Source organism: Acidobacteriota bacterium (genome assembly GCA_016716905.1).
In the GTDB taxonomy this organism is placed as follows: domain Bacteria; phylum Acidobacteriota; class Vicinamibacteria; order Vicinamibacterales; family SCN-69-37; genus SYFT01.
Map to the genome: position 1 here is coordinate 1,843,296 of JADJUS010000004.1, position 91,703 is coordinate 1,934,998.

The window sequence follows — 91,703 nt, forward strand, 5'->3', positions numbered from 1 at the left end:
ACCGAGTACCGCGGTCGACATACGCTCTTAATTGTAGTCGGCGTCGGTCAGGACGCGTCGAATCAGGTCCAATGCGGCCTGAACCGCCATCCGCCGAACGGTCGTACGGTCACCCGGCAAACGAACCATTCGCACAACGCTCCGGTCTCCGGGGCCCGACACGGCCAGGGCCACCGTGCCGACGGGCTTGGCCTCGGTGCCCCCGGTGGGCCCGGCAATTCCCGTGATACCAACGCCCAGGTCGGTCTTGAGGCGACGACGCACACCGTCGGCCATGGCTTGCGCGACCGGCTCGCTGACCGCGCCGTGGGTATCGATCAGTGCGGCCGGCACATCAAGCGCCTGCACTTTCACTTCATTCGCGTATGCCACGACCCCGCCCTCGATCCAGGCGGAACTGCCGGACACATCGGTCAACGCACCCAGGAGAAGTCCCGCAGTGCAGGACTCCGCCGCAGACAATTTGAACCCGCGCTCCAGGAGCAGAGCGCCCACCACTTCTTCCAGGGTGCGACCATCGATGCTGAACACGGCCGGGGCCAGTGCCGCTTCCAGTTTGTGCACCGCGTCATCAAGTGCGCGGTCGAGTACCGAAGCGTCTTCACCCTGCGCCGCCAGATGCAATTCCACCTGGCCAGGCGCCGCCAGGATCGTGGTGCTGATCACAGGGTCTGACTGCAGCCACGTCGTATAGATCGGCTGTGCGATTTCCTCTACATGCGATTCACTGCGGCCCGTGGTCTTCAGCGTGCGGCGCCGAAGCACTGCGCTTGCGCACAGGTCGCGAAGCCGCGGCAGCACACTGACCTCAAACATCGGCTTGAGTTCACGCGGCGGGCCCGGCAGAGCGACAAGAACCTGCTCGCCGATCTTGAACCACAGCCCCGGGGCGGTGCCGTTCGGATTCTCGAGAGCGGCCGCGCCTTTCGGCACCTGGGCCTGACGGGCGTTGATCGACGGCATCCGGATTCCACGACGGGCAAATCGCGCTTCAATCGCCGCCAGCAGCGCTGGGTCTTCTTCAAACGTCACGCCGGCCACGTCTGCCACCGCTTCCCGCGTCACATCGTCATCTGTGGGGCCCAGGCCTCCAGTGGTGACCACCACGTCGGCGCGCGTGAGTGCCGCTCGCAGAGCCGCAGCAAGGGTCGCGCGGTCGTCGAGGACCACGGACTTGCCGCGCACGTCGAGGCCCAGTTCGTTGAGGCGCGCGGTGAGGTAGAGGGAATTTGTATCGGAGCGGAACGGCGTGAGGAGTTCGGAGCCGACTGCCAGAATTTCGGCGAACCGCAGCGGCTTTGTTACCACGCGCCCGGCCAGTAGCGCACCAACAGCATCATCAGGCCCAGGCCGTACAGGCCGGCCATCAGGTCATCGGCCATGATGCCCAGTCCACCATGCAGACGTTCGAACTGGCGAGCCGGGGGCGGCTTGATGATGTCGAGCACGCGGAAGATCAGGAAGCCGACGATGGCGCCTTTCCAGGCGACGCCGGTCAGAAACAGAGTCAGAAGCTGGCCGGCGACTTCGTCGATCACGACAGGGCCTGGGTCTTCGCGCTTGAGCGCCACCTCGGCGACGCTGGCCGCCCAGATTCCCACGATCGTGATTCCCGCAAGCACCGCGAACTGCGCCATCGGCGTCCAGCCGCGGGTCAACATGTAGATAACGACACCCACAGCCGACCCGACAGTTCCGGGGGCCACGGGAAAAAACCCGACACCGCCGACTGTGGCGATGCCCATGCCGAGCTGTTTCACAAATGCACCACCCGGGTGTGGGCCAGGCGATCGTGAACGGACGCACCGGAACCAAACAGCGCAGGGACAAGACCGGCGCCCAGGGCCATCACCGAAGGCAGGGCCACGAGCGACCGAATTGCCGCCTGCGACATCGTGAGACTCTCGCCCATGGACGACTCCTCAGGAGTTGAGACGACCCGGATGTGCATCGCCATTTTGCCCAGCGTCTGTCCGCCGGCCACCGTGAAGAGCACGAGATATCCGACAGCCAGCAGCCCGAACATCGCAGCCATCGGCGCCACGGGCAGCAGCCGGAAGTCGGCAAGCGTCAAGCCCGTGAGTTGCAGGGTGAGATACAGCACGGCGCCGGCGATGCCAAGAAGCAACGTCGCGTCGATGGCCACTGCGGCCAACCGCGTCATGGCACCCACGGACTGCTGGACTTCGGTCGCGTCAGGCGATGGCGCATGATCGGGCGCGGGTTCACGCGTCCACTGCATCGGCGAAGGCATGGGCAACGGCAGTGGAACCTCCTCACGGAGTTCCACCTGGTCCAGGAGATCGGGTTCGGGAAGCGGGGGCATGCCGTATTTCGCGCGGAGCCGGGCCGAATCGGGCGTGGCACGCCGCACGGCCACGGGCACCCGCGGACGCGCCGGCACCTTCACCATCGGCGCGGGCTCGTCGTCTTCGGCAAGATCGGCACTGGCTGGTTCAGCCATGCTCCTCATGAACAACGGAAGTTCGGCGGTGGCGATGGCGACTGTGGACGGCGCCGGTGCGGCCATCACTGCGGTTGCCGTCGTTGATCTGGACGGGGCACGCAATGCCGCGCTGGACGTGGCGGGGCCGCGGCCCCGCAAGGTGGTCTCGGCCCAGCTGAGCTGCTCGTTTTCGTCCATCGAGAGGTCGTGCCCGCAGTTGCGGCACCGGGGTTCGGGGTCAAAGCTCAGATAGTGGCACTTGGTGCATCTCATCGCGGTCCTTCTAGAGGCCCACGCCTCTCGCCCGCTGCGGCCAGCAGCAGGCGCTGAATGTCGATACGCAACCTATCGGTCTCATCCCGGAAGATCTGTTCAGGCTCGATGCGATCCAGCACCTGCAGGGCCTCGGCCAGGCGGCCCCTCGCATACAGGGTGCGCGCCCGGACCAGCGCCACTTCGGCGTGGCTGGGCACCGTCACGGGCGCGGCAGACAGCGTGGGCGACGGAATGACGGCCGCCGGCCCCACACCCAGGCCCGGCACATTGAGACTGACCAGGACCACCGTGACCACCACCACCGCGGCGGCGGCGAGCCAGGCCCTGACGGTCACTCGCGTGGAAAGCCAGGTGTCCCAACTGACTTTGACCGGGTCGGCGGCGGCGCGAATGCGTGGGGGGCCGCCAAATGCGCGCTCAAGGCGTTCGAGGCCAAGCCGCAAGGCTGCGGTCCGCTCATCTTCGCCAAGGACACTGGTCGCCTGCTGCAACTGCAGCCGGGCTTCATGGGTCCGCCCCTGTTCGAGCAATGCGGCGACGTGCTGCAGCGATTCTTCCGCGCGCCGCTGCCGCTCCACAATCGCGCTGCGGGCCCGGTCGATGTAGCCGCGCGCGCTCGCGTGACTGCGATCGAGGAACAACACCCGGGTCCAGAGGTGAATGGCGTCTTCGTACTGGCCCTGGAAGTACTTGTCCAGGCCCTCAACCAACAGGTCATCCACGCGGCTATCCGGCCCTGCGCCAGGCGCATCACCGGAGTGGGCGAGACGATTCTGTTCGGTCATTTCAGTACCGAGCCGGATTATAGCGAGGCGCGATCAGAAGTACAAGCCCCCCGGATGGGAATGGGCCAATTGGGCTTTGAGCCCGTGATAGAAATGAAGCGAAATGTCCTTAATCGAATGCATCCCCAATATCAGTGAAGGTCGCCGCCAGGACGTGCTCGATGCGTGTGGCAGGGCGATTACTGCCACCGGCGCGCGCTTGCTCGACGTCAAGCCCGACGCGGTACACCACCGGACCGTCTTTTCGTTTGCCGGCACACCGGCGCAGGTGCGTGACGGAGCTCTGGCCCTGTTCGACACCGCCTTGGCCGCCATCGATTTGCGCAATCACAAAGGCGAACATCCCCGGATGGGCGCGGTGGACGTGGTGCCGTTTGTCCCGATCAAGGACGCTACGATGGCCGATTGCGTGGCGCTGGCGCGTGAAGTGGCCGCAGCCGTGGCCGCACGCCACCAGTTGCCGATCTATCTCTACGAGGAGGCCGCCACCACCCCGGCGCGCCGGAATCTTGAAGACGTGCGCCGTGGCGAGTTCGAGGGGCTGGCCGACAAGATCGCCAAACCCGAGTGGGCGCCCGATTTTGGTCCGGCCACCGCACACCCTTCGGCCGGGGCGTCGATCGTGGGCGCGCGGATGCCCCTGATCGCCTACAACATCAATCTCGCCACCGACCGGCTCGACGTGGCCAAAAAGATCGCCGCAGCCGTCAGGCACAGCACCGGCGGCTTCCGCTACGTGAAGGCGATGGGCCTGGCGCTTGAAGACCGCGGCATCGTGCAGGTCTCGATGAACCTGACCAACTTCGAAAAGACACCGATCTACCGGGTGTTCGAGTGCGTGAAGCGGGAGGCCGAACGTTACGGCGTCTCGGTGCTCGAGAGCGAAATCATCGGCCTCATCCCCGCCGCCGCCCTCACCCAGTCAGCCGCCTGGTTCCTGCAAGTCAGCGACTTCTCGGACAAACAAGTGCTGGAGAACGCTTTAGCGGACGACTGAGGAACTGGGGAACTGGGGAACTGGTATTCGTAGCGCGGCCTGGGCCTCAAGGCCGCGGACCTCGGCGCGCTTGAGGTTCAGCGCGCCCTACGAAGACAAAGAGCCCATTGCCGCATTGGCCAATTAGCTCATTGGCTCATTCTCGCGCGGGCCCTATTCCAAGCGACCGCATCTTCTTGTAGAGATTGGACCGTTCCACGTCGAGGACCTCGGCGGTCTTTGAGATGTTGCCCTCGCAGGCCTCGAGCGTGGCGAGGATGTAGTCGCGCTCCCAGGCGTCGCGGGCGTCGTGCAAGGGTCGCACGATGGACGCGCCCGAGGCGTCGCGCAGAATGGTCGGCGCCACCACGTCCAGGAACCCGAGGTCAGTTTCCGTAATGGTGTCGCCGGGCGCCATGATCAGCACACGCTCCACCACGTTCCTGAGTTCGCGCACATTGCCCGGCCAGCGGAAAGCACGCAACATCGCCGCGGCTTCGGGCGAAAACTGTTTCTCGCGCCGCCCGTATTCCTGCGCCAGCTCCGACACAAAATGCCGCGCCAGCCGCACCACGTCGTCGCCCCTTTCGCGAAGCGGCGGCACCGAGATCGGGATGACGTTGAGGCGGAAGAACAGGTCCTCGCGGAACCGGCCCTCGCGAATCTCCTCGGCCAGGTGTTTGTTCGTGGCGGCAATCACGCGCACGTCCACGCGCACACTGCTCTGCCCGCCCACAGGTTCGATGACCTGTTCCTGCAACGCGCGCAGCACCTTGGCCTGTGTCTTCAGGCTCATGTCGGCGATTTCATCCAGGAACAATGTGCCGCCGTGAGCCAGTTCGAACTTGCCGCGCCTGTCGGCTACCGCACCGGTGAACGCGCCCTTCATGTGCCCGAACAACTCCGACTCAATGAGCTCCTCGGGAATGGCGGCGCAGTTCACTTCGACAAACGCTCCTGCCCGCCGGTTGCTCAACGCGTGAATCTGCCGAGCCACCAACTCCTTCCCCGTGCCGTTTTCACCCGAGATCAACACGCGGCTGTTGGTAGGCGCTGCCATCGCGATCTGGGCTCGCAACTGCTGGATGAGCGCGCTCTCACCCACCATGACAAACCGGCGGTCCACGCGCGCGCGCAGCGCGCGATTCTCTTCTTCAAGGCGATGCTGGCGCAGGGCGTTGCGCACCACGAGCATGGTCTTTTCAAGCGAGAGCGGCTTTTCGATGAAATCAAACGCTCCGAGTTTGGTGGCTCGCACCGCGTTTTCAATGCTGCCGTGCCCCGAGATCATGATGACCTGCGCCTCGAGGTGGCGCTCCCGGAGTCTCGCCAGCGTATCGAGTCCATCAAGCCCCGGCAGCCAGATATCGAGCAGCAGCAGATCGTAGGACCGGCGCGTGACCTGCTCCAGGCAGGCCTCGCCGCTGTCCACGGCATCCACCATGTAGCCCTCGTCGCGCAGCACCCCGCCCAGCGACGCGCGCACGCCGGCTTCGTCGTCAACAATCAGGATGGCGGCCATGAAGGCGACTCCACCGGTAGCTCAATCGTAAACACTGTTCCCGTTGGCGTCGCGTCGCCCACTTCAATTCGCCCGCCGTGCTCGCTGATGATGCGCTGCACGATGGCCAATCCAAGGCCGCTCCCCCGCCCCTTGGTTGAATAGTACGGCATGAACAACTTGTCGCGGTCTGCCGCAGGCACGCCCGGGCCGTTATCCACCACGCGGAACCGCAGCGACTGCTGGGCTTCGTCGCGGCCCGTGGACAACGTGATCGTCGGCACCGCCCCGTCGGGACGATGGGCGGCAGCGGGGCCACCGAGCGCTTCGAGGGCGTTGTCGATCAAATTGATGATGACCTGTCGAATCTGCTCCACGTCCACACGCACCAGCGGCGGGTCTGGTGTCAGCCGTTGCTCCATCACCACGAGCGACGACTGCAGCACACCCGCATAAAGCCGAACAACGTCGGCGATGATGGCGTTCAGATCGGCGGGCGCCATCTTGGGGCCGCGCAACCGTGCAAACTGCGCGAACTCATCCACCAGGCTCTTGAGGGCATCCACTTCCGTGACGATGGCGCCCGTGCATTCGTCCACCAGAGCCTTGTCGGCGGCCGGCGCGTTGGCGAACTTCCGGCGCAACCGTTCGGCGGAAAGCTGGATGGGCGTGAGCGGGTTCTTGATTTCGTGCGCCAGCCGCCGCGCCACGTCGCGCCAGGCCGCCACACGTTGCGCCCGAATCAGCGGCGTCACATCGTCGAGCACGAGGACGGCCCCTTCCGGGTCGCCCGCAGTGCCGCTGAGCACGGTGGCCGCGGCGGCGAGGTGAATCTCGCGATCCTCGCGCGCGAGGGTTACTTCTTCGATGGCCCCGGCCAACACCCGATCGAGCCCACGGCTGGACCCACCCAGCCGATGCGCCTCGGTCGTCGCATCCACGAGCGGCAGGAGGACGCGCAGGTCTTCACGGCTGAATACGGCTGACGCCTCATGCCCGATAGCGGTGGCGTCAATGCCGAGCAGCCGCTCAGCCGCGCCATTGAGTGTCGAGATTCGTCCCCTGGCATCGAGCGAGATGACGCCGGTCGCGACGCGCTCGAGAATGGTCTCGATGTAACGCCGCCGCGCGTCCACTTCGATGTTCTTCTGCTCGAGCGCCAGACGCGACTGCTGCAGGCGATCCTGGCTCGTACCCAGCTCAGCCGCCATCGTGTTGAACGCCTCAACCAGGGAGCCGAGCTCGTCGCTGGTTTGCGGCTCGAGTCGAAGGTCGAGCTGGCCGGCGCCGATGGCGCGCGCGCCTTCCGCCAGCATCTGGATGGGCCGCGTAATTCGCTTGGCCACATACAAGCCAAGCCACGTGGCGCTGACCAGGATCAGCAAAGTGACGGTCAGGAAAACGGCGCGGTAGAGGGCGGTCATCGGCGCCCGGAGCACTTCCAACTGCTTGTATTCTTCGAACCGGGCGGCCGCCAACCGTTCCTGTGCCGCCATTTCCTCAGGCACATATAGGGAGACGACGACCACGCCCACCACAATGCCCGCCGCGTTGCGCACCGGTGCGGCGGCGCGCACCAGGACGCCGCCACTGCCGACCTTGTCTTCGGTCATGTCATCGCGCCCCGATGCGGCCACCCGTGCGGCGATGCGATCCGCCGACGCGCGCACGCTGTCGCGAGGCGGCGCTCCAGCTTCAAGCGCCAGCAGGAACACCGCGTCACGCAAACCACCGGGCGTGGACACGGTCTGATACATCTCAATCAGGCCATCACGCATGGTGGCCAGTTCGTTGTTGGCCACGGCCTGCAGCGGCGCCACGTTGCCGGCGTCCATGTCACCCGGCGGCAGGCGCGTGGCCAGCCACGACGCACGGAGGCTCGCCGACTCCTGTCGCTCGAGGTGATACTGCCTGGCAATTTTCTGCGCGGCGCTCAGGGACTCTTCAACCGGGACGCTGAAGTAGCGGTCTGCAAAACTGCGCAGGTACTCGCTGCCGATCACCAGCACCAGGGTGGCCGGCACGATAGTCATGGCCAACAATGCGGCCACCAGTTTCGCGCGGAACCGCGCGAACGGCGCCCCACGCCGGCCCTCGACCCAGAGCTTGACGATGTTGCGCCCGAGCACCGCGACCAGCACCAGCAGCAACGTGAGTGACACGGCCGCCAGCGCGTAAAACACTGCTTCGCTGCCAATCAGCGCCTGATCGAGTCCGGCCACGCTCGGCAGCCACAACGCGGCGGCCAATACGCCCAGCAGCAGCGTGACGGCAAGCGTCAGCACTCGCGGGTTGTCGAGTGCGCGGCGACGGGGCGGCGCGATCGGCGGGGGCGGAGGCGGTGGCGAATCGAGCAGCATGAGGCGGGCGTGCCCTTCCGCCAGTCTATCGGTTCACTGGAAGTTCGACGCGCCCGGACATTTCACCCCGGCCGAACGGCCAGAGCGAGAACCCACGTGGCAGGCTGTCGCGGGCCCGGACGCGCACGTAGTATTCGCCCGACGTCTTCAGGCGCGACGTGTCGCTGAGCAGGACCCGTTCAAACTCGGTGACCCACAAACGCATCTCGGCTTCATCCTGCGTCTGCTCGGCCCATTGCACCGTGGTTTCCCTCAACTTCGACACCTGGTAGGCCCCGGTCAGCGTATCGAACTTCACCGTTGAGGCCACCGTGGCGGCCGCCACGGTGTCGTCGAACCACAGCGTGGACGACCGGCGCAGTTCCGCGATGTATGTCAGCGTCACGGGAAGGCCGCTTTGCACCGCCTCGCGCACGGGCTCGGAGAATGCAGCGGACGCGGCAAAATTCGCATAGACGCGATCTTCAGCCACCACCGGCGTGATGCGCATGTCTGCGGCGGCGAGGACCGTAGCGGCACACACGGCCACCAGCCCCACCACTCCCACGAGTCCCCGCATGCCCCTTGGTGTCACAGCGCGCTCATCTTATGACTTAAAGAGGTCGTTGAGTTCGTGTTTGAACTCATCAATATCGCGAAAATTCCGGTAGACGGATGCAAATCTCACGTAGGCCACCTTGTCGAGCTGCCGCAGCGCCTCCATGACATGCGCACCGATTTCCTCCGTGGAAATCTCGCGCTCGGGCTTTTCCTGCAAGGCAGTCTCTACCTTATCGGCCACATCCTCGAGCGCCGATACGCGCACCGGGCGTTTCTCGCAGGCCTTCAGCAGCCCGGCCACCAGTTTCTGCCGCTCAAAACGTTCGCGGCGCCCGTCTTTCTTGACCACCATGTAGGGGATTTCGTCGATCCGCTCATAGCTGGTGAAGCGGCGGCCGCAATCGAGGCACTCGCGGCGGCGGCGAATGACCTCGCCCTCCTTGCTTTCGCGCGAATCCACCACTTTGTCACCGGGGTGACCGCAATACGGGCATTTCATCTGCGCGTCTCCTCCTCAGTTCCGGGCTCAGGGGCGGGCCGCATCGCTTTGAGGCCGCCCAGAGTCAGGCCATCCTGCCACATGAACGCCAGTCCCACCACCGCCACCGGGACAAATGACACAAGATGCAGCATGATGGCCGCCGCCGCGGCATCATCCACCGAGGCGCCGAAATAGGTGGTGGCGGCCATCTGGTAGGCCACGTGAAAGCCGCCTGCACCGCCTGGGGTCGGCAAGGCGACTCCCACCACCAAATACATGACGATAAGGAACGAGCCGGAGAACGGCACCGTCAAACCGAATGCGCGCGACACCAGCCAGATGCCCAGACAAATCGACGCCCAGAGCGCCAGCGACCACGCCAGGGAGACCGCCAGCGCGCGCGGCTCCCGCATCACGGCCAGCCCTTCCGCAAATTTTCGCGCAAACGACCCCACCGCCGCCGCCGCTCGCGCCGGCAGGATGCGGCTGAACCAGTCGGCCCACTGCCCCACCTTTTCAGGATGGCCGGCAAACACAAACAACGCCGCCAGCCCCACAAGCGCAGCAGCGGCCGCCAGCACCCCGGCCATGCGCGTCTGGGCGCCCACATCCACGCCCAGGAATGGCATGGCGCCGGCAAACAGCAACAGCACCGCCGTCAGGTCAAGCGCACGCTCGATGATGATGGTGGCAAACGTCGCAGAAAAATTGAGCCCGACCTGCCGCGCCAGCAAGTACGGACGCAACACCTCGCCCACCCGAGCCGGCAGCAGGAACAGCGCCGTAAACCCGATCACCGTGGTTCGGAATGCCGGGCTGAACGGAACGTCGCCCAGCGGTCTGAGCAACGCCTGCCAACGCCAGGCGCGGATGAGATATGTCTGCAACGTGGTCAACACCGCCACAGTGATGAGGCCCAGATTCGCTGTCGCAAACGCCTGCCGCACTTCCGCCCAGTGCAGATTCCGGACAAAGAACCACACCAGGAGGGCGGTCAAACCCGCGATCAGCAGGCCTGACCAGGGGATGCGGAACGTGCGTGGGGAACTGGACATGACGTGGCGGAGCGCGCGAGCCCCGCGCCGTGTGTTCATGTTTCTACTATAAGATTGGCGGCAAGTCTATGGGAAAGCGAGAGTTATTCATCATCCTGGGGTTCGTGGCGGTCGGCACACTGGCGTTTCAGTTCACCGCGCCTCCGGCCACCGGCACCAGTTCCTTCTCGCTCGGCAGCTTCTTCAACAGGGCGCGCTCCGAAATGCGCGGCAATCCCGGCAGAGCCGTCAACGTCACGAAAGACTCGATTCCCGTACCCGCCGGTCTGCGGGAAGTGCGACTGATCAACATCAACGAAGCCGTCACCGTGGTCGGCGATTCAAAAACCACCATCGACTACGAGTTCTCTGTCACCTCCAACGGCCCCGATGACGCGGGCGCCATGGCGCTGGCCAAAGAAACGGTGCTCCAGCGCGACGATGTGGCGGAGTCGCTGGTGTTGAGGGCCAAGTTTCCCGACCCCGGGTCGCAGCGAGCCACCATCACCATGCACGTGCCCCCGGGGATGACGGTGAGGCTCGAAAGCAGTTCGGGCGCCAACGTCACCGCGGTCGCCGGGGTGCATCTGGAAGCGATGCGCGGCAAAGTGACACTGACTGACATCGCTGGCGGCGTCACGGGCGCGCACCAGGACGGCGACCTGACCATCGGCGGCGCCAAGTCCATCAAGCTGCGGCTGCTCCGATCGAAGAGCCGCCTGTCGAAGATCACCGACGGCCTCACGCTTGACGCGCGCGACGGGGATACCGAAGTGACGGAATCCGCTGGCGCGATGGAAGTGGACGAAATCCGGAACGAATTGACGGTGACCGGCCACCGAGGCTCCATCGCCGTGCGCGGCAACGACGGCCGCATCACCATTCGGCAACCCCAGGCCGACACCCGGGTGGACGTCAGGCGCGCCGAGGTGGAAGTGGAAATCAATCGCGTGGTGCCGCTCACGCTCATCACGTCGGAGGAACCGCTGCGGCTCATTCTGGAAGGCGCTCCGGCGTTCACGCTGGATGCGGCGGCGTCCAACGCGGCCATTCAGGCGGTGGATTTTGATTTGAAGCCGGAAATTTCGGAATCCGATGCGCGGCTGTCGCACGTGTTCGGCGCAAAGAACGATGCCAAGATCACGGTGCGCAACACACGCGGCGACATCATTCTCAGAAAAAAATAATTCGCAAAAAAATCGCGTCCAAAACGCGCACAAAGGCTTGACGCGCGGGGGTGGAAGCTCTACGCTTCACTTTCTTCGGACGCGCATGAACACACCTGTCGTACTTGAAACACAACTTCCCGGTTTGACCCTCCAGCGTCGAGGGAAAGTGCGCGATGTCTACGACCTCGGCGACACCCTCCTCATCGTCGCCACCGATCGCATTTCGGCGTTCGACTACGTGCTGGGTTCGGGCATTCCGGATAAAGGCAAGGTGCTCACGCAGTTGTCGGCGTTCTGGTTTGAGCGCATCGCGTCGCTGACGCCGCACCACCTTTTGTCGATTGACGTCAACGACTTCCCCTCCGTGACGAAGCCCCATCACGACATCCTGCGTGGCCGCACGATGTGGGTGCGCAAGACCGACCCCCTGCCGGTGGAGTGTGTGGCGCGTGGATATTTGTCGGGGTCGGGCCTGAAGGACTACATGAAGACCGGCGCGGTGTGTGGCGTGGCCCTCCCTGCCGGCCTGCACGACTCGGACGTGTTGCCGGAACCCATTTTTACGCCGGCCACCAAAGCCGAAACCGGTCACGACGAGAACATCAGTGAGGCCGAGGCCGCCAATATCCTTGGCGCCGACCGTGTGGCGCAGCTCAAGGCGCTGACGCTGGAAATCTATCGGTTGGGCGTGGCGCATGCCGCCAAGTGCGGCATCCTCATCGCCGATACGAAGTTCGAATTTGGCATCGCGCCAGGTGGTGAGCTGGTCCTGATCGACGAGGTGCTCACGCCCGACTCGTCGCGGTTCTGGCCCAAGAACCTGTATTCCCCGGGTCGCGCCCAGCTGAGCTTCGACAAGCAATTTGTGCGCGACTACCTGGAGCGCATCGGCTGGAACAAACAGCCACCCGTGCCTTCGCTGCCTGACGATGTGGTGGCGAGGACGAGGGAAAAGTACATGGAAGCCTACCGGGTCCTGACCGGCCGGGACCTGGAGGTCTGATGATCAAGGACGACCTCGATTCGCTGGTGCAGCACATGATCGACCGCGGCATCCTGTTCGACGATGCCCAGCGGGAGTTTGAGAAGATGTTCATCGCGCGGGCGCTCGCCAAGACCAACTACAACGTCTGCAAGGCGGCCAAAATCACCGGCCTGCACCGCAATACCCTGAGCCGCAAGATGACGGCGTACCGCATCAAACGCGCGAGCTAACGTCCCTGTAAAAAAACTATCGGCCCTGGCGTATCGTCAGATACCGCATGCCCCAGACAAGTACGCTCCGGTTTGGCACCCTCTTCGTCGGCCTGATCCTGGCTTCCGCGCAGCCCGGCGCCCGGGTGAGCCAGGACCCTGCAGTGGCGGACGTCGTGCGCATGGCCGGCGAGTACCACACGGACTACGTGAACAAGGTCTCGGGCGTGACACTGGAGGAGCAGTATCAGCTCATCGATATTACGGGCGGCAAGATGTCGTCGGCCGTGCGAATCGCCTCCGACGTGGTGCTCGTCAATCTCAACGGTGGAGTGGCGGCGTTGCGCGACCCGTACGCGGTGGACACCAAGCCGCTGCGCGAGCGGACGCCGCGCATCACTACCCTGCTGGCGGCGCCCGCCACGCCGACCTTGCGCGACTGGGAAACCGCCATCAGCTACCCGCCGCAAGGCGCCATGCACTTTGTGCTGGACCTGATTCTCAAGGTCAACGAGCCGACCACGGCGCTCAAATTCATCGCTCCGGCGTTGCACGGGGGCCTCACCTACAAGCTCGACGGCAAGCGCAAGATCAACAACGTGCCGACCGTGGGCCTCGGTTTCGACGAGCCCCCGGGGCAGGAGAAGAAATACCTCCTGGGCACTCGGGGCAATGCCCGGGCCTTCGGCCGGATCTGGGTGGACCCGGCCACAGGCGCGGTGCATGAAACCGAGTTGTGGATCGAGTCCAAGACCGAGACAGCCACAATCAAGGTCAAGTACGCCCCGAACACGGCCCTGAACCTGGTGTTGCCCACCGAGATGAACGACACCTACGAGGAGCGCGAAGCCGCCACGGGCCCCAGGGACTTCAACAACCGCAGCGGCAACTCCGGCCGCTCGGGCGCCCGCATCTCCTTCCAGGCGTCCGCGAAATACAGCAAGGCCACCTACTCCGCGATCGACTTGCGCACGCTCAAGAGATAGATCCGTCCCAAGTCCAGGGTCCAGAGTCCAGGGTTCAAGGAGCGCGCCTCCCGGCGCGGTCTGTTGGCTGCGCACGCCGAACTCTGGACTCTGGACCCTGGACTCTGGACCCGGCGCGCCGCGCTTGACGAGTTGCGGCGGCCTCCCGTAGACTTAGCAGTCGGACGCAGGGAGTGCTAACACTCAGGGAAGCTGAGTGCCAGTAACGCCCCCGCATTTTTTGTCTTCGAAAGGACACCCATGAACGTTAGACCTCTACACGATCGCGTCATCCTCCAGCGACTTGAGGAAGATGAACAGCGCATCGGCGGCATCATCATCCCCGACAGCGCCAAGGAAAAGCCCCAGCACGGCAAGGTCATCGCCGTCGGCAAAGGCAAAGTGGAAAAAGACGGCAAAGTGACGCCGCTTGACGTCAAGGCGGGCGACACCGTGCTGTTCGGCAAATACGCCGGGCAGGAAATCAAGGTGGACGGCCAGGAATACCTCATCATGCGCGAGGAAGAAATCCTCGGTGTGGTCGACGGTAAGGCCGCCAAGAAGTAACGGGATCCGAGGAGAAAACATTCATCATGGCAAAACAGATTATTTACGGTGAAGACGCACGGCAGGCGATTCTGCGCGGCGTCAACGGCCTGGCCGACGCGGTCAAGGTCACTCTCGGTCCCAAGGGCCGCAACGTCGTTATCGACAAAAAGTTCGGCTCCCCCACCATCACCAAGGACGGCGTGACCGTCGCCAAGGAAATCGACCTCAAGGACCCGCTCGAGAACATGGGCGCCCAGATGGTGCGTGAAGTGGCGAGCAAGACGTCGGACACGGCCGGTGACGGCACGACGACTGCCACGGTTCTCGCACAGGCGATCTTCCGCGAGGGCATCAAGATGGTAGTGGCCGGCGCCAACCCGATGGAACTCAAGCGCGGCATCGAAAAGGCCGTCGAGGCCATCGTCGCCGAGCTCAAGAAGATGTCGAAGCCGGTCAGCGGCGAGATGATCGGCCAGGTCGGCACGATCTCCGCGAACAGCGACGACACCATCGGCACGATCATCGCGCAGGCGATGGAGAAGGTGGGCAAGGACGGCGTCATCACGGTTGAGGAAGCGCGCTCCATGGAGACGTCACTCGACGTCGTCGAGGGCATGCAGTTCGACCGCGGTTACCTGTCGCCCTACTTCGTGACCGATCCCGAGCGCATGGAAGCCGTGCTTGAGAACCCGGTCATCCTCATCCACGAAAAGAAGATCTCGTCGATGAAGGACCTCCTGCCCCTGCTCGAGCAGGTGGCGCGTGGTGGCCGTCCGCTCATCATCATCGCGGAAGACGTGGATGGCGAAGCGCTGGCGACCCTCGTGGTCAACAAGCTGCGTGGCACGCTGCAGGTCGCGGCCGTCAAGGCCCCGGGCTTCGGTGATCGCCGCAAGGCCATGCTCGAGGACATCGCGATTCTGACGGGTGGCCGCGCCATCACGGAAGATCTCGGTATCAAGCTCGAGAACATCAAGATCGAGGACCTCGGCAAGGCGAAGAAGGTCACGATCGACAAGGACAACACGACCATCGTTGAGGGCTCGGGCACGCAGGGCGCCATCGAAGGCCGCGTGAAGCAGCTCCGCACGCAGGTTGAAGAGACCACGTCGGACTACGACCGCGAGAAGCTCCAGGAGCGCCTGGCGAAGCTGGTCGGCGGCGTGGCCGTCATCAAGGTCGGTGCCGCCACCGAAACCGAGATGAAGGAAAAGAAGGCACGCGTGGAAGACGCGATGCATGCGACGAAGGCAGCCGTGGAAGAAGGCATCGTTCCCGGCGGCGGCGTTGCGCTGCTGAAGTGCGCCAAGGTGCTGGACGGTCTGAAGCTCGAGGGTGATCAGAAGGTGGGCGCGGACATCGTGCGTCGCGCCATCGAAGCCCCGATGCGCTGGATCGCGACCAACGCGGGCGTCGAAGGCTCGATCATCGTGCAGAAGGTCAAGGAAGGCAAGAGCGACAACTACGGCTACAACGCGGCGACCGACGTCTACGAAGACATGGTCAAGGCCGGCGTCATCGACCCCACGAAGGTGGTGCGCTCCGCGCTGCAGAACGCGTCCTCGATCGCTTCCCTGCTGCTCACGACCGAAGCCATGGTCTCGGAGATTCCTGAAGACAAGAAGGAAGCTCCGGCCGGCGGCGGCCCTGGCGGCGGCATGGGCGGGATGTACTAAGTCCCGCGTCCAGGGTCCTGAGTCCAGGGTCCTAAACGCAGGGCGTGACTTTAGCCGCGCCAACTGCAAGAACGTAGCTCGGCCTGTTCCTCAAGGACGAGAGACACACAACGGGCCCGGTGGCGAAAGCTGCCGGGCCTTTTTTTGTGCCCGGACGGGAAAACACTTGGCCTAGGCGTGACCAACCCTGTCAGAACAATGGACTACAATCCCCCTACGAAATCACTCATTGGCTTTGGATTGGTGACACAAACAGGCCTCACGACCGCTTCGCACTTTGCCCTCGATGGGGCCCTGCCTCTGAAATCAACCCGTGCTCGCCAGAGTGCGTTTCATTCCCGGCGACGCTTCGGAATTTCGAGGGTGGATGTCGATTTGATGAGCCACGTACCGATTGTCCGGGACAGCTTCTCGGTCTCTGTCCGCGTGATGGCACATTCCCAAACCGTTGCGACCCGCCAGCCGAGCTGTCTCAGTTTCGCTTCGTTCCGCCGGTCGCGTGCGACATTCTGCTTGAACTTCTGTTGCCAGAATCTGCGGTTGGATGAAGGCGTTGCGGCGCGAACACAGCCCAGATGCCGATGCCAGAAACAGCCCTGCACGAACACAACGGCGCGATACTTGGAAAAAGCCAAGTCAGGCTTGCCTGGCAGGCTCTTCACGTTCAATCGGTATCTGAACCCTGCTCGGTGCATTGCTGCCCTGAGAATGCGTTCCGGGAGTGTGTCGCGTCCACGAATTCCTGCCATCATCCGTGACCGAGTCACCACATCGACAATATCGGCCAATTCCTGCCCTCCGTCTTCGTGTCGCTGTGCACCAATCGAAAACTAGATGAAGAATCGTATCGCCGTTGTTGATCTTTTTGCCGGGCCCGGGGGACTTGCCGAGGGGTTCTCTGCCGTGGAAACTTCGAACGGCTTTCGCCCGTTCAGGGTGGCCTTGTCCATCGAAAAGGACTCAGCGGCACATTCGACTCTCCTCCTCAGAACATTCCTGAGACAGTTCGAGTCAGGATTCCCGAACGAGTACTATTCGGCCCTCAAGAATTGTGCTGAAGAACCCAGATGGGCTGAGCTCTATCCTGTCCAGTGGGACGCTGCTCTTCGGGAGGCCAGACAGATCGAACTTGGCTCACCTGCAGCGCGGAAAGAGATCCCCCCTCTCCTCGCTCAAATCAAGAGAACCAGTGGAGGCAACACAGTCTTGATCGGAGGCCCGCCCTGCCAAGCGTACTCCCTCGTTGGCAGGGCTCGAAACAAGGGCATCAAGGACTACATTCCCGAGGAAGATCACAGGCATTTTCTGTACAAGGAATACCTGCGCATTCTCCGCCAGCTGGAGCCACTCGCATTCGTCATGGAGAATGTCAAGGGCTTCCTGTCGGCTTCCATTGGAGGGGACAAGATATTCACGCAGGTGCTCGCGGACCTCCGATCTGTGCGCGGTCACGGTGGCTATGAACTCTTTGCCCTTTCCGCCGACGAGAAGTCAGCATTTCAGGCTCCTGCCGTGTTACAGCCGTCGGACTTCATAGTCCGCGCAGAATACTTCGGAATCCCACAGGCCCGTCATCGGGTGATTGTCGTCGGAATCCGCGGAGACATTGCGGCGGCCAGCAAATTGCAGGGTAAGCGAATCACGCTCCCGACCGGCCCACGCGCGACACTCAGTCACGTTTTGGATGGAATGCCCAAGCTTCGCAGCGCCTTGAGCAAAGACGACTCGCCTGCAGCGTGGACAAACGCCGTCAGAGAGGCTGCAGTCATGCTCAGCGGGCTCGTACCCGCCAGATTCAACACACCGCAACTCAAGGCCTACAAGACCCGCCTGCGCCAGGTGATCGCCACACTTCGAGTGAGGTCTAACCTCCCTCGCTTCGAGGGCCGGCCCGCAGGGGTCGCGACCGATTGTCCAAAGGACCTGAAAGCCTGGCTACGAGATCCTAGAGTCTCCCATCTCTCCAACCATGGAGCTCGTTCGCACATGGCTTCAGACTTGGCACGCTACCTTTTTGCTGGTGTCTATTCTGAGATTCTCGGCTCCTCGCCAAAGGCCGAAGACTTCCCGGATGCCTTGGCACCTGCCCACAAGAACTGGAAAAGTGGCAAGTTCCGTGATCGATTCACTGTGCAGACTCGTGAACATCCTTCGTCGACGATCACGAGCCATATTTCGAAGGACGGCCACTTCTTCATCCACCCCGATCCTGAGCAGTGCAGGAGCCTGACCGTTCGCGAGGCAGCGAGACTTCAGACATTTCCGGACAACTATGTCTTCAAGGGCAACCGTACCGAACAATTCGTGCAGGTCGGAAACGCGGTTCCTCCCTACCTCGCTCGTCAAATCGGCGACGTCGTCTACAGAATGATCAAGGAACACGCGACCCACGGCGGGACGCCTGACCGGCACAAGACACGGGTATCTCGATGACGACACCTCCGAGCGTGGACCAATCCTTTCGCCCAGAGCGCGTCGCTCCACACGCTTCATTTCTCATCGAAAGCATGCGGGACATTGGCTACTCGCTCGAGAGCGCGCTGGCGGATATAGTCGACAACTCGATTGCGGCGGGCGCCACCGAGATTCGATTGTTCGCCGACACAACCAGTCCCTCACCGCGGATCGCCTTTCTCGACAACGGTCACGGAATGACCCAAGACGAACTCTTGACCGCCATGCGGGCAGGTGCCAAGAACCCCCTTGATTCAAGACCTCCTGATGATTTGGGCCGTTTTGGCTTGGGCCTGAAGACGGCGTCCTTTTCTCAGTGCCGTCGCCTGACTGTGATGTCCAAACAGGATGAGCAGATCGCCGTTGCCTGCTGGGACCTCGACTACGTTGCTGCAGTCAACGACTGGATCGTCCAAGTTCCATTCGACACCGCGGATATTCCGTGGTCTGACGACATCGGCTCCACCGGGACTCTCGTCCTCTGGGAGCAGCTTGACCGCCTGATCGAGACCGAACCTACCGACGACTCGCGCAAGCACCTAACCCTTCAGCTGGATGCAGCCATTGATCATTTGGAGCTTGTCTTTCACAGGTTCCTGGCAGGCGAGCGAGGGCTTCAGAAGGTGTCCATCTCCATCAACGGACGCAGCCTGAATTCATTCGACCCTTTTCACGCATCCCATCCCGCCACCATGGCCAGCCCACTTGAGCAGATCCGCTTCAAGAACCACACGATCCAAGTCAGGGCGTTCACGCTCCCCCACCATTCGAAAGTCACCTCCAACGAATGGGAACGCCACGCAGGTCGCGCGGGGTACATCCGGAATCAAGGGTTCTACGTCTATCGGGCCAAGCGATTGATAATTCATGGGACATGGTTCGGGCTTGCCCGCCTGACGCCGATCACTCAACTGGCCCGCGTCCGGATCGATATGCCCAACCAGCTGGACAAGGAATGGCAAATCGACGTGCGCAAGTCATCCGCCCAACTTCCCCGTCACGTCCGTGACCGTCTGCGCCAGATTATCGACCATGTGTTTTCAGGCTCGAAGAACGTCTACACGAGCAAGGGGCATCGATTGGTCAGTCCCAATCCCGTTCCTGTCTGGAGGCGGGTCCAAGCCAAAGGAACGATTCGGTACGAAATTAACGCCGACCATCCACTCGTTCTGAATGCCACCAAGGGCCTTCGTCCTGAGGACACAAAGAAGATCCGGGGCCTTCTGGAGTTCGTGTCGGCGGGCCTTCCGGTCGACGCCCTCTTCGCCGATGTCGGAACTCAGCCGGATCAGGTGGCCAACTCCGTTCTGTCAGACGATGCGTTTCACCTCGCGTTCGACGCAACATACTCGCACTTGCGGAGCCACAAATTTTCGGCCGATGAGATCAGGACCGTCCTGAAAGCGTTGGAACCGTTCCGTTCACACTGGCAAGCAGTAGAACAACTGCTCCAGCCAATTGAGCCCGAGGCCAACGAGAATGAGTGAAGGACTTCAGTCAATTGAAACGATGGTGGCGGCCTTGCTCGCGAAGGAGCCACTGCCTACGCCTACTCGAATTCGCGAACTGATCGCGATGCTGCGGGCGCTGCCCATGGGAACCGCAGTGTCAGACGAGGCCGCGGAAGAGCTCGCCAAGGTCTTCGAGTCGCGGCACGGCGTAACCATGGAAATCGGGTCCGTTTTGACGGACTCCGACTACGAACCTTGGCTCGACTCCGTCAGGGCGAGCATTGAACCCTACTACTGGCAGCGGTACCGGGACCTGTTGTCGCAGAAGCACATGTCCGGCCAAGTGCTTGCAACCATGGACCAAGTTACGGACCGTGTACTGGGCCTTCTCGAGAACCCGGCACGCAAAGGGCATTGGGATCGACGCGGCATGGTGGTCGGCCACGTACAGTCCGGCAAGACCGCGAACTACTTGGGGCTTCTTTGCAAGGCCGCCGACGCAGGGTATCGCCTGATTGTAGTTATTGCAGGAGTCCACAACAATCTGCGAAACCAGACACAGGAACGAGTTGATGAGGGGTTCGTCGGACGGGACAGTGCTCGGCTGTCCGCCGCCGGACCTGAGCAGATCATTGGCGTCGGAAGGATTGACAGCACTAGGCGACCCGTAACTTTCACCACGTCCAAGCGGGACTTCAATAAGGTGGTAGCCACCGGTGTCGGAGTTCCATTGCAGAATTTGACCGAGCCCGCAGTGTTTGTCATCAAGAAACAAGCCAATACACTGAAAAACCTGATCGAGTGGTTGCGGGAACACAGCGCTCGACAAGGCGGGCGCTCAGTGAGCGCCCCCATGTTGCTGATCGATGACGAGGCCGACAACGCGTCGATCAATATCAAGCACGGAGCGGGAGAGGTCGCCAGGATTAACGGGCTTATTCGAGACCTTCTCAATACATTCGATCGTAGTTGCTACGTTGGCTACACCGCCACGCCCTTCGCCAATATCTTCATCGACCCTGACACGGACGATGAAATGCGCGGGGCCGATCTCTTCCCGAAGGACTTCATTGTCAGTTTGGATCCGCCGACCAACTATTTTGGGCCTCAGCGCGTTTTTTTGAACGAGAGCGAGACATTCGTCCGCTTCATTGAGGACAACGAGCCCTGTCTCCCGATGAAGCACTCAACTTCTTTCCAAGTCACGTGCCTTCCCGAGAGCCTCCGAACTGCCGTCAGAGCTTTCATAGTAGCGCGAGCGATTCGGCTGGCGCGAGGGCACACCACTGCTCACTGTTCCATGCTCGTCAATGCCTCTGTAAAGAACAACGTTCAGCGACAGCTGCGCAACGAACTCCACACATTCCTGGAATCCGTGAAGGCCAGCGCTCGAATGTACGCGGCCCTGCCCGCCGGCGAGGCTCTGCGGGACCCGGAACTGAGCGCGCTTCATGAGGTCTGGAGGAAGGAGTACGCGGGCATCGACGGCCTTCTCTGGCCCGACATTCAGAACCAACTCGTCTCAGTGGTGGCACCGATAAGAACGGTTTTAATCAACAGCCAGTCGACCGATGAATTGGACTACTCCCGGCACGCGCGAACCGGCTTGAACGTTATCGCAGTCGGCGGATTCTCGCTTTCGCGTGGCCTGACGTTGGAGGGCCTCGTAACGAGCTATTTCCTCCGGAACTCGATGATGTACGACACGTTGATGCAGATGGGCCGATGGTTCGGCTATCGCGCCGGGTACGACGATTTGTGCCGGATCTGGATGCCCGAGGACGCGGCCGGCTGGTACACCCACATCGCTGAGGCGGTCGAAGAACTTCGGGAGGCGCGCCGGGTCATGCAAGCGGCCAACGCGACGCCAGAACAATTCGGGCTCAAGGTGAGGAGTCACCCTGAGACACTCATCGTGACCGCTCGAAACAAGATGGGCTCCGGTGAGAAGCTCGTAGTTTCGATCGGACTCAGTGCGCGATTCGCCGAGACCGCGACTCTGCGGTCCGACGCCGACAGCTTGCGTGAAAACCGTGCCGCAGCCCAGCGCCTGGTCGCAAACCTTGCGGCGGCGGGGCCACGTCTCTCGGACGTTCCACTAGGTGACGGTGGCTACCTGATGAAGGAAGTCGATTGTGGCCCGGTCCTCGAATTCATTTCCCAGTTCAGAAACCACCCGGGGTCGATGCTAACGGAACCCGGGCCGATTCGCCGATATGTCGAGGAACGCAGGCACTCAGAACTTGCAACCTGGGATGTTCTTTTCGCCAGTCTTCAGCAGCCAGATCCCTTGGGGCGCACCGACACATCACTGGGTGTTGCGGTTCACTGCCAACGGAGGAGCGAGGGCCGGAAGGACAAGGACACGCTCCGAATTACCAAGAAGCATCGGGTGGCATCGAGGGGCGCTGAACGAGCTGGACTGACAATGAAGCTGCTTGATGAGGCGCAGACTCTCTATAAGAAGCATTCCCCGACGGGAACGAATATCCCAGACCTCTACTACAGACATGTCAGGGAACGCCCCCTTCTGATCGTGCACCTGCTAATTATTGGCGAGCGCGACGTCATCTTGCGTGATGCCGAACCGGTGGTGGCTTGGAGCATCAGCTTCCCCAAGACAACGCTGGAAGAGACGCGGGTCGAATACGTCGTCAACAACACATGGTGGCGAGAGAACTACGGTCCGGATGAGAACGATGACGAGGACATGGGAGGTGACCTTGATTGATAACCCTTGGGACGGACTTCCTCCAGCGGCCGCTGCATCCGGACTAAGCGCCAGAAGAGTAGACCTCGCCAGCCCCTACGGATTTTTTTGGGCGCGCGGTGCTGACAGACATTGTCTCCTCCTGTTGAAACATCCGGCGGATGCCTCACCGAAAGACCGCCTTCCAAAGCTGAAGGGAATCGACATCGAGGTTGCCGCCAGCGATGAACCCGGAACAGCAGTATTGGTGCTCCGACTCGTCCAAGCGGCCCATCGAGACGTGTTCTACCGGCTCTGCTTGGACATCGTTGAAACCACGAAGACGGCCTTGTCGTACGACGAGGCAGTATCTGTAGCGGTAGCGAGAACTTGGCGATGGCATCACTTGCTGAGAGGCGGCACCGATGGTCGGCTTTCACTCGAAGAGCAGAAGGGCCTGATCGGGGAACTAACCCTGCTGCGACGCCTGACGGACCAATTGTCGATATCTGATGCACTAGCCGCATGGCGAGGGCCACTCGGTGCTCCAAAGGACTTCGAGGTTGGCCGGGTCGCAGTGGAAGTTAAGGCTCGTCGAGGCGCAGCGAGGCCCTTCATCGCCATTTCTTCTGAGCATCAGTTGGACGCCTCCGGGGTCGATGCGCTTCTGTTGAACGTTCTCGAAATAGATCTGGCACCGGTCGATGGAACGAGTGGACGGAGCCTCACTGACCTTGCCGAGCGGCAACGCCGCGACATCCAGACCCAGTCTCCATCCGCCGAAGGGGTCTTTGACAGCCTGCTGACATCGGCTGGCTTTCGCTGGGCCGATGACTACTCCGATGCCCGATGGGTGATCGGGCTCAGCCACTTCTATCAGGTGTCAGAGGGATTCCCGGCGCTTGCGCCCTCCCAACTCCGCCCTGGCGTGGTGGACGTCCGATACTCTGTTGCCTTGGAGCACTGCGAACCCTTCAGGGTCCCTGAGGGATCATTTGGTGCGCTGATTGAGGGCCAGGTTCAATGAGCGACGAACTTGACGGATTCCACCGCGACTTTTTCCAGGGCGTGATGTCCTTGGCCCAAGGCAACGACAAATGGACGGAGGATGCGTTTTTCGAGACGTTCACCGAGTATTTGATTTCTGCCGGAGAGCTTGACACGGCCGACCGTACTCTCTACTCCCCTGAGCGACGCGGTATTCGCGTTGACGGTTACGGGGGCGACCCTCTCGATTCTGACGGCGTACTGAGCTTGATTGTGGCCGACTTCCGCACGGCTCCCGACCTCGAAACGCTAACTGCGACGGAAATGAATGCCCTCTTTCGACGCGTTGAGACGTTCGTCACGAAGGCACTTGACCCATCCTTCAGATCTGGGCTCGAAGAAACGGACCCTGGCTTCGGCCTCGCCGATCTCATTGCTACCCGATGGTCGACACTCTCCAAGATTCGCATCTTCCTCGTGACCAACCGGATCCTCAGTTCACGTGTGGATGGCAGACCTGCGGGTGAAATCAAGGGCGTTCCCGTTGCGTACAGTGTTTGGGACATCGGTCGCCTGTTTCGGTTCGTCGGATCCGGCGAACGAGAGGAACTCGTTGTTAACCTCGAAGAAGATTTCGGTGGTGTCCTGCCGGCGCTCCCGGCACACCTCGATGGTGCCGGGTACGAGGCGTACCTACTAGTTATTCCAGGTGAGCAGCTCGCCTCCATCTATGACCGATGGGGCGCCAGACTTCTTGAGCAGAACGTCCGCGTCTTCCTCCAGGCACGGGGTGGGGTCAACAAGGGAATTCGCAACACGCTCGAAAATGACCCAGAGATGTTCTTCGCCTACAACAACGGGATAACAGCGACCGCCGACCGGATCGACACGCGAGTCGACGACCAAGGCCTGGTTGCAGTGTCCCTCCGGAATCTGCAGATCGTGAACGGAGGACAGACGACTGCGTCCGTTCACGCAGCGAGCAGGAAGAGGGTGGATCTCTCGCGAGTCTTTGTCCAGATGAAGTTGTCAATCATCGAGGCCTCGAGGGCGATGGAGGTTGTTCCGAAGATCTCCGAGTACGCAAATACGCAGAACCGTGTCAACGCCGCAGATTTTTTCGCCAACCATCCGTTCCATATCCGGATAGAAGAGTTTTCTCGTCGCCTCTATGCGCCGTCCCCCGAAGGTGCCTTTCGGCAGACGAAGTGGTTTTACGAACGGGCGCGGGGCCAGTTCCTCGATGCGCGCGGCCGCCTGAGTGAGGCCCAGCGGAAGAAGTTCGACTCCGAATACCCGAAATCTCAGCTGATCACCAAGACTGACCTTGCGAAGTTCATTACCGCTTGGAATGGGCAACCCCACGTCGTCAGCACCGGCTCACAGAAGAATTTTGCAGAGTTCGCGAAGGTCGTCGGCGCCGCGTGGGAAAAGAATCAGGACGACTTCAACGAGGCCTTCTATCGGCGCGCAGTCGCTCAGGCGATTGTGTTCCGGGAGACCGAGCGGCTCATCTCGCAACAACCATGGTACAAGGGCGGCGGCATTCGTTCCCGTGTGGCCCCCTACGCTCTGGCGAAGGTGTCATTTGATGCCGCGGAGAAAGGGCGGTTCGTGGATTTGGAAGGGGTGTGGCAGGCACAGGGACTGCCCCCACGGCTGAAGGAGGCGCTGACTGCGGCCTGCCAGGCGGCTCATGGGGTCATTGCTGGAGTCAACACCGAAATCCCAAATCCCCTCGAGTGGGCGAAGAAGCAGGCATGCTGGAAGCAGGTCCAGTCTCTCAAGGTGGACTGGCCGAAAGGCTGGCTCGGGTCCCTGCTCACCAAGGAAGACCAGCAAGTCGCAAAGCAGGCGGCCGTCAAAGATCAGATTGTTCTCAACGGCATCCAGGCGCAGACCGCCGTGGTGAATGCGGGCCGGGAGTTCTGGTTGGCTGCGATCGCTTGGGCCAAGTCACGCCAACTCCTCTCCCCGACCGAACTGAGTATTCTGGAGGTCGCTGCGAACAAGCTCCCGTCAGAAAAGCAGAGCCTCAGGGCAATTGAAGCCTTGCGGACGCTTCATGTGGAGGGATTTACCGAGGGGCATAGCTTGGTCAACAAGCAGTAGCTGCTGTCTCCACAATGCACCATTCTCTCTGGTTCCAGCTGGTCGAAAGACACCCGCAGGCCACTGCACCAGTCGACGGCGTTCATTCGACCGGGACTAAGCTTCGCAGGAACACCGATGCTAGAGCCATCAGTCCGTAGACGATGGTTGGCTCGGTTTTCAAAAACGACTTCGCAAACCGCTCGGAACGAGGAGCCGACTGGCCGTAATGATTCGTTAGATCATAGATAGACATTTCTGGACTGCTGTCAGGCAGATTCAGCCAATCTCGGAGCGCCCGATAGCGCACAACGTATTTGTACCAGTACTCATGCCTGACAAGTCCCTCGAACAGCCAGAAGACGACGCACGCTAACGCCGCCAAACCAGCAAGGTCAGGCCTATTCGATGAGAAGGCGAATCCTTGGGCCGCCAACCAAATAGTGACAAACCAGTTTCGAGTCTGAAAAATAAGCGAGTCGTACTTATCAAACGTTCCTTGGATCAGTTCCATCTCCAGCAAGAGGACTTCAAAACGCTGTGCTTTAGTTGGTCGGTCAACTCCGCTCTCCGACCTTCTCCTAGAACCGGTCACCGAACGCCTCCCCCGTCGTCGATTCTTCGGAGGAGGCGGTAAAGCTCGATCACAGCCCAAACGCGTTTGAACACAGAAAGATCTTGATAGCTAACAATCTTTACCAAGTCCCACACGGTTCCCAGCTGGTACGACAGAGTGAGACTTGGGGCCTCAGCAGGATCACTTTCCGTCAGGAACAGCTGGTACACTTGATCGCAACACGACGCGGCCGGACAGAGCTGACCGTCTCTCCTGTTCACACCGACTTCCGCGACTCTATCAGCCAACCACAATTGCACGGCGCCAGGCAGATACTCGCGACGAGAACTGTAGTCCACCGTCCTTAACCGCAGCATTAGAGACAATCTCGACAAGTCATATCCGACTGGCCAAGGTCGCAGGCGGGCGAGGTCAATTAGCACCACGCGCCCATCCTTCCTGAGCATGACATTTCTAGGATTCATATCGCCATGTTGAACCGCAGTTCGAACGGTTGTACGCAACATCTCCCAGTCAGCCCAATTGACAATATGCGTGAGTAAGGCGGACACAACTTCATCGGGGCCCTCCACTACTCCATCCATCATCCCTTCTTCGCGCATGGCCTCCCAAAGCGTTTGAAGAAACGCAGCTGAGGTCTCGAAGCGGCTGATGTCTAGTGCTGTCAGTCTGAAATGGTCCCCTGCTGCCGACAGACCGCAGGCAGCTAAGTCAGCCCCTCGTACTTGCGTGCACAATTCCGCCACTGGCCGGACGAGCGCAGCCGGATCCGCGCTCGTCAACACCGCGTCAAGTAGAGACGTTCCATCAACGTGAGCCTGCCGATAATAGACTCCACTCTCGCGCAAATGAACCTTCTCTGGATTCAGGCTCCCCAATATTCCGTTGAGATGCCCCAACTCCTTTAGATAGCGATTCGGTGCCTCGATCTCGTCCTGAATGGTTGCGTCCGCCTTCGCCAATTTCACGATCACGGATTTTCTGGTTCCCTCGCCGCTTGAGAGCAGCAACATAAAGGCGCCGGAATACCCGCTACTGAGCGCCCGAACGGTGATGTCTTCCCATCCACTCGCTTCGTTCGCAATGATCTCCGTGAGTTCATCCTCGCCAAACGCTGCGAAAAACAATCTCATTCCAAGCGAATCGACGACGCGCACGCCACCCTTTGGGAAGAGTCGCTGGGAACGTTGCCCAATCGCCCTTGCTATCGTTCGCCTTACGTACTCAATCCGTTGCTCGCGTCGAAGTGGATCGATCTCAGCCTTATCAATCATCCCGTTGAACGTCGCTCGATAGTCCGGCACTAGCTTGGCCCTCGACCCCCACCGCGTATAAGCCACAATCGTCCACGCTGGCTTCATTATTCGCAAACGGCTACCCTTCTCAACACCGCGGAGCACGTCGTGATAATCGGCCTCCTGCAAGGCCAAGTCCATGCAGACAAGTACATCGTCGTCCTGAATCTTCGAGACAAAAGCTGGCACCTCTGACCAGTCAGAAAACACTGAGTGTTCGCCCTGATCAGGAAGAATCGTCGAACCGGGGAACGCTTCACGAATCAAATCGACCAGCAAGAGATAGTCGTCCTGTTTATCTTCGATAATAACTATCGTCATTGGCATACGCGATTCTCAATCCAGCTCAAGCGGCCACACGTTATCAAACTCTACTGACGCGGAATATGTCATCCCAACATCTACCGCCGCATCATGGCGGAAACGAATGTTGAACTGGTCGCACAGACGCTTTGCCAATTCCTGGCTTCTGCCAGTTCCTGCCGCCTTCCTGGGTCCTGCCGTGTCGCTGAACTTAAGCTTCAGCGACGGGTTGGCGCCTATGCTTCCTAAAGCGAATTCCACTTTCAAGCTGTTTTTTTTGCCATGCCGACGCATGTCCCGCGACCAAAAGGTCGCAGAGCCTACTCACCACATCTCTCGGGAACGGCGCGACAACGAGCAAATGTTTGGTGCCTGGTTCACCGCGATCCCAGCTGACCTCGACGTCTTCACCCTCTGCCGCTATCCGAGTAACGATCTCGAACGGCAGTGAAAAAAACCTCGGCAACATGACCTCAAGACTCAACTGTTCCTGCGACCTGAATTCACGGGAAAGAACAACCTCCGTGGAGCGCACCAACGTCCGCCCCCGGAACGCTGACCACAGCTGCCCAAGACTCTCTGCCCCTGCTTGTCCTACAGCAGCAGCAGTAAGCGTTGACAATGCACTCTCGAGTCGGCCGAGGTCAGTTTTGAGCGAAAACAACAATGTCGAGAGCGCTTCTATATGCTGCGGGGACTTCCGCCTAGCCCAGTAGATCAGCCCCTCCACACCAGGTACCACCTCAGTGTAGGCAATGCGCATGGCGTCATTCAGTATCTGCCTTACCTCATCTCCGCGCCGTGCGTCTCTCAAGGACGCGCGAGACTCTTGCCACGTTGTCACCCTGTTGAACGCTGCCAATCCTCGTCCGTGATACGACATGTGGGCGATGACAGTTAGAAGATACTTACGAGCATCGTGGTCATTTGTAATGCTGGGCAGTACCAGCGAACGACTGAAGCTCCTGAGACTGGTGGCAAAATAATGCAAATTTGTCCCCGCAACCGCGTCGACCTCGCGTGCTTGCGCGGCTACCACAGCGGGCTCACACGCGGTCCAGAGATCGGGCTCATTATTTAGCGCAAGGAGCAGGCTGATAGCCGTGACGGTAAGTACGCGACTAGAAGCTATCGAAGGCAGGACTGAAGGAAGGGCCTTGATCAGGCGGCGCTGAACAGCGAGAACGAATAGAGCGTCACTTCGTACCGACTCGTCCTCAACCTTCGACAACACGCGAGCCGCAAGTTCGGCTACGTCTCGCTGGACCTCGCTTCTAATTAACGGCGATGTCAGCAGCTCCGGCTCGGTCGCAAAGAGTACCACCAGCGACTGGTCTTCGGCCTTGCACCGGTGCAGAAGCGAATCCAGAAGCACCCCGATCACGCCAGCAGTGTGGTTTTGCAAGGCCAGCAAGTGTCTGATGGCGATTGCGTCTGCGGACAAAGGAGCCTGGCTTGAGGGCCCAACCGCGAATGGATGCTGCAGCCCGCCGGTATGCGACTCGCCGAGAATCAGCCGTTTCCGCAGTCTCTCGCCGAACGCACGGAGCTCGTCGTCGAGCTGGGACACCACTCGCACGACTCTCGTCACGTGTCTGTAGTAGCCCGTCCTGTCAAAGGCGTCAGATGACGGAACGGGGAGACGGAACAGCGGCACGAACGAGAATTGGACAAGAGCCGCACCGGAAGACACTTGGGAACACAACTCTGAAAAGAACAACTCCTCAGTTGGCTCGAAGCGACTCACCAGAGGCACCACAATGACTTGACTCGGGCCGGGCGTTTTCCGCTGCCAGAGAGTGCGAAGCAAAAAGCGTCTCATCGACTCACCGGTTACAGTCGCATCGTCGAGATAGACGATGGTGCTGTGCTCCCACGTTACGCCCGCAGAACCGAAAAGACGGGACGGACGGACCTCGACCAGTCCTTCCAAATGGTCCAATCCTTGAACGCCTTCTTCATAGTCAAGACTCTGGTCCTGTGGCAACAGAAGGTGGAATATGCGTCCTATTGGAACGGAGTCCTGATCGTACGCCAAGCTTGCCACGGACTGAATTAGCCCCGTTGCGGCGGCAGTGACACGAGTGACAAATACTATGTCTCGGATCGTCGTTCCTTGCGTGACTAGCTGTGCGGCGATCTCAGCCCAACACCAAGCCGCCACTTTCGGAGTGTGTTCTCGAACAAGCGAAGCGGTGTCCAAGCTTAGGGCGTGAACTCGCTGTCCCAAATGATGAAGCCCATGTCGAAACAGCACCGGATGAGATCGAACGAACCGCTCCCGATCCGCGTTTACTCCAATGCTAAAACTCTGGGTCCACTTGTGGTCTACCGGTACGTTCGTTGCGGGATCAAGCGTCACAATTTTCGCATTACTTGAAGCAATATCCGTAGTGACCTCGCCGGGATCGAACGGCACAGAGACTAAGGCCCTTACGGCATGGCTCAGGCGACGCGGACCATGTTGGAGCTCCACAACTCCTATCGCCGCGAGGCAATTCTCGCCTCTGGTCATTGCGAGTGCGTCCAATCGTCTCCCGCCGCTGACTATATCGCTGAAGAGCACATGTGGCCTTTTCAGAGAATCGAGCGAGTCGTCTGAGAGTAGGCGAATCTCGAACGTCCGCTCCTGCTCCTGCAGCAGAACATGGGCGATGAAATACGCGGCCCGGGAAACGGCGACTATCTGAGGTTCTGGGCCTTTGGGTCGGTGGCGATCTAACTCTTGAACAAGAAGACGTCCCAAGGACGCGCACAAGAGCTCGTTGGAATGAAGGAGCCGAAGGACCGTAGCAAAGTTCCGGACCAATCTTCCATGCTCAGTTCGGACGAGCGTGTTCTTGCGATGAAACACCCACTGGTCCCTATTTGAAGACTGCCATTGATCGAACGCTAGGCGGATCGTGCGCGCGAATACATCGTCGGGCACGAACGAGCCGAATGGAACTAACCGCAAGACGCCATCGGCAATTTTTAGATATGGGCCGTACGTAGAGCGTAGGTCACGGGCATAGTCGGCTGTCCGATCAGCGCCGATCGGGCCAAACCCCGTGCGCTCGAGTTGTTCAAGGAGGGGTCGGGCGTGCTCTGGCACGGTGCCCGCGAATCTCCACGAAACCGTCTGGGAAACGGACTCAAGGATTCCAACGAGGCGCGGCATCCCCTCCTCCTCGTTTCCGGTAAGTCTAATCGCCTTCAGTTCGTCGTTGGCATCTACTGGAAGCCGTGCTCCTAGGACCACGGGAATTACATTCGGCGGAAGTCTCATAATTACGCTTCGCAGGGCCGCGCCTGTATCGAACGTTACGAACGGAGCGGCCACTGCCGCAACCTTTGGCAGGGGTTCAGGGCGGACTTCGGCCAATCGCATCGATGACAGCACCGAGTGGAATCGGAGGGGTGGATGTTGGGTCGTCCCTGAAGTGTTACTTCGAGCGCCCTTCAATGGCCGCGCTGCAGGTACGATCGGAATCCGCAAGACGACACACGTTCCTGGGAACTCACGGGCCCCTCGTAGTGGTGCGGTGAGGGCTAGTGCGCGGCCCCTTTGGAACATGTATCCCGTGCGGGCCTGTCCGGACCTGGCGATCAGGCCTCCATCAAGACCCGCAGTGGCATTCAGCGCTCGGTGCAGCCCTCGCCAGTTAAGCTTCGCAATTTCGTCGGGGTGGTCCTCGGGCGCTTTGCGGGTCGAATTGTGCTCAAACGCCCACAATGCGATGTCATGGTGAATTCTCGCGCGGAGGGCTTCGGAGGCTGAGCTGCCGAGTGCTATGGGCTTGATATCCGCAAATCGCCCAGCGCTTGCGCGGGCGTATGAGCGCCAGAGTGTCGATGCGATGTTGTACCCACAGTCTGCGATGGCGAGCTCGAGCACCATTGCGCTCTCAATGTTCCGTAGCTCATTCATCCATTGAAGTTCCTCGGAAGTAATGTAAGCGTCCTTCGGAAATATGCGACGCGCAGGAACCGGCGTCATCGTCAGAGCGCCAAAAGCGTACTTAGGCCTGCCGTCGCGATAAGCATGCTGCAGAATATTGAGGAGTGCCTCGGTAGCGACGCGTTGTGCGGCGGATGACACCTCTCGGGTGTTCTGCTGCCCACGAGTGTGGAGCACTCGAAAGACTTGCTCCCCGACAAGACGGCCTATCCGTTCTGTGACTCCTGGGCCGTCAACCTCCAATCGCCACAACGCACCAGACGCACCGTCCCGGTGCTCAACAGTGGCCAACGTCGGCGCGGCCCATGAATCAGTCTCAACCTGGTCTAACCTAAGTCCATCGACGATTTGATCTGCAAGCTTGCTGTCTCTCTGAATAGAGACCTCGAACGGAGCGACTTGCCTGAAGGCGCCAGCAAATGCTGCAAGAGACACCGCTCCCTCAGCGCTGGCGAAATCAAGCTCGGTAAGGACTACGCGAGGTATCCTCCTAGCCGGGACAATCTCCCAAGCCAAATGGTGCGCGTCCCCAGTCCCCGCCGCTGCCGGTCTAAAGAGCTGTCTCGGCAGAATCTGCTCGAACGACTGAAGTGTCAGACCGCCCCTGTGGAAATAGCTCTCGCTGGTCGGCATCGCGGGTCGGATGTTACATGATCGTCTCTTGCAGGGCCTAACTCATGAGCCAACTTGGCCGACCACGACCGCCACGGTCCTCGAGCGGGCGATTTTCCGCGAAGGCATCAAGATGGTCGGGCCGGGCGCGAACCCGGTCATCCTCATCCACGAAAAGAAGATCTCGTCGATGAAGGACCTCCTGCCCCTGCTCGAGCAGGTGGCGCGTGGTGGCCGTCCGCTCATCATCATCGCGGAAGACGTGGATGGCGAAGCGCTGGCGACCCTCGTGGTCAACAAGCTGCGTGGCACGCTGCAGGTCGCGGCCGTCAAGGCCCCGGGCTTCGGTGATCGCCGCAAGGCGATGCTCGAAGACATCGCGATTCTGACGGGTGGCCGCGCCATCACGGAAGACCTCGGCATCAAGCTCGAGAACATCAAGATCGAAGACCTCGGCAAGGCGAAGAAGGTCACGATTGACAAGGACAACACGACCATCGTTGAGGGCTCGGGCACGCAGGGCGCCATCGAAGGCCGCGTGAAACAGCTCCGCACGCAGGTCGAAGAGACCACGTCGGATTACGACCGCGAGAAGCTCCAGGAGCGCCTGGCGAAGCTCGTCGGCGGCGTGGCCGTCATCAAGGTTGGTGCCGCCACCGAAACCGAGATGAAGGAAAAGAAGGCGCGCGTCGAAGACGCGATGCATGCGACGAAGGCAGCCGTGGAAGAAGGCATTGTCCCCGGCGGCGGCGTTGCGCTGCTGAAGTGCGCCAAGGTGCTGGACGGTCTGAAGCTCGAGGGTGATCAGAAGGTGGGCGCGGACATCGTGCGTCGCGCCATCGAAGCCCCGATGCGCTGGATCGCGACCAACGCGGGCGTCGAAGGCTCGATCATCGTGCAGAAGGTCAAGGAAGGTAAGAGCGACAACTTCGGCTACAACGCGGCGACCGACGTCTACGAAGACATGGTCAAGGCCGGCGTCATCGACCCCACGAAGGTCGTGCGCTCCGCGCTGCAGAACGCGTCCTCGATCGCTTCCCTGCTGCTCACGACCGAAGCCATGGTCTCGGAGATTCCTGAAGACAAGAAGGAAGCTCCGGCCGGCGGCGGCCCCGGCGGCGGCATGGGCGGGATGTACTAAGTCCCGCGTCCAGGGTCCTGAGTCGAGGGTCCTAAACGCAGGGCGTGACTTTAGCCGCGCCCATTGCAAGTACGTAGCTCGGCCTGTTCCTCAAGGCCGAGGAACACACAACGGGCCCGGTGGCATCAGCCGCCGGGCCCGTTTCTTTTTGTCGCGTTATCGCGGCGGAAGCGCCATTCGCCGCGATCCGGCACGCGTCACTTCGGTGGCCACGGCTGAGACGGCAGCGGCTGAAAGCTCTGCTGCGCCACCGTTGCCAAGCGTTGGCGCAGCTCTCGATCGCGATCCGCGCTCGCGGGATGCGTGGAGAGGAACGCCGGCACCTGCCCTTCTGATTTCTGGCCCAGCGTGGCGAAGAACGCCGGCATGCCTGCTGGGTCTATCCCGGCGGCAACGAGCGCATCAAATCCGTGTTCGTCGGCTTCGCGCTCGTCGTCGCGCGAAAACTGAAGGCTGGTCAATTCGAGCGCTGCCTGCCCCGCCACAGTGCCGCCAAGGTCTCCCATCACGAACGCCCACAGTCCCCGAAGGCCCATGTCCTTGATCACGCCTCGCAATGAGTGGCGGAGTTCCACGTGTTGCACTTCGTGCGCCAGCACGCCCGCCAGTTCTTCCGCACGCGAAGTCGCAGCGATGAGTCCGGTGTGAATAACGATGACACCACCGGGCAGGGCGAATGCATTCATCGAGTCGTCCTGTGCGATGTGCACCTCGTACGTGAATCTGGAGTCTCGTGTGAGTCTGGCAACAATCGATCGCGCCGCCTCGTACGCCGGCCCTTCGTCTTTGAAGATCAGACCACCACGCATCCCGTCGAACGCCGCCCGGCCCAGCGAGATTTCCTGCTGAACGGCAACCCGTCCGGCCACCCATCCGGCGATCCTGCTCGCGCTCATCACGAACAGAGCCAGCAGCAGAATTGGCAGCAGCAAAAATAGCGCGAGCACCGTGCGGCCGACAGTGCCCAGGACTCGCGCCTTGCGCTGACCTTCCTTGAGCGTCGCCGCCTGTGGTGTTCCTGCCAGCGCAGACGACGTGAGCAGCCGGCGAGCGGCCACCGGATCCAGGACGTGTGCAGCCCACGCGCCGTCGACGTCGTTCCAGGCGACCTCAACACCGGGCTTCTCAAAACCCACTTCGCGCAGCGTGATCTGGCTGAGCGGAGCCCTCTGGTGCCGTTCGCCGGCAAGAATCTCCGCGCCCGTGACCGAAATCGCCAGTGTGCCGCGCATCCCGGCGGGTGGAAGACCCGGACCGAAAATCAGCGCCTGAACGTTCTCTCCCATGATCTCCTGCCGTTGAGAGTATTATCTGGCGGTGCTGGGAGACGTGCCAGCCGTTGAGTGAATCAGGATGACCACGACACTATCGATTTCGAGCTTTGCATTGATGGCGGCGGTGGGATTGGGCGCCTGCGGCCCAGCCCCAGATCCGGCCGCCGGCCAGACGGCTTCCGCTGGCCAGGCGCAGGCACCGGCGATTGTGCAGCCGGGCGCCCCGGGCCAGGCCTCGACCGTGGTGTCGAACGTCCCCAAATTCAGCGACAACAACTTCATCGACGCCGACGTGAAGTTCATGCAGGGGATGATCCACCATCACAGCCAGGCGCTCGTGATGGCGCGGATGATTCCCACCCATACAAAGACGCCGGAGCTGGCCTCGATGGGCCAGAAGATCCAGCTCTCGCAGGGCGGCGAGATCGAGGCCATGACGGAATGGCTCACCGTCCGCAAACAAACGGTGCCGATGATGATGGCGGACGGTACGGTCATGGACCACGGGGACATGGCCCCGATGCCGGGCATGCTCACGCCCGACCAGATGAAGAAGCTCGACGCCGCGCGTAACGCCACCTTCGATGAGCTGTTTCTCACCGGAATGATCCAACACCATAAGGGGGCGCTGAAGATGGTCGCCGACCTGCGCGAAGCCGGTGGAGGCAAGGAGCTGAACATCGGCGACTTTCTGAACGAAGTAGACAACGATCAGCGAATGGAAATCGTTCGCATGTACGGACTCTTGGGGAGGCCAGTGGAATGGAAATGAACACGCGTACTTACGTCAGCCGCATCATGGTCTGCGCGGCTTTTGGTCTGGCCGTCACCACGGTCTTCGCACAGAATCCTCCGGCGCAGCCACCGGTGGGACAGATCCCGCTCCCACAGCCCTGTACGGCCGAGCAGATTGCGGCGGCTCAGGCGCCAGCGACTCCTCAAGTGGCAGGCCGGGGTCGCGGCGGTCGCGGTGGCGGCGGCACACCGTGTCACATGCCCGACCCGCGCGAAGGCCTGAAGGCCGGCAAGTACGACGCCGGCGAGGCCGCGCTCAACATGAAGCTGGTCACCACCATGCGCCAGCCCGAGGGCATGTTTGATCCGAATGCCACCGGACGCAGCCTGGACTACGCCAACTCCGATCTCGCCTTCGGCATGAACGGAAGACTCGCGCTCCAGGGAAATTTCCACGGCATGATCTTCTACAACATCGAAGATCCGACCAAGACGTCGCTGCAGACCATCGTGTCGTGTCCCGGCGGACAGGGCGATGTGTCCATCTGGGGCAACCTCGCGTTCATGTCCGTCGAAAGTTATGGCCGGATCGATTGCGGTGCAGGCGGACCGCCCACCGCTGGTCGCGGTGCAGCCACCCCGCCGGCCGCAGGCGCCGCTCCCCCGGCTCCAGGCGCTGGTCGTGGTGCGGCACCACCTGATCCCAACCGGATGTTCGGTGTACGAATCTTCGACATCTCCGATCCCCGGAAGCCGGTCCAGGTGGCGGCCGTCCAGACGTGCCGCGGTTCACACACGCATTCGCTGGTCACCGACCCCGCCGACAAGGCGAACATCTACATCTACGTCTCGGGCAATTCGGGCGTGCGATCAGCCGATGAAAAGGCGGGCTGCGTCTCCGATCCGAACGCGCCGAACACATCAACGTACGGCATCGACGTCATCAAGGTCCCGCTCAAGAACCCGGAACTATCTGCGGTGGTCAGCCACGCCTACATCTTCGCGGACGCCAACACCGGCGAGCTCGCCAGCCTCCGCGGACGCCGCCAGGGCACCGGCGAACCGAGCCCGAACCCCACCGCGGGATGCCACGACGTCACGAGTTTCCCGTTCCACCAGCTCCTTGGTGGCGCGTGTTCCGGCAACGGCCTGCTGCTCGACACGAAGAACGTCGCGAAGCCCAAACGCCTGGACGATGTGGCGGACCCCGCCTTCGCGTTCTGGCACTCCGCCACGTTCAACAACGACGCCACCAAATTGCTGTTCTCCGACGAATGGGGCGGCGGCACGTCGCCGATGTGCCAGTCCATTCACCCGCCCATGTGGGGCGGCAACGCGGTGTTCGACATCCAGGGCACGGGCGACAACCGTCGCCTCAAGTTCGGCGGCTACTTCAAGCTGCCGGCATGGCAGACCGCCACCGAAAACTGCGTGGCGCACAACGGCAGCCTCATCCCAGTGCCCGGGCGCGACATCATGGTGCAGGCCTTTTATCAGGGCGGCGTCACGGTGTTTGATTTCACGAACTCCGCACGCATCCAGGAAATTGCGTACTTCGACCGCGGGCCCGTCGATGCGGCCAACCTGGTGATCGCCGGTTACTGGTCGGTCTACTACTACAACGGGTTCCTCTACGGGTCGGAGATTGCGCGCGGCCTGGACATTCTGGAATTGACGCCGAGTCAGTTCCTCACGCAGAACGAACTCGACGCCGCCAAACTGGCCACGCGTGAAGGGTGTGGTGTGTCGAACGACATGAACCCGCAGTGCCAGGCGCACTACGTGTGGCCGGCCAGCTACGTGGTGGCGCGTGCGTATCTTGATCAGCTGGCGCGCGACAAGGCCCTGCCGCAGGAGCGCATCGATGCGCTCAACGCGGGGATGAAGGATGTTGAGGGCGCGACCGCCGCGACCCGTGCGGGCGCGGTGACGCGTCTCAACGGCCTCGCCGCCCAGTTGGTGAAGGACGCCGCAGGCGCGACAGGCCATAACGCTGCGCGGATGAAGGCTGCCGCTTCGACGATTCAGAAGCGCAACCTGCAGAAGTAGTCCGGGCTACTTCACTCTGAGGTCCTGCACCTTGCGCTCGCCGTCGGCGAGCGTGACCCTGTGGGACGCGGCGAGGAGCTGCTCGAGGAACGCGGGGACGGCGAGGTCCGCGGGGTCCAGGTTCTCCGCAGCGGCGATGGCGTATTCGCCGCTGGGGAGGCCGTCCACCGTGAACGCGCCGTCGGTGGCGGGGCGCACGTGGATGATGCGGCGGGCGCCGGGGAGCCAGAGCGTCTTGTCGGTGGTGAACACCACGATCGAATAGCGGGTCACGGGCTGGCCGGACTCGTCGATGAGGCGGCCGGAGACTTGCGACGGACGATCGGTGAACGTGATCGTCATGTTCTGGAACTCGACCTCCGCGGGGCTCGCGACGAAGGGGCGATCGGCCAGATCGCGATCGTTGAGCATCGCAGATTTGAGCACCCACTTCGGACCGGCGGCGGCCGCCGGTGGCTGGCCGCGAATGACGAACGTCCCCGGAGGCACGCCCGCGAACCGGAACGTGCCCTCAGGGCGCATCACCGCGCGCGGCGAGGCCGTGATGCCGGGCAGAGGCTGCACCGGTTGAAAGGTGATCTGAATGCTGCTGCGATCGGTGGGCGGTGCGAGCGTACTCCCCTCGAACGCCATGGTGCCAGACACGGCCGGTCCCGGCAGCAACGTCAAATGCACGTCCGATCGATCGACACCATCAACGCGGAGGTCAGTCACGTTCCAGAGAGTCGCCGGTGCGTTCTCTGGCGGCGGCGCGGTGCCTCGAGTGCCGGCGCCCGTTCGGGCCACCAGCGTGTAGTCGCCAGGCGCCACACCGGTGAATGTAAAGCCCGATGAATTGACCGTCGCCCGCGGCATCACCAACGCGCCCGATGACACCAGCACATCCACCGGCATCTCGCGATCGCCACGGCGCGGATAGAGCATCACCTGCGCCGGCGTGACCGCCGCACCGTTCTTGTCGAGCAGCCGTCCACTGACGCGCGCCATCGGCAGCAACGTCAGCGCCAGGTTCACATCCGACCGCTCTTCCCCACTCGCCACCTTGACGGTGGCCGCAGCCGAAGCATCCGTCGTGCCAGGAAAGAACACCGGCGCATACGAAAGGAGTCGGCCCGGCGCAGGCCCACCGCCTTCGCGACCGGCGCCGCCACCGGCACGCCCCCACTGAAGTTCCGCCTCGCTCACTTCGTACACCGCGCCCATCGACGGCCCGCCGCGCCCTTCAGACGCGGGCTGCAAGCGTGGGAGCGCCGACACCGCGTACTCGCCAGGCGCCAAGCCGAAGATGCGATACACGCCACGGTCATCCGTGATCGCACGCGCCGGCAACGCCCCTCCGCCGCGCACGTTCACGGCGGCCACGGTCACGCCAGTCGCCGGCCGCGCGTACGCGTCCGTGATGAAGCCCGTGATGACAGCTCCCGGCAACAAACTGAGTTCCAGATCCACTCGCGCGCCTTCCGCCACCGCCACCGGAATTCCCGGCCCACGCCCCGGCACCGCCCCGCCATGGAACGTTGTCACCCACCCGGGCTTGGTGGAAGACACGGTGTAGCGGCCGGCCGGCAATCGATCGAACACGAACCGCCCCTCATCGTCTGTGCCGATGTGCCGCACGCTGGTGCCCGCCTCCCCTTCCAGGCGCACGGTGGCACGACGAATGGGCTGCGGCATCGCGGCTTCGCTCATGACGCGGCCTGCAAGCGTGCTGGAGCCTGACGTGATGCGCGGAGTGATCGTAGAATCGCGCTGCTGCCACGCTGCAGCCGCGGCCACGCTGGCAGCCACGCACACTGCCACGATGATCCATGCGCGGATCATCGTTTCGCCGGGTCTGAAGACCCGGCCTCCGAAGAACGCGGCGGCCAGTCTAAAGATGCGGCCTCCGAAGCCCCCTTTCATCGTGCCCTCGGCGTGATCACGCTCAGGTTGAGAGTTTTTTGCTCCTTGGGGGCGATCGTGATGCGCGTGGCGCCGGCGGTGAGTCGTTCCAGGAACTCCGGCGTCTGCCAGTTGCCAGTGAGCTTCGTGCTCACAGCCGCGATGTAGTACTCGCCAGGAGCCATATCGCTCACTTCGAAGGTCCTGGCGGACGTCATCTTCACGCGCCGCACGCGACGGGTGGCGAAGAGGCCTTCGCGCCACGCCGCGCCGTCTGCGGAGAACACGAAGACATCGGTGCCTGGGTTCGTCGTGCCGGTGACGCCGGATACCGTGCCGGCAATTCGGGTAGCGATCCGCGAATACGTCAGCACCAGGCCGCTCACGTTTCGATCGCCGATCTCAATCAGGTCGTCCACCAGCTCGTTACCGTTGAGCGTCAACGTCTGGACGGACCAACCCGGTGGCGAATACGCGTTGAGGATGTAACGGCCAGGCGGATCACCGATGGAGGTAAAGGTCCCGTCGGGAGCGACCCGTGCCGGAAATGAGCGCCAGAGCGTGGCGCCGGCCGGCTGCAGGAACACCGGGATGGTGCCCTCCATTGGTGGGACCGGATCGGCCGAGCCTTCAAAGACCACGCGGCCGCTGAAGGTCACCCCCGGCCGCATCGTCAACGTCAGGCCGGCAATCGACTCCTCTCCGACACTGATCGGTGTTCGAGCCCACAAGGAGATGTTCTCCGCACCTGCGCGGTCATCGCCGTAGCTGTATGCGGCGCTCGCCTGATACTCGCCGGGCATGACGCCCGCGATGGCGAACACGCCGGCACCATCGGTGATCCCCTGGGTGCTCCCGGGCGTGTCGTAGCTGGATCGCTCGATACCGGCGGGGTGCAACCGTACGGCCACGCTCGCCATCGGCCCACTCGGGCCCATCAGCATTCCTGACACCGTGACGGTGGTCGCGAATCGCACCGTCACATCCACGTTGTCGCGGGACTCCCCCGACCCGATCGCAATCACCGTCGCGTCATCCGGATTCCCGGTGCCGGGGTAATACGTGTTGGCATAGCCCAGGGGTTCACCCTTGGGCGAGAGCGGCAGCGCCGGTCCGCTGCGCTGCAGCACGCTGTCGCCCAGGCGCTGACCTTCGCCTGCGCGCGCGCTGACGCCTCCCCGAATCAGAACCGACGTCAGGTTAAAGGCAGACTGCGGGTTCGCCGCCCGGGCATCGAGTTCCCCCGCCAGGTTCGCGGGCACGGACGTAACGGTGGGCAAGACGCCGACGACGTAGGAGCCCGGTGGCAGGAGGGAGATGCGATAGACGCCGCGGTCGTCGGTCACGCCCTCACTCTGCTGCTGCACAAACACCTTGCCCGCAATCACCTGCCTGCGCAGTGCATACACCGGCATGCCCACGACGGGGTCGCCCTTGTCGTCAGTCACCTGCCCACGGATGGCGCCGTGCTTCCAGACATAGAGTTCTGTCGATGCAGGTGAGGAGCTCTTGACCACTTCAACCACGTTCGGCGGATAGTCGTTGTTCTGGTACCCGAAGGCGCGAATGGCGATGAAGTAGCGCCCGGCGGGAAGCTCGCGGAAGACGAAGTACCCCTCCGACGTGGTGAATACGTTCTTGCCCGCGTTGGTGGAGGCCGACGCGTCGCGCGGGAGCACCTGAACGGGCTTGCCGCTTGCGTCGAAGTTGCCCAGCAGGGTCACCGTGGCGCCGGCCACGGGTCGATCGGTGCCGATATCGATGACGCGGCCGATGAGAACGTTCGTGCCTTTCGGCAGCGGATACCCCTGGGACTGCGCCCCGACGACGTGGCTCACGCCCGCCGCACAGAGCAACAGCGCCATCGCACGTCGGGCGGGTTGGGTCATACGGGCTCCTTACGCCTGGGCACCTCCGACCGTTTCCGGCGGGTCCGTGGCAGCGCCTGCTCCAGACCGGCGATGAGCCGATCGGCGTCGGACACCGTGTTGTAGTGCGCGAATGACGCGCGCACGACGCCGTGTCCAGCTGCCAGACCCAGGTCTTCGATCAAGCGCCGCGAGTAGAAGTCTCCGAAGCGAATACCAATGCGCAGGGGATCGATCGCGCGGACGATGCGCTCCGAGTCAATGCCGTCAACCACGAAACTGATGGTTGGCACACGAACCGAGCGCTGGGAGGACGCGGGCCCGATGACGCGCACGTCGTGCCGCCCCCGCAGCCAGCCCAGCAGCCGCTCGGCCAGTAGCGACTCGTGATCCGCGATGGCGTCGAACGCGGCCGCCATGCGTGCGCGGCGGGACGCGCCGGCCGTGGCTCCAGACCGTTCACCCAGCGCCACCAGATACTCCGGGATGGCCGTGGCTCCGTACGACAGCTCGTAGTTGGGGTTCCCCGGCTGGAGTTTTCCCGGGATCTTGTCCATCGGCACGAAGTGATGTGACAGGTTCGCGAGCCCGAGCAGGCGGTCGTACTTGCCGTACAGCACGGCATGGTGCGGGCCGAAGACCTTGTAGAGGCTGAAGACGTAGTAGTCCACATCCCACTCACGCACGTCCACAAGACGGTGCGGAGCGAAGGCCACGCCATCAACACACACCACCGCGCCGTGACGATGCGCGCACGCGGTGACCGCCGCGATGGGAATCAGCTGACCGAAGATGTTCGACGTCTGCGTGCAGACCACAAGCCTGGTGCGTGGTGTCATCAACAGCTCGAGGTCAGACACCTCCAGCGTCATCGTCTCGCGATTGAGTTGCCAGGGGCGGACGACGATGCCATGCGCCTTGAGCGCGAGCCACGGTCCGATGTTGGCCTCGTGGTCAATCATCGAGACCACCAGTTCGTCGCCTGGCGACAACGCAGGCGTGATGGCGCGCGCCAGGGTCTGGATCATGACCGTGGACGAGGGGCCGAAGACGATTTCTTCCGGCCTGGACGCGTTGACGAGTTCAGCGACCGCCAACTGGCCGGCGTACAGACGCTCCGAGGCCAGCGCAGAGACACCGTAACTGGCGCCAGTTTGAACGCTCGAAGTCAGCAGGTAATCGCGCACCCGGTCGGCAACCGGCCCAAGCACCTGCGAACCGCCGGCGTTGTCGAGATAGATCCATGAGCCTTCATCGTCTGAGAGCGCGGGAAATTGCGAGCGCGCGAAGGCGAGGTCGAGCGGCATCGAGGTTGTCGGTGAGGGTCCGAGCGGGCCTATTCGCCTTGGCCGACCGGCTCGTTCGTGCCGGTCATCATGTGAAACTGATCCGGCGACGTATCCACGAAGCCGAAGCGAACTGGCGACTCGTTCCTCAGCACGTCAACCATGACAGACATCTGCTCGAAGTCGAGATAGCCGTAAAACCGCTGCTCGCTTCCCATGACGGACGTTGTGGCCGCAGGAAGCGGTCCGCTCAGCCGGAACTTCAGCGACGCATAGAAGTTCACGCCGCTCAATTGCAGGCTGCCATGCTCCGTTGATCCCGATTGAGCCCCCACCGCCACCTTATAGCTGCTGATGTCGTACCACTTCCAAGGCATGGCGCCGATGATAACCCCTAACTGGCGTTCCCGCAGACCGGAAAATCGGGCCCACACCTCTTGCCAGGTGCGCGGTCGTGTTGGTGTAATTGACAACACTTATTTATGTTGGTATTCTCTCCAACATGAAGGCGACCGCGCTCCTTCGCACGCGTGTCGTGCTGGCGGAGGATGCGTTCGCGGAACTGGTGTTGTGGCGTGTGCCAACGCCGGTTGTCGGCTCGACTCACGAATTCAAGTATCGCCTCGCGTACATTGTCGGTGGAAGATGCGTGGTCCGGTACGACAACGGGGCCGGCAAGGGCGACCACCGGCACTACAACAAGCGTGAGAACGCATACACGTTCACGACGTCCGACGAGTTGCTTGCGGACTTTCAGCGCGACATCATGAGGTGGAACCATGAAAACCGTCACACTTGACGTGCGCCCTGCGGATCAGGCGATGAAGGATTTTTCACGGGCTTGGCGCAATCGGAAAGCTGACACATCCGCCCGAATCAGTTTTGCATCGCCGGAGCTGCTCTGGAGGGTGCTCACCGCGAAGCGTCTGGAACTGCTGAAGGTTCTCTGCGGTGCCGGACCGGTGTCGATTCGCGAAGCAGCGCGACGCGTCGGCCGGGACGTCAAAGCCGTCCATGGCGAAGTCACCGCCTTGCTCAACGCGGGCGTCATCGATCGCACAGACGACGGCCAGATCGTCTTTCCGTACGAGGCCGTCAGGGTCGAGTTCGTGCTCGAAGTGGCGTAGGCCTCGCCCAGGGTCCAGCGTCCCGGGGTTCAGAGTCCTGAGTTCCCCCCAACCATTCCGCCTGCCACTGCCTTGATCTGCAGCCGTCCTGGCGGTCGAACTGTGGCCCCGCCCGGCCCCACAAACTCCACATCGTCGATTCGAATGGTCACCGGGTATTCGACGAAGTCCTTCGCCTGCGGGTCGGCCCATACAGTCAGGATGCCGCGGCGAGGTATCCACGTCGTCGGCTGTTCCGAGGTCCAATAGGACACATCGCTACACAGCCAATCATGCCTATCGGTCTGATACATGTGTATCTGAACTCTGCCGCTCGCTAAACGGTCGGCCAAGTTCACCACGAGAGGGCGCCTCTCGGTTGGCAGCTTTTTGCGATTGAGTTCAAGCCGGACCCACAGCATTTCCGTGTTGGTCTTGTTGGCGGCGTAGACGTCGATATCAAAGCACCCTGAGGTACTCGCGTACTCGAACGTTGGCCGGGTCTTCGTGCTGACCCGCCATGTGTTCCTTGTATCGTGCGGAGGCCCCTTGGGCCACAGCGTGCCTTCGGCAGACCATTTGAAGTCCGCGCGTGATCTGGCCTGCGTAATGGACGCATAGGAACCGGTTGGGCACGGACGCGGCGGCCTTACGCTCGACGGCGCAAACAACTCCGGAGCCCTGTAGAGCCTCGAGATGTCTTCGAGTACCCCGGTCAAGGGCCGGTCGTAAGTCCGACCGCCGTGCGTCACCTCCTGAATCCATAGTGGAGCGACCACACCGACACGCCCATTCAGCTCTGCCACACAGCCGACTGAAACCGTCGAGATATCCACGCCCGTTCGATTCACCAGAACCGCTCGTGGTCCAATGTGGGACACCGCGAATGGGGAGTCTGGCAGGTCCAACCAAGCGGCCGGGGCCTCAAGCGGCGGCTCGCTGGAGATCTGCGGTCTGCGGTCCAGCGTTCCACATCCCCAGGTTGTGACCGCCGCAATTGCCAACCCGATCGCAACAGCGGGAACGCGCATCACGCGGTCCAAAGGTCACCCCGTCACGAGCGAGTGCATCAGCGCTTCGCGCACCAACGCGGGAGGCATGCTGCCAATCCGCAGCAACCGGTCGTGGAAATCCTTGAGCGTGAATGCTGAACCGAGGCGCTGCTTGAACTCCTCGCGCATCTTCAGTATTTCGGACATGCCCATGAAATAGCCGATGAAATAACCAGGCCGGGCCAGCGCCGAGTCCACCTCTGACTCGGCAGCCCAGCGAAGGAATCCGACGCGGTCGGTCATCAGCGTGATGGCCTGGTCGCGGGTCATCCGGCCGGTCTGCATCCCGACGTCGTAAATCACTCGGGCGTTCCGCCACAGCCGAAGCTGGAGCTGGCGCACGTGCAGACGCTCATTGGGCAGGAAGCCGGTCTCCTGAAACACTTGCTCGTTGTAGAGGCCCCAGCCTTCCGAAAACATCGACGTGCTCTGACGCTGACGCAGGCGCCTCGGATTCTGCATCTGGTAGAGGATCTGCACATGATGCCCGCCATAGGTCTCGTGCGGCGCGGTGACGTAGATCACCCCCCAGTCGTGCTCGGTCAGGTAGTCGCGCTGACGTACCGCGTCCCAGGTGGGGTCGAACGGGTTGATGTGCCATTCACCACGCAAGGTTCCGTCCTCAGCAGGTGGCCGCGCAGTGGCCCCGGAAAAGCTACCGTAATAGGGGTTGTTTCCGGCCGTTGGCACGCGCCGGACCACCGTGCAGGTCTCGCGCACCGGCAACGTCATCAGCTCTTTGGCCAGAAGATGCGCGCGGGCCTTGTCCACAATCTCCTGGTGGGCCTCAATCATCCGCATCGGCTCTGGATGGTCCTGCTTCACCTCGTCGGCGATCTGCCGCCAGCTCTTCTTCGGGTCGATTGTGCGAGCCAGCGCCTCGAGCTCCCGCACGGTGGCGTCAAACTGCGACTGCGCATATGTCCACAGACCAGCGGCGTCGTACGGCAGCAAGTGCTGCTCGCGAAGCATGCGCGAGTAGGCCGCCTCCCCCATCGGCTTGCCAGCCGGCGCCGCCACCAGCCGGCCAATGAGAATGGTCTCCGCGAATCGCCGATCGATCTGCTCGTCGAACGACAGCTCTTTGGGATCGATCGCGCGCAAGCGCGCCAGTACGTCGGTCGGATTCGGCGCCGGGGCTGCAGTCGTGGCGCCGCCCCGCCCTCCACGGGCCAGCACGGCGTCGATCACCGCCTCGAGCCCGGGATGCCCCGAGGCCGGTTGGTGTTCGGCGGTCGGTCCCACTGAAACCAGGGTGAGCAGAAGTACGGCGCCCGCACGCGTGGCCATAAGTTCACGCCTTCCGTGCGGCGGCTTTTCGGGCCTGGATGACCTTCTTCAGCTCGACCAGCGACTGCTTGATGAGCTTCTTCAGCGTCGGCACGTGGATGTCGGAAAGGCGCTTGAAATACAGGCACGACTTGCCGGTCGAATACGTGCCAAGCGTGGACATCAGGTCCTTGTGCCCTTCGAAGCCGGGCATGATGTAGACGGTGATCGCCTGTTTGCGCGGCGAAAAGGCCGTCGTCGGCCAGTCGCCTTCCTGGCCGCTGGCATAGACGTAGTGATAGCTGCCGAAGCCGACGATTGCGGTGCCCCACATCTTCGGCTTCTCTTTGGTGACCGACTCCATCAGCGCGGCAATGGCGTAACAATCCTCACGGACCTGGGGATTTTCGATGCGATCGAGAAACGCCTTCACTGACGCCCGCGTCTCCTTTGTCTTGAGTTCAGCCATCTACTTCCTCCCCGACAGGTAGTCCACCGCCAGATGCGCGAGCGCTCGCACACCTGTGGGCAGCGCGGCTTCGTCCACCACAAACAGCGGTGAATGATTCTGCGGCGCCTTCCCCACTTGCGCCGGCGGCGTGATACCCAAAAACACGAACAGGCCAGGCGCCTGCCGCTGGAAGTACGTGAAGTCCTCAGCGCCGGTAATCAACTCCGACACCTTCACCGCACCTGGTGCCACACGCTCCAGTGTTGGCAGCATCCGGGCAGTCAGCGCTGGCTCGTTGCTGGTGACGGGATACCCCTTGGTGATGGTCACCTGCGCGGTCGTTCCCGCGGCCTCGGCAATGTTCTCGGCGATTCGCGTGACCTTCGCATGGATGTCCGTCTGCACCGCGTCGTCAAACGTCCGAATCGTTCCCACAAGTTTCGCGCTGTCTGGAATGATGTTGTTGCGCACCCCGGCCTGGAACTGCCCCACGGTCACAATGGCGGGCAGCGCCGTAATGTCGACGCCGCGGCTGACGATCGTCTGCAGCCCCATCACAATCTGTGACCCGACGACGATGGGATCGATGCCGCGCCAGGGCGTGGCGCCGTGAGTCTGGCGGCCGCGCACCACGATCTCGAACGTATCCGACGCGGCCATGAACGGCCCCGAGCGATACGTGAGCTGTCCAGTGGGAATGTTCGCGAACACATGCAGCCCGAAGACGGCATCCACCTTCGGGTTATTCATGACACCGGCCGCGATCATGGCCTCTGCGCCTGCGGGCGTCTCACCGGTCGGTGCGCCTTCTTCGGCGGGCTGAAAGATGAACTTCACCGTCCCTGGCAGCCGGTCCTTCACCTGAGTGAGCACCTTCGCCGCTGCCAGGAGCATCGCCACGTGTGTGTCGTGCCCGCACGCATGCATGACACCCACCTGGTTGCCTTGATACTCACCCGAGGCCTTGCTGGCAAACGGCACGTCGGTTTCCTCGCGCACGGGCAGGCCGTCCATGTCCGCTCGCAGGGCCACCACCGGCCCCGGCAGTCCACCCTTGAGCACCGCCACCACTCCGTGACGCGCGATCCCGGTCTGCGGCTCCAGCCCCATCGCGCGCAGCTGCGCGACGACGTACTTTGCGGTTTCAACCTCGCGGTTTGAGAGTTCCGGATGTTCGTGAAGGTGGCGTCGCCACTCGATCAGCTGCGGCTGTGATGCCGCCACCAGGCGATCGATGTCTGCCGATAGGGGCGACTGCTGTGCGGCGTTGATACCGCTGACCGTTGCTGCCGTAACAAAGAGAACACAGAGTGCGACTCGCTTGTGCATCCGGGGATTGTAGCCGCGGACCGACAGGAATAAGATGGAAATGGAGGCGCAATATGCGGCTCATCTCGATGGTTGTTCTCGCACTGGCGTGTGTGGCCACGCCGGGATGTGATCAAGACTCGCCCACCGCTCCCAGCCCGACCATGTCCGACTTGACCGGCACCTGGACCGGCACAGGAACGTATCCCAACGCACCATTCCGGTTCGTATTGACACAAACCGGAACCACACTCCGCGGTGATTACAGCGACGGCTACGACCGGAGTCCTTCGGTGAGCGGGACCTATACGTCACCGACCTTCATCATCGACGTTGACTTTGGCGACGGCCACCTCCACTTCGCCGGGACCGTGGTGAACGCCCGAACCGCCACGGGCAACATGTGGACGTCGGCGCTGGGCAACCGGCTCTTTCCGTTCACGATGAGCCGGTAGGGTCCAGGGCGGGGGCGGGGGCCGGGGGGGGGGGGGGGGGGGGGGTCAGGCGGGGGGGGGGGGGGGGGGCGGGGGGGGGGGGGGGGGGGGGGACGCCTAGGCAGCGCAGTTGCGGCTGTTCAGGTACACCCAGCTACGCGGCGCCACAAACGTGACAATCGCGAATCGTACTGACTGACTGGGTCGTCGCTCGCGAATCTGTGCATGGCCCCCGCGAACATCGCCACGCCGATTATGCCGGCGGCGGTGACCGACAAGCCCACCACCATGCGGTGTGTCGATCGGCGTTCCCCAATCCAGGCCCAGCCGTTGTCAACGCCGGCTGCAACCGCCAGCATCAGGGCGACACCGGCCAGCGACACAACCACCGACGCCAGGAACCAGCGCCAGGATTGGGCCGTCCACACGCCACGCCTCATCCGAATTCCGTGTCTCGCATAGACGGTGAGTCCGGCCAGCACAATGCCGTGCTGCGCCCACCTCAGTACCGTCGCCAGCTCAGGCCACGGGACCAGGCGCGCCGCCAGCGGCAGCAGGACCACCGCGAATGACAAGGGGCCCCACCAGCGACCACGAACGAGTGGCGGCACCAAGGTATGAGTCATCTGAGCGCAGATGGTATCAGGCCGCAGGATGGGCTTCCGGGCCCCCTGCGGCATTCCCCGACCGCGGGGAATATTCCCCAGCCCGAACGGGGCTGTACGGCAATTCCCTGCGAATTTACTCAACGAATCCAGTAGTCGCCCGGGTGGAATGGCGATTGCTATGCAAGGCCATCGACGAGCGCCAGGTTGCACCTTGAGGTGTGCCGTTCTGCGGCGTCGGGACGTGTGCCTGGTCGTGCGCCTGTGGCCCCTGGAACGAGCCCGGCGCGGCGGCCCGCTCGCAGACAGGGCGAGGCAATGGGCGAGACAGTCCGCTACGACGACAAAACGCCGCGACGATTTTTTCTCGCGGCCGTGGTCTGGGCCGTGGTCGGCATGCTGGTGGGCGTGCTCATCGCGGCCCTGCTCTTCATTCCCGCGCTGAACTTCGCGCCGTACCTCACCTTCGGCCGGCTGCGACCGCTCCACACCAACGCGGTCATCTTCGCCTTCTGCGGCAACATTATCTTTGCCGGCACCTACCACTCGATGCAGCGCCTGCTGAAGACGCGCCTCTTCAGCGACGGCCTGTCCGCCTTCCACTTCTGGGGCTGGCAACTCCTCATCGTCGCCGCCGCCGTCGCGCTGGTGACGGGCAACACCCAAGGCAAGGAATACGCCGAGCTCCCCTGGATCCTCGACATCGTTATCGCAGTGCTCTGGGTGACGTTCGCCATCAACTTCTTCGGCACCATCGCCATCCGGCGCGAACAGCATCTCTACGTCGCCATCTGGTTCTATATCGCCACGATTGTGGCGGTGGCGATCCTGCACATCGGCAACAGCATGGTGCTGCCGTATTCGTGGCTGGGCAGCTACTCAGCGTATGCGGGCGTGAAAGACGCGCTGATGCAGTGGTGGTACGGCCACAACGCGGTCGCGTTTTTCCTGACCACGCCATTTCTCGGCCTGATGTACTACTACCTGCCCAAGGCCGCCGAGCGCCCGGTCTTCAGCTACCGGCTGTCGATCATGCACTTCTGGTCGCTGGTGTTTGTCTACATCTGGGCCGGTCCGCACCACCTGCATTACTCGGCCATCCCCGAGTGGGCATCGACCCTGGGGATGTTGTTCTCGCTCGTCCTCTGGATGCCGTCGTGGGGCGGCATGGTCAACGGCTTCTTCACGCTTCGAGGCGCGTGGCACAAACTACGCGAAGACCCCATCCTCAAATTCATGGTGGTGGCCATCACCTACTACGGCATGTCGACCTTCGAAGGGCCGATGATGTCGATCAAGTCGGTGAACGCCGTCTCCCACTTCACTGACTGGACGATCGGCCACGTGCACGCGGGCGCACTCGGCTGGAACGCGTTTCTCTCATTCGCGATTCTCTACTGGGCCATTCCCCGCCTCTGGAAGACGCAGCTGTACTCCACGCGCCTGGCCACCGCGCACTTCTGGACGTCCACCGTGGGCCTCATCACCTATCAGGTGTCCATGTGGGTGGCCGGCCTTACACAGTGGGCGATGTGGCGCGCGTTTGAACCCGACGGCCGCCTGACCTACCCCGACTTCATCGAAACGGTCGTCCGCATCATTCCGATGTACTGGGTGCGCCTGGGCGGCGGGCTCCTGTTCTTCGCCGGCCTGCTGATGATGTGCTGGAACATCTTCAAGACCATCAAGACCGCGCCGGCCGACTACGCGGTGGAACCTGAAGTCCACGCCCCACCCCGTGTGAACGACGATGCCGCGCCCGGGGCGGTGACGCCGGCCAACACGTACGACTACGCGCTCTATCGCCTGCAACACGCCACCCGTCACGGCTTCCACCGCGTGCTCGAACGGCGCACGGTGACATTCACGGTGCTCACCGTCCTGGCCCTGTCAGTGGGATCGCTGGTTGAAGGACTTCCGATGTTCTTCAACAAGTCGAACGTCAAGGAAATCGCGAGCGTCAAGCCCTACACGCCGCTCGAAGTGGTCGGCCGTGACATCTACGTGCGTGAGGGGTGTTACAACTGCCACTCGCAACTCGTCCGCCCGTTCCGGTATGAGACCGAACGCTACGGTGAGTATTCCAAGGCCGGCGAATACATCTACGACCGGCCCTTCCAGTGGGGCTCCAAACGCACGGGCCCGGACCTGCACCGTGTCGGTGGCAAGTACCCGTCGTTGTGGCACGTGCGTCACATGGACCGGCCAGACTCCACCACACCGGGGTCGATCATGCCCCGGTATCCACACCTGCTCACCCGCACGTTTGACACGAGTTTGATCCGGCGCAAGCTCGAGGTGCTCCGCACCCTCGGCGCGCCCTACACCGACGGCGAACTCGAAAATGCCATCACGGCGATGCAGGCGCAGGCGGGGGCCATTGCCGCAGAAGTGGAATCGCAGCAGGGGCCGAAGGGTCTGGCTGACAAGGAAATCCTTGCGCTCACCGCGTACCTGCAGCGCCTGGGCACCGACATCCGCTGGAAACGTGTCGAGACACAGGCGCCGTTCTCTGCCCCATCACTCATCACACCACCACCATCGGGAGGAGGTCGCTGATGCTCCAGGAACTGACAGCCGGCTCGGGCGCAAGCATGTGGGCCGTGGGTTCCATGCTGTTTTTTATCGCCGTGTACGTGGTGGTGGCGGTGCGGGCATTCCGGTCACCCGCCGCCGACCTCGACGCCCGCGCACGGCTCCCTCTCGACGACGACGAGAAAGTGTGAGACGACCATGGCGAAGTACGAAGACAAAGTCCTGCACGAACTCGACGGCATCCGCGAATACGACAATCCGATGCCGGGTTGGCTCATGGCGATCTGGTGGGGGTCCCTCATCTTCGCCGCCGGCTATCTCCTCTTTTATGCGTTGAGCTTCGGCGAAGGGTCGCTGGAGGCGGAGTACCGCGCGCAAGCCACGGCGGCGACGACCGAGATCCAGGCGTACTTTGACGCGAACCCGATCGTGCCACCATCCCCGCAGGCCCTGCTGGCCGGCGCGACCAACGCCGCGGTGGTTGGCGCGGGCGAATCGCGGTTTTCCCGATCGTGCGCGCCCTGCCACGGCGCCCAGGCCCAGGGCCTGATCGGACCGAACCTCACCGACGAACACTGGCTGCTTGGCGGGTCAGTCGAGCAGATCTTCCAGACGATTGCCAAAGGATCGCCGGCCAAGGGCATGCCGCCGTGGGGACGCGCCCTGCGGCCCGAGGAACTGAGCGCGCTGGTTTCCTATGTGCGGAGCCTGCAGGGCACGCGACCGCCGAACGGCCGTGCGCCCGAGGGCACGCTCTTTGTGGCGGAGCCCATCAAGGGGCAATAGATGAGCACCCCGCACGAGCGCATCTTCGACACCGCGCCCCCGGACGAGCTGCTGTTCAGCATCTCGGCCGACGGCCATCGCCGGTACATCCACCCGGTGGTGAGCAAGGGACGGTACTGGAAGATCCGCCGCAACATTGCGGTGGCGCTCGTGGTGCTGTTCTTCGTCCTTCCCCACATCACGGTCGGTGAGTACCCGGCGATTCTGTTCGACCTCGCCACGCGCAGGTTTCACGTATTCGGCGGCACCTTTCATCCCACAGACAACCTGCTGCTTGCCGCTTTCGGTTTTGGCGTGGTGGTCACGGTGTTTTTTGTCGGGTCCACGTTTGGCCGCGTGTGGTGCGGCTTTGGCTGTCCGCAGACGATCTATCTGGAGTTTCTCTTCAGGCCCATCGAGCAACTGGTCGAGGGCGGAGCCACCGGGCAACTGCGGCTGAACAAGGAACCGTGGAGTCTTCGCAAGTTTGGCATCAAGTCGCTCAAGTGGTTTCTGTGGTCCGTACTTGCGGTGCTCATGGCCGCAACCTTTGTGTCGTACTTCACCGGATGGTCGCCGCTGGTGCGCGGCATTGTCTCGGCGCCGGCGGCGTGGACCAGCGCGATCATCACCATGGCGGCGGTCACGGGTCTCATCCTGTTTGACTTCGGCTGGTTCCGGGATCAGATGTGCACCATCGCGTGCCCCTACGGCCGGCTGCAGAATGTGCTGGCCGATCGCGACACGCTCCTTGTCGCCTACGACCAGGCCCGCGGTGAGCCTCGGCTGGCGCCGAAGTTCAGGCTGGGCGTGGAAATCTCCGGCGCGTGTGTGGACTGCGGCGCGTGTGTGCGCGTGTGCCCCACCGGCACCGACATCCGGCGCGGCCTGCAGGTGGAGTGCATCGGCACGGCGCAGTGTGTGGACGCGTGTGACGAGGTGATGCGCAAACTGGGCCAACCGACCGGACTGATCAAGTTCACCTCTGAACGCGAGCAGCAGGGCGGACAACGCCGGCTCTGGCGCCCGCGCAACCTCGCGTATCTGGCGCTGCTCACCGTGGCATGGGGCACCCTGGGCGCCCTGGTCTTCACGCGCGCGGATGCCCTGGTGGAAATCCGTCGCGGCGGGCGCGAGACCTACCGCATCCTGCCGTCGGGCGACATCGCCAATCAGCAGCGCATCCGGTTCACCAGCCAACTGGACGAGACACAGCGTTTTGACGTGGTCGTCGATGGCGCGAACGGCGCGACGCTCGTTCTGAGCGAATCGCCGATCATTGTGGCCGCCGAGCGGGTGGTGACCGTCAATGCCGTCACGACCATTCCGGCAGCCATGTTTGACGATGGCCAGGCGACGGTCCGCTATGTCGTGACGTCCGACCGGGGATTCCGCAAGGAGATCGAGTTCCTGCTGCTCGGCCCCTCTGACCAGGGAGACCACCGATGAAGTTCGCACGGGTGCTCTCCGACTACCGGTGGCCGATCTTCATCGGCGGATTGTTATCGATGTCCGTCCTGTCGAGCGGCGTGCTGGTGTGGATCGCCACCCGCCCTGATTCGCCACGCCCGATTCAGGGCTACTACGAGGCGGCCCGTGCGTGGGACGCCAGCGAGGCCGAACAAGACGCGAGCCGGCAGTTGGGCTGGACCGTGCGATATGAACTGCCGGCCAACGTGCCCTACCTGCGCGGTATGCCGAGGCCCGTGGACATCTCGGTGGCCGACCGCACCGGCGTCCCGGTGGCGGACCTGACCGGCCGCCTGCTGGCCCTGCGTCCATCCGACTCGCGGCTCAATCAGCAAGGGGCGCTTTCGGCGATCCCCAATCAGCCCGGTCGATACCGCACTCTCGTGCGGCTCGACGAATCCGGCGAGTGGGAGATGCGCCTCGACGCCTCCCAGCAGGCGTTGCGATTTGTACATGCCGCGCGGATGCAGATCGTCGCCGATGCGTCCGCGGGTGGGGTCACGCGATGACCACCGCACGCGGTCAACAGCCGGTGTCGGCTCCGGGCGTCGCCTGTGCACACTGCGGCCTGTCCGTGCCGCCGGGACTTGTGCGTCCGGAGGAATCGGATCAGTTCTGTTGCAACGGTTGCCGCCAGGTCTATACCCTCGTGCGCGAGTGGGGATTCGGTCAGTACTACCGGCTCGTGCACCGGCAGCAGGCGGCGCTTGAACCTGCCAGGGTCAGCGGCCGCAGCTTCGAAGACTTTGATGACGCGCGGGCGCAGGGGGAAGCGACGATCGCGGCCGGTCCTGACCGCCAGCGCACGCGTTTGTACCTTGAGGGCGTCCAGTGCGCGGCCTGTGTGTGGCTTGTGGAAAAGCTGCCGGCCGTGCTGCCCGGGGTTGACGAGGTCAGGCTGAACTACGCCACCGGCGTCGCCGAGGTCACGTGGCGCCCGGCGCACACCCGGCTGTCGACGGTGAGCAAAGCACTGGACCGCCTGGGCTACACGCCGCACCTGCAGCGGCTTGGGCGTGGACCTGAACAACCGCGCCATGAAGATCGCCGGATGGTGGCCCGCCTCGGTGTGGCCGCCGCGTGTGCGATGAACCTGATGTTCGTCTCGGGCGCCCTGTATGCCGGCGAGTCCTCGGGCATGGCATCGCCCTACGAGACGTTCTTCAGGTGGTTCTCGCTCGTCATCGCCGTGCCGGTGCTGACGTTTTCGGCGCGGCCATTTTTCCAGACGGCCATCGCCGGCCTCCGCATGGGCCTGGTCCACATCGACCTCCCCATCGCCGTGGCCCTTGTTGTGGCGGCCGCGGCGAGCGCCTGGAATACGGTCACGGGCCACGGCCCTCTCTGGTTTGATTCACTGGCGATGCTGGTGGCTGCCCTGCTGGGCGCCCGCGTGCTGCAGCGCGGGGCGCACCGTGCTGCGGTTGAGCGCGCCAACAGCCTTCGCGACGTCGCCTTCCTCGAGTTTGCGCGCCGGTTCGACGGCGACGGCCCCGATGCACCGGTGATTGAAGTGCCCCTGGCGGCGCTCGCTCCGGGAGACCGCGTCGAGGTCAGGTCCGGCGATCTCATTCCGGTTGATGGCGTCATCCTCAACGGGCGGTCGTCACTGAGCAACGCCGTGCTCACCGGCGAAGCCACACCGCAAACCGTGCGCGAGGGCGACACCGTCACAGCGGGCGCCACCAATCTTGGCGCGCGTCTGGTGGTTCGGGTTGACGCCGCCGGAGAGCGCACCCGCGTGGGCGCCCTGCTCGCCATCGTGCAGGACGCGCTGTCGCACAAGCCGGCGTTGGTGCAGACCACGGACCGGCTCGCGCGGCGCTTTGTGCATGTGCTGCTGGTGGTGGCGGCGCTCACGGCCGCGGTGACCTGGGCGGCCTATGGGCCCTGGGTGGCCATGCAGCGAGTGGTGGCACTGCTCGTGGTCTCGTGCCCATGCGCACTCGGATTGGCGGTCCCACTCGCGATGTCGGTGGCGCTCACGCGCGCCGCCAGGGCCGGCATCTTCATCAAGAACCCCGATGCGCTCGAACGACTCCGTCATGTTGAGACGGTCCTGCTGGACAAGACGGGCACGCTGACCGAGGGTCGCGCCACCGTGGCGCGCTGGCACGGCGATTCGTCGGTGTTCGAGCTGGCGCGGGCGCTCGAGGCCGAGTCGTCCCACGCGGTGGCACGCGCCTTTCAGGCATCCAGCGGACGTGCTCTGCAAATCGTCCGAACGGTTCACGACGCCGTCGAGTCGCCTGGGTTTGGCATCGCCGGCCGGGTTGACGGCCACGACGTTCGCGTGGGCACTCTGGCGTTCGCCTCATCGTCGAACGCCGCGTTGCCCCTGGCGGTGGCGGGCGCGGCTGCCGCCATGGTGACCGCCGGCCTCAGCCCGGTGTATGTCGCCATCGATGGCCAGGTCGCTGGCGTGGCCGGCATCGGCGATGCCATTCGCCCGGACGCCGTGCCCACCATTGCGGCGCTGCGTGCGCGCGGCATCCACGTCCGCATCCTCTCGGGCGATCACCCGGACATCGTGGCCGCCCTGGGGGCGCGCCTCGGCCTCGCGCCTGAGGATGCGCAGGGTGGGCTCACCCCCGAAGCCAAGCGCGACATCGTCGCGGCATTGGCCGCGCGTCCCGCACGCACCGGGACGGTGGTGATGGTTGGTGACGGCGTCAACGACGCGGCCGCGCTCGCGCTCGCCGATGTCGGTGTGGCGGTCCACGGGGGCACCGGGGCGTCGATGATGGCGGCCGACGTGGTGCTCACTCGTGAGGGTGTGGCGCCGCTGCTTGAGGTGCTCGCCGGCGCACGGCGCCTTCGCGGTGTTGTTCGCCGCAACATCGCCTTCTCGATCTTCTACAACACGGCGGCCTCGTCCCTCGCGGTCGCCGGTATGGTGAGCCCGTTAGTTGCGGCCGTGCTGATGCCCGTGTCCTCACTGACGGTGGTGCTCTCATCGGCGATGACGCGCACCTTCGCGCGCACGCGTACGACCCGAATGGGGGCGGGCGCCTGACATGGAGGCACTGTTCGTGCTGTTGCCCCTCGCCTTGCTCATTGCGGCGATCGCCGTCGGGTTCTTCGTGTGGGCCGCGCGCACCGGTCAGTTCGACGACCTCGACACGCCGGCCATCCGCATTCTGTTTGACGATGAGGAGCCGTCTCGTCGCCAGGAATCTCGACTGAACACTTCGACACGGAGAGTTGACGAATGAAGAGGCCGACAGTGATACGTGTGGTGATCGTCACAATCGGGCTCGCATGCATCGGCACGCTGTCGTACGCGCTGAGCAATGCGCGCCAGGGATACGCGCCGCGCCAGCCCATCCCGTTTTCGCACAAACGCATGGCGGGAGCCCCCGACTGGCAGGTCGACGACAAAGGTGTGCGGGTCAACCTCGGCGGGTTTGGCATCCCCTGTGTGTATTGCCACACGATGCCCTACAAAGGCCGGCACTCGACGGTGCCGTCCACGGCCGTCTGCATGAACTGCCACTCAACGGTGGGTCTCAACCGCGAGTGGGTGCTGAAGTTGCGGGAGTACTGGGCCAGCGGAGAACCGATTCCGTGGGTGAAGGTGCACGACCTGCCGGACTTCGTGTACTACGACCACTCCGCGCATCTCAACGCCAAGGATGAACTCGGGCGGCCGAAGCTGCCGCTCGTGGACGCCAACGGCAAGCCCATGGTGGTGTGCCAGAACTGCCATGGCGACGTCGCCAACATGGAGATCGTGTCCGTGCAGACCACTTTCAACATGCAGTGGTGTGTGGACTGCCACCGGAAGCCTGAAATGAAGGCGTCCACCGATTGCATCACGTGCCACAGGTAGGGAGAGCTGTATGAACGAGCACGACATCGCCAGCCCGCAGGAAGGCACCGGCATCGACCGGCGCGAGTTCCTGCGGCTGACCAGCACAGTGGCCGCCGCAAGCGCCCTGGCCAGCGCCGGTTGTCAGATTCCACCGGAAGCCACCGTGCCTTTCCACGACATGCCGTCGGAACTGGTGGGTGGCCTCGGCCATGCGCGTTTCTTCCATACCGTGATCGACGGCACGCCTGTGCTTGTGCGCACGCGTGAGGGCCGGCCCATTCTCGTGACGCCGCGTGCGAACGAAGTCACCGGCCGTGGCCTCACGGTGCGTCATCAGGCCGCCCTCATGGATCTGTATGACCCCGACCGCGGCCGTGGCCCCGTGTCGGTCAGGCGCAGCGCCGGCCCCACGGTCAGCACAAACTGGAACGCGGTCAGCGCGCAGGTCGTGGCACGTCTGAAGGCAGCAGGTCCGCGGGCGGTGCTGCTGACCGGCCCCGTCAGCAGCCCGGCGATGTTGTCGGCCATTGCCGCACTGGGTGCGAGCACCGGGTTGCGTCACATCGAGTGGGCGCCGATCGACGAGTTCGACACGGCGTGGGCGTGGAACGAGGCGTTCGGCACACCAGCGGTCGGCCGCCCTCGACTCGACAAGGCTGATCTGATCCTCGGCCTTGGAGCCGAGTTCCTGGATCGCCCTGGCGCCGGCCTCGAACCACTGTTTGCGGCGCGCCGCACCCCGGACGGGACCGGTGATGCACGCATGAGCCGGTTCATCCAGCTGGAGGGACGGTTGACCCTCACCGGCGCCAACGCCGACCAGCGCATCCGTGCGCGCGACTCACACCTCGCGGCGATCGGTGCGGCGCTGGCGCACGAACTCATCGTGGTGCGCGGACGAGGCCCTCTTGCGGGTGATGCCACGGTGGCACAGGCACTGGCGCCCTTTGCGATCTCAACCGTGGCAGTCGCCACCGGGCTCGATCCAGTTGTGCTCCGGTCGCTGGCAGACGAGTTGGCCCAGGAGTCACGACGAGCGATCGTGGTCGCGGGTGGAGCCGCGAGCACCGCCGCCCAGGGACCAGCCATTGAGCTGATTGCTCTTGCGCTCAACATCACGATTGGCGCCTTTGACGCAGGCCTTCTCGAAGACCGGCCGACAGGCCGCACGTCGGGACATGGCGCCGCGCTGCAGGCCCTTGCCGCGGAGATGAATGGCGGCGCCATCGAAGGGCTCATCGTCGCCGGCCCGAATCCGTTGTATGACGCGCCTTCAAGTCTCGGACTGTCCGAAGCATTCGGCAAAGTGCCGTTTGTGGTTTCGCTCAATGACCGGCTTGATGAAACATCGGCGGCGGCCGACTTTCTGGCTCCCGCAAGTCATCCCTTTGAATGCTGGGGTGACGAGACGTTGCCTGCAGGGTACGTCGCGGTGCAACAGCCGGTGATTCCGGCGCTTCACAATTCACGCGGACTGCTCGACGTGCTGGTGGACTGGGCCGCTGCCCTGGGTGACCTGACCGCTCTCGCGGCTGTCGCCGCGGCCTTGCCCCCTGCCGCTGCCCCGGCTGTCGGCACAGGCCAGCGCGGCCCCAGCCCGAGCCCGGCGTACCACTATCTACGCGCGGCATGGGCCACCCGCCTTGGACTTGCTCCGGCCTCCCCGGCATTTGAACTCGCCTGGACCGACGTCCTTCGAACCGGTGGATGGCAAGGCCCAGTGGCCCCCGCGGCGCCCCGCGTCTTCCGCGCGGCCGCTCTCGAGGCGTTGCCCCGCCTGGCAGCGATGACAGCAGCAGACACGCTGGAACTTCAGCTCTATCCCGATCTGGCCATGGGCGACGGCCGCCCCGGCAACAACGGCTGGCTGCACGAGTTGCCCGACCCGATCACGCGCCTGACCTGGGGTGGCGCCCTGTCGCTCGCTCCGAGGCGCTTTGACGAAATGGGGCTGGCCAATGGCGATCTGATCGAGGTGAATGCCGGCCACGCGACGATCGTGGCGCCGGCATACCGACACGCCGGCATGCACCACGACCAACTCGCACTGCCCCTCGGGTTTGGGCGCACGGCGTGTGGCGTGATCGGTAACGGTATCGGCCCCAACGCATTTCCCTTGCGCCAGCTCATTGATGGACGAGTGATTGGCGCCGGGCTGCCGGTGACCATTCGCAAGGCCGGCGGTCACACGCCTCTCGCCCTCGCGCAGGGCTCCGATGTGATCGATCGGGCCCGCCGCCCGCTGGTGCCCACCACCACGTTGTCCGAGTATCAGAAGGATGCCCGGGCCGGCACCGAACAAACGGCTGGTGGTCCCTCCGCGTGGCCGGCGCACGAATATCCGAAGGCGCGCTGGGCGATGGCCATCGACCTCACCAAGTGCACCGGCTGCGCGAAGTGCGTGATCGGCTGCCAGGCCGAAAACAACATCCCCGTGGTTGGACCGTCGAGCATGATCGCGGGCCGCGAGATGTCGTGGCTGCGCATCGACCGCTACTACGATGCCCCACTCAAAGAAGGCGGCTGGGACGCCGAGGTCTGGGACGGCCCACTCGAAGTGACCGAGGAGCCGAAGGCGCTCTTTGAACCCATGTTGTGCCAGCACTGCGAAAACGCGCCCTGCGAAACGGTCTGCCCGTTTGTGGCGACCATGCACAGTGCCGATGGGCTGAATCAGCAGATCTACAACCGCTGCGTCGGAACGCGGTACTGCGCCAACAACTGCCCGTTCAAGGTGCGCCGGTTCAACTACTGGGAGCTGAGCAAGAAGCAGGAGAGCGGATTCTTCCGGTGGCTGGTGCCCCAGATTGCGGCCAACTCCGATCTGAATGCGCGCGAGCCGATGCAGATGAAGAACAACCCGGAGGTCACGGTGCGCAGCCGCGGCGTCATGGAGAAGTGCTCGTTCTGCGTCCAGCGCATCCGGGCGGCCACGGCCGAGGCGACACGCAACGGGCAACCGAAAGACCATCTGCCAGAGGGTTCAGTGGTGCCCGCCTGCATGGAAGCCTGCCCCACCCGCGCCATCACGTTTGGCGACATCAATGCCCCCGACTCGCAGGTGGCGGCCCTCGCCGGGCACCCACGTGCGATGAAACTGCTCGACGCGCTGGGCGTGAAGCCCTCTGTTTCTTATCTGACGAAGGTGCGCAATGACCAGGCATGAGCCCAGTCCGTACGCGACGGTAATGGACGACAGCCAGCTCACAGGCCGGCCGATCGTACTTGCGGGCGCGGGTCCGTATGGCGGCGACATTGAAATCCCCGAACCGCTCGTCACGGGCGCCAAGAAGTGGGCGGAAGTGGACCGCGACATCTGCATGCACGCGGAACAGTTTCCAACCCGACGCTGGTGGATTGCCTTCAGTGTGGCGCTGGCGTGCCTCTCGGTGCTGGTCTTCTCGCTGATCACGCTCTTCTACGGTGGCATGGGCATCCTGGGCGTCAATCAGCCGGTCGGCTGGGGCTCGTTCATCGTGAACTTCGTGTTCTGGATCGGCATTGGTCACGCCGGCACGCTGATCTCGGCGGTGTTGTATTTGTTCCGCCAGCAATGGCGCACGGGCATCAACCGCGCCGCCGAAGCCATGACGCTGTTTGCGGTGGCCTGCGCGGGCATCTTTCCAGTCATCCACCTCGGCCGCGCGTGGTTCGCGTACTGGCTCGTGCCGTATCCCAACGCCCGCGGTCCCCTCTGGGTCAACTTCAACTCACCGCTCGCCTGGGACATCTTTGCGATCTCGACCTACGGACTGGTCTCACTCACGTTCTGGTACCTCGGTCTGTTACCCGACCTGGCCACCGTGCGTGACCGCGCCACCCACCCGTGGCGCAAGAAGCTCTATAACGCGCTCAGCTTCGGGTGGACGGGCTCAAACCGCGCGTGGCACCACTACGAATCGGCGTACATGGTGCTGGCCGCGCTCGCCACGCCGCTGGTGTTTTCGGTCCACACCATCGTCTCGTTCGACTTCGCCACGTCGATCATGCCCGGGTGGCACACCACGATCTTCCCGCCCTATTTCGTCATCGGTGCCATCTTCTCCGGCTTCGCGATGGTCATCACGCTCATGACGTTCATGCGCGGCTATTTCGGCATGAAGAACTACATCACCATCAACCACATGGAGGCGATGGCAAAGATCCTCATGCTCACCGGCATGCTGGTCGGCTTCGCGTACTCCACCGAGTTCTTCATGGCCTGGTATTCGGGCAGCGAGTGGGAAGGATTCGTGTTCAAGAACCGGGCCTTTGGCCCCTACTGGTGGGCCTACGCCATCATGTTCACCTGCAACGCGATCGTCCCGCAGGTGTTCTGGTTCAAGGCGATGCGCCGCAACACACTGGTGCTGTTCATCGTGTCCATTCTGGTCAACGTGGGCATGTGGTTCGAACGGTTCGTCATTGTCGTGACCTCCCTGCACCGCGACTATTTGCCCTCGTCGTGGGGCATGTATGCGCTCACGTTCTGGGACTACGCCATTCTGCTGGGGTCCTTCGGGCTCTTCTTCACCCTGTTCCTCCTCTTCGTCCGGTTCCTTCCGGTCGTGGCGATTTCCGAAGTGAAGGGCGTGATGGACCCGAAGGTGGCGCGCGCCGTGCGCGCAGGAGGACTGACGCGATGACACCTGATGCCAGCGCCGGAGTGCTCGGCGACTTCTACGAGCCAGATGACGCGTTGGCCGCCGCGCAGAAGGCGCGGGAGGCCGGCTGGACACACTTCGACATGCTCACGCCATTCCCGGTGCACGGGATGGATGACGCGATGGGCCTGAAGCGATCCTGGATTCCGTGGGCGACGCTCGCCCTGGCGTTTGGCGGGATCGCCTTCGCCCAGGGGCTGCAGAACTACGTGATGGTGTGGGACTGGCCGATGAACTTCGGCGGCAAGCCCTTTTTGTCGTGGCCGGCGTTTATCCCCATCACGTTTGAGGCCATGGTGTTCTGGGCCGCCATTGGCACCGCCATCATCGCGGTGGTGGCAGGCAAACGGACGGGCCAGCTGCGGCCGCCACCACCGCTGCTCCCCACCGGTGCGACGGTGGATCGCTTCGTGATTTGGATTGCCGCGACCGATCCCAAATGGACGCACGACGACCCGCGCGGGTTTGTGAAATCCCTGGGCGCGGACCATGTGCGGCTTGTTGATGTCACTGGAGGGATCCGTGAGTAACCGTACCCCTGCCCTCGTGCTTGGAGCGCTGACACTGGTGCTGGCCGGCTGCGACGTCGGCCTGCCGGCCGGACGCATGCCGCACCGCGAAGGCAACCGGCTCGACATGGTGGATCAGTCGAAGATGAAGCCCCAGCGCCGCGATCCGTTTGGCGGTCGCCCCACCGGCATGCTCGAACCGCAAATCGGCACAGTGGCGGTGAACGACACGCCGTACCCCTACGCGCAGAATGAGGCGGACCGTGCGGGCGCCGAACTGGTGAATCCACTCCCGCCCACCCCAGAGGTGCTCGCACACGGTCGATTCGTCTTCGAGAACGTCTGCATCACGTGCCACGGTCCACGCGGCGCCGGCGATGGCCACGTCACGGCGCTCTTTCCAAAACCGCCGAGCCTGATGACGCAAAAAGTGCGCGACTGGCCCGACGGCCAGATCTTCCATCGTCCCATGCGGGGCCAGGGGTCGATGCCGAGCCACGCCCGGCAAATCGATGCCCGTGACGCCTGGTCGGTGGTGCACTACATCAGGCAGATGCAGGCCACAGAACCCGTTGCGCCTCCGCCGGCGACGCCTTCGACAACGCCGGCTTCGGCGGCACCAGTCAAGTGAGGATTTCATGAGCCACACCCACTCCTTCGAACTTGCGCCACCGCCGGCGCGCCTGACACTCCCCGTCACGGTGCGAAGCCTGGCCGCGCTGGCGGCCGTGGTCGGCGCCGCGACGCTGGCCTGGACCTTCAGCACCGGCGACAGCACGCGCGCGTGGAGCGCGTATCTCATCGGTGTGTTCTTCACTCTGGGCCTCGGGGTGTTCGGCGCGGCATGGCTCGCAATCCTGAATCTCTCTGGCGCCGCGTGGTCGGTGACGATGAGGCGGATTCCAGAGGCGATGACGGCCTGGTTGATTCCCGGCGGTCTGCTCGCCCTTGCTCTCGGCCTTGGCGCACACTCCCTCTACGAGTGGACTCATGACAGCGTGGTCGCGGCTGATCCTCTGCTTCTGCACAAGGCGCCATTCCTCAACATGGGAATGTTCTGGGCGCTGGTCGGAGGAAGCCTGTTGCTGTGGGTGGTATTCGGCCGGTTGATTGTCGGCGCGTCGTACCGCCAGGACGATCAAGGCGGCGTGGCGTTGACGGGACAACGGCGCACGTTCTCGGCCATCTTCATTGTCATCTTCGCGCTCACCCTCAGCGTGGTCAGCTTCTATCTGTTGATGTCGCTCGAGCCTCACTGGTTCTCCACGATGATGGCCGTGCTGGTCTTCACGGACGTGATGCAGACCGGCACCGCATTCGTCGCGGTCGTGGCCGGACTGTTCGTTGCGTCAGGCACGCTCCGCGGATTCCTGAACGAACACCACCTGCACTCACTGGGCAAGATGTTGTTTGCGTGGACCGGATTCTGGGCCTACATCTACTTCTGCCAGTTCATGTTGATCTGGTATGCGAATCTTCCTGAAGAGACTGTGTACTTCCTGCGCCGAGCAGCCAACGGCTGGCTGCCCTACATGGTGCTGTTGCCGCTGTTGAAGTTTGTGGTGCCGTTCATGGTGTTGCTGCCACGCGCAGCCAAACGGACGCCGTCGCGCCTGGTGCCGATGGCGATCCTGATCCTGGTCGCGCAGTTCTGGGAGTTGTATCTGATGGTGGCGCCCGCGCTTGGCCATGGCGACGAGCCCGCGCACGCACAGTTGCCGGTGGTGGAGTTGCTCGTCACGCTGGGATTCCTCGGCCTCTTCACGCTGGTGTTTGGCTGGGCGCTTGCCAGACACGATGCGGTGCCGCTGAAAGACCCGTCGCTGGCAGAGTGCCTGGCCTATCAGTCCTGACGCGATGTTCCCATGGACCACTCGCACGCCATTGCCCCGCACCTCGACCTGCTTGGCTTTCTGACTCTGGGCCTGCTCGGCGGGTTCGGGCACTGTGTGGGCATGTGTTCGCCGTTTGTGATGATCGTGGCGCGGCAATATGCCGGTGACACACGACCAGCCTGGCTCGCGCACACCTGGTATACAGCCGGCCGGATCACAACGTACATGTTGCTTGGCGCCGCGGCAGGGGCCATGGGATTGGTGGTTGGCCGCGCCGGGGATATGGTCGGTCTGCAGCAGGCGGCAATGGTCCTGGCGGGCGTGATGCTGGTGGCGTGGAGTCTGGCCGTGTTGATGGACGCGGGCCCGCGTGTGCTGCGCGCAAGTTGGGTGTCGCGCGCGGTGACCAGGCTGAGCGCACAGATGCCGGCGCACCCCTTCCCGCTGGGCCTGGCCCTGGGGCTACTGCCGTGTGGATTGGTCTATACCGCGGTGGTCGGCGCTATCGCACAGGGCGGTCTTGTTGACGGCGCGCTCGCACTGGCGTTCTTCGGCGCAGGCACGGTGCCCGCGCTGCTGGTGGTCTCCTTCGCCGACCAACTCATCGTCAGGCGCCGTCCCGCACTCAACCGGTTGTCGCAGGTGTTCGTGCTGGTGATGGGCGTGTCGTTCCTGGTCCGCTGGCTGCGGTAACAAGTCGCAGTTGCGGCGGCCTGACGAAGACAGGATTCGAGATCGCCGACAATCCGTTGTCGTCACGCAGTTGCACGTTTACCCACTGCCCCGGGGCCAGGCGCAGGGAGTGTCGCACAGCAGCGGCGTCGATCAGGATCGAGGCGACCACCTCACCGTTGCGGACGACCTCGGCGCGTTGCCCCAACGCCGATTGTGTGTCGATTCGCAGTTCGACCATCGTGGCCTCCGACAGGGTCACGACGCCGCCCATACTTGTCTCCCGTCCGCTCGCTGTCACCGCAATATCGACAGCCAGGCCAGGCGTGCCTCGCGTCCGGATGTAAGCGCGCCCAGCCCGCACGCCCTCAAGAATTCCGGTTTCCGAGAGGTCTGAGGCAAACACGACGGTGGCGGGCGCGCCGATGCGACTTCGGCTCGATCGCGCGGCGTGATCGTCGCTGCCGCCGATCCCGATGATCCGGTGTCCTTCGTTCAGCCGCTGATGCCAGAAGCCGAGGCCCGCCGTTGGCCCTTCGACCGTGGGGCCGTTGACGACTTCCAGCACTGGGACTTTCGCCCACGGGGTCGCCGGCGCGTCCCACCCGCAGCCCGTGCACCGATCGCCAGTTTCCCGGCCGGGGTGGTTGATGGACAAAACGCCGCCGGCTCGCTCGACATCATCAATCACGTGCCCCATGTGCCGCCCTTGAAAGCCGAGGCGAAAATCGATGAACGCGCTCGTGCCGTACACGTTGGCGTGTCCGCGGAATGTGGTGAGCTCCTGGCCGCGAATGAGCAGCAGGTCGGGGCTTCCTTCTTGCAGCGTAGCCATTTCGGCGTGGTGGCTGGTGGTGTTGTGATCGGTGATTGCCAGAAAATCGAGGCGCTGCGCTCGTGCGGCTTCCACGACTTCCCACGGCTGACAACCCCGCTTGACTGCTTCGGGACCATCCTGACAATCAAAGGCGTCGCTGTGCACGGTGTGGGCGTGGAAATCGCCCGTAAACCACGCCGGCCCGGCTCTGAGCGGCGTCGGGACGCCTGGGCGCGTATCAGCCGCAAACGACAGGCGAATTCTGACCTGCCAGGTGGCGCGCGTATCAGCGCCAATCGCTGGGACACCGAGTGACAAGCGCCACGTTCCCGCGAGCAGCGGCCCGGTGCTGTACGAAGGCGTGGCGTGACCCTCCGCAATGAAAAAGCGCGACTTGCTGAAGCGACTCGTGCCGCGGAATCGCATCGGATCAAACAGGCCCACTTCCAGCTGTGTGCCGGCGTCCTTGTGTGAATGCGTGAATTCGAAATCGATCCGCGTCACTCCGGCCGGGACCGTGAACGGGTGCTCCTGGTATGTGCCCTTGTCGGCTCTGGTGAGTTCCCCCCCAAGCACCACCATTGTCGGGCTGGGCCCTGAAGGCTGCGGGTGCGCCGTCGTAGACAAGGCGAGAGTCACGAGGCAGGAGACACTTACAACGAGGCGGCGCATGCCGCGACTCTAGACAACCGGTGTGACGCTCATGTCACGTGGCGACGGCGTCGCCCGCCGCCTTTCACATCAACCGGGTGATCACGCCGAAGGCGGCGGCGATCATCGCGAATAGCGTAGTGAACTGCACCGCCAGCACCGACATGAAACGCCGGTCGAGCGAATCGAACCTCCGCTCCATCCGTGCATCCAGCGCGGCAATCATCGTCTTGAGATCCGCATCAACCGCCAACATCGTCCGACTGGTATCCGCCATCGTCCCCTCCAACGCCTTGGTCCGCACCTCAACGCCTACCATCCGCTCTTCGATCGTCGCCATCGTCTACCTCCTGGTGCCCTACACCAGCAGATCTCATGCCGTAACCGGGTTTAGAGAATTCCGGCCGACAAAACGACAGATGGTCGTCATATGTCGCAGTTTCTTCCACTCTGCCCCGGTGACACATCGCAGAATTTGACGACGAGCCGTCACTGACGACGGTGCCATCGTCGTCGACGAGTCGTCAAGAGAAAACGTCTTCGAAAACGTCTTCGAACGCCCGGATCAACTCTGGCGCGCTCATGCGGTTCCACGTTTCATTTACGCCGAAGGTGAGTGTTTGGCCCGTCGGCGGCGCCGACATCGCAATGCTGCGATCGGCCAGGCGTCGAGCCACGTCGGCGGGCGACACGCCCTTGAACGTCACGCGCGCAAGGTTGGTGCCGTTGGGAATGCGTTCGATTCCCATCCGCGGGTGTTTTGCCATCGCGGAATAAAACGCCTCGGACGTCTGCACTGCGGTCTTCAGCCGGCCCTCGAAACCGTCCATGTAGTGCCGCGCCACCAGAGCGGCGTTCCAGCCAACGGCGAGGTTGCCGCCGAACATTCGGCGCACATGAAACATTCCGTCGAGCACGCGTTTTGGCCCAGCCAGGATGGCGCCAATGCCTGAGTTGAAATACTTCCACAGCGACACGTAGACCGTATCGAAGGGCGCGGAGTACTCCGCCGGCGAGATGCCGGTGTAAGCGGACGCGATAAACAGGCGCGCGCCGTCCAGGTGCATCCCGATGCCACGATCGCGAGCGAGCGCCGAGATGGCCTTGGCCTCGTTCCAGTCGAACATCTGCCCAGACAGGCGGCGGATTGGGCTCTCGATCGCAATCGCACCGACGTCGGTGGCCACGCGGCCGCTTGCGGTGCGCGCCAGCACCGCTTCGACATCCGCCTTCGTAAAGGTGGCACGGCCCGGCGCCAGCGGCATCAGCGTGAGCCCCGACAACGTCTGGCAGGCGTCGCCGGTGTCGTTGTAGATGTGGCTCATCTCGGGAACGATGACTCGTTTTTTCGAGCCCGCCAGTGCGCGGAGCGCCAGTTGATTCGCCAGTGTCCCCGATGGAAAAAACACCGCAGTCTCTTTGCCCAGCAACTGTGCCCAGTGGCGTTCGAACTGCTCCACTTCCCCACCAAGCAGGTAGTTGTCCTCGGCCACGTCCTTGCTCTGGCACAGCCGGCCAAGCAGCGCGGCGTACTCACGCGGGCTGATGCCAATGCCGTCGCCGGCCAGGTGGACGACCCGATCGGCCTGGGTCGCCGGATTGGCCAAAACCGGTGTGTACGGAAGGCAACCGAGTCCAGCGGTGGTGCCCAGGGCACCCACAAAGTGGCGTCGCGAGATGGCGGGCATGAATCCTCCGGGTGAATGGTATCCTCCCGGCCTATGAATGCAGCCGTGCGAAATACCCTGGCGTTCCTTGGCGGCTTCGTTGCGCTCGGCGTGGCGAAGTACGCCGCGATCGCACTCGGCAACGCGGCGATCCCGCCACCGGCCGGTGTGGATCTTTCCACCATCGAAGGGCTCACGGCGGCCGTGCCTCTCTATGAAGCGCAGCAGTGGATCCCGGCCTTCTTCGAGCATGCGGTGGGTTCGATGGCCGGCGGCGCCACCGCCGCATTCCTTGCCGTGAGCCACAGAATGAAGCTGGCGCTTGGCATTGGCGCGCTTCACATGGCCGGGGGCATCGCTGCGGCGCTGATGGTGCCGTTTCCCGCGTGGGTCGTCACGCTGGACCTTGTCGCCATGTACCTGCCGATGGCCTGGATCGGTGGCACACTGGTGGGCGGGCGACGGCCGTGAGGCGAAGCAAACTGCTGAATCTGGGAGTGCTGCTCACCTCGCTGATTGGGTATCTGGAGTGGGGGCAGGACCAGTCCCTGTTCCTGTTTCAGGCGGAGGCGGACTTGATCGTGAAGGGGTTGACGAGTCCGGGCGAGGTTCTGCATCCCTTCACCCTGCTGCCGTTGCTGGGGCAACTGGCGCTCGTGGCCACCCTCTTTCAGCAGACCCCAGGCAAAAGACTCACGTATGCGGGGATAGCGGGCATCGGCCTGCTGCTCGCGTTCATGTGCCTGATCGGCCTGATGAGCTTCAATGTGAAAATTTTCGCTTCCACCATCCCGTTCCTGGTGCTCGCCGTGCTGACGGTTCGGCACCATCGCTCGGCGGGGTGAGGTGTATCCTACGCGGATAGGCCCGGAGCGCGAGTAACGAATGGTAGACGTTCTGTCCCCCCTAATCGCGTTCGCCGGCCAGGCTGACTGGGCGCTGGCGCGGCCCCTGCCGGTGGTCACACTGGAGATCCGCAAGGCCGTCGGCCTGGCCGTGCTGGTGCCCGCCGGTACACTGTTTCTTCTGTATCTCTTTCGACCGCGGCCCTATGTGCTGGCCGGTGTCGCCGCCTGGCTCGCGGCCAGCGTCATGCTCCTGGTGTTGAGCGTTGATTCTGCGGGCCCAGGCGTCGCCGACGTCCCCGGCTATCTGGTGTCTGGCCGACTGGCCATCGCCACGTGGGCAATCGCGGCGCTCGTCTTCGGCGCCGGACTTCGTTTTGCCGGAGTGTGGTTTCGGGAGCCGGCAACGATGTCGCGTGCCTTCCTGTGGAGTGCGGCGGCAGGCGTGGCCTGGATCAGCGTCGCCGCCCTCTTCATGCGACCGCGCGCGGTCATCGTGCCGGCATTCGTCCTGATGTGCGCGTGGCAGGCCAGGGGCGCGATGCGGTACCTGCGCGCAGCGCATCAGTACAGGTTTGTCGGGGCGCTCGTCGCGGGCATCGGCGTGATCGGCATCATCGGCGTCAACGTCACCGCAGCGTTTGTCGCCGCGTCAGACGGCGCCATCTCCCAAGCCACCACGAACATCACGTACATCAACTTCATCTCGGCCGCGCTCATCATGCTCGGCATGCACCTGCTGATCTTCGAGGATGTGATTGAGGAACTGCGCACGTCCGGCGCCGCCGTTCGCGAAAGCCGCGACGAAATGCGCGCGATGGCGATCACCGACCCGCTGACCCGCTGTTACAACCGCCGCTTCCTCGAGGAAATCGAGACGCACGAACTCGCGCAGCACCGGCGATACGGCCTGCCCCTCTCCCTGCTCTATATCGACATCGACCACTTCAAGACCATCAACGACACCCGCGGCCACGACACCGGCGACAGAGTGCTCAAAACCCTCTCCACCATCCTGCGGGCACACACCCGCCGATCCGACTACGTGTTGCGCTGGGGCGGGGATGAATTCCTGGTGCTGCTCTCGACAGACGAGGCCAGCGCCCGCGCGAAGGCCGACGACATCCGTCACGTCTTCCTTGAGTCGGCCATCGTGCGCGGGCTGCCCGACGACGTGGATGTCAGTATTGGCTGTGTCGCCGTGCCCCAGGACGCCGAACATCTGGCCCCGCTCATCGACCAAGCCGATCGCGACATGTACCGCGGCCGTCGTGAAGCAGCCACCACCAGCGTTCAGGGGGACTGACAGCCAGAAAAAGACGTCGGGTGTCTTTTTGCCTACCGCCGCCAAAAAGACACCCGACGTCTTTTTCTGGCACCTTCCGTCAGGCGCTCGGCCTCACGAGCACCGCGTCCACTTCGATGTCGAAACCCGCGAAGCTGGACTGGACCAGCGTTCGGGCCGGCAGGGGATCGCCGACGTATTCCCTGTAGATCGCGTCGAACTCTTTGGCGTCCGCCGGGTTTCTGAGGAACACGCCAACCCGCACCGCGTCTTTCAGTGACAAGCCCGCCGCATTGGCAGCGGCCTCGAGGTTGTCGAGTGTCATGCGGGCCTGCACGGCAAACGGCTTGTCGCCGTGCCTGACGTTGTCGCGGTCGCGGGGCGTCTGCCCCGCCAGGAACACGAGGCCGCCGGCCTCGACGGCGATGTTGTACGAGCCGGCCGGCAACGGCGCAATGTCACTGGTGAATGTCTTGCGGGTCATGGTGATTCCTGTTGTTCAGGCGCGATAGCGCTCAATGAGTTGCACCGTCCGCTCCACGGCGTGCACGGCGGCCTGGTGGTTTTGTGAAAAGTTCAGGCGAATGCTGTCCGTGCAGTCCGGGCTGAACTCGGTCCCCGGTGTCACCGTGACACCGGCCTGCGTGCGCAGCGCGCGCACGAAGCTATGCAACGAGATGCCCAGCGCCGGCAGGCGAGGGAAAAGATAACTGCCCGCCTGAGGTGCGCGTGCGGCCAACCCAGGCACCGTGCCGAACACCGCCATCAGGTCATCGCGGATGGCCTGGTGTTTCGCGATGCGGTCTTCCATCCATCCGGCCGGCTCGTTGAACCAGGTCCGCAACACGGCCTGGGAATACCCCGGCGCACGCAGAGAGACGATCGCCTGCAGCTTTTCCATGCGGTCAATCAGATGCGCGGCACCAAACGCCACACCCAGGCGATACCCGCTCAGCGACTCGGTCTTCGACGGTCCCATGATCGTGATCACATGGTCGGCGTTGATGGACGACGCGCGCAGGTGTGTGTAGACCTGACCGGTAAACAGCATGCGCGAGTAGAGCTGATCGACGATCACGGTCACGCCGTATCGGTTGGCCAGCGCCGCGATGCCCGCTATTTCCGCCGGGGAATAGATCACACCGGCAGGATTGTTGGGATTGGAAAACAAGAACGTCCGGACACCGGTCTTGAAGGCGCCCTCGAGCTCGTCCAGATCCAGACCGGCGCCATCGGTGTGCGCCAGGTGATTCATCCGCACGGGTACGGCTTCTGCGCCCAGGAACGCCACCAGCTTGCGGTTGGCGAAATAGTCGGGCCGCACAATGGCGACCTTGTCACCGGCGGCCACCGTGGCCCCGAGCGCGAGGAACAGCGCCCCCTGCGTGCCGGGCGTGATGATCAACTCCTGCGCCCCGGACACGGGTCGGCCGGTGAACGCGGCCAGGTGTCCAGCCACGCGGCCGCGCAGTTCAGCGCCGCCGCGGTACTCGGTGTAGGCCTGCGGCCCGCCGCGATGCACACCCTCGACAAACTCTTCCAGCGCGCCGGGCGTGGGCGCGAAAGCGTTGTCATTCACATCACCGTGCGAAAAATCGACCGGGACTCCAGGCAGCGGCTCCCCGCGCATGTCGGCATCCGGGATGCCCGCCGCCTGTCGCACTTCCTGGCCAGGCGCGTGATCGGTGCCCAGCTTCGCGAACTTCTCTTCAATCAGATTCATGCTCACCGATCATAAGCCGTCCCGGGTATCCTTTCCACCGAGTGAATCTTCAGTCGGCACGTTACGACGGCCTCGACCTGTTTCGAGGCCTCGCCATGTTCTCAGTCGTGTTGCTCCACGTGCATGTGCTCAGCGGCGGCGAGACCAGCGACGTCATTCTCCGCATCAGGGATTTCGCCTTCCCCGGGCTCATCATGGGGAGCTTCTTCGTGATGGCCGTGGCGTTTGACCGTACGCCCTCACGGGCGTTTGGCGAGGCCGTGCGCGCCAGGGTCATGCGTCTGCTCCTGCCCTCGCTCGTCTGGTCGTACCTCTACTGGATAGGCTGGTGGATGGTGCGCCCGTGGCTGCTCGGCCAGGCGCCGATGCTGCCTCCCCTCAGTCTGGCCTTCACCTCATACATGCACTTCTGGTTTCTGCATCTGGTGTTCGTGATCACCGTGGCGTGGATTCCGGTGCTGGGGTGGGTCGCACGTGGCCGGCTTGCGCGATGGCCGGTCGTCGCCGCCTGCGTGGTGCTCGCGCTGGTCTACCCGATCTGGCTTGAACGCTGGCTGTTGTCCCTCTCGGGGCAGGCCGACTATTTTTCTTTGCCAGGGGGCGCCTACCCGGCCCCGACCCTGCGGCAGTGCCTCAAATTGGTGGTGCCGTTTCTTGCCTACATCCCGGCGGGTATCGCGATCGGTCTGGCCCACCGCACGATCCGCGAATGGTACTCGGCGTCCGCATTCCGCACCGGCACGATCATCGCGGCCGTGGTGGCAATGGTCGTCCATGTCACGGGGCTCAACGGAACGCTGTCACGTGAGGCCTATGCGATCGCGGTCTTCATCGCCGTGCTGCGGCCCATTCAACCGCGACCCTTCATCTGGGCGCGCGCCCTGGCGCGATGGTCGTTCGTGGTCTACATCCTGCACTACGCCGGAGCCATCCTCTTCACGAGCGCGCTCCATTGGTCGGGCATCCCCCGCTCGGAAATCACCTCAATCGCCGGCGCACTGATCGTGGTGGCCGCGAGCCTGACGGCCGGCGTCATCCTCCGGCGCCTGTTGCCCGTGGACTGGCTGCTGCCCCTCGTGGCCGTCGCACCAAAAACGGCGCCTGTCCCGCCTGGCGCCTGAGGTATGGTTGCTGCACGCAAGGGGGCACTGTGATGGCCAGCAGACCAACGCCAGTTCTCATCTACGCACCGGGGCTCGGGCGGTACAGCCACAATACGGCCGACGGCGTGGCCGAGGTGTTGGCCCGCACGATCGACCGCTTGATGCCCGACGAGTACAGCACCAAGACAGATGCGGCCGTCACCGCACCCAAAGGCCTGCGGGTGGGCAAGACCATCATCGACGGCAAGGACAAGCCGGTGCTCCAGTTGTTCGAGCTCGACTACCTGGGACTGCTCGAGCCCGACTCGGGCGTGGCAGGCCGTCCGGTCGTGCCAGGGCTGGTGCGCTCAGTGTTTTTCGCGATCTTCGGTCTGTGGAAATTGCTCCGGGCCCTCGGGCGCCCCGGCAAGACCTGGAGAACCAAGGTGCAACTCGTCGCAGGGTTCGTGATGGTACTGGTGCTGGTGTTCGCAGCCATCGTCGCCGTCTACTCCGTGGTCTTTGCCACAGGTCGGTCCCTGCCGTTCGCGGGAGTGTTTGGCCCCGAAGCAGCGCCCTGGGTGTTGGGCATGTCGTCGCTCGGCATTGTCGCCGGTTGGGCGGCGATTCGTAAGCACGTGCTGGCGATGGCGGGATCCATGGAATGGCTGATGCGTTTTGTCACCAACGAAAGCGCGATCGCCGATACCGTGGCGCTGGTCGTTGACGAAGCGGTGGACGGCCTCCGTCAGAATGACTGGAACGGCAGCATCCACCTGCTCGGGTTCAGCTTCGGCAGTCTGGTGCTGTTCGAATCACTTTTCCCCAGGCCCGGCGCACTGCGTTCGTCGGCGCCAGTCGCCTCGATCTCGTCGTTGACGACGGTTGGGTGCCCCATCGATCTGGTCCGTCTCTACCAACCCGCCTACATCGCCAATCGCACGGCGCGCCGCCCCGGGATGCCCTGGACCAACGTCTTCAACGCTGCCGACATCTTTGCGTCGAACCTCAGAAACGGCGATGACAGCAGTGAAGGCGTGGCCGATGCCCTTCCGTTCGCCGCACCCCCGCCCACCTCGATCCGTTACCTGGATCAGGTCATTGGTCCGACGCAACTGTTCTCGAGCGGCAGCATCCACGCGGGGTACTGGGGCACGACGCCGCGCGCGAACTGCTTTGATCCGCTAGTGCTTCCCTGGCTGAAATAGTTCGGGCCGTGCCTGCGTCAGGAACCGATCCGCAATTTTCAGCGCGAGAGCCTTCGTTTCCGCAAACGACGTGTTGGAAATCACAGAGACGACCAGCCCGCGGCCGGGAAACGAGATGAATGACGCGACGTTCCCGCCCCGCAGGGCGCCCTCGTCGCCGGCGGTCGTCATTTGCTGTCCCGCCAGCGTGACGGACTCAAGATCCCAACCGAGGCCGTAGCCCGTTTCCTGTCCCGAGGCCACCCGTTGCGTCGTCTGCAGCAACCGGACCGTGCCTGGCTGCAGGAATTTGCCGCCGTTCACAGCCAGGCCAAAACGCACGAGGTCTGCCGGCGTGCTTCGACCGCCGCACTCACGAGCATCCAGCCACAGCTCGATTGACGGTACTCGGTGCCGGGCTCGAACCGCAGCGGACTTTTCGCAAACCGGGGAAGGACATCGAGCGTGCGCTCGCACCGCACCGTCACCGGTTCCTCGTCACCGGCGTCGTTCCTGACGCCTGACACGTGCCCCATCAAGTGGCGAACGGTGACGGGCCATTGCTTCACGGGGAATTCCGGGAGTGCAGTACTGGCGCCGTGGCGGTCGTGTAGGTGTAGAGCCCGAGCACCGCAAGCGGGATCATGCCCACGCCGAGCACACCCAGAACCAGCCACGTCGGAATCTTCTTCGCGCTCACTGATCGATCAGTAACACGAGCCCTCACCCATGACACGTGAGCATTGGATGAGATTCCAGTGAGGACCTATGAGCGCCGCCAGTCCATGAACCAGTTCGGTTCCCAGGTGGCTCCCCCATCCCGCGACACCGCCTGATGCCATCGGCAGGACGTTGGAGTGATGCGGTCCCACACACCTCTCACCTTGATCGACACGTCACCGTCCTTGTCGTCGGCCTCGAACGTCCCGATGCCGTTGGCAAACCCGCCGGTGGTGCCGGGTGTGGTCAACACGCCGCTTTTGCCATTAACCCAGAAGTCCGACCAGATCTTCTGATCCAGGTCGAGCAACCGCAGGCCCATGCCGCTGAAATTCCTGGCTGGGATGCGCAGTTCCTCAACGCTGCCCACGCCACCCAGGATCGTCCAGCACGTGGCCTCTCCCGTGAACTCGTCCCAGTCCTTTCCACCGGCCGCTTTCAGGCGGCGATGGGCGATCGCCCATCGACCCGCCAGAAAGTCGAAGTCGCCAGGTTTTCCCGCCGGCACCTGGCGGACCGCCGCTGCGGCGAGAGTCGAGGCGGACAAGGCCAGCGATCCGGCGAGGCCGGATGCCGCCAGTTGAAGCAACGTGCGTCGGTGTATTTCCATGGGGTCCTCTGACATGCCGTCACGATACAGGCCTATTCCTGACAACGAACGTCAGGATTCTTTCGGTACAATCTCCACGTGCGTGCGAGCCGGCTCCTGTCCATCCTCATGACGCTGCAGGTACGTGGGTGTGTGACTGCAGATGCCCTCGCCGAAGAGTTTGAGGTCTCCGTGCGCACCATCTACAGAGACGTGGATGAGCTCAGCGCTTCAGGTGTGCCGGTAGTGGCGGATCGTGGCCCCGGCGGTGGCTTCCAGTTGGCCGACGGATACCGCACCCAGCTCACAGGGCTCACGCCTCACGAAGCCACGTCCCTGCTACTCGCGGGCCTGCCGGGTCCAGCCGCCGATCTGGGTCTGGCCGGCGCGCTGGCATCGGCCGAGCGAAAGGTGCTGGCGGCGTTGCCTTCTGGCCAGGCGACCCGCGCGAGGCACCTGCAGCAACGTGTGCTCCTCGACCCCCTGGATTGGTACCGGCGTGTGGAACGGCCCCGGTATTTGTCAGAAGTGGCCGGCGCCGTGTGGGCCCAGACCCGTCTCTCTGTGGGTTATGACGGCTGGACCACAACGTCAACGGGTGTGATTGATCCGTTCGGCCTCGTGATCAAGGCCGGTGTCTGGTATCTCGTCGCACGCCGCAAACAGGCGATTCGCACCTTCAAGGTCAGCCAGATTCTGGAATGCACACCGCTCACGGACACGTTCGTCGTGCCGGCGACATTCCACCTGGCGCAGCACTGGGCGGCCGAACTGGCGCGGTTCGAGCAAGGCCTTCGCCAGGGACGCGCGACCATTCGGGTCGCGAAGGCAGCGCTCTCTCGAATTGAACGCCTGGGCGCGGACGCGGTTGACGCCGTTCGTGGTGCACAACCCGATCGGCATGGATGGAGGACCGCCACGATTCCGATCGAGAGCATCGATCACGCGGCCGTCGAGCTGCTGGGCTTCGGACCCTGGGTTCGGGTTGTGGAACCGCGCCCGCTGGCAGACCGTGTGCGCACACTGGCTCGCCGGGTGGCCAGCCGCTGATTACGCCAGGGTCTCGGCCCGACGACGCGCGATGGGCCATTCACGAGCGAGCGAAGGCAGCACCACAAGGGAGCCGCGTAACACGGTCGTCCAGCGGGCCAGTGCCCGTTCGTCACGCGCGTGCCACGCGAATCCGTAGGCCTCGCGAATCGCCGGTGGCAGCGATCCAATAGTGAGCAATTGCATCGCGCGAAATGCCGGCCAGGCCACCTGCCACTTTGGCGGGTACAACACGGCCCGGGCGAGCGCTCGGCTGGTGTCGGTCACCACAATCCGCCCGCCCACCAGCATTTCGGCCATGTAGGCGTCGAGTTGCGCCGAGTCGCGCGGCAGCCAGCCTGCCGGCATGCCCATCAGCGGCTCCATGATGGCGGCCTCCACACAATACTGATCCCGCTCACGACGCGTCAGCGGACCTACGAGGCGCTCATAGGTCAACGGGATCGATTCGAGGAGCGTGGCATGCACCCACCGTTGCAGGTCGGGATCGTGGGCGGAGTACGACCCGCCGGCCGGGGCATTGACGCGCCCTTGCACGCGATCGTGAATCGCGTTGATGCCTGCCGCCGCCGCGATCATTTCTTCCGTGTGACCGAAGGTCAGTGACAACATCGCGCCCACCGTGGAGTGCAGTCGCTGGAAGCTCGCGCGCAGGCTGCCCCGAAAACCGCTGTGACCGTGGACGCCGGCAGCCACTGATGGATGCGCGAGTTGGAGGAGAATCGCACGCCCCCACCCGGCGACCACCACCACCTCGCGGTTCACCTTCCAGGTCACACTTCCAGGCCCGGCGGCCACATGGTCCGACCGCAGCAGGCGTGCGCGTACCGCCGCGCGATGACGTTCGACTGCTTCAGTCATGGCTGACTACCTGGACTGCGTGCATGATCTGCCGGAGCTTCTGCAACCGCGGCTCAGTTTGTTTCATGGGCGCGCTATTTGTTCTGACATACCAGAGCCACCTCGGAAAACCGCGCGGCGCCACCAGTTGGTGGCCCAGCGCCTGGAGCACAACAGGCCGGCGATATTCCTCGATGAACGCGGTGGCCAACGGCAACCATCGATCATCCGGCCCCCCGATCAACTCCAGCAGCACCGACATCACATCGTCGCATTGACGAAGAGTGGCCGCGACGCCGAATTCGTGGCGGATATCGAAGTCGATCAAGGTCGCCCGCTGCCCGATCACGTCGCAGAGGACATTGTCGAGATGCAGATCACCATGAGACCACTCAGCGCGGTAGTGGCGGCACGGGATCTCATGGACTCGGCGCAGTTCGCGGGCGGCAAGCACCAGGGCCGTTCTCACGTCCGGGTCGTTCCGACGAACCATCGCCCGCAGACTGGTCCCTTCCACCTTGGGAAGGACCACCGCAGAACCTGACTCAACCCTGGCGCCCGGCCGCTCGGGATACAGCAGTTGCACACAATAGGTTTCCCAGGCCGTCCATTCGCTGGTGCGAAGAAACATGCAGGTGCCGCTGCGTGACAGCGCCAGAAATATGTTCGCGCACCAGATGACGACCGGTGCGCCTGCCCGGCGCTGCTTCACGAACACAGGAGCGCCATCCCGCACGGCTGCGTGTACGTCGTTGACTCGCACACGATTCATCAGCCGGCCGGCGGTTTGTTGCAGGCGTTCCATCACCGATGGGCCACCTGTCGCGCATACCGATGGCGTCGACCGGCCAGTCGAAGGATACGTGTGGCCGCCACGGTGAAGCCCCACAACGCCAGACGGAGCGGGAAAACACTTTTACGGGTTCGCCCTGAGCCCTCCGCATAGGCGCGCGCCGCGTCGGCCGTCAGGTCCAGCGCCTGCGAAAGAGACGCCGAGGCGGTCAGAAAACTCGGTAAGCCCGCGGAGGCATCTTCCGCATAGTCCAGCACGTCGTCGATGATCTGACACTGCATCAGAATCCGGAAGAGTGTGTCCACGTCGGCGTCGGTGTGGGCCTCGCCGCGGTCCTGTTCACGGCCGTCAGGGTTCAACGCCATCGCGGCAGCCGTGGCCAGTGCCAGTCGCGCCACTCCCTCCCGGTACGAACGAACGGCGTCGAAACACCGTCGGTCGCCACCGACGGCCGGCCGCGCTGTTTCGAGGGCTCGAAGGCGATGCAGGTATTGCTGAACGCACACATCCAGGCCCGCGCGTGCCAGCCACCGCCGGGTGGCCTGGCATTCGGAAAATGGCGGGGCCTTCCGGTCCCACACCGCATTGGCACATCCTTCAAAATCCAGGAACATCGCAAGCTCGGTGATTCTCCTGCGAGACAAGGGCCGCGAATGGCGAAGGACATGGAGCGTGTCGAACGCCACAATGCCCAGCATGCGCAGCGGCGTCCGTGGCGAAGCGCGAAACAACAGCGGCAGGCTCCGAAGGAGGCATGCCACGGATACCACGGTGGCCCGCACTGGTCCGGCGTCAGACATGACAGAGCACCACTTCGCGAGGACACATCCAGCGGATCGGCAGAAGGTCACTCACACCGCGGCTGACCACAAGCCTGCTCGAACCACGCTGATGGCTCAGGTAGCAATAGGGGTAAAAGAGCGCCCCGGGAAAGAGGCGATCGCGATAGACGCCGCCCACTACCTGGAATCCATGCAGGTGCCCAGCCAGGACGAGGTCGTAACCTTCGTGCCGGGAATGTTTCCAGATCCGCGGGTTGTGTGCGCAGAGGATGCGCACGTCCGCTTCGGCAGGTGGCGCGCCTTCGGGTCCGGCAATCGCGATCACGCGCCTGCCATGCGCCACCCGTGCATTGGTGTCGTGGATCCACTGCCCCCCGCCACGCACCACCGCATCGCAGACGCGGTCCATGCCGACGCGGCGGTCGTGGTTGCCGCCGATCGCAAGCACCGGCGCCACCTCGCCCAGCCTGCGCACAAGATCGGCGAGAGACCCGAGCTCGGTCGAACGATCCACCAGGTCGCCACCCAGCAACACCAGATCCGGCCCGGAGCGCTGCGCCGCCTCCACGACCTGCCCGCACAGCCGATCCGTGCGCCCATTCCTGAGATGAATGTCGCTGACATACAGCAGCCGGCATGCGTCGTGACGCGTGGACAAGCGCTCCTCGCGGATGTGCAGCGGCTGTTGCAACCCGATTTCAAGCAGCCCGCCAAGAACGCCTGTCGTGTTCATGCTGTAAGAGACGCCTGTGGCGGCTCGAATGCCGTCAGCAGGCCGTGAGCATTACGTGAGATGGGGGTGAGATGGTCGGGGTCCTGGGGTCCTGGGGTCCTGGAGTCCGGCGGTCACTCGCGACGTCTGAGGCCGCAGGCGAGGCCGAGGCCAAAGGTGGCGGCTTCGCCGAAGGCGAGGATGGCCCGCGACACGGGGCCGAAGTCCGGCTCGCCGATCAGCCTCCCCAATGGTGCCAGCGTGGCGCGAGACCCTTCCACCGCGTCGGCAATCGCATGGATGGTGCCTCCCACGAGAGGAGATCCTGCAAGCGCCAACGCGAGACCAGCCAGTCCACAGAGGACGCCGGTCAGCAGGGCCGATCGCAGGCGGTGGGCGGTCGCGAGCGCGTACCCCATCCCCGCGGCTCCCCCAATCACGACGCCCTCAAGCCCGCCACCAACTTCGACGTCCACGCCGACCAGGGCGGCAAGCCCCCAGCGCGCCATCCACTGGACGGCCACTCCGGCGATTCCGCCTCCCAGGGCGGCGCCAGCCGTGCACGCCCAGACACGCTGCGACCTCGCGTGAGGTTCAGCCAGTGCCAGACCCGCTCCGACGCCGCCGCCACCCAACGCTCCGCACACGCCGCCGATCACCGCGAGGACGGGTGCAATCGCGATCGTGGCTGCGCTGCCGGGGCGGCCGCGAGGATCAGGCCACCAAGACCACCGGCCGCGAGGCCGGCCAGCCCGCCACCCGTCGCTCCGCCAATCCAGTGCGGGTGCGCCACCTGAGCGTCGAGCGTGGCCGTGGCGCCCAGCGCGGCCTCGGCGACGCCCAGTGCGGCCTCGTTCGGGGGCGCAGCGTCCTCCTCTTCAATCACGTCCAGGACAAACTGGTAGCCGTGGCGTGAAACGGTGCGGATGAAGCGGGGCTCGCTTGGGTCGTCGCCCAACGTGCGGCGGATGGTGCGGACGGCCTGGCTGAGCGCGCTGTCCGAGACGTTCGCATCCGTCCAGACGCGTTCGAAGATCTCGCGGCGATGCACCGCCTCGTGGCGCCGTTCGATCAGCAGCACCAGAAGATCAAAGTACCGGGGGATCAGCGGCACTTCACGTCCATCGCGAACGATCAGACGCCGCTGAGGCGAGAGCGTGAACTCGCTGAAGCGGTATCGAATCACGAGGGTGCGTTGTCTCCGCGCGCGCTCATGCGCTGCAGTGCCCGCTCGTTCGTCTTGTAGGACTGGTGCAGCAACGACGCCAGCACGGCGAGTGCGACCGCCATCATCAGCGGGAGCTGGAACATCTTGTCGGGCGGCAACACCATCCCCATCGCCATCGCGCCGACAGAAATGACACCAGCCATGATGGCGAACGGCAGTGATTTGTAGTACCACGCGTACGGAAAGAAATGCGCCCCCGTGATGATCGCGTAGGTCATGACGAAGTAGTCGGGGTCCTTCAGCATGACAAACACGAGGAACGGAAAGTAGAACAACTGAGCAAAATTGAGCCACAGCCCCAGCGGCTCGATCGGATTGTTGCCCACCTTCCAGTTCGTCTTGTAGACCTTGGACAGCGCAAACGCCAGCGGAATGGTGATGCTGCCCACCATGAACGTGAGGATGCTCTTGTTGTAGGCCGTAGACGACCAGCTCCAGATATAGGCAATGAGCAGCCAGACCACGGTTGCGGAGGTGATGAAATCAATACCGTTCTTCGCTTGAACGGAAAGGTTCAGGCGAAGTCTGTCAAATTCTGCTTTCTGCATCGCCTGGCTCCCTCTGTTCAGGCCACGTCGTACCGATCAAGGTTCATCACCTTGGTCCAGGCCGCCACGAAGTCACGCACAAACGTATCCTTCGCGTCGTCACACGCATACACCTCGGCAAGCGCTCTCAGCACCGAGTTGGAACCAAAGACCAGGTCGGCACGCGTACCGGTCCACGTCACCTTGCCGGTCGCACGATCGCGGCCCCTGGTAGACGCCGGCCAGATCCGCCGCAGGCTCCCAGATCGTTTTCATGTCGAGCAGGTTGACGAAGAAGTCGTTGGTCAGCGCACCAGGCCGCGCCGTGAACACCCCGTGTCTGGACTGCCCCACGTTCACATCCAGCACGCGCAGACCGCCGACAAGCGCGGTCATCTCGGGCGCGGTCAGTGTGAGCAACTGGGCCTTGTCCACCAACTGCTCCTCGGCCGACATGCCATGGGCCTTCCGGATGTAGTTTCGGAAGCCGTCAGACGCCGGTTCGAGTGGCGCAAAGGCTTCCACGTCGGTTTGGTCCTGCGATGCGTCCATGCGCCCCGGCGTAAAGGGCACCGTCACCTGGTGTCCAGCATCGCTGGCTGCCTTCTCCACGGCGGCGCTGCCACCGAGTACGATCAGATCCGCGAGCGAGACTTTCTTGCCACCAGACTGCGCAGCATTAAATTCCTGCTGGATCCGTTCGAGGACATCCAGCACCTTCCCCAACTGCGCCGGCTGATTCACTTCCCAAGATTTCTGCGGCGCCAGACGGATGCGCGCGCCATTCGCGCCCCGCGCTTGTCGCTGCCGCGGAAGGTCGAGGCCGACGCCCACGCGGTCGAGACCAGCTGCGAAACCGTCAGCCCCGACGCGAGAACCTTCGCCTTCAACGCCGCGATGTCCTGCGCGCCGACGAGCGGATGGTCCACCGCCGGAATCGGGTCCTGCCACAGCAGGCTCTCTTTGGGCACCAGCGTGCCGAGATACCGCGTGGTGGGCCCCATGTCGCGATGCGTCAGCTTGAACCATGCACGCGCAAAGGCGTCTGCGAACTCCTGCGGGTGCTCGAAGAAGCGGCGCGAAATCTTCTCGTAGGCCGGATCCATTCTGAGCGCCATGTCTGCGGTGGTCATCATGGGAGCGTGCCGGATCGCGGGGTCGTGCGCATCAGGCACGGTGTTCGCGGCGACCGCGCCCTTCGGCGTCCACTGCTGGGCGCCCGCTGGGCTCTTCGTCAGTTGCCACTCATTGCCGAAGAGCGTCTCGAAGTAGCTGTTGTCCCAGGTGATGGGGGTCGGGGTCCAGGCCCCTTCGATGCCGCTGGTGGTTGTGTGCACGCCACTCCCACTGCCCAACTTGTTCTTCCAGCCCAGGCCCTGCTCCTCGATGGGCGCCCCTTCGGGTTCCGGTCCCACCAGGGCCGGGTCGCCCGCGCCATGGGCCTTGCCGAATGTGTGCCCACCGGCGACAAGGGCCACCGTCTCTTCGTCGTTCATCGCCATGCGCTTGAACGTCTCGCGGATATCCCGGGCCGAGGCAATCGGATCCGGATTGCCATTAGGGTCCTTCGGGATTCACGTAAATCAATCCCATCTGCACGGCGGCCAGCGGGTTCGACAGATCGCGATCGCCACTGTAACGTTCGTCCGCCAGCCACTTGCCTTCGGGGCCCCAGAAGATGTCTTCTTCGGGCTCCCACACATCGGCACGACCGCCGGCGAAGCCGAACGTCTTGAAGCCCATCGAATCCAGCGCGACATTGCCGGCCAACACCATCAGGTCCGCCCAGGAGATCTTCCTGCCGTACTTCTGCTTGAGGGGCCACAGCAGGCGGCGCGCCTTGTCGAGGTTGCCGTTGTCGGGCCAGCTGTTGAGGGCGCAAAGCGCTGCGTGCCTGAACCGGCGCCACCGCGGCCATCGCCCACACGGTACGTCCCCGCGCTGTGCCACGCCATCCGAATGAAAAACGGGCCGTAGTGGCCGTAGTCGGCGGGCCACCAGTCCTGCGAGTCTGTCATCAGAGCATGCAGATCCTTGACCAGCGCATCCAGATCCAGGCTCTGGAACTCAGCGGCGTAGTCAAACGCCTCTCCCATCGGGTTGGACAGCGAGGAATGCTGATGCAGGATGTGCAGATTGAGTTGATTCGGCCACCAGGTCGCATTTGCCGAGGCTCCGGCCGTGTGTCGGCGGGCATCGCCCGTCACAGGGCATTTTGAGTCGTTTGACATCCTTGAATTCTATCGCAGGCCGACCGGCGCCGTCGTGGATGCGAACAATGCTGACCGCAAGATCACGTGAGTCGGCTGACTGCCCCAGAGCGCTCGGTTTCCACGTCTGGTCGTACTCGAGCCTGATTGAAGCCAGCAGACCACCTGACCGCGGAACTGTCACGGTGAAGGGCTGATGGGCGGCAGCATTCAGCACCTCGATCTCACCGGTCGGCTTGCCATCCACCGACACTCGGATACGCGTGCGGCGTTCCGGGCTCGCAATGGCGTTGAGCCACAGCGTGACGTCGGTGTCCCGATCCGTGGGCACCGGCAGATGAAGGTCTGACGAAGCGGCAGTCGACCAGACCTCGGCCGGCCCAGGCGCCGCCGGCACCGCCCACCCCTCACCCAGCCACCGCGCAAAGTCCGCATCGGTGGTATCGATCGACTCGCGAGCGAACCGGGCCACGACCTCCGCATTGTGTGCGAGCAGTCGCGACATGGTGAATCGGCGGCCCGCCGGGTCCTCGCCCGACAGCGTCACGTCTTCGTACAGCAGGCCGCTGCCGGGTCCCATCAACCACGGCTGCTTCCACCAGGTGCGCCCGAAGAAACCGTTCATGCCGCGATCGCGAACGTAGTCGAGCATCCGGCCCTGTTCGATGGCCGGTAACACCTCGGAGTTGGCCAGCCCGTCGAGATTGACGGTCGTGAAGGGGCAAACCAGCCCCACATGCCCGCATCGGAGTTGCCCACCACCGCGTCAGGAGGAAGGCTCGCCGCCACTACACGGATGCGGGCAGGTTCGGCAGCCTGGTCTGGCCACGGTCCGCGAGCCAGCACGTCACGTCCCTGGAACGAAAGGCCGAGGCCGATGAACACTGCCGCCGCGAAGGCCATGGACCGGCGAGGCAGCAGCGTCACGACCAGCGCCACCAACAGCATTGCCAGCGCGATGATTGGCGCCAGGTACCATTCGCGAATCACCAGGCGCCACGCGCCTCCCAGCAGCACCGCCGCCCCGTAGGCCAGGAGGGTCGCGACAAACGCTGCCCGCACCAGCGTCACGCCGTGCCGCCAGTACGCGATTGCGCCAAGGACACCCGCGATCGCCAGTCCCAACTGATTGACCAGCCCGAGCCGGTCGCCCAGCGTCCCGAGACTCGCCGCGAGTACGGCCGCGGGCCGTGTCGCCAGCACATCCAGAGACCCGTGAAACGCGTGGTAGCGCTGCTCCATCACGACAAACGCCCGGCCCGAGTCCTGCATCACACTGCCGAACACGACGACGTTGTAGATGAACCAGGGGCCATGATGAGTGCAGCCACCACACCGGCTCGCACCAGAAGTCGGAGCGTGGCCAGAGGCTCACCGCGATGCCGGATCAGAATGCCCACCCAGACGAGCACGGCCAAAAACGCGGCGTCTGTTCGGCTCAGGCACACGGCTGCCGTGATCACGCCGAGCCGGATGGCAGCGTGCGACGAGCCGACACCCCGCACAAATCCCTGCCACAACAGCAGACTTGTGGTGAACATCAGCAGGCCTGTTTCGAGGCCGTTCACCGCGTGCGTCAACACGATGGGATTGAGCGCCATCAGGACGCTGAAGGCCACCGCCACGCGGGCATCCCACAGGTGCTCCACGCAGCGCGCCAGCACGGCAATCGCCAACGCCGTCAGGATCGCACCAGCCATGAGGACATACGCGAACGTGTGCCCGGCCACCGCCAGCACGGGCGTGATGACCAGGGCCCAAAGCGGATGAAAACCGTTCGTCCGCGTGGGGCCGTCGAACGAAAACCACCATCCGTCGCGAACATGCTCTGCAACACCAAAGTAATAAAACGCATCGTCTGGCACGAAGCCGAGAAGACGGTCAGGATTTGTTGCGGCGAGTGCCCCACCCACAGGGATGAGGCAAAGGCGAAGGCGAGGGGCCATAACCACAGGAAGGCTCGCGTCACGCCAGCGGAGCCTATCATGCGGCGCCGCCTGCGTCGGGGCCCTTATAATCTCCGCCCGCCGTCCTGCTTCCGCTCTTTCTAGCGGCCGGAGGTTCCCTGCCGTGTCAAGTTCCTGATTCCTGCGGGCCTCTGCGGGGCGATTTCTCGACGGCTCGGTGGATTCCAGCCCAGACCGCTGGAGGTCAACGCAGCACCGGAGACGCTCGACGAACCACCCGCATCGACCGTCCGCTGAAGTGCGGTGGTCGTTGATAAGCGATCGCCACCTTCATCGGGCGCACGGCCACGCTCGTGCCGGCTGAGAAGTACACGTGGCAGGCGACACCTGAAGTGCGCAGCTTCGCGCGCCTCTTCGCGCATATCGTGGACGACAACAACGGCGCGTGCGCGGCCATGGCGGGCGTGACGCCCGCGCCGGCCCGTCTTGATACAGGCAGCGCCACCGATGGGTGGGCGGCCAACAAGATGCCCAAGGCGGATCTTGAGAAGGCCCTGGCCGATTCCGTCGCTCTCTGCAACAAGGCGTTTGCAGCCGTTGACCAGACCAACATGATGGAGATGCAGGGACGCCGGACGAAAATCGGCGCGCTCATCTACAACACCAGCCACATTAACGAGCACTATGGCAATCTCGTCACGTATCTCCGGCTGAACGGCATGGTGCCGCCCTCAAGTGCGCCGCGCGGCGCTGGGGAATTGGGAAACTTAGGATCGAAGGAAATTGGGAAATTAGGAACTGGGGACTACCTCAGGGCGGTTGCGGGATCGACGCGGGATGCGCGCCAGCCCGGCAGGTCGCATCCCGCGACCACCGCGACTGTCAATACCAAAGGCGGCGACGGCGACGGGACCAGCGACGGGCACCTGATCGAGTCCGACCACGAGTGACCGAATCAGCGCAACGTCCACACGGCGCCGGTGCTGCCTGCCGCCACGCCGACGCCGAGCAAGACCACACCCTCGGCCAGGACCATGCGCCGCACGGCACCAGGCGTGAGCCAATGCCAACCCGGATGCCGATCTCGCGCGAACGATGCTACGCTATGCGCGGTGACGCCGTAGACACCGACGATGGCAAGGGACCACCGCGATGAGGGCGAGGCCGCCCACCAACCTCAGGCTGAGACGGGTGCGTGCGAACTCGCCTCCATCAAGTTCCCCAGCGGCATCACCAACCCGCTCACGGGAGGCCGGCCCGACACCGGCGAGTTCAGCCCGAATGACCGGTCCCAATTCTGCGTCCTCGGCGGCGGCGCGAATCACGATCGCCATCCGCGATGCCTCGCCCTGGGTCAGGGGGGATGTAGACGGTTGGTGGCGCCGGACGATACAAGACGTCTTCCTTGATGTCGGCGACGACACCGACGACCGGCGGTCAGCCGTGTCCAGATCAGTGAGGCCGTCCAGAGTCAGCCTTAGATGACCGCCCACAGGTGAGCCCGCAAAGGCGTGCGAGCGAACGTCTCGTTCACCACGGCCACCAGTGGCACGCCCCTTGTCCGACGCGCGCAGCAGCCGGCCGGCCAGTGGCTGAAGGCCGAGGGTCTCGAGATAGCCCTCACTGACAACACGCACCGCGGCCGGCCGGGAAGATCCTGCAGCGACGCGGCGAGGCTCGTTACCCAACAACACCGGCGGGGCTCGCGCCCGCGGCTTACGGCCTGGCGACGTCGGTGATTCCGGCCGCGGCGATTGACGAGTGCGCACGAAGCCGCGTGAGCAATTCCTCGAAGAACTTCGACTGTGCGGGCACATCAGTACTTGATCGATGGGCAAGGTCACGCGCGCCTGCACGAGCCGCGCCACATCGAACCCCGCCAGTTCGGCACTGAGCGCGGAGGCATGGCTGCCGATAGCGCCCGCTCCGCACACCAGCACGAGAGCCAGGCCAATCTCAGAGGCAATCAGCAGCCGCTGCACCAACCGTCCCCGGCGATGATGTGTGACCGCCCGGCTTGCCACTCCGTGGCCGGCCACGCCGCTCCGTGCGGGCGCGCAGCCTGGGACCAGTCCCACAAAGAGCCCCGCGACACACGTGAGGCCAACACTCACAGCCGCCACCTGCCAGTCCACCTGAGTTTCGTTCATGCGCGGAATGTCGAACGACGCGATGGCCGCAATCTCCTTCGCCAACCACACCGCGAACAGAAGTCCGGCCGCGCCGCCCGTCGCGAACAGCACCACCGTTTCGGTCACCAGGTGGCGGGTCAACCGCCCTCGCCCGGCCCCAAGCGACGCACGCGTGGACATCTCGGCCGCGCGATCGGAGCCCACGGCACAGCAGCAGGTTGAACAGGTTGATGCACACGATGAGGAAGACCACCGCAGCCGCCGCGATCAGCATGAGCAGCGCAGGCCGGGCGCCTTGCCGAATCGAGCCGGCCCAATCCGCGAGGTGGAAGGTACCCCGGCGTGGGTGGCGCGGTGATCAGATTGCAGGCGTCGGGCCAGCACGTCAATTTCCGCCTGCGCCTGCGCACGCGTCACATGAGGTTTCACAGCGGCAAAGCCCAGCAACAGCGCACGCTCAGGCTCCGCCACGGAAGGGTGGCCGGCGTCGCGCGGAATCCACAGGTCGCCCTTGATGTAGTCCGGCGCCGGAAAGAGAAACTGTTCCGGCATCACCGCGAGGATCGTGTGGGGCCGGCCATTGATGGTGAGCCGCTGGCCAACCACATCGGTGCGTCCCTAGTACCGCCGTTGCCACAAGTGATGCGACAACACGACCGGCCGAACCGAACCGTTGTCGTCTTCCTGCGTTGGCCAGCGACCGAGGGCAGGCACGGTGCCGAGCACCGGAAAGAGATGGTGATCGGTCAGGACCGCGCGAGCATTTTCCGGCAATTCCGCGCCCGTCAGGCTGACGGAATTCAGCGCGGCGAACGCCACGCCTTCAAGCGTTGATGCCGACCGAAGCACATCGACATCCACCGATGCCACCTGGCTGCGCCGGCGGCCATCCTGGACCTGCAGAATCTGTACGAGCCGATCCGCATTGGTGTACGGCGGAGCCTTGAGCAACACCGTGTGTGCCACGGCGAACGCCGTCGTCAGCGCCCCGCTCCCAACCGCAATCGTCAGCAACGCCGTGATGGTGAGCGTCGGTTGGCGTCGAAGGCCGCGCGCGCCATGCTTGAGATCCAACCACAGGCTCTCGAGCCACGGCCAAAGCCACACGGCCCGGGCATCCTCGACGGCCAGCGTGGTGTTCCCCATCACTCGCGTACTGCGGGACGTCGGCGACGGATGGTCCGCTTCGCGCAACGCGGCTTCCCGCAGCCGTCGGTGGGTCTCCATCTCCTCGCGGAGCTCGGCTTCCATTTGATCCCGGTGCCACCAGAACTGCAGCCGCCGCCAGAACTTGCTCATCATGTCGCCAGCACTTTCTGCACCAACCCGACCATGCGGTCGAATTCGGCGCGTTCCTGCTCGAGATGCCTGCGTCCGACGGGCGTCAGCGTGTAGAACTTTGCGCGACGATTGTTCTCCGACACACCCCAGTCCCCCTTCACCCAGCCGTTGAGGAGCAGCCGCTGCAAGGCCGGATACAAGGCGCTCTCCCCCACCTCAAGCACTTCGCCCGATGCCATGCGCAGGTGGTCGGCGATCGCGTAGCCGTGTTTGGCTCCCGACATGAGCGCTTTGAGGACGAGCAGCTCAAGCGTGCCAGGGATGAGGTCGGAGGCTGTGTTGGTGAGTCCCATCAGTTGATGATGGGACGAGAGTCGGCGAAAAGGTTTGCTCGAAGGGGAAATCGCCGGGGTCGACCTGGCCGCGATCACACATAATCTCCCCTATGACCCGCGCATTGCTTCCACTGTTCCTGGCCGTCTCGACGATCGCCGCCGTTGTTGCCCAACAGGGAGCCCTGACTGGGCAGGCCGCTGGCCAGGGTGGCGACCAGTTCCTGGATGGCATTGGCGAAACCAGCCTGGTCGCCCGCTACCAGTTCAACGGCAACACCGAGGACTCGTCGCGGAATCAACTGCACGCCACGATGCGTGGTACCGGTGCGGTGTTTGTGGACGACGGCGGGCGGCGCGTGTTGCTGCTGACCGGCGCCGGCAGCCACGTGCAATTGCCATCGGACGCGCTTGAGGGCGAGGACGCCATTGCGGTCGTCGGCTGGCTCTACCTTCCCACCCGTGCGACGGGTCCGGTCTTCGATTTTGGTCAGAACATCGACACGCGGATTTTCGCCGTCGTGGACGCCCAGGGATTCCGGGCTTCGGCGGTGGTGGGCGGCAAGACCCAGGGAGAGGCTCCGGCCAAACCGGTGGTCGAGAACCAGTGGATTCACTTCGCGGTGGTCCTCGACCCGGCCACCAAGGTGTTGACGACGTACCTGGATGGCGTGCGTGCGGCACAGGCCACGGGAGTGGCCGTGACGCCGGACCAGTTGGTTCCACAGGCGCTGTCGACCAACCGCCTGTTCCTTGGGCGAACGCAGGACGACAGTGCGGCCACGCTCCATGGACGGCTCCGCGACGTGCGTCTCTATCGCATCGCGCTGGGTGATGAACCTATTGCCACGATCCGGCGCAACGCGCTGGCGGCGACGCAGACCGCGCAAAGGTGGCCGCGGCGCGGGCGCGGCGCCGCAGATCTCCACCGCCAACATCCCGAAGGAATCTCCATTTGCCGGGAGGCTGACTGTGGTTCCGGACATCACTGTGGAAACGGTCGTCGGCACGTTGCCGCGACTGCCGGCGTCCATCCCCGCCACGTATGCGGGGCGGTGTTGCCGGTGAGGCGCGCGTGATCCGGCCCTCACCCACCGACAACGCAGCAGTGCTGAAGGTGGGCACACACCGTCAGCGGCCTGGTGCCGGGCACTCGCTTTGAGCCGAAGGCCACGGTCATCATCAAAGTACCGGTCGGCACCACCACGCCACCCGACCGGCTGGTGGAAGCGTTCCCGCTCAACCAGGTGGTGCTCGATCGCGACACACAGGGGCGCGACACGCCGTTCATCAAGAATCGCGACAAGTTCCTCTGCGGACGCTCGCGGCGACCAACCCTGACGCGTTCCTCTACAACTTCAGAGAGGCGTTTGGGCAGCCGCAACCGGCGGGCACGCGGCAGCTTGAAGGGTGGGACAACCAGACCACGCGGTTGCGCGGGCACGCAAGCGGTCACTACCTGACAGCCATCGCACAGGCGTATGCGAGCACCGGGTATGACCCTGCGCTGCAGGCAAAGTTCCTGACGAAGATGAACTATCTGGTGGACACGCTCTACGACCTGTCGCACAAGTCGGGCCGGCCGGCACAGGCGGGTGGGCCGTCAGTCGCGGATCCGACAGCGGTTCCGGTTGGTCCCGGTCGAGCGAGCTACGATTCAAACCTCAGGGCCGGCGCCATTCGCACCGACTACTGGAACTGGGGCACGGGCTTCATCAGCGCGTATCCGCCCGACCAGTTCATCATGCTCGAGCGCGGCGCCACCTACGGCACGCAGGACAGCCAAATCTGGGCGCCGTACTACACGCTGCACAAGATCCTGGCGGGCCTGCTCGACACGTACGAAGTGGCCGGCAACAAAAAGGCGCTTGAAATTGCACGGGGCATGGGCGGCTGGGTGCAGACGCGGTTGAGTGCGCTGCCGACCCGAGACACGCATCAGCATGTGGAACCGGTACATTGCCGGCGAATACGGCGGCATGAACGAGGCGATGGCGCGCCTGTTCCGGCTCACCGGCGAACGCCGCTTTCTGGACACCGCGAAGTTGTTCGACAACATCAACTTCTTTTACGGCAACGCCAATCGCGATCACGGTCTGGCCAAAGGCGTGGACACCATCCGCGGCAAACACGCCAACCAGCACATTCCGCAGATCACGCGCGCGCTCTACAAACACATCCTGGCCTCGGTGGCTGAGCAGGACGCCGGCAACACGTATCACGTGCCGCTCAACCCCGGGCGCGCAGAAGCGGTTCGGCAACGCGGACATGACCGGATTCACGTGCTGCA

General features: G+C 63.6%; 87 protein-coding genes and 1 pseudogene (1 of these 88 only partly in view). 42 read left to right on the forward strand and 46 right to left on the reverse strand.

The genetic code is table 11. The features are described from left to right. The 5 genes in view from IPL75_12270 to IPL75_12290 are tightly spaced (at most 6 nt apart) and all read right to left on the reverse strand, a layout consistent with a single transcriptional unit that may run on beyond the window. A protein-coding gene (locus tag IPL75_12270; protein MBK9241012.1) for an NAD(P)-dependent glycerol-3-phosphate dehydrogenase crosses the window boundary here: on the reverse strand, positions 1-21 show its 5' end (the start). 987 nt of this gene lie to the left of the window's left edge; only the first 21 of its 1,008 coding nucleotides appear in the window; its start codon is at positions 19-21; its stop codon lies off the left edge, out of view. A gap of 6 nt (positions 22-27) precedes the next feature. Beyond that, the gene (locus IPL75_12275; protein MBK9241013.1) at positions 28-1,308 is read right to left on the reverse strand and encodes a competence/damage-inducible protein A; all 1,281 of its coding nucleotides are present in this window, start codon (positions 1,306-1,308) and stop codon (positions 28-30) included. Continuing rightward, positions 1,302-1,760 (reverse strand): phosphatidylglycerophosphatase A, encoded by a 459-nt coding sequence (locus tag IPL75_12280; protein MBK9241014.1) that lies wholly within the window; start codon positions 1,758-1,760, stop codon positions 1,302-1,304. Before IPL75_12280 ends, IPL75_12275 begins: the two co-directional genes overlap by 7 nt. Continuing rightward, positions 1,757-2,719, reverse strand: coding sequence for an RDD family protein (locus IPL75_12285; GenBank protein MBK9241015.1), 963 nt, complete (start codon positions 2,717-2,719; stop codon positions 1,757-1,759). Before IPL75_12285 ends, IPL75_12280 begins: the two co-directional genes overlap by 4 nt. Then, entirely contained in the window at positions 2,716-3,507 is a 792-nt protein-coding gene (locus IPL75_12290; GenBank protein MBK9241016.1) for a tetratricopeptide repeat protein, read from the reverse strand. Before IPL75_12290 ends, IPL75_12285 begins: the two co-directional genes overlap by 4 nt. A 103-nt stretch (positions 3,508-3,610) precedes the next feature. On the opposite strand from IPL75_12290, the gene ftcD reads away from it, so the two are divergent. After that, the gene (ftcD, locus tag IPL75_12295) at positions 3,611-4,504 is read left to right on the forward strand and encodes a glutamate formimidoyltransferase (protein ID MBK9241017.1); all 894 of its coding nucleotides are present in this window, start codon (positions 3,611-3,613) and stop codon (positions 4,502-4,504) included. 136 nt (positions 4,505-4,640) lie between these two features. Here the strand turns inward: ftcD and IPL75_12300 are convergent, their stop codons facing one another. From IPL75_12300 to IPL75_12320, 5 genes are read right to left on the reverse strand one after another with little or no spacing between them, the layout of a single operon-like run. Continuing rightward, entirely contained in the window at positions 4,641-6,005 is a 1,365-nt protein-coding gene (locus IPL75_12300; protein ID MBK9241018.1) for a sigma-54-dependent Fis family transcriptional regulator, read from the reverse strand. Beyond that, positions 5,990-8,344 (reverse strand): HAMP domain-containing protein, encoded by a 2,355-nt coding sequence (locus IPL75_12305; protein MBK9241019.1) that lies wholly within the window; start codon positions 8,342-8,344, stop codon positions 5,990-5,992. The genes IPL75_12300 and IPL75_12305 overlap by 16 nt, the downstream gene beginning before the upstream one ends. A 25-nt stretch (positions 8,345-8,369) precedes the next feature. Next, complete coding sequence (locus IPL75_12310) at positions 8,370-8,918, reverse strand: DUF4390 domain-containing protein (GenBank protein MBK9241020.1); 549 nt, start codon at positions 8,916-8,918, stop codon at positions 8,370-8,372. Between the two features lie 12 nt (positions 8,919-8,930). Then, positions 8,931-9,383 carry a transcriptional repressor NrdR gene (nrdR, locus tag IPL75_12315; GenBank protein ID MBK9241021.1) on the reverse strand — a complete coding sequence of 151 codons (453 nt, stop codon included), beginning with the start codon at positions 9,381-9,383 and terminating at the stop codon, positions 8,931-8,933. Beyond that, entirely contained in the window at positions 9,380-10,459 is a 1,080-nt protein-coding gene (locus tag IPL75_12320; protein ID MBK9241022.1) for a flippase-like domain-containing protein, read from the reverse strand. Before IPL75_12320 ends, nrdR begins: the two co-directional genes overlap by 4 nt. A gap of 29 nt (positions 10,460-10,488) precedes the next feature. Between IPL75_12320 and IPL75_12325 the strand changes: the two genes are divergently transcribed. From IPL75_12325 to groL, 6 genes are all read left to right on the forward strand, one after another. After that, complete coding sequence (locus IPL75_12325) at positions 10,489-11,586, forward strand: hypothetical protein (GenBank protein MBK9241023.1); 1,098 nt, start codon at positions 10,489-10,491, stop codon at positions 11,584-11,586. Between the two features lie 85 nt (positions 11,587-11,671). Further along, on the forward strand, positions 11,672-12,571 hold the full coding sequence (locus tag IPL75_12330) for a phosphoribosylaminoimidazolesuccinocarboxamide synthase (protein ID MBK9241024.1): 900 nt from the start codon (positions 11,672-11,674) through the stop codon (positions 12,569-12,571). Then, positions 12,571-12,783, forward strand: coding sequence for a histidine kinase (locus IPL75_12335; protein MBK9241025.1), 213 nt, complete (start codon positions 12,571-12,573; stop codon positions 12,781-12,783). Before IPL75_12330 ends, IPL75_12335 begins: the two co-directional genes overlap by 1 nt. A 47-nt stretch (positions 12,784-12,830) precedes the next feature. Next, a complete protein-coding gene (locus IPL75_12340; GenBank protein ID MBK9241026.1) occupies positions 12,831-13,748 on the forward strand; it encodes a hypothetical protein in 918 nt (305 codons plus the stop codon). Positions 13,749-13,988: 240 nt separating this feature from the next. Next, entirely contained in the window at positions 13,989-14,294 is a 306-nt protein-coding gene (groES, locus tag IPL75_12345; protein MBK9241027.1) for a co-chaperone GroES, read from the forward strand. 26 nt (positions 14,295-14,320) lie between these two features. Further along, positions 14,321-15,952, forward strand: coding sequence for a chaperonin GroEL (groL, locus tag IPL75_12350; protein ID MBK9241028.1), 1,632 nt, complete (start codon positions 14,321-14,323; stop codon positions 15,950-15,952). Positions 15,953-16,284: 332 nt separating this feature from the next. On the opposite strand, the gene vsr is transcribed toward groL, so the two are convergent. Continuing rightward, on the reverse strand, positions 16,285-16,740 hold the full coding sequence (gene vsr / locus IPL75_12355; protein ID MBK9241029.1) for a DNA mismatch endonuclease Vsr: 456 nt from the start codon (positions 16,738-16,740) through the stop codon (positions 16,285-16,287). A gap of 46 nt (positions 16,741-16,786) precedes the next feature. Between vsr and IPL75_12360 the strand changes: the two genes are divergently transcribed. Genes IPL75_12360 through IPL75_12380 form a run of 5 tightly spaced genes read left to right on the forward strand, consistent with a single transcriptional unit; the run spans position 16,787 to position 25,645 of the window. Next, the gene (locus tag IPL75_12360) at positions 16,787-18,385 is read left to right on the forward strand and encodes a DNA cytosine methyltransferase (GenBank protein MBK9241030.1); all 1,599 of its coding nucleotides are present in this window, start codon (positions 16,787-16,789) and stop codon (positions 18,383-18,385) included. Continuing rightward, a complete protein-coding gene (locus IPL75_12365) occupies positions 18,382-19,893 on the forward strand; it encodes an ATP-binding protein (protein ID MBK9241031.1) in 1,512 nt (503 codons plus the stop codon). Before IPL75_12360 ends, IPL75_12365 begins: the two co-directional genes overlap by 4 nt. Continuing rightward, the gene (locus IPL75_12370) at positions 19,886-22,588 is read left to right on the forward strand and encodes a Z1 domain-containing protein (GenBank protein MBK9241032.1); all 2,703 of its coding nucleotides are present in this window, start codon (positions 19,886-19,888) and stop codon (positions 22,586-22,588) included. Before IPL75_12365 ends, IPL75_12370 begins: the two co-directional genes overlap by 8 nt. Beyond that, positions 22,575-23,573 (forward strand): PD-(D/E)XK motif protein, encoded by a 999-nt coding sequence (locus tag IPL75_12375; GenBank protein MBK9241033.1) that lies wholly within the window; start codon positions 22,575-22,577, stop codon positions 23,571-23,573. The genes IPL75_12370 and IPL75_12375 overlap by 14 nt, the downstream gene beginning before the upstream one ends. Next, entirely contained in the window at positions 23,570-25,645 is a 2,076-nt protein-coding gene (locus IPL75_12380; protein ID MBK9241034.1) for an AIPR family protein, read from the forward strand. The genes IPL75_12375 and IPL75_12380 overlap by 4 nt, the downstream gene beginning before the upstream one ends. An 82-nt stretch (positions 25,646-25,727) precedes the next feature. Here the strand turns inward: IPL75_12380 and IPL75_12385 are convergent, their stop codons facing one another. The 3 genes from IPL75_12385 to IPL75_12395 all read right to left on the reverse strand — a co-directional run bounded on the left by IPL75_12385 (position 25,728) and on the right by IPL75_12395 (position 29,732). Further along, positions 25,728-26,138: a hypothetical protein gene (locus tag IPL75_12385; protein MBK9241035.1), complete on the reverse strand. Its 411-nt coding sequence runs from the start codon at positions 26,136-26,138 to the stop codon at positions 25,728-25,730. A 77-nt stretch (positions 26,139-26,215) separates the two neighbouring features. Continuing rightward, a complete protein-coding gene (locus tag IPL75_12390) occupies positions 26,216-27,817 on the reverse strand; it encodes an aminoglycoside phosphotransferase family protein (GenBank protein ID MBK9241036.1) in 1,602 nt (533 codons plus the stop codon). Between the two features lie 193 nt (positions 27,818-28,010). Continuing rightward, positions 28,011-29,732 carry a hypothetical protein gene (locus IPL75_12395; GenBank protein ID MBK9241037.1) on the reverse strand — a complete coding sequence of 574 codons (1,722 nt, stop codon included), beginning with the start codon at positions 29,730-29,732 and terminating at the stop codon, positions 28,011-28,013. Positions 29,733-32,382: 2,650 nt separating this feature from the next. On the opposite strand from IPL75_12395, the gene groEL reads away from it, so the two are divergent. Further along, positions 32,383-33,492, forward strand: a complete 1,110-nt coding sequence (gene groEL, locus IPL75_12400; GenBank protein MBK9241038.1) for a chaperonin GroEL — start codon at positions 32,383-32,385, stop codon at positions 33,490-33,492. A gap of 197 nt (positions 33,493-33,689) precedes the next feature. Here groEL and IPL75_12405 read toward each other — a convergent pair whose 3' ends face one another. Continuing rightward, a complete protein-coding gene (locus IPL75_12405) occupies positions 33,690-34,778 on the reverse strand; it encodes a M48 family metallopeptidase (protein ID MBK9241039.1) in 1,089 nt (362 codons plus the stop codon). Between the two features lie 103 nt (positions 34,779-34,881). Between IPL75_12405 and IPL75_12410 the strand changes: the two genes are divergently transcribed. After that, a complete protein-coding gene (locus tag IPL75_12410; protein ID MBK9241040.1) occupies positions 34,882-35,538 on the forward strand; it encodes a DUF305 domain-containing protein in 657 nt (218 codons plus the stop codon). Continuing rightward, a complete protein-coding gene (locus IPL75_12415; GenBank protein MBK9241041.1) occupies positions 35,535-37,550 on the forward strand; it encodes a hypothetical protein in 2,016 nt (671 codons plus the stop codon). The genes IPL75_12410 and IPL75_12415 overlap by 4 nt, the downstream gene beginning before the upstream one ends. Before the next feature lie 6 nt (positions 37,551-37,556). Here IPL75_12415 and IPL75_12420 read toward each other — a convergent pair whose 3' ends face one another. The 4 genes from IPL75_12420 to IPL75_12435 are packed head-to-tail and all read right to left on the reverse strand — an operon-like array spanning position 37,557 to position 42,962. After that, positions 37,557-39,452, reverse strand: a complete 1,896-nt coding sequence (locus IPL75_12420; protein ID MBK9241042.1) for a carboxypeptidase regulatory-like domain-containing protein — start codon at positions 39,450-39,452, stop codon at positions 37,557-37,559. Next, the gene (locus IPL75_12425; GenBank protein ID MBK9241043.1) at positions 39,449-41,320 is read right to left on the reverse strand and encodes a carboxypeptidase regulatory-like domain-containing protein; all 1,872 of its coding nucleotides are present in this window, start codon (positions 41,318-41,320) and stop codon (positions 39,449-39,451) included. Before IPL75_12425 ends, IPL75_12420 begins: the two co-directional genes overlap by 4 nt. Beyond that, positions 41,317-42,606: a cysteine desulfurase-like protein gene (locus IPL75_12430; GenBank protein ID MBK9241044.1), complete on the reverse strand. Its 1,290-nt coding sequence runs from the start codon at positions 42,604-42,606 to the stop codon at positions 41,317-41,319. The genes IPL75_12425 and IPL75_12430 overlap by 4 nt, the downstream gene beginning before the upstream one ends. A gap of 29 nt (positions 42,607-42,635) precedes the next feature. Next, positions 42,636-42,962, reverse strand: coding sequence for a hypothetical protein (locus IPL75_12435; GenBank protein ID MBK9241045.1), 327 nt, complete (start codon positions 42,960-42,962; stop codon positions 42,636-42,638). A 125-nt stretch (positions 42,963-43,087) separates the two neighbouring features. On the opposite strand from IPL75_12435, the gene IPL75_12440 reads away from it, so the two are divergent. Together IPL75_12440 and IPL75_12445 are read left to right on the forward strand one after the other, a co-directional pair. Beyond that, entirely contained in the window at positions 43,088-43,384 is a 297-nt protein-coding gene (locus tag IPL75_12440; GenBank protein MBK9241046.1) for a hypothetical protein, read from the forward strand. After that, on the forward strand, positions 43,365-43,712 hold the full coding sequence (locus IPL75_12445; protein ID MBK9241047.1) for a DNA-binding protein: 348 nt from the start codon (positions 43,365-43,367) through the stop codon (positions 43,710-43,712). Before IPL75_12440 ends, IPL75_12445 begins: the two co-directional genes overlap by 20 nt. Before the next feature lie 29 nt (positions 43,713-43,741). Here IPL75_12445 and IPL75_12450 read toward each other — a convergent pair whose 3' ends face one another. The 4 genes from IPL75_12450 to IPL75_12465 all read right to left on the reverse strand — a co-directional run bounded on the left by IPL75_12450 (position 43,742) and on the right by IPL75_12465 (position 47,792). Continuing rightward, positions 43,742-44,005, reverse strand: coding sequence for a hypothetical protein (locus IPL75_12450; protein ID MBK9241048.1), 264 nt, complete (start codon positions 44,003-44,005; stop codon positions 43,742-43,744). Positions 44,006-44,737: 732 nt separating this feature from the next. Then, positions 44,738-46,033 (reverse strand): DUF885 domain-containing protein, encoded by a 1,296-nt coding sequence (locus IPL75_12455; protein ID MBK9241049.1) that lies wholly within the window; start codon positions 46,031-46,033, stop codon positions 44,738-44,740. A 4-nt stretch (positions 46,034-46,037) separates the two neighbouring features. Further along, positions 46,038-46,481 (reverse strand): DUF1801 domain-containing protein, encoded by a 444-nt coding sequence (locus IPL75_12460; protein MBK9241050.1) that lies wholly within the window; start codon positions 46,479-46,481, stop codon positions 46,038-46,040. Next, positions 46,482-47,792 carry an amidohydrolase gene (locus IPL75_12465; protein MBK9241051.1) on the reverse strand — a complete coding sequence of 437 codons (1,311 nt, stop codon included), beginning with the start codon at positions 47,790-47,792 and terminating at the stop codon, positions 46,482-46,484. It lies immediately after the preceding gene. 68 nt (positions 47,793-47,860) lie between these two features. Here IPL75_12465 and IPL75_12470 point away from each other — a divergent pair, with 68 nt between their 5' ends. Further along, a complete protein-coding gene (locus IPL75_12470) occupies positions 47,861-48,226 on the forward strand; it encodes a hypothetical protein (GenBank protein MBK9241052.1) in 366 nt (121 codons plus the stop codon). Between the two features lie 119 nt (positions 48,227-48,345). Here IPL75_12470 and IPL75_12475 read toward each other — a convergent pair whose 3' ends face one another. Then, positions 48,346-48,831 (reverse strand): hypothetical protein, encoded by a 486-nt coding sequence (locus IPL75_12475; protein ID MBK9241053.1) that lies wholly within the window; start codon positions 48,829-48,831, stop codon positions 48,346-48,348. 297 nt (positions 48,832-49,128) lie between these two features. On the opposite strand from IPL75_12475, the gene ccoN reads away from it, so the two are divergent. The 14 genes from ccoN (at position 49,129) to IPL75_12545 (ending at position 65,074) form a co-directional block, all read left to right on the forward strand. Further along, a complete protein-coding gene (ccoN, locus tag IPL75_12480) occupies positions 49,129-51,369 on the forward strand; it encodes a cytochrome-c oxidase, cbb3-type subunit I (GenBank protein ID MBK9241054.1) in 2,241 nt (746 codons plus the stop codon). After that, positions 51,369-51,536 carry a hypothetical protein gene (locus IPL75_12485; protein ID MBK9241055.1) on the forward strand — a complete coding sequence of 56 codons (168 nt, stop codon included), beginning with the start codon at positions 51,369-51,371 and terminating at the stop codon, positions 51,534-51,536. The genes ccoN and IPL75_12485 overlap by 1 nt, the downstream gene beginning before the upstream one ends. 7 nt (positions 51,537-51,543) lie before the next feature. After that, positions 51,544-52,131 (forward strand): c-type cytochrome, encoded by a 588-nt coding sequence (locus IPL75_12490; protein MBK9241056.1) that lies wholly within the window; start codon positions 51,544-51,546, stop codon positions 52,129-52,131. Beyond that, positions 52,132-53,559, forward strand: coding sequence for a cytochrome c oxidase accessory protein CcoG (gene ccoG, locus IPL75_12495; protein ID MBK9241057.1), 1,428 nt, complete (start codon positions 52,132-52,134; stop codon positions 53,557-53,559). It begins immediately after the preceding gene. Continuing rightward, complete coding sequence (locus IPL75_12500; protein ID MBK9241058.1) at positions 53,556-54,089, forward strand: FixH family protein; 534 nt, start codon at positions 53,556-53,558, stop codon at positions 54,087-54,089. The genes ccoG and IPL75_12500 overlap by 4 nt, the downstream gene beginning before the upstream one ends. Further along, entirely contained in the window at positions 54,086-56,596 is a 2,511-nt protein-coding gene (locus IPL75_12505; GenBank protein ID MBK9241059.1) for a heavy metal translocating P-type ATPase metal-binding domain-containing protein, read from the forward strand. Before IPL75_12500 ends, IPL75_12505 begins: the two co-directional genes overlap by 4 nt. Before the next feature lies 1 nt (position 56,597). Next, positions 56,598-56,795: a cbb3-type cytochrome oxidase assembly protein CcoS gene (ccoS, locus tag IPL75_12510; GenBank protein MBK9241060.1), complete on the forward strand. Its 198-nt coding sequence runs from the start codon at positions 56,598-56,600 to the stop codon at positions 56,793-56,795. Continuing rightward, a complete protein-coding gene (locus tag IPL75_12515; GenBank protein ID MBK9241061.1) occupies positions 56,792-57,412 on the forward strand; it encodes a cytochrome c3 family protein in 621 nt (206 codons plus the stop codon). Before ccoS ends, IPL75_12515 begins: the two co-directional genes overlap by 4 nt. Before the next feature lie 10 nt (positions 57,413-57,422). Further along, positions 57,423-60,560 carry a 4Fe-4S dicluster domain-containing protein gene (locus IPL75_12520; protein MBK9241062.1) on the forward strand — a complete coding sequence of 1,046 codons (3,138 nt, stop codon included), beginning with the start codon at positions 57,423-57,425 and terminating at the stop codon, positions 60,558-60,560. Positions 60,561-60,714: 154 nt separating this feature from the next. Further along, the gene (nrfD, locus tag IPL75_12525) at positions 60,715-62,019 is read left to right on the forward strand and encodes a polysulfide reductase NrfD (GenBank protein MBK9241063.1); all 1,305 of its coding nucleotides are present in this window, start codon (positions 60,715-60,717) and stop codon (positions 62,017-62,019) included. Then, a complete protein-coding gene (locus IPL75_12530) occupies positions 62,016-62,567 on the forward strand; it encodes a DUF3341 domain-containing protein (GenBank protein MBK9241064.1) in 552 nt (183 codons plus the stop codon). The genes nrfD and IPL75_12530 overlap by 4 nt, the downstream gene beginning before the upstream one ends. Next, positions 62,560-63,177, forward strand: a complete 618-nt coding sequence (locus IPL75_12535) for a cytochrome c (GenBank protein ID MBK9241065.1) — start codon at positions 62,560-62,562, stop codon at positions 63,175-63,177. The genes IPL75_12530 and IPL75_12535 overlap by 8 nt, the downstream gene beginning before the upstream one ends. A 7-nt stretch (positions 63,178-63,184) precedes the next feature. After that, the gene (locus tag IPL75_12540; protein MBK9241066.1) at positions 63,185-64,399 is read left to right on the forward strand and encodes a hypothetical protein; all 1,215 of its coding nucleotides are present in this window, start codon (positions 63,185-63,187) and stop codon (positions 64,397-64,399) included. 12 nt (positions 64,400-64,411) lie between these two features. After that, positions 64,412-65,074, forward strand: a complete 663-nt coding sequence (locus IPL75_12545; protein ID MBK9241067.1) for a sulfite exporter TauE/SafE family protein — start codon at positions 64,412-64,414, stop codon at positions 65,072-65,074. Here IPL75_12545 and IPL75_12550 read toward each other — a convergent pair. The 3 genes from IPL75_12550 to IPL75_12560 all read right to left on the reverse strand — a co-directional run bounded on the left by IPL75_12550 (position 65,007) and on the right by IPL75_12560 (position 68,209). Continuing rightward, complete coding sequence (locus tag IPL75_12550) at positions 65,007-66,542, reverse strand: CehA/McbA family metallohydrolase (GenBank protein MBK9241068.1); 1,536 nt, start codon at positions 66,540-66,542, stop codon at positions 65,007-65,009. The genes IPL75_12545 and IPL75_12550 overlap by 68 nt on opposite strands. 64 nt (positions 66,543-66,606) lie before the next feature. Beyond that, complete coding sequence (locus IPL75_12555) at positions 66,607-66,861, reverse strand: hypothetical protein (protein ID MBK9241069.1); 255 nt, start codon at positions 66,859-66,861, stop codon at positions 66,607-66,609. A gap of 184 nt (positions 66,862-67,045) precedes the next feature. Next, positions 67,046-68,209: a DegT/DnrJ/EryC1/StrS family aminotransferase gene (locus IPL75_12560; protein ID MBK9241070.1), complete on the reverse strand. Its 1,164-nt coding sequence runs from the start codon at positions 68,207-68,209 to the stop codon at positions 67,046-67,048. A 45-nt stretch (positions 68,210-68,254) separates the two neighbouring features. On the opposite strand from IPL75_12560, the gene IPL75_12565 reads away from it, so the two are divergent. From IPL75_12565 to IPL75_12575, 3 genes are read left to right on the forward strand one after another with little or no spacing between them, the layout of a single operon-like run. Continuing rightward, positions 68,255-68,659 (forward strand): hypothetical protein, encoded by a 405-nt coding sequence (locus tag IPL75_12565; GenBank protein MBK9241071.1) that lies wholly within the window; start codon positions 68,255-68,257, stop codon positions 68,657-68,659. Continuing rightward, the gene (locus IPL75_12570) at positions 68,656-69,033 is read left to right on the forward strand and encodes a hypothetical protein (protein ID MBK9241072.1); all 378 of its coding nucleotides are present in this window, start codon (positions 68,656-68,658) and stop codon (positions 69,031-69,033) included. The genes IPL75_12565 and IPL75_12570 overlap by 4 nt, the downstream gene beginning before the upstream one ends. A 40-nt stretch (positions 69,034-69,073) precedes the next feature. Then, positions 69,074-70,339 carry a GGDEF domain-containing protein gene (locus tag IPL75_12575; protein ID MBK9241073.1) on the forward strand — a complete coding sequence of 422 codons (1,266 nt, stop codon included), beginning with the start codon at positions 69,074-69,076 and terminating at the stop codon, positions 70,337-70,339. Positions 70,340-70,418: 79 nt separating this feature from the next. Here the strand turns inward: IPL75_12575 and IPL75_12580 are convergent, their stop codons facing one another. Next, a complete protein-coding gene (locus tag IPL75_12580; GenBank protein MBK9241074.1) occupies positions 70,419-70,802 on the reverse strand; it encodes a RidA family protein in 384 nt (127 codons plus the stop codon). Positions 70,803-70,817: 15 nt separating this feature from the next. After that, a complete protein-coding gene (locus tag IPL75_12585; GenBank protein ID MBK9241075.1) occupies positions 70,818-72,041 on the reverse strand; it encodes a pyridoxal phosphate-dependent aminotransferase in 1,224 nt (407 codons plus the stop codon). A gap of 41 nt (positions 72,042-72,082) precedes the next feature. On the opposite strand from IPL75_12585, the gene IPL75_12590 reads away from it, so the two are divergent. Together IPL75_12590 and IPL75_12595 are read left to right on the forward strand one after the other, a co-directional pair. Next, the gene (locus IPL75_12590) at positions 72,083-73,162 is read left to right on the forward strand and encodes an acyltransferase family protein (protein ID MBK9241076.1); all 1,080 of its coding nucleotides are present in this window, start codon (positions 72,083-72,085) and stop codon (positions 73,160-73,162) included. 32 nt (positions 73,163-73,194) lie between these two features. Continuing rightward, complete coding sequence (locus tag IPL75_12595) at positions 73,195-74,331, forward strand: hypothetical protein (protein MBK9241077.1); 1,137 nt, start codon at positions 73,195-73,197, stop codon at positions 74,329-74,331. On the opposite strand, the gene IPL75_12600 is transcribed toward IPL75_12595, so the two are convergent. The 3 genes from IPL75_12600 to IPL75_12610 all read right to left on the reverse strand — a co-directional run bounded on the left by IPL75_12600 (position 74,308) and on the right by IPL75_12610 (position 75,640). Continuing rightward, complete coding sequence (locus IPL75_12600) at positions 74,308-74,652, reverse strand: serine hydrolase (GenBank protein MBK9241078.1); 345 nt, start codon at positions 74,650-74,652, stop codon at positions 74,308-74,310. The two genes, IPL75_12595 and IPL75_12600, sit on opposite strands and share 24 nt — an antisense overlap. Continuing rightward, on the reverse strand, positions 74,631-74,879 hold the full coding sequence (locus tag IPL75_12605) for a serine hydrolase (protein MBK9241079.1): 249 nt from the start codon (positions 74,877-74,879) through the stop codon (positions 74,631-74,633). Before IPL75_12605 ends, IPL75_12600 begins: the two co-directional genes overlap by 22 nt. 197 nt (positions 74,880-75,076) lie before the next feature. Further along, entirely contained in the window at positions 75,077-75,640 is a 564-nt protein-coding gene (locus IPL75_12610) for a hypothetical protein (protein ID MBK9241080.1), read from the reverse strand. Between the two features lie 78 nt (positions 75,641-75,718). On the opposite strand from IPL75_12610, the gene IPL75_12615 reads away from it, so the two are divergent. Continuing rightward, positions 75,719-76,669, forward strand: coding sequence for a YafY family transcriptional regulator (locus IPL75_12615; protein ID MBK9241081.1), 951 nt, complete (start codon positions 75,719-75,721; stop codon positions 76,667-76,669). Here the strand turns inward: IPL75_12615 and IPL75_12620 are convergent, their stop codons facing one another. The 10 genes and pseudogenes from IPL75_12620 to IPL75_12665 form a co-directional block, all read right to left on the reverse strand. Further along, positions 76,670-77,530: a DUF2236 domain-containing protein gene (locus IPL75_12620; protein MBK9241082.1), complete on the reverse strand. Its 861-nt coding sequence runs from the start codon at positions 77,528-77,530 to the stop codon at positions 76,670-76,672. Further along, positions 77,523-78,314, reverse strand: a complete 792-nt coding sequence (locus tag IPL75_12625; protein MBK9241083.1) for a hypothetical protein — start codon at positions 78,312-78,314, stop codon at positions 77,523-77,525. The genes IPL75_12620 and IPL75_12625 overlap by 8 nt, the downstream gene beginning before the upstream one ends. Continuing rightward, a complete protein-coding gene (locus IPL75_12630) occupies positions 78,314-79,102 on the reverse strand; it encodes a hypothetical protein (GenBank protein ID MBK9241084.1) in 789 nt (262 codons plus the stop codon). The genes IPL75_12625 and IPL75_12630 overlap by 1 nt, the downstream gene beginning before the upstream one ends. After that, complete coding sequence (locus IPL75_12635) at positions 79,095-79,817, reverse strand: metallophosphoesterase family protein (protein ID MBK9241085.1); 723 nt, start codon at positions 79,815-79,817, stop codon at positions 79,095-79,097. The genes IPL75_12630 and IPL75_12635 overlap by 8 nt, the downstream gene beginning before the upstream one ends. 113 nt (positions 79,818-79,930) lie before the next feature. Further along, positions 79,931-80,443: a hypothetical protein gene (locus IPL75_12640; protein MBK9241086.1), complete on the reverse strand. Its 513-nt coding sequence runs from the start codon at positions 80,441-80,443 to the stop codon at positions 79,931-79,933. Positions 80,444-80,451: 8 nt separating this feature from the next. Then, positions 80,452-80,982: a winged helix-turn-helix domain-containing protein gene (locus tag IPL75_12645; protein ID MBK9241087.1), complete on the reverse strand. Its 531-nt coding sequence runs from the start codon at positions 80,980-80,982 to the stop codon at positions 80,452-80,454. Next, positions 80,979-81,572 (reverse strand): hypothetical protein, encoded by a 594-nt coding sequence (locus IPL75_12650; protein MBK9241088.1) that lies wholly within the window; start codon positions 81,570-81,572, stop codon positions 80,979-80,981. Before IPL75_12650 ends, IPL75_12645 begins: the two co-directional genes overlap by 4 nt. A 17-nt stretch (positions 81,573-81,589) precedes the next feature. Further along, a pseudogene (gene katG / locus IPL75_12655) lies at positions 81,590-83,782 on the reverse strand (catalase/peroxidase HPI). 600 nt (positions 83,783-84,382) lie between these two features. After that, entirely contained in the window at positions 84,383-85,048 is a 666-nt protein-coding gene (locus tag IPL75_12660; GenBank protein MBK9241089.1) for a hypothetical protein, read from the reverse strand. Then, the gene (locus IPL75_12665; GenBank protein MBK9241090.1) at positions 85,033-85,707 is read right to left on the reverse strand and encodes a glycosyltransferase family 39 protein; all 675 of its coding nucleotides are present in this window, start codon (positions 85,705-85,707) and stop codon (positions 85,033-85,035) included. Before IPL75_12665 ends, IPL75_12660 begins: the two co-directional genes overlap by 16 nt. Positions 85,708-86,021: 314 nt before the next feature. Between IPL75_12665 and IPL75_12670 the strand changes: the two genes are divergently transcribed. After that, positions 86,022-86,618, forward strand: a complete 597-nt coding sequence (locus IPL75_12670; protein ID MBK9241091.1) for a DinB family protein — start codon at positions 86,022-86,024, stop codon at positions 86,616-86,618. Positions 86,619-86,771: 153 nt separating this feature from the next. Here the strand turns inward: IPL75_12670 and IPL75_12675 are convergent, their stop codons facing one another. The 4 genes from IPL75_12675 to IPL75_12690 all read right to left on the reverse strand — a co-directional run bounded on the left by IPL75_12675 (position 86,772) and on the right by IPL75_12690 (position 89,434). Beyond that, the gene (locus tag IPL75_12675) at positions 86,772-88,004 is read right to left on the reverse strand and encodes an FtsX-like permease family protein (protein MBK9241092.1); all 1,233 of its coding nucleotides are present in this window, start codon (positions 88,002-88,004) and stop codon (positions 86,772-86,774) included. 63 nt (positions 88,005-88,067) lie between these two features. After that, positions 88,068-88,406, reverse strand: coding sequence for a hypothetical protein (locus IPL75_12680; protein ID MBK9241093.1), 339 nt, complete (start codon positions 88,404-88,406; stop codon positions 88,068-88,070). A gap of 12 nt (positions 88,407-88,418) precedes the next feature. Beyond that, positions 88,419-89,102, reverse strand: a complete 684-nt coding sequence (locus IPL75_12685) for an ABC transporter permease (protein MBK9241094.1) — start codon at positions 89,100-89,102, stop codon at positions 88,419-88,421. Then, complete coding sequence (locus IPL75_12690) at positions 89,099-89,434, reverse strand: PadR family transcriptional regulator (GenBank protein ID MBK9241095.1); 336 nt, start codon at positions 89,432-89,434, stop codon at positions 89,099-89,101. Before IPL75_12690 ends, IPL75_12685 begins: the two co-directional genes overlap by 4 nt. A gap of 92 nt (positions 89,435-89,526) precedes the next feature. On the opposite strand from IPL75_12690, the gene IPL75_12695 reads away from it, so the two are divergent. The 3 genes from IPL75_12695 (at position 89,527) to IPL75_12705 (ending at position 91,610) form a co-directional block, all read left to right on the forward strand. Next, complete coding sequence (locus IPL75_12695) at positions 89,527-90,492, forward strand: LamG domain-containing protein (protein MBK9241096.1); 966 nt, start codon at positions 89,527-89,529, stop codon at positions 90,490-90,492. 63 nt (positions 90,493-90,555) lie between these two features. Further along, a complete protein-coding gene (locus IPL75_12700) occupies positions 90,556-90,876 on the forward strand; it encodes a hypothetical protein (protein MBK9241097.1) in 321 nt (106 codons plus the stop codon). After that, entirely contained in the window at positions 90,846-91,610 is a 765-nt protein-coding gene (locus IPL75_12705) for a glycoside hydrolase family 127 protein (GenBank protein MBK9241098.1), read from the forward strand. The genes IPL75_12700 and IPL75_12705 overlap by 31 nt, the downstream gene beginning before the upstream one ends. Positions 91,611-91,703: the final 93 nt, after the last annotated feature.

What these genes read in the sequence shown, in the direction of transcription:
- IPL75_12625 (MBK9241083.1), bottom strand. Translation starts at nt 78,314, where the DNA reads ATGGAACGCCTGCAACAAACCGCCGGCCGGCTGATGAATCGTGTGCGA.
- IPL75_12405 (MBK9241039.1), bottom strand. Translation starts at nt 34,778, where the DNA reads ATGGGAGAGAACGTTCAGGCGCTGATTTTCGGTCCGGGTCTTCCACCC.
- IPL75_12435 (MBK9241045.1), bottom strand. Translation starts at nt 42,962, where the DNA reads ATGCCTTGGAAGTGGTACGACATCAGCAGCTATAAGGTGGCGGTGGGG.
- IPL75_12540 (MBK9241066.1), top strand. Translation starts at nt 63,185, where the DNA reads ATGAGCCACACCCACTCCTTCGAACTTGCGCCACCGCCGGCGCGCCTG.
- IPL75_12690 (MBK9241095.1), bottom strand. Translation starts at nt 89,434, where the DNA reads ATGGGACTCACCAACACAGCCTCCGACCTCATCCCTGGCACGCTTGAG.
- IPL75_12425 (MBK9241043.1), bottom strand. Translation starts at nt 41,320, where the DNA reads ATGACCCAACCCGCCCGACGTGCGATGGCGCTGTTGCTCTGTGCGGCG.
- ccoG (MBK9241057.1), top strand. Translation starts at nt 52,132, where the DNA reads ATGAGCACCCCGCACGAGCGCATCTTCGACACCGCGCCCCCGGACGAG.
- groL (MBK9241028.1), top strand. Translation starts at nt 14,321, where the DNA reads ATGGCAAAACAGATTATTTACGGTGAAGACGCACGGCAGGCGATTCTG.
- groES (MBK9241027.1), top strand. Translation starts at nt 13,989, where the DNA reads ATGAACGTTAGACCTCTACACGATCGCGTCATCCTCCAGCGACTTGAG.
- IPL75_12325 (MBK9241023.1), top strand. Translation starts at nt 10,489, where the DNA reads ATGGGAAAGCGAGAGTTATTCATCATCCTGGGGTTCGTGGCGGTCGGC.
- IPL75_12575 (MBK9241073.1), top strand. Translation starts at nt 69,074, where the DNA reads ATGGTAGACGTTCTGTCCCCCCTAATCGCGTTCGCCGGCCAGGCTGAC.
- IPL75_12500 (MBK9241058.1), top strand. Translation starts at nt 53,556, where the DNA reads ATGAAGTTCGCACGGGTGCTCTCCGACTACCGGTGGCCGATCTTCATC.
- IPL75_12340 (MBK9241026.1), top strand. Translation starts at nt 12,831, where the DNA reads ATGCCCCAGACAAGTACGCTCCGGTTTGGCACCCTCTTCGTCGGCCTG.
- IPL75_12555 (MBK9241069.1), bottom strand. Translation starts at nt 66,861, where the DNA reads ATGGCGACGATCGAAGAGCGGATGGTAGGCGTTGAGGTGCGGACCAAG.
- IPL75_12580 (MBK9241074.1), bottom strand. Translation starts at nt 70,802, where the DNA reads ATGACCCGCAAGACATTCACCAGTGACATTGCGCCGTTGCCGGCCGGC.
- nrfD (MBK9241063.1), top strand. Translation starts at nt 60,715, where the DNA reads ATGCACGCGGAACAGTTTCCAACCCGACGCTGGTGGATTGCCTTCAGT.
- IPL75_12630 (MBK9241084.1), bottom strand. Translation starts at nt 79,102, where the DNA reads ATGTCTGACGCCGGACCAGTGCGGGCCACCGTGGTATCCGTGGCATGC.
- ccoS (MBK9241060.1), top strand. Translation starts at nt 56,598, where the DNA reads ATGGAGGCACTGTTCGTGCTGTTGCCCCTCGCCTTGCTCATTGCGGCG.
- groEL (MBK9241038.1), top strand. Translation starts at nt 32,383, where the DNA reads ATGTTACATGATCGTCTCTTGCAGGGCCTAACTCATGAGCCAACTTGG.
- IPL75_12320 (MBK9241022.1), bottom strand. Translation starts at nt 10,459, where the DNA reads ATGAACACACGGCGCGGGGCTCGCGCGCTCCGCCACGTCATGTCCAGT.
- IPL75_12420 (MBK9241042.1), bottom strand. Translation starts at nt 39,452, where the DNA reads ATGAAAGGGGGCTTCGGAGGCCGCATCTTTAGACTGGCCGCCGCGTTC.
- IPL75_12335 (MBK9241025.1), top strand. Translation starts at nt 12,571, where the DNA reads ATGATCAAGGACGACCTCGATTCGCTGGTGCAGCACATGATCGACCGC.
- IPL75_12360 (MBK9241030.1), top strand. Translation starts at nt 16,787, where the DNA reads ATGAAGAATCGTATCGCCGTTGTTGATCTTTTTGCCGGGCCCGGGGGA.
- IPL75_12385 (MBK9241035.1), bottom strand. Translation starts at nt 26,138, where the DNA reads ATGGAACTGATCCAAGGAACGTTTGATAAGTACGACTCGCTTATTTTT.
- IPL75_12455 (MBK9241049.1), bottom strand. Translation starts at nt 46,033, where the DNA reads ATGGCCACGCGTGCGGGCGCCGTACTTCTGCTCACCCTGGTTTCAGTG.
- IPL75_12515 (MBK9241061.1), top strand. Translation starts at nt 56,792, where the DNA reads ATGAAGAGGCCGACAGTGATACGTGTGGTGATCGTCACAATCGGGCTC.
- IPL75_12475 (MBK9241053.1), bottom strand. Translation starts at nt 48,831, where the DNA reads ATGACTCATACCTTGGTGCCGCCACTCGTTCGTGGTCGCTGGTGGGGC.
- ccoN (MBK9241054.1), top strand. Translation starts at nt 49,129, where the DNA reads ATGGGCGAGACAGTCCGCTACGACGACAAAACGCCGCGACGATTTTTT.
- IPL75_12470 (MBK9241052.1), top strand. Translation starts at nt 47,861, where the DNA reads ATGGTTGTTCTCGCACTGGCGTGTGTGGCCACGCCGGGATGTGATCAA.
- IPL75_12560 (MBK9241070.1), bottom strand. Translation starts at nt 68,209, where the DNA reads ATGCCCGCCATCTCGCGACGCCACTTTGTGGGTGCCCTGGGCACCACC.
- IPL75_12530 (MBK9241064.1), top strand. Translation starts at nt 62,016, where the DNA reads ATGACACCTGATGCCAGCGCCGGAGTGCTCGGCGACTTCTACGAGCCA.
- IPL75_12460 (MBK9241050.1), bottom strand. Translation starts at nt 46,481, where the DNA reads ATGGCTGAACTCAAGACAAAGGAGACGCGGGCGTCAGTGAAGGCGTTT.
- IPL75_12635 (MBK9241085.1), bottom strand. Translation starts at nt 79,817, where the DNA reads ATGAACACGACAGGCGTTCTTGGCGGGCTGCTTGAAATCGGGTTGCAA.
- IPL75_12490 (MBK9241056.1), top strand. Translation starts at nt 51,544, where the DNA reads ATGGCGAAGTACGAAGACAAAGTCCTGCACGAACTCGACGGCATCCGC.
- nrdR (MBK9241021.1), bottom strand. Translation starts at nt 9,383, where the DNA reads ATGAAATGCCCGTATTGCGGTCACCCCGGTGACAAAGTGGTGGATTCG.
- IPL75_12450 (MBK9241048.1), bottom strand. Translation starts at nt 44,005, where the DNA reads ATGTATCAGACCGATAGGCATGATTGGCTGTGTAGCGATGTGTCCTAT.
- IPL75_12390 (MBK9241036.1), bottom strand. Translation starts at nt 27,817, where the DNA reads ATGACGATAGTTATTATCGAAGATAAACAGGACGACTATCTCTTGCTG.
- IPL75_12330 (MBK9241024.1), top strand. Translation starts at nt 11,672, where the DNA reads ATGAACACACCTGTCGTACTTGAAACACAACTTCCCGGTTTGACCCTC.
- IPL75_12440 (MBK9241046.1), top strand. Translation starts at nt 43,088, where the DNA reads ATGAAGGCGACCGCGCTCCTTCGCACGCGTGTCGTGCTGGCGGAGGAT.
- IPL75_12430 (MBK9241044.1), bottom strand. Translation starts at nt 42,606, where the DNA reads ATGCCGCTCGACCTCGCCTTCGCGCGCTCGCAATTTCCCGCGCTCTCA.
- IPL75_12585 (MBK9241075.1), bottom strand. Translation starts at nt 72,041, where the DNA reads ATGAATCTGATTGAAGAGAAGTTCGCGAAGCTGGGCACCGATCACGCG.
- IPL75_12650 (MBK9241088.1), bottom strand. Translation starts at nt 81,572, where the DNA reads ATGCAGAAAGCAGAATTTGACAGACTTCGCCTGAACCTTTCCGTTCAA.
- IPL75_12610 (MBK9241080.1), bottom strand. Translation starts at nt 75,640, where the DNA reads ATGGAAATACACCGACGCACGTTGCTTCAACTGGCGGCATCCGGCCTC.
- IPL75_12595 (MBK9241077.1), top strand. Translation starts at nt 73,195, where the DNA reads ATGGCCAGCAGACCAACGCCAGTTCTCATCTACGCACCGGGGCTCGGG.
- IPL75_12445 (MBK9241047.1), top strand. Translation starts at nt 43,365, where the DNA reads ATGAAAACCGTCACACTTGACGTGCGCCCTGCGGATCAGGCGATGAAG.
- IPL75_12305 (MBK9241019.1), bottom strand. Translation starts at nt 8,344, where the DNA reads ATGCTGCTCGATTCGCCACCGCCTCCGCCCCCGCCGATCGCGCCGCCC.
- IPL75_12550 (MBK9241068.1), bottom strand. Translation starts at nt 66,542, where the DNA reads ATGCGCCGCCTCGTTGTAAGTGTCTCCTGCCTCGTGACTCTCGCCTTG.
- IPL75_12520 (MBK9241062.1), top strand. Translation starts at nt 57,423, where the DNA reads ATGAACGAGCACGACATCGCCAGCCCGCAGGAAGGCACCGGCATCGAC.
- IPL75_12285 (MBK9241015.1), bottom strand. Translation starts at nt 2,719, where the DNA reads ATGAGATGCACCAAGTGCCACTATCTGAGCTTTGACCCCGAACCCCGG.
- IPL75_12380 (MBK9241034.1), top strand. Translation starts at nt 23,570, where the DNA reads ATGAGCGACGAACTTGACGGATTCCACCGCGACTTTTTCCAGGGCGTG.
- IPL75_12685 (MBK9241094.1), bottom strand. Translation starts at nt 89,102, where the DNA reads ATGATGAGCAAGTTCTGGCGGCGGCTGCAGTTCTGGTGGCACCGGGAT.
- IPL75_12465 (MBK9241051.1), bottom strand. Translation starts at nt 47,792, where the DNA reads ATGCACAAGCGAGTCGCACTCTGTGTTCTCTTTGTTACGGCAGCAACG.
- IPL75_12545 (MBK9241067.1), top strand. Translation starts at nt 64,412, where the DNA reads ATGGACCACTCGCACGCCATTGCCCCGCACCTCGACCTGCTTGGCTTT.
- IPL75_12300 (MBK9241018.1), bottom strand. Translation starts at nt 6,005, where the DNA reads ATGGCCGCCATCCTGATTGTTGACGACGAAGCCGGCGTGCGCGCGTCG.
- IPL75_12365 (MBK9241031.1), top strand. Translation starts at nt 18,382, where the DNA reads ATGACGACACCTCCGAGCGTGGACCAATCCTTTCGCCCAGAGCGCGTC.
- ftcD (MBK9241017.1), top strand. Translation starts at nt 3,611, where the DNA reads ATGTCCTTAATCGAATGCATCCCCAATATCAGTGAAGGTCGCCGCCAG.
- IPL75_12290 (MBK9241016.1), bottom strand. Translation starts at nt 3,507, where the DNA reads ATGACCGAACAGAATCGTCTCGCCCACTCCGGTGATGCGCCTGGCGCA.
- IPL75_12665 (MBK9241090.1), bottom strand. Translation starts at nt 85,707, where the DNA reads ATGGCCCCTCGCCTTCGCCTTTGCCTCATCCCTGTGGGTGGGGCACTC.
- IPL75_12620 (MBK9241082.1), bottom strand. Translation starts at nt 77,530, where the DNA reads ATGACTGAAGCAGTCGAACGTCATCGCGCGGCGGTACGCGCACGCCTG.
- IPL75_12415 (MBK9241041.1), top strand. Translation starts at nt 35,535, where the DNA reads ATGAACACGCGTACTTACGTCAGCCGCATCATGGTCTGCGCGGCTTTT.
- IPL75_12370 (MBK9241032.1), top strand. Translation starts at nt 19,886, where the DNA reads ATGAGTGAAGGACTTCAGTCAATTGAAACGATGGTGGCGGCCTTGCTC.
- IPL75_12695 (MBK9241096.1), top strand. Translation starts at nt 89,527, where the DNA reads ATGACCCGCGCATTGCTTCCACTGTTCCTGGCCGTCTCGACGATCGCC.
- IPL75_12505 (MBK9241059.1), top strand. Translation starts at nt 54,086, where the DNA reads ATGACCACCGCACGCGGTCAACAGCCGGTGTCGGCTCCGGGCGTCGCC.
- IPL75_12485 (MBK9241055.1), top strand. Translation starts at nt 51,369, where the DNA reads ATGCTCCAGGAACTGACAGCCGGCTCGGGCGCAAGCATGTGGGCCGTG.
- IPL75_12410 (MBK9241040.1), top strand. Translation starts at nt 34,882, where the DNA reads ATGGCGGCGGTGGGATTGGGCGCCTGCGGCCCAGCCCCAGATCCGGCC.